The organism is Saccharospirillum sp. MSK14-1 (genome assembly GCF_003054965.1).
Classification (GTDB): domain Bacteria; phylum Pseudomonadota; class Gammaproteobacteria; order Pseudomonadales; family Natronospirillaceae; genus Saccharospirillum.
The window spans coordinates 1,037,074-1,151,368 of record NZ_MIES01000033.1 but is presented as its reverse complement, the minus strand read 5'-3'; the positions used below and the strand labels follow the sequence as shown (position 1 = coordinate 1,151,368).

At 54.7% G+C, this 114,295-nt stretch carries 109 protein-coding genes, 7 tRNA genes and 1 pseudogene (2 of these 117 running past the window's edge); 77 read left to right on the top strand and 40 right to left on the bottom strand.

What is annotated here, in order from left to right; genetic code table 11:
• Together trmH and BGP77_RS14360 are read right to left on the bottom strand one after the other, a co-directional pair.
• Positions 1-320: the start of a tRNA (guanosine(18)-2'-O)-methyltransferase TrmH gene (gene trmH, locus BGP77_RS14365; protein WP_108165400.1), read on the bottom strand. Its footprint begins 358 nt before the window's first position; the window shows 320 of its 678 coding nt (coding positions 1-320); the start codon lies at positions 318-320; its stop codon lies off the left edge, out of view.
• 91 nt (positions 321-411) lie between these two features.
• Positions 412-2,241, bottom strand: a complete 1,830-nt coding sequence (locus BGP77_RS14360; protein ID WP_108165399.1) for a beta-ketoacyl synthase — start codon at positions 2,239-2,241, stop codon at positions 412-414.
• Between the two features lie 101 nt (positions 2,242-2,342).
• Between BGP77_RS14360 and BGP77_RS14355 the strand changes: the two genes are divergently transcribed.
• Positions 2,343-3,320: a GlxA family transcriptional regulator gene (locus tag BGP77_RS14355; protein ID WP_158269389.1), complete on the top strand. Its 978-nt coding sequence runs from the start codon at positions 2,343-2,345 to the stop codon at positions 3,318-3,320.
• Here the strand turns inward: BGP77_RS14355 and BGP77_RS14350 are convergent.
• The 5 genes from BGP77_RS14350 to BGP77_RS14330 are packed head-to-tail and all read right to left on the bottom strand — an operon-like array spanning position 3,317 to position 6,265.
• A complete protein-coding gene (locus tag BGP77_RS14350; protein ID WP_108165397.1) occupies positions 3,317-3,772 on the bottom strand; it encodes a DUF2069 domain-containing protein in 456 nt (151 codons plus the stop codon). The two genes, BGP77_RS14355 and BGP77_RS14350, sit on opposite strands and share 4 nt — an antisense overlap.
• A complete protein-coding gene (wrbA, locus tag BGP77_RS14345; protein ID WP_108165396.1) occupies positions 3,759-4,358 on the bottom strand; it encodes an NAD(P)H:quinone oxidoreductase in 600 nt (199 codons plus the stop codon). The genes BGP77_RS14350 and wrbA overlap by 14 nt, the downstream gene beginning before the upstream one ends.
• A gap of 1 nt (position 4,359) precedes the next feature.
• Positions 4,360-4,707 (bottom strand): arsenate reductase (glutaredoxin), encoded by a 348-nt coding sequence (gene arsC / locus BGP77_RS14340; protein ID WP_108165395.1) that lies wholly within the window; start codon positions 4,705-4,707, stop codon positions 4,360-4,362.
• Positions 4,704-5,072: a hypothetical protein gene (locus BGP77_RS14335; protein ID WP_108165394.1), complete on the bottom strand. Its 369-nt coding sequence runs from the start codon at positions 5,070-5,072 to the stop codon at positions 4,704-4,706. The genes arsC and BGP77_RS14335 overlap by 4 nt, the downstream gene beginning before the upstream one ends.
• Positions 5,069-6,265, bottom strand: coding sequence for a transposase (locus BGP77_RS14330; protein ID WP_108165393.1), 1,197 nt, complete (start codon positions 6,263-6,265; stop codon positions 5,069-5,071). The genes BGP77_RS14335 and BGP77_RS14330 overlap by 4 nt, the downstream gene beginning before the upstream one ends.
• 228 nt (positions 6,266-6,493) lie before the next feature.
• On the opposite strand from BGP77_RS14330, the gene BGP77_RS14325 reads away from it, so the two are divergent.
• The 3 genes from BGP77_RS14325 (at position 6,494) to BGP77_RS14315 (ending at position 9,220) form a co-directional block, all read left to right on the top strand.
• On the top strand, positions 6,494-8,200 hold the full coding sequence (locus BGP77_RS14325; RefSeq protein WP_108165392.1) for a protein-disulfide reductase DsbD: 1,707 nt from the start codon (positions 6,494-6,496) through the stop codon (positions 8,198-8,200).
• Positions 8,201-8,328: 128 nt separating this feature from the next.
• Positions 8,329-8,844: a hypothetical protein gene (locus BGP77_RS14320; protein WP_108165391.1), complete on the top strand. Its 516-nt coding sequence runs from the start codon at positions 8,329-8,331 to the stop codon at positions 8,842-8,844.
• 73 nt (positions 8,845-8,917) lie between these two features.
• Complete coding sequence (locus BGP77_RS14315) at positions 8,918-9,220, top strand: BolA family transcriptional regulator (RefSeq protein ID WP_108165390.1); 303 nt, start codon at positions 8,918-8,920, stop codon at positions 9,218-9,220.
• Between the two features lies 1 nt (position 9,221).
• Here BGP77_RS14315 and BGP77_RS14310 read toward each other — a convergent pair whose 3' ends face one another.
• On the bottom strand, positions 9,222-9,767 hold the full coding sequence (locus BGP77_RS14310) for a YecA family protein (protein ID WP_158269388.1): 546 nt from the start codon (positions 9,765-9,767) through the stop codon (positions 9,222-9,224).
• 130 nt (positions 9,768-9,897) lie between these two features.
• Here BGP77_RS14310 and BGP77_RS14305 point away from each other — a divergent pair.
• Positions 9,898-9,973 (top strand) — tRNA-Arg (locus BGP77_RS14305).
• Between the two features lie 48 nt (positions 9,974-10,021).
• Positions 10,022-10,774 (top strand): S-methyl-5'-thioinosine phosphorylase, encoded by a 753-nt coding sequence (locus BGP77_RS14300; protein WP_108165388.1) that lies wholly within the window; start codon positions 10,022-10,024, stop codon positions 10,772-10,774.
• 69 nt (positions 10,775-10,843) lie between these two features.
• On the opposite strand, the gene BGP77_RS14295 is transcribed toward BGP77_RS14300, so the two are convergent.
• Positions 10,844-11,674: a CsiV family protein gene (locus tag BGP77_RS14295; RefSeq protein WP_158269387.1), complete on the bottom strand. Its 831-nt coding sequence runs from the start codon at positions 11,672-11,674 to the stop codon at positions 10,844-10,846.
• Positions 11,675-11,682: 8 nt separating this feature from the next.
• Positions 11,683-15,144 carry a transcription-repair coupling factor gene (mfd, locus tag BGP77_RS14290; RefSeq protein ID WP_108165386.1) on the bottom strand — a complete coding sequence of 1,154 codons (3,462 nt, stop codon included), beginning with the start codon at positions 15,142-15,144 and terminating at the stop codon, positions 11,683-11,685.
• A 304-nt stretch (positions 15,145-15,448) separates the two neighbouring features.
• Here mfd and BGP77_RS14285 point away from each other — a divergent pair, with 304 nt between their 5' ends.
• From BGP77_RS14285 to sthA, 9 genes are read left to right on the top strand one after another with little or no spacing between them, the layout of a single operon-like run.
• On the top strand, positions 15,449-16,786 hold the full coding sequence (locus tag BGP77_RS14285) for a Na(+)-translocating NADH-quinone reductase subunit A (RefSeq protein ID WP_108165385.1): 1,338 nt from the start codon (positions 15,449-15,451) through the stop codon (positions 16,784-16,786).
• 2 nt (positions 16,787-16,788) lie between these two features.
• Positions 16,789-17,991, top strand: a complete 1,203-nt coding sequence (locus BGP77_RS14280; RefSeq protein WP_108165384.1) for an NADH:ubiquinone reductase (Na(+)-transporting) subunit B — start codon at positions 16,789-16,791, stop codon at positions 17,989-17,991.
• Entirely contained in the window at positions 17,981-18,763 is a 783-nt protein-coding gene (locus BGP77_RS14275) for a Na(+)-translocating NADH-quinone reductase subunit C (RefSeq protein ID WP_108165383.1), read from the top strand. The genes BGP77_RS14280 and BGP77_RS14275 overlap by 11 nt, the downstream gene beginning before the upstream one ends.
• A gap of 2 nt (positions 18,764-18,765) precedes the next feature.
• Positions 18,766-19,425 carry an NADH:ubiquinone reductase (Na(+)-transporting) subunit D gene (locus BGP77_RS14270; protein ID WP_199224282.1) on the top strand — a complete coding sequence of 220 codons (660 nt, stop codon included), beginning with the start codon at positions 18,766-18,768 and terminating at the stop codon, positions 19,423-19,425.
• A complete protein-coding gene (nqrE, locus tag BGP77_RS14265) occupies positions 19,426-20,034 on the top strand; it encodes an NADH:ubiquinone reductase (Na(+)-transporting) subunit E (RefSeq protein ID WP_108165381.1) in 609 nt (202 codons plus the stop codon).
• Positions 20,035-20,052: 18 nt separating this feature from the next.
• Positions 20,053-21,279 carry an NADH:ubiquinone reductase (Na(+)-transporting) subunit F gene (gene nqrF, locus BGP77_RS14260; RefSeq protein WP_108165380.1) on the top strand — a complete coding sequence of 409 codons (1,227 nt, stop codon included), beginning with the start codon at positions 20,053-20,055 and terminating at the stop codon, positions 21,277-21,279.
• Positions 21,279-22,304, top strand: coding sequence for an FAD:protein FMN transferase (locus BGP77_RS14255; protein ID WP_108165379.1), 1,026 nt, complete (start codon positions 21,279-21,281; stop codon positions 22,302-22,304). The genes nqrF and BGP77_RS14255 overlap by 1 nt, the downstream gene beginning before the upstream one ends.
• 43 nt (positions 22,305-22,347) lie before the next feature.
• On the top strand, positions 22,348-22,584 hold the full coding sequence (gene nqrM, locus BGP77_RS14250) for a (Na+)-NQR maturation NqrM (RefSeq protein ID WP_108165378.1): 237 nt from the start codon (positions 22,348-22,350) through the stop codon (positions 22,582-22,584).
• Between the two features lie 23 nt (positions 22,585-22,607).
• Positions 22,608-24,002 (top strand): Si-specific NAD(P)(+) transhydrogenase, encoded by a 1,395-nt coding sequence (gene sthA, locus BGP77_RS14245; RefSeq protein ID WP_108165377.1) that lies wholly within the window; start codon positions 22,608-22,610, stop codon positions 24,000-24,002.
• A 56-nt stretch (positions 24,003-24,058) separates the two neighbouring features.
• Here sthA and BGP77_RS14240 read toward each other — a convergent pair whose 3' ends face one another.
• From BGP77_RS14240 to nhaB, 4 genes are all read right to left on the bottom strand, one after another.
• Positions 24,059-24,919: a DNA replication terminus site-binding protein gene (locus BGP77_RS14240; protein WP_108165376.1), complete on the bottom strand. Its 861-nt coding sequence runs from the start codon at positions 24,917-24,919 to the stop codon at positions 24,059-24,061.
• A 165-nt stretch (positions 24,920-25,084) separates the two neighbouring features.
• On the bottom strand, positions 25,085-26,011 hold the full coding sequence (gene tal / locus BGP77_RS14235) for a transaldolase (protein WP_108165375.1): 927 nt from the start codon (positions 26,009-26,011) through the stop codon (positions 25,085-25,087).
• 82 nt (positions 26,012-26,093) lie between these two features.
• Positions 26,094-27,089: a tRNA dihydrouridine(20/20a) synthase DusA gene (dusA, locus tag BGP77_RS14230; RefSeq protein ID WP_255414361.1), complete on the bottom strand. Its 996-nt coding sequence runs from the start codon at positions 27,087-27,089 to the stop codon at positions 26,094-26,096.
• A 59-nt stretch (positions 27,090-27,148) separates the two neighbouring features.
• A complete protein-coding gene (nhaB, locus tag BGP77_RS14225; RefSeq protein ID WP_108165373.1) occupies positions 27,149-28,663 on the bottom strand; it encodes a sodium/proton antiporter NhaB in 1,515 nt (504 codons plus the stop codon).
• A gap of 315 nt (positions 28,664-28,978) precedes the next feature.
• On the opposite strand from nhaB, the gene BGP77_RS14220 reads away from it, so the two are divergent.
• Positions 28,979-29,626 carry a hypothetical protein gene (locus BGP77_RS14220; protein WP_108165372.1) on the top strand — a complete coding sequence of 216 codons (648 nt, stop codon included), beginning with the start codon at positions 28,979-28,981 and terminating at the stop codon, positions 29,624-29,626.
• Here BGP77_RS14220 and BGP77_RS14215 read toward each other — a convergent pair.
• Positions 29,618-29,932 (bottom strand): SCP2 sterol-binding domain-containing protein, encoded by a 315-nt coding sequence (locus BGP77_RS14215; RefSeq protein WP_108165371.1) that lies wholly within the window; start codon positions 29,930-29,932, stop codon positions 29,618-29,620. The two genes, BGP77_RS14220 and BGP77_RS14215, sit on opposite strands and share 9 nt — an antisense overlap.
• A 126-nt stretch (positions 29,933-30,058) precedes the next feature.
• On the opposite strand from BGP77_RS14215, the gene sohB reads away from it, so the two are divergent.
• On the top strand, positions 30,059-31,060 hold the full coding sequence (gene sohB, locus BGP77_RS14210; RefSeq protein WP_108165370.1) for a protease SohB: 1,002 nt from the start codon (positions 30,059-30,061) through the stop codon (positions 31,058-31,060).
• Between the two features lie 54 nt (positions 31,061-31,114).
• On the opposite strand, the gene BGP77_RS14205 is transcribed toward sohB, so the two are convergent.
• Positions 31,115-32,860 (bottom strand): LysM peptidoglycan-binding domain-containing protein, encoded by a 1,746-nt coding sequence (locus tag BGP77_RS14205; RefSeq protein ID WP_108165369.1) that lies wholly within the window; start codon positions 32,858-32,860, stop codon positions 31,115-31,117.
• Positions 32,861-32,995: 135 nt separating this feature from the next.
• On the opposite strand from BGP77_RS14205, the gene BGP77_RS14200 reads away from it, so the two are divergent.
• The 3 genes from BGP77_RS14200 to dnaQ are packed head-to-tail and all read left to right on the top strand — an operon-like array spanning position 32,996 to position 34,956.
• Positions 32,996-33,787: a class I SAM-dependent methyltransferase gene (locus BGP77_RS14200; RefSeq protein ID WP_108165368.1), complete on the top strand. Its 792-nt coding sequence runs from the start codon at positions 32,996-32,998 to the stop codon at positions 33,785-33,787.
• Positions 33,780-34,226 (top strand): ribonuclease HI, encoded by a 447-nt coding sequence (rnhA, locus tag BGP77_RS14195; RefSeq protein ID WP_108165367.1) that lies wholly within the window; start codon positions 33,780-33,782, stop codon positions 34,224-34,226. Before BGP77_RS14200 ends, rnhA begins: the two co-directional genes overlap by 8 nt.
• 1 nt (position 34,227) lies before the next feature.
• The gene (dnaQ, locus tag BGP77_RS14190; protein ID WP_108165366.1) at positions 34,228-34,956 is read left to right on the top strand and encodes a DNA polymerase III subunit epsilon; all 729 of its coding nucleotides are present in this window, start codon (positions 34,228-34,230) and stop codon (positions 34,954-34,956) included.
• A 22-nt stretch (positions 34,957-34,978) separates the two neighbouring features.
• Here the strand turns inward: dnaQ and lexA are convergent, their stop codons facing one another.
• Complete coding sequence (gene lexA, locus BGP77_RS14185) at positions 34,979-35,587, bottom strand: transcriptional repressor LexA (protein ID WP_108165365.1); 609 nt, start codon at positions 35,585-35,587, stop codon at positions 34,979-34,981.
• A gap of 74 nt (positions 35,588-35,661) precedes the next feature.
• Here lexA and BGP77_RS14180 point away from each other — a divergent pair, with 74 nt between their 5' ends.
• A complete protein-coding gene (locus BGP77_RS14180) occupies positions 35,662-36,504 on the top strand; it encodes an alpha/beta hydrolase (RefSeq protein WP_108165364.1) in 843 nt (280 codons plus the stop codon).
• 59 nt (positions 36,505-36,563) lie between these two features.
• Here the strand turns inward: BGP77_RS14180 and BGP77_RS14175 are convergent, their stop codons facing one another.
• Positions 36,564-37,658 (bottom strand): 3-deoxy-7-phosphoheptulonate synthase, encoded by a 1,095-nt coding sequence (locus tag BGP77_RS14175; RefSeq protein WP_108165363.1) that lies wholly within the window; start codon positions 37,656-37,658, stop codon positions 36,564-36,566.
• A 107-nt stretch (positions 37,659-37,765) separates the two neighbouring features.
• Between BGP77_RS14175 and BGP77_RS14170 the strand changes: the two genes are divergently transcribed.
• Positions 37,766-38,212, top strand: a complete 447-nt coding sequence (locus BGP77_RS14170) for a hypothetical protein (RefSeq protein WP_108165362.1) — start codon at positions 37,766-37,768, stop codon at positions 38,210-38,212.
• Positions 38,213-38,214: 2 nt separating this feature from the next.
• Here BGP77_RS14170 and BGP77_RS14165 read toward each other — a convergent pair whose 3' ends face one another.
• Entirely contained in the window at positions 38,215-38,976 is a 762-nt protein-coding gene (locus tag BGP77_RS14165) for a sulfite exporter TauE/SafE family protein (RefSeq protein ID WP_108165361.1), read from the bottom strand.
• 238 nt (positions 38,977-39,214) lie between these two features.
• Here BGP77_RS14165 and cysB point away from each other — a divergent pair, with 238 nt between their 5' ends.
• On the top strand, positions 39,215-40,189 hold the full coding sequence (cysB, locus tag BGP77_RS14160; protein WP_108165360.1) for an HTH-type transcriptional regulator CysB: 975 nt from the start codon (positions 39,215-39,217) through the stop codon (positions 40,187-40,189).
• A gap of 8 nt (positions 40,190-40,197) precedes the next feature.
• Here the strand turns inward: cysB and BGP77_RS14155 are convergent.
• Positions 40,198-40,926: pseudogene (locus tag BGP77_RS14155) on the bottom strand (phosphoadenylyl-sulfate reductase); the annotation flags it as partial.
• A gap of 234 nt (positions 40,927-41,160) precedes the next feature.
• Here BGP77_RS14155 and thrH point away from each other — a divergent pair.
• Positions 41,161-41,778, top strand: a complete 618-nt coding sequence (gene thrH / locus BGP77_RS14150) for a bifunctional phosphoserine phosphatase/homoserine phosphotransferase ThrH (RefSeq protein WP_108165358.1) — start codon at positions 41,161-41,163, stop codon at positions 41,776-41,778.
• Positions 41,779-41,788: 10 nt separating this feature from the next.
• On the opposite strand, the gene pabB is transcribed toward thrH, so the two are convergent.
• Both pabB and BGP77_RS14140 read right to left on the bottom strand, forming a co-directional pair.
• Positions 41,789-43,156: an aminodeoxychorismate synthase component I gene (gene pabB, locus BGP77_RS14145; protein ID WP_158269386.1), complete on the bottom strand. Its 1,368-nt coding sequence runs from the start codon at positions 43,154-43,156 to the stop codon at positions 41,789-41,791.
• 76 nt (positions 43,157-43,232) lie between these two features.
• Positions 43,233-43,613, bottom strand: coding sequence for an FHA domain-containing protein (locus tag BGP77_RS14140; RefSeq protein ID WP_108165356.1), 381 nt, complete (start codon positions 43,611-43,613; stop codon positions 43,233-43,235).
• A gap of 204 nt (positions 43,614-43,817) precedes the next feature.
• Here BGP77_RS14140 and BGP77_RS14135 point away from each other — a divergent pair, with 204 nt between their 5' ends.
• The 8 genes from BGP77_RS14135 to BGP77_RS14100 all read left to right on the top strand — a co-directional run bounded on the left by BGP77_RS14135 (position 43,818) and on the right by BGP77_RS14100 (position 51,153).
• Positions 43,818-45,827: a serine/threonine-protein kinase gene (locus tag BGP77_RS14135; RefSeq protein WP_233252397.1), complete on the top strand. Its 2,010-nt coding sequence runs from the start codon at positions 43,818-43,820 to the stop codon at positions 45,825-45,827.
• 44 nt (positions 45,828-45,871) lie between these two features.
• Complete coding sequence (locus tag BGP77_RS14130; protein WP_108165354.1) at positions 45,872-47,272, top strand: PhoH family protein; 1,401 nt, start codon at positions 45,872-45,874, stop codon at positions 47,270-47,272.
• Positions 47,273-47,395: 123 nt separating this feature from the next.
• Complete coding sequence (gene uvrY / locus BGP77_RS14125) at positions 47,396-48,040, top strand: UvrY/SirA/GacA family response regulator transcription factor (RefSeq protein WP_108165353.1); 645 nt, start codon at positions 47,396-47,398, stop codon at positions 48,038-48,040.
• A 7-nt stretch (positions 48,041-48,047) separates the two neighbouring features.
• Positions 48,048-49,880 carry an excinuclease ABC subunit UvrC gene (gene uvrC, locus BGP77_RS14120; protein WP_108165352.1) on the top strand — a complete coding sequence of 611 codons (1,833 nt, stop codon included), beginning with the start codon at positions 48,048-48,050 and terminating at the stop codon, positions 49,878-49,880.
• 118 nt (positions 49,881-49,998) lie between these two features.
• A complete protein-coding gene (gene pgsA, locus BGP77_RS14115; RefSeq protein WP_108165351.1) occupies positions 49,999-50,556 on the top strand; it encodes a CDP-diacylglycerol--glycerol-3-phosphate 3-phosphatidyltransferase in 558 nt (185 codons plus the stop codon).
• 223 nt (positions 50,557-50,779) lie between these two features.
• Positions 50,780-50,854 (top strand) — tRNA-Gly (locus tag BGP77_RS14110).
• Between the two features lie 69 nt (positions 50,855-50,923).
• Positions 50,924-50,997 (top strand) — tRNA-Cys (locus tag BGP77_RS14105).
• Between the two features lie 68 nt (positions 50,998-51,065).
• Positions 51,066-51,153, top strand: a tRNA-Leu gene (locus BGP77_RS14100).
• Between the two features lie 27 nt (positions 51,154-51,180).
• Here BGP77_RS14100 and BGP77_RS14095 read toward each other — a convergent pair.
• The 5 genes from BGP77_RS14095 to BGP77_RS14075 all read right to left on the bottom strand — a co-directional run bounded on the left by BGP77_RS14095 (position 51,181) and on the right by BGP77_RS14075 (position 55,103).
• The gene (locus BGP77_RS14095; RefSeq protein ID WP_108165350.1) at positions 51,181-51,579 is read right to left on the bottom strand and encodes a VOC family protein; all 399 of its coding nucleotides are present in this window, start codon (positions 51,577-51,579) and stop codon (positions 51,181-51,183) included.
• 29 nt (positions 51,580-51,608) lie between these two features.
• Positions 51,609-52,145, bottom strand: coding sequence for a cell division inhibitor SulA (locus tag BGP77_RS14090; protein WP_108165349.1), 537 nt, complete (start codon positions 52,143-52,145; stop codon positions 51,609-51,611).
• A gap of 168 nt (positions 52,146-52,313) precedes the next feature.
• Positions 52,314-52,799 carry a DUF934 domain-containing protein gene (locus BGP77_RS14085; protein ID WP_108165348.1) on the bottom strand — a complete coding sequence of 162 codons (486 nt, stop codon included), beginning with the start codon at positions 52,797-52,799 and terminating at the stop codon, positions 52,314-52,316.
• Positions 52,783-54,444: a nitrite/sulfite reductase gene (locus BGP77_RS14080; RefSeq protein ID WP_108165347.1), complete on the bottom strand. Its 1,662-nt coding sequence runs from the start codon at positions 54,442-54,444 to the stop codon at positions 52,783-52,785. Before BGP77_RS14080 ends, BGP77_RS14085 begins: the two co-directional genes overlap by 17 nt.
• Positions 54,445-54,884: 440 nt before the next feature.
• On the bottom strand, positions 54,885-55,103 hold the full coding sequence (locus BGP77_RS14075) for a DUF2970 domain-containing protein (RefSeq protein ID WP_108165346.1): 219 nt from the start codon (positions 55,101-55,103) through the stop codon (positions 54,885-54,887).
• A 192-nt stretch (positions 55,104-55,295) separates the two neighbouring features.
• On the opposite strand from BGP77_RS14075, the gene BGP77_RS14070 reads away from it, so the two are divergent.
• From BGP77_RS14070 to BGP77_RS14060, 3 genes are all read left to right on the top strand, one after another.
• Positions 55,296-60,113: an NAD-glutamate dehydrogenase gene (locus BGP77_RS14070; RefSeq protein ID WP_108165345.1), complete on the top strand. Its 4,818-nt coding sequence runs from the start codon at positions 55,296-55,298 to the stop codon at positions 60,111-60,113.
• A gap of 94 nt (positions 60,114-60,207) precedes the next feature.
• On the top strand, positions 60,208-60,432 hold the full coding sequence (locus BGP77_RS14065) for a DUF2835 domain-containing protein (RefSeq protein ID WP_108165991.1): 225 nt from the start codon (positions 60,208-60,210) through the stop codon (positions 60,430-60,432).
• 44 nt (positions 60,433-60,476) lie between these two features.
• Positions 60,477-61,496 carry a quinone-dependent dihydroorotate dehydrogenase gene (locus tag BGP77_RS14060; protein ID WP_108165344.1) on the top strand — a complete coding sequence of 340 codons (1,020 nt, stop codon included), beginning with the start codon at positions 60,477-60,479 and terminating at the stop codon, positions 61,494-61,496.
• 63 nt (positions 61,497-61,559) lie between these two features.
• On the opposite strand, the gene rmf is transcribed toward BGP77_RS14060, so the two are convergent.
• Positions 61,560-61,775 carry a ribosome modulation factor gene (gene rmf / locus BGP77_RS14055; RefSeq protein ID WP_108165343.1) on the bottom strand — a complete coding sequence of 72 codons (216 nt, stop codon included), beginning with the start codon at positions 61,773-61,775 and terminating at the stop codon, positions 61,560-61,562.
• Positions 61,776-62,044: 269 nt separating this feature from the next.
• Here rmf and rlmKL point away from each other — a divergent pair, with 269 nt between their 5' ends.
• Complete coding sequence (gene rlmKL / locus BGP77_RS14050) at positions 62,045-64,189, top strand: bifunctional 23S rRNA (guanine(2069)-N(7))-methyltransferase RlmK/23S rRNA (guanine(2445)-N(2))-methyltransferase RlmL (RefSeq protein WP_108165342.1); 2,145 nt, start codon at positions 62,045-62,047, stop codon at positions 64,187-64,189.
• Here rlmKL and BGP77_RS14045 read toward each other — a convergent pair.
• The gene (locus tag BGP77_RS14045; protein WP_146171260.1) at positions 64,186-65,292 is read right to left on the bottom strand and encodes a methyltransferase; all 1,107 of its coding nucleotides are present in this window, start codon (positions 65,290-65,292) and stop codon (positions 64,186-64,188) included. The two genes, rlmKL and BGP77_RS14045, sit on opposite strands and share 4 nt — an antisense overlap.
• Positions 65,293-65,332: 40 nt before the next feature.
• Here BGP77_RS14045 and BGP77_RS14040 point away from each other — a divergent pair, with 40 nt between their 5' ends.
• The gene (locus BGP77_RS14040) at positions 65,333-65,758 is read left to right on the top strand and encodes a secondary thiamine-phosphate synthase enzyme YjbQ (protein WP_108165990.1); all 426 of its coding nucleotides are present in this window, start codon (positions 65,333-65,335) and stop codon (positions 65,756-65,758) included.
• Here BGP77_RS14040 and trmA read toward each other — a convergent pair.
• Positions 65,755-66,840 carry a tRNA (uridine(54)-C5)-methyltransferase TrmA gene (trmA, locus tag BGP77_RS14035; RefSeq protein ID WP_108165340.1) on the bottom strand — a complete coding sequence of 362 codons (1,086 nt, stop codon included), beginning with the start codon at positions 66,838-66,840 and terminating at the stop codon, positions 65,755-65,757. The two genes, BGP77_RS14040 and trmA, sit on opposite strands and share 4 nt — an antisense overlap.
• A gap of 147 nt (positions 66,841-66,987) precedes the next feature.
• Here trmA and BGP77_RS14030 point away from each other — a divergent pair, with 147 nt between their 5' ends.
• Positions 66,988-67,620, top strand: coding sequence for a tRNA-(ms[2]io[6]A)-hydroxylase (locus BGP77_RS14030; RefSeq protein ID WP_108165339.1), 633 nt, complete (start codon positions 66,988-66,990; stop codon positions 67,618-67,620).
• On the opposite strand, the gene BGP77_RS14025 is transcribed toward BGP77_RS14030, so the two are convergent.
• Genes BGP77_RS14025 through folD form a run of 3 tightly spaced genes read right to left on the bottom strand, consistent with a single transcriptional unit; the run spans position 67,617 to position 69,801 of the window.
• Positions 67,617-68,402 (bottom strand): UDP-2,3-diacylglucosamine diphosphatase, encoded by a 786-nt coding sequence (locus tag BGP77_RS14025; protein WP_108165338.1) that lies wholly within the window; start codon positions 68,400-68,402, stop codon positions 67,617-67,619. The genes BGP77_RS14030 and BGP77_RS14025 overlap by 4 nt on opposite strands.
• 2 nt (positions 68,403-68,404) lie before the next feature.
• On the bottom strand, positions 68,405-68,926 hold the full coding sequence (locus tag BGP77_RS14020) for a peptidylprolyl isomerase (protein ID WP_108165337.1): 522 nt from the start codon (positions 68,924-68,926) through the stop codon (positions 68,405-68,407).
• An 8-nt stretch (positions 68,927-68,934) separates the two neighbouring features.
• On the bottom strand, positions 68,935-69,801 hold the full coding sequence (gene folD / locus BGP77_RS14015; protein WP_108165336.1) for a bifunctional methylenetetrahydrofolate dehydrogenase/methenyltetrahydrofolate cyclohydrolase FolD: 867 nt from the start codon (positions 69,799-69,801) through the stop codon (positions 68,935-68,937).
• A 174-nt stretch (positions 69,802-69,975) separates the two neighbouring features.
• Between folD and BGP77_RS14010 the strand changes: the two genes are divergently transcribed.
• The 11 genes from BGP77_RS14010 (at position 69,976) to BGP77_RS13960 (ending at position 79,780) form a co-directional block, all read left to right on the top strand.
• Positions 69,976-70,052 (top strand) — tRNA-Pro (locus BGP77_RS14010).
• Between the two features lie 62 nt (positions 70,053-70,114).
• Positions 70,115-70,191: transfer RNA gene (locus BGP77_RS14005), tRNA-Arg, on the top strand.
• Positions 70,192-70,212: 21 nt separating this feature from the next.
• A tRNA-His gene (locus tag BGP77_RS14000) sits at positions 70,213-70,288 on the top strand.
• Positions 70,289-70,443: 155 nt separating this feature from the next.
• A complete protein-coding gene (tig, locus tag BGP77_RS13995; RefSeq protein ID WP_108165335.1) occupies positions 70,444-71,757 on the top strand; it encodes a trigger factor in 1,314 nt (437 codons plus the stop codon).
• 96 nt (positions 71,758-71,853) lie between these two features.
• Positions 71,854-72,492, top strand: a complete 639-nt coding sequence (gene clpP, locus BGP77_RS13990) for an ATP-dependent Clp endopeptidase proteolytic subunit ClpP (protein ID WP_108165334.1) — start codon at positions 71,854-71,856, stop codon at positions 72,490-72,492.
• 149 nt (positions 72,493-72,641) lie between these two features.
• On the top strand, positions 72,642-73,928 hold the full coding sequence (clpX, locus tag BGP77_RS13985; RefSeq protein WP_108165333.1) for an ATP-dependent Clp protease ATP-binding subunit ClpX: 1,287 nt from the start codon (positions 72,642-72,644) through the stop codon (positions 73,926-73,928).
• Between the two features lie 115 nt (positions 73,929-74,043).
• Entirely contained in the window at positions 74,044-76,467 is a 2,424-nt protein-coding gene (gene lon / locus BGP77_RS13980) for an endopeptidase La (RefSeq protein ID WP_108165332.1), read from the top strand.
• A gap of 185 nt (positions 76,468-76,652) precedes the next feature.
• Complete coding sequence (locus tag BGP77_RS13975) at positions 76,653-76,925, top strand: HU family DNA-binding protein (protein ID WP_108127673.1); 273 nt, start codon at positions 76,653-76,655, stop codon at positions 76,923-76,925.
• A gap of 115 nt (positions 76,926-77,040) precedes the next feature.
• Positions 77,041-78,903 carry a SurA N-terminal domain-containing protein gene (locus BGP77_RS13970; RefSeq protein WP_108165331.1) on the top strand — a complete coding sequence of 621 codons (1,863 nt, stop codon included), beginning with the start codon at positions 77,041-77,043 and terminating at the stop codon, positions 78,901-78,903.
• Between the two features lie 89 nt (positions 78,904-78,992).
• Positions 78,993-79,235, top strand: coding sequence for a hypothetical protein (locus BGP77_RS13965; protein WP_146171259.1), 243 nt, complete (start codon positions 78,993-78,995; stop codon positions 79,233-79,235).
• On the top strand, positions 79,232-79,780 hold the full coding sequence (locus BGP77_RS13960; RefSeq protein ID WP_108165329.1) for an HAD family hydrolase: 549 nt from the start codon (positions 79,232-79,234) through the stop codon (positions 79,778-79,780). Before BGP77_RS13965 ends, BGP77_RS13960 begins: the two co-directional genes overlap by 4 nt.
• Here the strand turns inward: BGP77_RS13960 and kdsA are convergent.
• Entirely contained in the window at positions 79,777-80,622 is an 846-nt protein-coding gene (kdsA, locus tag BGP77_RS13955) for a 3-deoxy-8-phosphooctulonate synthase (protein ID WP_108165328.1), read from the bottom strand. The two genes, BGP77_RS13960 and kdsA, sit on opposite strands and share 4 nt — an antisense overlap.
• Positions 80,623-80,687: 65 nt before the next feature.
• On the opposite strand from kdsA, the gene dinG reads away from it, so the two are divergent.
• Positions 80,688-82,802, top strand: coding sequence for an ATP-dependent DNA helicase DinG (gene dinG, locus BGP77_RS13950; protein ID WP_108165327.1), 2,115 nt, complete (start codon positions 80,688-80,690; stop codon positions 82,800-82,802).
• Here the strand turns inward: dinG and BGP77_RS13945 are convergent, their stop codons facing one another.
• Both BGP77_RS13945 and BGP77_RS13940 read right to left on the bottom strand, forming a co-directional pair.
• Positions 82,803-83,879 carry an agmatine/peptidylarginine deiminase gene (locus tag BGP77_RS13945; protein WP_108165326.1) on the bottom strand — a complete coding sequence of 359 codons (1,077 nt, stop codon included), beginning with the start codon at positions 83,877-83,879 and terminating at the stop codon, positions 82,803-82,805.
• 63 nt (positions 83,880-83,942) lie between these two features.
• Entirely contained in the window at positions 83,943-84,482 is a 540-nt protein-coding gene (locus BGP77_RS13940) for a PilZ domain-containing protein (protein ID WP_158269384.1), read from the bottom strand.
• A 100-nt stretch (positions 84,483-84,582) separates the two neighbouring features.
• Between BGP77_RS13940 and BGP77_RS13935 the strand changes: the two genes are divergently transcribed.
• The 9 genes from BGP77_RS13935 to murB all read left to right on the top strand — a co-directional run bounded on the left by BGP77_RS13935 (position 84,583) and on the right by murB (position 93,134).
• The gene (locus tag BGP77_RS13935; RefSeq protein WP_108165324.1) at positions 84,583-85,827 is read left to right on the top strand and encodes a lipoprotein-releasing ABC transporter permease subunit; all 1,245 of its coding nucleotides are present in this window, start codon (positions 84,583-84,585) and stop codon (positions 85,825-85,827) included.
• A complete protein-coding gene (gene lolD / locus BGP77_RS13930) occupies positions 85,817-86,494 on the top strand; it encodes a lipoprotein-releasing ABC transporter ATP-binding protein LolD (RefSeq protein ID WP_108165323.1) in 678 nt (225 codons plus the stop codon). Before BGP77_RS13935 ends, lolD begins: the two co-directional genes overlap by 11 nt.
• A gap of 77 nt (positions 86,495-86,571) precedes the next feature.
• Entirely contained in the window at positions 86,572-88,785 is a 2,214-nt protein-coding gene (locus tag BGP77_RS13925) for a DNA internalization-related competence protein ComEC/Rec2 (protein WP_108165322.1), read from the top strand.
• A gap of 75 nt (positions 88,786-88,860) precedes the next feature.
• The gene (locus BGP77_RS13920; RefSeq protein WP_199224281.1) at positions 88,861-89,478 is read left to right on the top strand and encodes a MotA/TolQ/ExbB proton channel family protein; all 618 of its coding nucleotides are present in this window, start codon (positions 88,861-88,863) and stop codon (positions 89,476-89,478) included.
• A 10-nt stretch (positions 89,479-89,488) separates the two neighbouring features.
• Positions 89,489-89,908: a biopolymer transporter ExbD gene (locus BGP77_RS13915; protein ID WP_108165321.1), complete on the top strand. Its 420-nt coding sequence runs from the start codon at positions 89,489-89,491 to the stop codon at positions 89,906-89,908.
• Between the two features lie 91 nt (positions 89,909-89,999).
• On the top strand, positions 90,000-90,884 hold the full coding sequence (gene lpxK / locus BGP77_RS13910) for a tetraacyldisaccharide 4'-kinase (RefSeq protein ID WP_233252362.1): 885 nt from the start codon (positions 90,000-90,002) through the stop codon (positions 90,882-90,884).
• A complete protein-coding gene (gene kdsB / locus BGP77_RS13905) occupies positions 90,881-91,633 on the top strand; it encodes a 3-deoxy-manno-octulosonate cytidylyltransferase (RefSeq protein WP_108165319.1) in 753 nt (250 codons plus the stop codon). The genes lpxK and kdsB overlap by 4 nt, the downstream gene beginning before the upstream one ends.
• Positions 91,630-92,106: a low molecular weight protein-tyrosine-phosphatase gene (locus tag BGP77_RS13900; protein WP_108165318.1), complete on the top strand. Its 477-nt coding sequence runs from the start codon at positions 91,630-91,632 to the stop codon at positions 92,104-92,106. Before kdsB ends, BGP77_RS13900 begins: the two co-directional genes overlap by 4 nt.
• Complete coding sequence (gene murB / locus BGP77_RS13895; protein ID WP_158269382.1) at positions 92,103-93,134, top strand: UDP-N-acetylmuramate dehydrogenase; 1,032 nt, start codon at positions 92,103-92,105, stop codon at positions 93,132-93,134. The genes BGP77_RS13900 and murB overlap by 4 nt, the downstream gene beginning before the upstream one ends.
• A gap of 61 nt (positions 93,135-93,195) precedes the next feature.
• Here murB and rne read toward each other — a convergent pair whose 3' ends face one another.
• Positions 93,196-95,952 carry a ribonuclease E gene (rne, locus tag BGP77_RS13890; protein ID WP_108165316.1) on the bottom strand — a complete coding sequence of 919 codons (2,757 nt, stop codon included), beginning with the start codon at positions 95,950-95,952 and terminating at the stop codon, positions 93,196-93,198.
• Between the two features lie 514 nt (positions 95,953-96,466).
• Between rne and rluC the strand changes: the two genes are divergently transcribed.
• Entirely contained in the window at positions 96,467-97,417 is a 951-nt protein-coding gene (gene rluC, locus BGP77_RS13885; RefSeq protein WP_108165315.1) for a 23S rRNA pseudouridine(955/2504/2580) synthase RluC, read from the top strand.
• Between the two features lie 15 nt (positions 97,418-97,432).
• Positions 97,433-98,425, top strand: a complete 993-nt coding sequence (locus BGP77_RS13880; RefSeq protein WP_108165314.1) for a S49 family peptidase — start codon at positions 97,433-97,435, stop codon at positions 98,423-98,425.
• Here BGP77_RS13880 and BGP77_RS13875 read toward each other — a convergent pair.
• On the bottom strand, positions 98,422-98,997 hold the full coding sequence (locus tag BGP77_RS13875; RefSeq protein ID WP_108165313.1) for a nucleoside triphosphate pyrophosphatase: 576 nt from the start codon (positions 98,995-98,997) through the stop codon (positions 98,422-98,424). The two genes, BGP77_RS13880 and BGP77_RS13875, sit on opposite strands and share 4 nt — an antisense overlap.
• A gap of 59 nt (positions 98,998-99,056) precedes the next feature.
• Between BGP77_RS13875 and BGP77_RS13870 the strand changes: the two genes are divergently transcribed.
• The 11 genes from BGP77_RS13870 (at position 99,057) to holB (ending at position 107,850) form a co-directional block, all read left to right on the top strand.
• A complete protein-coding gene (locus tag BGP77_RS13870) occupies positions 99,057-99,590 on the top strand; it encodes a YceD family protein (RefSeq protein WP_108165312.1) in 534 nt (177 codons plus the stop codon).
• A 92-nt stretch (positions 99,591-99,682) separates the two neighbouring features.
• Positions 99,683-99,865, top strand: a complete 183-nt coding sequence (gene rpmF / locus BGP77_RS13865) for a 50S ribosomal protein L32 (protein WP_108165311.1) — start codon at positions 99,683-99,685, stop codon at positions 99,863-99,865.
• A gap of 6 nt (positions 99,866-99,871) precedes the next feature.
• Positions 99,872-100,867 carry a phosphate acyltransferase gene (locus BGP77_RS13860; RefSeq protein WP_108165310.1) on the top strand — a complete coding sequence of 332 codons (996 nt, stop codon included), beginning with the start codon at positions 99,872-99,874 and terminating at the stop codon, positions 100,865-100,867.
• 162 nt (positions 100,868-101,029) lie between these two features.
• Entirely contained in the window at positions 101,030-101,968 is a 939-nt protein-coding gene (gene fabD / locus BGP77_RS13855; protein ID WP_108165309.1) for an ACP S-malonyltransferase, read from the top strand.
• Positions 101,962-102,705 carry a 3-oxoacyl-ACP reductase FabG gene (gene fabG / locus BGP77_RS13850; RefSeq protein ID WP_233252396.1) on the top strand — a complete coding sequence of 248 codons (744 nt, stop codon included), beginning with the start codon at positions 101,962-101,964 and terminating at the stop codon, positions 102,703-102,705. Before fabD ends, fabG begins: the two co-directional genes overlap by 7 nt.
• Before the next feature lie 88 nt (positions 102,706-102,793).
• A complete protein-coding gene (gene acpP / locus BGP77_RS13845; RefSeq protein WP_108127175.1) occupies positions 102,794-103,030 on the top strand; it encodes an acyl carrier protein in 237 nt (78 codons plus the stop codon).
• Positions 103,031-103,156: 126 nt separating this feature from the next.
• Positions 103,157-104,395: a beta-ketoacyl-ACP synthase II gene (gene fabF, locus BGP77_RS13840; protein ID WP_108165307.1), complete on the top strand. Its 1,239-nt coding sequence runs from the start codon at positions 103,157-103,159 to the stop codon at positions 104,393-104,395.
• A gap of 27 nt (positions 104,396-104,422) precedes the next feature.
• On the top strand, positions 104,423-105,238 hold the full coding sequence (gene pabC / locus BGP77_RS13835) for an aminodeoxychorismate lyase (RefSeq protein WP_108165306.1): 816 nt from the start codon (positions 104,423-104,425) through the stop codon (positions 105,236-105,238).
• Positions 105,231-106,277, top strand: a complete 1,047-nt coding sequence (gene mltG / locus BGP77_RS13830) for an endolytic transglycosylase MltG (RefSeq protein WP_108165305.1) — start codon at positions 105,231-105,233, stop codon at positions 106,275-106,277. Before pabC ends, mltG begins: the two co-directional genes overlap by 8 nt.
• Positions 106,274-106,894: a dTMP kinase gene (gene tmk, locus BGP77_RS13825; protein ID WP_108165304.1), complete on the top strand. Its 621-nt coding sequence runs from the start codon at positions 106,274-106,276 to the stop codon at positions 106,892-106,894. The genes mltG and tmk overlap by 4 nt, the downstream gene beginning before the upstream one ends.
• Positions 106,891-107,850, top strand: coding sequence for a DNA polymerase III subunit delta' (holB, locus tag BGP77_RS13820; protein ID WP_108165303.1), 960 nt, complete (start codon positions 106,891-106,893; stop codon positions 107,848-107,850). Before tmk ends, holB begins: the two co-directional genes overlap by 4 nt.
• 8 nt (positions 107,851-107,858) lie before the next feature.
• Here the strand turns inward: holB and BGP77_RS13815 are convergent, their stop codons facing one another.
• Positions 107,859-108,734 carry a hypothetical protein gene (locus BGP77_RS13815; RefSeq protein ID WP_108165988.1) on the bottom strand — a complete coding sequence of 292 codons (876 nt, stop codon included), beginning with the start codon at positions 108,732-108,734 and terminating at the stop codon, positions 107,859-107,861.
• Positions 108,735-108,822: 88 nt separating this feature from the next.
• On the opposite strand from BGP77_RS13815, the gene BGP77_RS13810 reads away from it, so the two are divergent.
• Positions 108,823-109,440 (top strand): TetR/AcrR family transcriptional regulator, encoded by a 618-nt coding sequence (locus BGP77_RS13810; protein ID WP_108165302.1) that lies wholly within the window; start codon positions 108,823-108,825, stop codon positions 109,438-109,440.
• Positions 109,430-109,951 carry a DUF1285 domain-containing protein gene (locus BGP77_RS13805; protein WP_108165301.1) on the top strand — a complete coding sequence of 174 codons (522 nt, stop codon included), beginning with the start codon at positions 109,430-109,432 and terminating at the stop codon, positions 109,949-109,951. Before BGP77_RS13810 ends, BGP77_RS13805 begins: the two co-directional genes overlap by 11 nt.
• Before the next feature lie 30 nt (positions 109,952-109,981).
• Here BGP77_RS13805 and BGP77_RS13800 read toward each other — a convergent pair whose 3' ends face one another.
• On the bottom strand, positions 109,982-111,637 hold the full coding sequence (locus BGP77_RS13800) for an electron transfer flavoprotein-ubiquinone oxidoreductase (protein ID WP_108165300.1): 1,656 nt from the start codon (positions 111,635-111,637) through the stop codon (positions 109,982-109,984).
• Positions 111,638-111,912: 275 nt separating this feature from the next.
• On the opposite strand from BGP77_RS13800, the gene BGP77_RS13795 reads away from it, so the two are divergent.
• From BGP77_RS13795 to BGP77_RS13785, 3 genes are all read left to right on the top strand, one after another.
• Entirely contained in the window at positions 111,913-112,662 is a 750-nt protein-coding gene (locus BGP77_RS13795; protein WP_108165299.1) for an electron transfer flavoprotein subunit beta/FixA family protein, read from the top strand.
• Entirely contained in the window at positions 112,662-113,588 is a 927-nt protein-coding gene (locus BGP77_RS13790; RefSeq protein ID WP_108165298.1) for an electron transfer flavoprotein subunit alpha/FixB family protein, read from the top strand. Before BGP77_RS13795 ends, BGP77_RS13790 begins: the two co-directional genes overlap by 1 nt.
• A gap of 246 nt (positions 113,589-113,834) precedes the next feature.
• A protein-coding gene (locus BGP77_RS13785) for a response regulator (RefSeq protein WP_108165297.1) crosses the window boundary here: on the top strand, positions 113,835-114,295 show its start. 1,702 nt of this gene lie beyond the right edge of the window; the window shows 461 of its 2,163 coding nt (coding positions 1-461); it begins with the start codon at positions 113,835-113,837; its stop codon lies off the right edge, out of view.

The window sequence follows — 114,295 nt, the reverse complement described above, 5'->3', positions numbered from 1 at the left end:
TCGCGATAGTTGCGCGCTCGCGGTGACCAATGTGCCGCATAGAGCTTGAAGCCGCGCCCGCGGGCCGCGGCCATGGCGTGTTCAATAGTCTCGTGCACTCTCGCGGCCACAAAGCGTCCACTGCCACCGGCGGTGTTGTGATACACCAGCCGACCGCGAATCGGTTGCACCATATGGATTTCCGGAATGCCAACGGCGTCGGCGGTACGCAAAATGGCGGAGATGTTTTGTGCCTTGTGGACCTGATCGGTCAGCACTGTCATATCGGGCTGACGATCGCGCAGCACCTGCTTGAATTTTTCGAAACGTGAACGACTCATGGTGTTCCAGGGTTTTCAGGACGGCGCTACTTTAACGGCCTTTTGGCAAAGCGCAAATCAGCGGGCGAGCGGCGATCCCGCCCGCTGTGGATCAATCGAGGTAGGGGTTGTGTTGTGGCAGCTCGATGGCCGAGGTAAAGCGGCTCAGTGACAGCTGTTCCCGGCTCAGGCTCAGATCGTTTTCATTCATCACCTGTTGGCCGAAGGAGTACATCACCTTCAAACCGTCTTCGCGAGTGCGCCGATCGTAATCCGCCTGAGCAGCGACAACCGTTTCATTGCGACCTTGCCAACCATCGACGCTGTTTTGACCGTGGCGCTGACGCAATAAATCGAGCGTTTTCGCTGGCGACATCACCAGTGCGCTGGCGTTATTGCCGCCAAAGCCTTTGGCATTGATCAGCGCCGCATCCATATCCGCGCCGCGCTCTCCCGCAGCTTTATGTTGCATCAGAATGTCCAGATTAGAACGATGTACATCGTCAGCAATGTGATCGATGGTACCGATGCCCGGTATATAACCTTCAGTCCAAACACCCAGTGCTGCAGCCAGACTGTCACCAGCGGCCGGCGCCTGAGTGTGGCCGAGGTAGGCTTTGATCGCGCTGATCGACCATTTCTGAATACCAAACGTCTTAGCGATTTCATTAAAGATGTGCGATTCGGTAACCCGGTTTTGCGGTGTGCCGGTGCCGTGGGCCATCACAAAGGTTCGCGCCAAGCCAGCGTCGCCCAGAATGGCGCGGGCCAGAGCGGTGGTTTTGGCCATGGTCACGTAGTTGCCAACGCCGGGACTGGAAATGGATTTTTTGTTGGCGTCCGCGTTAACGAAAACGTCGGCGACGGAACCGAAGATAGTGGCGCCACACTCCAGCGCCAGTGCATCGTCCATCAGCACCACAAACTGGCTGGATTCGGCGATGGTGAAACCGGCGTTAGCTGAAAACGGCCGGCAGGCACGGCGGTTATCCACCTGATCGCTGTTATCGAGTGCGCGTAATTGATCGTCCTCGGCCAACGCGCCCATGGTGCGGAAGCCTTCGATGATTTCCGGCACGATCGGCGCTTCGGAGTTGCCGACGATCGCTACCCGGCACTGGCCGGATTGAATGTCGGCCATACCCTGACGCAGGTTGTACAGGAAGGTCGCACAGGCACCGACGTTGGTGCCGGTATTGCCAACGCTGTTGATGATGTAGGAGTTGATAAAGTCTGCCGACATTTCCGGCAGCGACAACGGCAGCATTTTTGAGGTAATGCGCGAGCCGGTCATTGGCGACTGATACAGTCCGCGCAAGCCCGCCTGGTCCAACTGCGAATACGCCGAACCGGCATACACCGAAATCTGATCCGGACGCACACGCTCCAGAACGGACTGCCAATCCATGCCCATTGATTGAATGGCATCGGAGGCGCCATAAACCGCCATCTGCAGACCGCGCGGATGGTGGGTAGCGTTGTAGTAAGACGACGGATCAAAACCCGCGGGCAAGGAGCCAGCTGACGACACCTTGCTGCGGTAGCTGCCCGGCAGCAGCACGGCCATATCGCCATCGACATGAAGCTGCACGGTGTTGCCGTGTTCGCCGGTGACTGTCCAGCCGGCGGGCAGGGGGTCGGGCAACTGACGACGCGGCAATTCAAAGTTCATGCCGTCGGCATGACTCAGTTTGGCTTTGTTCTGAATCGGCACCTGGTCCGGATCGAAATGACTGGTGGCGTTGATGCGGCGGACCAGAGTGCCATCGAGCATCGCCTGTCGATCGTCGGTGCCCATCAGCGTCGCCAGATCTTGCCAGGTGGCGGCCATCCGACTGTCGTCGAGTGCGTCGTGTACCAGGCGACGATAGCTGTGGTGCATGGAGACGCGGCCAGCGGCGTTAATGCCGCCAAAGCCGACGATCAGAGGCAGTGCTTTCATGTTTTGTGGTCCGTCTGTCGATAGCTGGGCGAGGACTATAGAGACAGATGGTGATCGGTGTTATAACTATCTGGACGAAAAGCAATACAAAAAGGACAAGAGTGAAACTGGCCTTTGTCATCAGTCCGCAGTCGTTGCTCACCGGAATCGCCTTACCGGTGGAAATGTTTTACGCCGCCAGTCGTCATCGTGTGCGCCGCCGCTCAAACACACCCTTGTCCATTCAGTTGGTCGGTGAAACCTTGCAGCCGCAGCGCGCTGTTGGCGGTCTGAATGTCCAGGCCGACCACACCTTTGCTCAGGCCGATAAGGCCGACCTGGTGTTTGTCCCGCCCATGTGGGGCACGCCTTGGCCGGTGATCAGCCAGTCGCAGCCCATGCAGAGTTGGCTGGTGGAGCAATATCAGCAAGGCGCTCGTCTGGCGGCCACGGGAACCGGCGTCGGTCATCTGGCGCAGGCGGGGCTGCTCGATAGCCGAGTCGCCACGACGCACTGGTATTACCTGGATCGTTTCCGGCAGCGATATCCACAGGTTAATTTTGAAGGCCATCATTTTGTGACTCATGAGGACGGTTTGTATTGCGCCGGATCGATCAATGCTCAGACAGATTTGGTGCTGTTTTTAATCGAACAGACCTTTGGTGAAGAAGCGCTGGCGCTGGTGGAGCGTCAGTTTATGCACGAACTCAAGCGAACCTTCTCAACGCCGTATTATGAGCCGGGTGGCGCAGTGCATCACGATGAGGGGGTCAGTCTGGTGCAATCCTGGGTGCGTCAGCATCTGACCGATGACATTACACTGGCCAATCTGGCGGGATTGGTGGACCAATCCGCGCGTAATTTCAGTCGACGTTTTCAAGCGGCGACGGGCGAAAGTCCAATGGCTTATGTGCTGCGCTTGCGCCTGGACAGCGCGCGGGAATTGTTGCGTGACACCAATTTGACCGTGGCTGAAGTGGGCGAGGCTTGTGGTTTTAGAACCGCGGCTTACTTTGGTCGGGTATTTCGCGAGCGCCTGTCGATGACGCCCGGCGAGTACCGCAAGATGGTGCGTTCTAAGCTGTTTGCTGCGGGTTAAAGTTGCTGCTCTTTAGCCGCCTGGGCCTGGCGCTGGGCGATGGCTTCTTCTCGTGCTTTTTTCGCCTTGGCGGCTTTTTTGAACGGTCGCAACCAAACGATGATTTGCACGAAGGCGTTCAAGGTGGTGCCGGTGATGGCCAGGCCAGCAATCAGATCGCCGGGTTTGAACATCAGTACGATGCCGAACATCAAATACGCCAGAATGAGAAAGCTCAGCCAGCTGACCGAACCGGGCTGGGGTTTGTGCGCCACCGCAACGAAACAGAACAGCGGAATGGAACTGAACAGGCCAACCACAATACACGAAGCAATCCATTCACCCAGGGGCATGGATCCGTAGTCCGGACCGTATAAAAACGCGCCTGCGTAGAGGGCGATCATCAATAGCCAGTACGCCAGTTTGAGTTGGCGGTTCAAATTGATGGTGTTGTCTTTTTCAGCGGTTGCCATCGTCAAGCCTCAATGCCAGTTGTGCCAATCGTCGCCCTTGATGGCGCGCCAGGCGAAGAACTTCAGCGTCCGGTGTTTTGTGATCTGCTCCCGCCACCCAGGAACTGCCGTACGGCGTACCGCCTGCGCTGTGATTGTGCAGGGTGGCTTCGCTGAAGGGGACGCCGCTGATCAACATACCATGATGCAGCAGTGGCACCATCATCGACAGCAGCGTTGATTCCTGTCCGCCGTGTGGCGTACTGGTGCTGGTGAAGACACCCGCTGGCTTGCCGATTAATCGTCCGGAAACCCATTCGTTGGTGCTTTGTTCGAGAAAGTATTTCAAGCTTGCAGCCATGTTACCAAATCGGCCGGGTGAACCCAGGGCGAGACCAGCGCAATCGGCCAGATCGTCGAGTGTGCAATAGAGCGGGCCATCGTCGGGAATGTCGCTGGCCGGCGCTTCGTGATCGGCGCGTACCGCCGGGACAGTCCTTAGGCGCGATTCAATACCACTGACTTCATCCGCTCCGGCAGCAATGGCCTGTGCCAGCCGCGCCACACTGCCGTTGCGGCTGTAATAAAGCACCAGCAAATACGGCACGTCAGATCAGCTCCAGAATCTGTTCGGGCGGCCGACCAATGCGCGCGGATTTGCCATCGCTCAACAGCGGGCGCTCCAGCAGTTTCGGGTAGTCCGCCAATGCCTTGGCAATGGCGTCCGCATTGCTGTCGGGCGACAACCCTGAGGCGGCATAGTCGGCTTCTTTGGTGCGCACAAGGGCGCTGGCCGGGCCTTCTAGCTGAGCGATCAGGGTTTTAATTTCAGCCGCGCTCAGCGGTTCTTTCAGGTACAGGCGGGTCTGATACGCCACGCCTGCATCGTCCAGCAGCGCCATGGCCTGGCGCGATTTTGAACAGCGCGGGTTGTGATACAACGTGAGGGTGCTCATGGTGTTTCTCTCTTCTCGGAGTCGCCGCCGGGGCGCCATTCATAAAGACGCTCCAATTCGTTCTGGTGCCACATCTCCGCTTCCGGCCCTCGGTCGGTGCCTTGATAAACACCGAGGGTTTTCAGTTTGATAAAAAAGCCCGGGCGAGGAATGGGTTCATTGCCTTTTTGAATAACCAGTGCCGCTCGTTGAGGCCGGCCCAGCAACGCATCATCTTCCTGCACCGCTTCCAGCAGTTCCGCCAGTTTCTGGATCTGTTTAGGCGGCACTAATCCCAGAGCGTCAGCCAGGGGTTTGTACTGGATGGTCTCACGGCGCAGCCGCAGACCTTCCAGCAATTGCAACAAGGCGTTGGTATCACTCATGAAGGACGAACAGCGACCGGTTGCAGTGTGTATTGGCGCAACATCAGGGTGAAATCGGCCAGGGTTTCGCTGCCGTAGGCCTCGGCTTTTTCACACCAGTCCTTAAACGCGGCCGCCAATTCGTCGCGCGATCGGGTGCGCAGTGCCCAGATGGCGTTCAGCTCTTCTTTGAGGCTGTGCAGCTTGTGCAGCTCTGGATGCTTGTCGAAAAACTCGGTCATCCACTGACGGCGCGATTCGTCCCATTGCTCCTGGTTTTGTGACAACCACGCAGACAGACGACGATAATGCTGACCGGCGCTGAGGCGAATGCCCGCGTCTTCGCGAACGGCCTTGCGCAGAACCCGGCGATGGAATTGAGCCATGACGCGAAATCGATCGTTCGCGGCCGCGACGGCGGTATCTGCATCGATCATCGATTTGCCGTCGTGACGGAAGACCAGTGGGCCACGGCGGATTTTGCTGGCCAGACCCAACGCCTTGAACAAACGAATGTAGGCCCAGCCCAAATCAAATTCATACCAACGTGACGACAGCTTGGCCGAATTGGGATAGGTGTGGTGATTGTTGTGCAGCTCTTCGCCACCGATCACGATGCCCCAGGGCACCAGGTTACGCGCTGCATCGGGCGACTCGTAATTGCGGTAACCCCAAAAATGCGCCACGCCGTTAATCACACCAGCGGCCCAGAACGGAATCCACAACATCTGAATGGCCCAGATGGATAAACCAATGGGACCGAACAAGGAGATATTAATCACCGCCATCAAGGCGATGCCGGCCCAGTTACCGATCTTGTGGCTGTACAGATGACGCTCAATCCAATCGTCCGGCGTACCGTTGCCGTAGCGCTTCAGCGTTGGTTCGTTGGCCGCCTCTTTGTACAATTCGGCGCCTTGCCAGAGAACTTTGCGCAGACCGAGAATCTGCGGGCTGTGCGGATCATCCTCGGTCTCGCAGCTGGCGTGATGCCGACGATGAATGGCGGTCCATTCTTTGGTGATGATGGCGGTGGTCAGCCACAACCAAAAACGGAAAAAATGGGCCAGAACTGGATGAAGATCCAGCGCGCGATGGGCGCTGTGGCGGTGCAGATAAACGGTTACAGAAACGATAGTCAGGTGCGTCAGTACCAGGGTGTAGAGCACAGGATGCCACCACTGCCACTGCAGAAGACCGGTTGCCAGCGTCATTGATTGTAGGTCCACAGGAATTGAAGCAGGCAGTATAGGCAAGGGATGCCAACGGGTGAAGCTGTGTATTGCTCTGTGGTCTAAACTGGCGGTCATCGCAAGGTAAAGAAGCTGAAAGCTGGCTGGTCGGTGGCCCCTTGCCCTCTCTACTATTTGTTGACGCCAAATTGACAGACCCGGCGCCGGCACGCTTGCGTTGACGCTCTAACAGTAAGGACCTGAGGTTCGATGAAATCGCTAGTCGCAGTATTGCTGATGATGGTGGCCAGTCTGGCTCAGGCAACCGATTTTCTGCCGGTGGATGACGCCTTTCAGCTGACGGTCGAGCGTCAGGGCGAATCGCTGCGACTGCATTGGCAGATTGCCGATGATTATTATTTGTATCGCGATCAGCACCGCGTCCTGCCGAGCGACGGTGCTGAACTGGGCTCAGTGCAGTTGTCACCCGGTGCGGTGGAAAAATACGATCCCACTTTCGATCAGCAGATGGTGGTCTACTACAACAGCATGACCGCTGTTTATCCGGTGCAAAACGACGGCGGCGAGATTGAAGTGGTCTATCAGGGCTGTGCGGATGCCGGCTTGTGTTATCCACCGCAAAAGCGGCGTTTCGATTTAAACGGCGTCGCTCTGGTCAATGCTGAGTCAGGCATGGGTGGTTTTTCCTCGTTCAACGACTCCGCGATCCTTGAACTGTCTGCTAACAACGCCAGCGGCTCTGAGTTGGCAACGATTACGCTGGCCAGCGCACTGGTGTTCGCCTTGCTCGGTGGTTTGATTCTTAACCTAATGCCCTGTGTGTTTCCGGTGTTGTCGTTAAAAGCGCTGCAGCTGGTGCAGCACCGTGCTGAACCCGGTCCGGACGAAACCAGCCACAGTGCCATCGTTCATGGCTGGCTTTACACCGCCGGCGTGGTGATCAGTTTCGTGCTGGTCGCGATGGTTTTGTTGGTATTGCGTTCTCTCGGTGCCTGGGTCGGTTGGGGTTTCCAATTGCAATCGCCCGGTTTTGTGGCGTCGCTGGTGGTTCTGTTTTTTGTGCTGGCTCTGGCGATGAGTGGGTTTGTAGAAATCGCCGGTCGCTGGATGGGCGCGGGTCAAAGCTTGGCCACGCGTGCTGGCTGGAGTGGCAGTTTCTTTACCGGCGTGTTGGCAACTCTCGTGGCAACTCCCTGTACAGCGCCTTTTATGGGCGCCGCCATCGGTTACGCCGTTACCCAACCGGCGGCGATTGGTTTGACCCTCTTCGCGGTGATGGGGCTGGGGTTGGCATTGCCGATTCTGGTGCTGACCTACCTGCCAAATCTCGGTCGATTTTTACCCCGACCCGGTGCCTGGATGGTGACGTTTCGTCAGCTGATGGCGTTCCCATTATTCGCCACCGTCATATGGTTGTTGTGGATTTTGGTTGAGCTGACGGAACCAGTCGTCATCATGACCGCCGGATTGGGTTTGCTGTTGTTGGTTCTGGTGTTGTGGGCTCATCGCTGGGCAGTGCGCATTACCGGTGCACCCTTATGGTTGCTGCGTGGCGCTCAGATTGTGGTGACGCTCTGCGCGTTGTCGTTGGTGTTTACCGCGCCTCAACCGGATGAGCAATGGCAACCCTATGATGCGGCCACCTTGCAACGCTACCAGGCGAATGGCACAGCGGTTTTCCTCGATGTCACAGCCGCCTGGTGTATTACTTGCAAAGCCAACGAATCGGTCGCCTTGTCGGGCGATGCCTTTGATCGCTTGGTACAGCGCACGGGCGTTCAACTGATGCGAGCCGACTGGACACGGCCGTCGCCCGAAGTGGATGCATTGATTGAGCGTTTCGGCCGCAACGGTGTGCCCTTGTATGTTGTGTATCCTGCGAATGGCGATGCACCGCGATTGTTGCCGCAGATTCTGACACCCAGTGCGGTCGCAGCGGCGTTTGAGTCACTCTAGTCGGCAAGTTGCTTCGGCGGCTGCTAGCATCATTGTGATGCAGGTAAAGCTTGCTAAGTGATTGATCAGACTGTTAAACATGCCCTGGAACGGGCCAATCCCATTGCAGGAGTAGGTTGTTAGCGCGGATGTTGTTGCCAGGTATTTTGGACATAGAAGCGTCCGGTTTCGGCCGGGGCAGTTACCCCATCGAAGTCGGCGTCGCCACGGAGCAGGGCGAAGAATACGCCTGGCTGGTTGTGCCGGAGCCAGATTGGTTGCATTGGGATGACGGTGCTGAAGCGATTCACGGTATTAGCCGTGATCTGTTGTCGAGTGAGGGTGTTTCGGTAGCGCTGGTTGCTGATCAGTTGAACGAGCTGCTCGAAGGTCAGATTCTGTACAGCGATGGCTGGGGTTTTGATTCTGGTTGGTTGGCGCTGTTGTATTACAGCGCCCGCAAAACAATGACGTTTCGTTTGGAAACTTTGCCACGCATTCTCAGCGAATTTCAGTTATCGGTCTGGGATGACACCAAACACCGGATACGCACCGAGCAGGGCTTGAGTCATCATCGTGCCGGCGTCGATGCCAAGGTGTTGCAGATGACCTATGAAGCAACGAGCTTACTCGAGCATCAACAGCAATTGCGCGGCCCGGGTTGATATTCAGACGTTGCCGCCCATTTTGGCAACGGGCTCTGTTAGCCCACCTTTGTTACTCTTATTGAGGTTAATCATGTCTGTCGCCGAACGCATTGAATCCAAACTGGCGGAATTGTCGCCATCCCATCTGCTGATCGAAAACGAAAGCCATCGCCATTCGGTTCCGGAAAACAGCGAAACGCATTTTCGTCTGGAAATCGTCAGTGATCGGTTCGATGGTTTGCGCTCGGTTAAGCGGCATCAATTGGTCTATGGGCTTTTGCAAGACGAGCTGAGTGGGCCGGTGCATGCGTTGGCGATTCATGCTTATGCGCCACAAGAGTGGGCAGGTCAGGCACCGGCCTCTCCGGATTGCCGGGGTGGCAACAAACTCTGAGTTATTTCACCGGTGCTTGCAGCAGCAAGTAGAGATCGGTCAGTACTTCAGGCAGGTCGTCGACCATCTGGCGAATCAATTTGGGTTGACGGTAAATCGGTTGGTAGTCGGCTTCATCGGCAAACAAACCGGAAGCCACTTCGATGGGCAAAAGCAGAGTGGCCAAACTGTCTTCCTGGTCACTTGCAAAATGCTCTGGCTCGGTAAAGACCACTTCCATAAACGCCTCAGCCCAAAACTGCTGCGGAGAATCCTGCCAGTCGGCGGTGGGTTCGAACGTTAAGGCAATGCCGTCGTCAGCATAGAGTTCGGTGGCAATCTGTTGATGCAGTTGCACGCACTGATCAGCAAACCATTGGGCCTCTGCATCGGGCAGGTCGTGCAGCGATTGGTCAATCGCGCTGGCCAACCATTCGTCAGACAACGGCTGGGCACTGATGGCTAACGCAGTCAGATAACCGTGCAGGCCGTGAATGTCCAAGCAATCGTCGGCGCGTTGGTCGTCTTCCAGCCAGTCGGCCAGTTGGTCCAGATCAAGATCAGTCATGGTTTTATCCTTGGTATCCTGGCGGCGATTATAGCGGTCATGGCGGCGTGTGAACATTGCAGCGACGTCGCTAATGCCTTGATCACAAACGGTTTCCATGCTGCCGAGGGGTCGGTACAATGCCCGCCGACTCCCTGTAGTTCAACTGGATAGAACGAGGCCCTCCTAAGGCCTAAATCCTGGTTCGAGTCCAGGCGGGGAGGCCAAAAACACCCAAACCACACCAACAACAAGAGCAGCGGGAGGTGTCACGGATGTCAGAAACACTGGCCATTATTGGCGGTACCGGTTTGACGCAGTTACCGGGACTGACAATTTCCAAAGCACACGATGTGCAAACACCTTTCGGCAGTCCTTCGGCGCCGGTATTAGAGGGCGAAATGGACGGATATCGAGTGTTGTTTTTGGCGCGCCATGGACACCCTCATCGTATTCCGCCCCATCAGGTGAATTACCGTGCCAACCTATGGGCGCTGCAAACGTTGTATGCCACTGACGTGATTGCTGTTACCGCCGTCGGCGGCATTACCCGCAATATGTCGACCGGCTCGCTGGTGGTGCCGATGCAGGTGATCGATTATACCCACAGTCGTGAATCGACCATTTTTGAAGGCGAATTAGCCAGCGTCACACACGTCGATTTCAGCTACCCCTACACCGAATCGTTGCGTCAATTGTTATTGCAATCGGCCAAAGGTGCTAACGAAGCGGTGATTAATGGAGGGGTATATGGCGCTACTCAGGGACCCCGTTTGGAAACCGCTGCCGAAATTTTCCGTATGGAACAGGATGGCTGCGATATCGTCGGTATGACCGGAATGCCTGAAGCTGTCCTGGCGCGCGAACTCAAGTTGCGTTATGCCGGGTTATCCTTGGTGGTGAATCCAGCGGCGGGTAAAGGCGAAGGTGTGATTACCATTAAGCAGATCGATGAAAATCTGGCCGATGGTATGGAACGGGTTAAACGCATTTTGCATGTTGCGGTCGATCGGTTTTACGGATCTTGATCAGCCAGTTATTCGCATAAAAAAGGTCGGCATTGCCGACCTTTTTTATTGGGCTGAATCCAATGATGATTACCGGTCTATGGGGGTAATCAGGATCAGCATGCCGAATTCCGGATTGTCTAAATAATGCAAATCACCGCTGCGCATACGACGACGCTGTTGCAGGCTGATGCTGTCAGTAGCGACAAAAAAGCGGTCGCTATTGGTTTGCCGGGATAGCTCACTTTGAAACACCGGTGCGCCTTGGTTTAACGATAAACCGGGGAAGGGCGCACTTGCTTCATTTTCCAGGCTGTCATCAATCAGACGAAAAGGGTTGTCTGTCTGGGTGTAGTGAATGAGCTGCAGGTCAGTTGTGAGGTGGAAATACCGTTCAACATACAACTCCAAATAGCCTTGCAGCTCAGGTTGCTGACCGTAGCTGTTGCCACCGCTGATGCGCAGCAACTCGACATCGTCGCGACCTGGCACCGGCTGTACCCAGGCTTGATGAAATAACAGTCGATAGCCATCACGACGGTTCATGGCCTCAATTTCTTCCGCCAATTGATACTCGGATTCGCCGAGTAAACGAAAAGGCGTCAGTTCGTTGAGGTCACCATCGAGAACGGTCCGTTCTGGACCATAGGTAATCTCATGACTTTCTAACGGTTCGGCGTCCGGGTCTTCTTCCTCTTGCTCCTCACGATCAAAGCGCAGCGTGTTGGGCAGTTCAATGCGAAAGGGACGCTCAGCCAGGGTGGGATAGGTTGGCCATTGCTCCGGGCTGTCGGTCTCACGGTCGGGATTCTCGAACACCAGAATTTCAACCTGATACCAGCGTTCCTCATCGGATTCGGCCAGCGCCAGCGTCGTTATCAGTGTCAACGTCAATGCCAGGACGGCATGTTTGAATGTCATCAGGGGTCTCATCCGGGTTGGCTGGTGATCAGTGTGAGGATTTCTTCGACGGTGTCAAACCGCTGTTCGGGTGTCTCACAGTCCGCATTGAAACGCAGCTGAGTCCCATTTTTCAGCTTGAAACGGTGAGGCTGTGACTGAATCAATTGCACCAGACGGAACGGATCAATGACGGTGTCTTTGGCGAAGTCGATAAAACCGCCGCTGGGGCCAACATCGAAGCGCTCAATACCCAGTGGTTCCAGGCGCAGACGAACCGATGTTTGACGGAACAAATTGCGCACCGCATCTGGCAATAAGCCAAAGCGGTCGATCATTTCCACCTGCAGTTCATCCAGCTCGTCGGCATCGGCCGCAGAGGCGATGCGCTTGTAGAGCGACAGTCGCGTATTGATATCGGGAATGTAATCGTCCGGAATCAGTGCCGGAATGCGCAAGTTCAAGTCGACACCGCCACGTTCGGCCACTTCGGGCGAGAAGGTTTCACCCGCTTGAATGGCTTTGACGGCACGATTCAACATGTCCAGGTAGAGAGAGAAGCCAATGCCTTCAATATGGCCGCTTTGCTCATCACCGAGCAATTCACCGGCACCGCGAATTTCCAAATCGTGTGTGGCCAGCGTAAAGCCAGCGCCCAGATCCTGTGCTTCGCCAATGGCTTCGAGCCGCTTTTGAGCGTCTTTGGTCAGTGACTTCCATGGCGGTGTCATTAAGTAGGCGTAGGCCTGATGGTGCGAGCGACCAACGCGACCGCGCAACTGATGCAACTGCGCCAGACCAAAACGATCGGCGCGTTCGATGACGATGGTGTTGGCCGACGGCACATCAATGCCGGTTTCAATAATGGTGGTGCACAGCAGCACGTTGAACCGCTTGTGATAGAAGTCGGACATGATGCGTTCCAATTGCCGCTCCGGCATTTGGCCGTGCGCGACCACGATCCGCGCTTCTGGTACCAGTTCGCGCAAGGCGCTGGCCGTGCGCTCGATGGTGCTGACTTCATTGTGCAGGTAGTAGACCTGGCCGCCACGCAGAATTTCGCGCAGTAAGGCTTCCTTCACTTGGGCGTCGTCGCGCTCCCGGACAAAGGTTTTGACCGATAAACGGCGAGCGGGTGGGGTGGCAATGATGCTGAGATCACGAACCCCGGACATCGACATGTTCAGGGTGCGTGGAATCGGTGTGGCGGTCAGTGTCAGGATATCGACGTTGGCGCGCAGTGCTTTGATCTTCTCTTTCTGAGTCACCCCAAAACGATGTTCTTCGTCGATGATCAGTAAGCCCAGATCTTTAAAACGCACGTCCTTTTGCAGCAGTTTGTGTGTGCCGACGACGATGTCGACGCGGCCTTCGGCCAAACCTTCAATGATGGCATTGGTTTCTTTGTCGGAGCGGAAGCGGCTTAGCGCTTCGACGCGGACTGGCCAGTCGGCAAAGCGGTCTCGGAAGTTTTCGAAATGTTGTTGGGCGAGCAAGGTCGTCGGCACCAGTACCGCTACCTGGCGGCCTGCCTGTGCCGCAATAAACGCTGCGCGTAAGGCCACTTCGGTTTTGCCGAAACCGACATCGCCACACACCAGCCGATCCATCGGCTGCTGGCGTTTCATATCGGCGATAACCGCATCGATGGCGTTGGCTTGGTCGGCGGTTTCTTCAAAGCCAAAACCGGCACTGAAACGGTGATAATCGGCTTCGGCGAACTCGAAATTGTGGCCGCTGCGCGCTTCGCGCTCGGCATAGAGGCTGAGTAATTCAGCGGCGGTATCGCGGACTTTTTCCGCTGCTTTACGCTTGGTTTTGGCCCAGCGGTCGTTACCGAGTTTGTGCAGCGGTGCCTGGTCGATGTCAGCGCCGGAGTAACGGCTGATCAGGTGCAAGTTGCTGACGGGTACATACAGCTTGGATCCTTCGGCGTAGGTCAGCATGACAAATTCCTGCGCCTGGCCGTCCACTTCCAGCGTTTCCAGCCCGGTATAGCGACCAACACCATGATCGAGATGAACCACCGGCGCACCGGGACTCAGCTCAGTCAGGTTCTTGATGATCTGATCGTTATTATCGGTCTGGCTGCGACTGCGCCGGCGTTGCTGAACCACGTAATCGCCGAACAGCTGAGTTTCACTGATCAGTACGAACTCGCCTTCAAGGGCGACCAGACCGTCGCTTAACGGTGCCACGGTCAAGCCATAGCGAACGCGGCTATCGGCGATGAAATCGCTGACTCGGGCAACGCTTTGTGGCTGAACACCAATGCCGTCCAGCAGCTCTTTCAATGCTTCCCGCCGACCCAGGGATTCAGCACAGAACAGCACCCGATACGAGCTTTCCATCAGGAAACGCTCCAGATGCAGCAGTGGCTGTTGGGCGCGATGATCGACCGGCAGTTCTTCTGGCGCCTCAACCGGGAGGTTGAGATGGCCGCTTTGTTCGCGAACCGCTTGCGTGGAGAGCGTCAGACGCGGAAACCCATTGGCGCGGCCAAAGAGCTCATTGCTGGGTGTAAACAGTTCCGTGGGCGTGAGTATGGGTTGGGTCAGGTCGTGGCGTCGATTCTCATAACGGGCTTCGACTTCGCCCCAGAATTGTTCTAGGGCGGTTTCCAGATTGTCGCCCTGTACGACCAGAGTGTTGTCTGGCAGATAATCCCAGAGTGTGTCGGTGCGTTCATAAAACAGTGGCAGGAAGTACTCGATACCGCCGGGCGCGATGCCTTCGCTGACATCCTGATAAACGGTACAACGGCTGAAATCGACATCAAAGCGCTCACGGAATGCTTGGCGGAAGCGGCTGATTCCGGTCTCGGTCATCGGCACTTCACGGCCGGGCAGCAGGGTAATGCGTTCCAACGACTCTTCTGAACGCTGGGTCTCGGCATCGAACCATTTCAGCGATTCGATTTCGTCATCGAACAGATCGACTCGAATGGGGCGATCGGCACCCATCGGGAAAACATCGAGAATGGCGCCGCGCACAGCAAACTCGCCGTGTTGGTAAACCGTATCCGTAGCACGATAACCGGCGCTTTCTAACTGGCGCCTTTGCGCTGCTAGGTCTAGGGTTTGTCCTAGATGCCAATCGAAGGCAGTGCCGATCAGCGCTTCGCGTGGTGGCAGTCGGTGACTGAGGTTGGCTGCGGTGGTCAGGCAGATCCCATGGGGCGCCTCGGCCAATTGGTTCAGTAGGCTCAATCGGTCGGAGATGATGTCTTCGTGCGGCGAAAAATTGTCGTAGGGCAGGGTTTCCCAATCGGGGAAACTGAGAATTTCCCAGGCGTCATCGGTGGCGCGAAAGACGGCCAGCTCAGTGGCCAGTCGGTCCAGTTGAGCGGGGCTGTCGGCAATGACCAGCAGTGTGCCACCCTGGTCGCGAATCAGCTCTGCCAAGTAGGCACTGTCGGCACTGCCGCGGACGTTGCCAACGCGACGATGGTCGCCACTTGTTTCGGGTCGATTGAGCGTGTGACTGAGCATGGAGGATTGTGGCTTCCTGGCGGTACAGAAGGGCGCGAATGCTATCAAAAAAGCAACGGCCGGCACAGCCACAGGCGCCACTGTACAGGCTTTATACAAAAATAGCGCTGTTCGAATAAAGGCAGCGTGATGGTAGCAATGGCGGGTGACGATCTTTATACTTGGGCCCGCTTTTTCTAGGTGGGTTGGTCAGGTTTGCCGCCTTGGCACAAGTCTCTCCGGCCTGAAACGCATTTGACACCAGACTGCCGGAATGGGCCGTGTCCTACCGGTTCCGTCTGTCAGTCATCGGGTAAAGCACACTATGATAAAGATCAGTAAAGGGCTCGACCTTCCGATCTCCGGTGCACCGCGCCAGGAAATTTCGGACGGTCGGCCGGTTTCGACCGTCGCCCTGGTCGGTTACGACTACCAGGGTATGAAACCGACGATGTTGGTGCGCGAAGGCGATCGAGTGAAGCTCGGTCAACCGGTTTTCACCGACAAAAAATCAGAGGGTATCGTTTACACTGCGCCAGCTTCGGGCATCGTAAAAGCCATCAACCGAGGCGCTCGGCGTGTTTTCCAATCCATGGTGTTTGAGGTTGACGGCAACGACGCTGAAGACTTCGGAGCCACGCCAGCCGATCAGCTGGCCAGTCTGGATGCTGCCACCTTGCGCGAGCGTCTGGTTAAATCGGGTTTCTGGTCAGCGTTCCGCACACGTCCTTATTCCAAAGTCCCTGCTATCGACAGCACACCAGCGGCCATTTTCGTGCAAGCAATGGATACCAATCCGTTGGCGGCGAATCCCGAAGTGGTTATTGCTGAACAAGCGGAAGCCTTCACTCAGGGTTTGTCCTTGTTGACTAAGCTGACTGACGGCAAAGTCTGGTTGTGCAAAGCTCCGGGTGCCAAAATCCCGACCACTGATGGCATCAGTGTCGAGGAATTTGCCGGTGTTCATCCGGCAGGCAACAGCGGAACGCACATTCATTTTCTGGAACCGGTCAGCCTTGAAAAGACCGTCTGGAGTATCGGTTACCAGGACGTGATTGCCCTGGCGAAACTGGTGACGACCGGTCAGCTATCCATGGACCGTGTGGTCGCACTGGCGGGCCCGCAGGTGAAAGAACCTCGTTTGGTCCGTACCCGCGTTGGCGCTTCTCTGTTCGATCTGAGTCGCGATGAACTGAAAGACGGCGAGAGCCGACTGATTTCCGGTTCTGTCTTTGGCGGCCGCGGTGGCGTTGATGAGGTGACCTTCCTGGGTCGTCATCACACTCAGGTGAGCGTTCTGGCCGAAGGTCGCGAGCGTCCGATCCTGCATTATTTGCAGGCCGGTCGTAACCGTCACTCCGTACTGAATATCTATCTGTCCAAGTTATTCAAGGGCAAGAAATTCGACTTTACCACCACCACCAACGGTTCCGAACGAGCCATGTTGCCGGTGGGGCAGTTCGAAAAAGTCATGCCATTGGACATCCTGCCAACCCAGCTGTTGCGTGCTCTGGTCGTAGGTGACCTCGACGCGGCTGAGCAACTCGGTGCTCTGGAGCTGGATGAAGAGGACCTGGCGCTGTGCACCTATGTGTGTGCCGGTAAGTACGAATACGGTCCGATTCTTCGCGACAACTTGACGCGCATCGAGCAGGAGGCCTGAGCATGGGTTTGCGTAATACTCTCGACAAGATGGCGCCTTATTTCGAAAAAGGCGGCAAGTACGAAAAGTGGTACGCCCTCTATGAGGCGGTCGATACCATTCTCTACATGCCTAACAGCGTGACCCGTACCACGGCGCACGTGCGTGATGGCATGGACCTCAAGCGCATCATGATTACCGTTTGGGTGTGCGTTTTCCCAGCGATGTTCTGGGGTATGTGGAACCTGGGTTTCCAGGCTAATACCGCCATCGCGGGTGGCCTGTCGCCAAGCGACAACTGGCACGAAGCGCTGATCAGCCTGTTAGCGGGGCACGATCCGGCCAGTGTCTGGGACAATATGGTCTATGGCGCTGCCTACTTCCTGCCGATTTACGCCGTTGCTTTTGCGGTCGGTGGTTTCTGGGAAGTGTTGTTCGCCATGGTGCGTGGCCACGAAATTAACGAAGGTTTCTTCGTTACGTCCATTCTGTTCGCGCTGATCTGCCCGCCGGATCTGCCGCTGTGGGCCGTAGCTCTGGGTATCAGTTTTGGTGTGGTCATCGGTAAGGAAGTGTTCGGTGGAACCGGCAAAAACTTCCTCAACCCGGCGCTCACCGGCCGTGCCTTCCTTTACTTTGCGTATCCGGCGAGCATGTCCGGTGATGCGATCTGGACAGCCGTTGATGGTTTCTCCGGTGCCACCGCACTGAGCTTTGCGTTCAGCGACGGCCTGGTCGATTCCATGCTGGGTGGCCTGACCTGGATGAATGCTTTCCTGGGTATTCAACAAGGTTCGATTGGCGAAGTCTCTACGCTGATGATCCTGATCGGCGGTGCTGTTTTGTTGGTGATGGGCATTGCCAGCTGGCGCATTGTTGCCGGTGTGATGATCGGCATGATCGCGTTGTCGACCCTGCTGAACTTCGTTGGTAGTGAGACCAACCCGATGTTTGCTCTGCCTTGGTATTGGCATCTGGTTATCGGTGGTTTTGCCTTCGGTATGATGTTTATGGCAACCGATCCGGTTTCGGCATCGATGACCAATACCGGCAAAATTTGGTTTGGTATTTTGATTGGTGTCATGACCGTCATGATTCGAGTCATTAACCCCGCGTTCCCAGAAGGCATCATGTTGGCCATCATCTTTGCCAACATCTTTGCACCGACCATCGATTACTTTGTGGTGCAACGCAACATCAAACGGAGGCTTGCTCGTGGCCAGTAATAAAGACTCCATTCAAAACGTTATCAAAGTAGCACTGCTGGTCTGCTTGGCGTGCGCCATTGTGGTGTCGACGGCAGCGGTTGTGTTGCGTCCGATCCAACAGCAAAACCAGCAAGCGGACTTGCGCCGCAACGTGCTGCAGATTGCCGATATGTTTCAAGCGGGTGTGCCGGTCGATCAGCAATTCGAGCAGATCGAAACGCGTCTGGTTGATTTGCAAAGCGGCACCTTCTCGGATGAGTTCAACACCGAGGACTTTGATCCTCGCTCAGCGCCTAATAACCCGGAAATCAGCAGCAGCATTCCGGCCAGCGAAGACATTGCCGGTCTCAAACGTCGCGAGCGTTATACCGAGGTGTATATCGTCAACGGCGAAAACGGCCAGATGCAGACACTGATATTGCCGGTTCGTGGTTACGGTCTGTGGTCCACCATGTGGGGCTTTATCGCCTTGGAAGATGACCTCAATACTGTGGTTGGCTTTGGCTTCTATGACCAGGAAGAAACGCCGGGTCTGGGGGGAGAAGTTGATAACCCGCGCTGGAAAGCTCAGTTCCCGGGCAAGCTCGTCTACGGTGAAGACGGCAACGTCCAACTGGAGCTGAAGAAGGGCGGTATTAACCCGAACAATGAGATGGACGCCACTTACCGCGTCGACGCACTCAGTGGTGCAACGCTGACCAGTCGCGGTGTGACCAACCTCATCCAGTATTGGATGGGTGAGCGTGGCTTCAAACCTTTCCTGAACAATCTTAAAGCAGGAGAAGCTTGATCATGTCTGAAGCACGTAAGGTGTTAGTGACACCGATTTTCTCCGATAACCCCATTGCCCTGCAGATTCTGGGCATCTGTTCTGCGCTGGCGGTGACCACCGGTCTGAAAGTGACCGTGGTGATGTGTATCGCTCTGACGCTGGTAACGGCATTCTCCAACCTGTTTATCTCCATGATCCGTAACCAGATCCCGGGCAGTATTCGTATCATCGTGCAGATGACGATTATTGCCTCGCTGGTAATCGTGGTGGACCAGGTGCTGAAGGCTTACGCTTTTGATATTTCCAAGCAGCTGTCGGTCTTCGTTGGCCTGATCATCACTAACTGTATTGTGATGGGTCGCGCCGAAGCCTATGCCATGCAAAACCCGCCGGGTCTGAGTTTCCTCGATGGCATTGGTAATGGTCTGGGTTACAGTGCAGTGCTGCTGTTCGTGGGTTTCCTGCGTGAGTTCTTTGGTTCCGGCAGCCTGTTTGGCTTTCAGGTACTGCAGACCGTCAACCAGGGTGGCTGGTACGTTCCTAACGGCCTGATGCTGCTGGCGCCCAGTGCCTTTTTCATCATCGGTGCTTTCATCTGGATTCTGCGTACTTGGGACCGCTCTCAAGTAGAAGACAACGAATTCACCATGAAGGCGCACGTTAAGAAGGAGGCTGTGTAAATGGAAGCCTTGTTGAGTCTGTTTATTCGTGCCGTTTTCGTTGAAAACATGGCATTGGCCTTCTTCCTCGGGATGTGTACTTTCCTGGCGATTTCCAAGAAGGTCTCGGCGGCGATCGGTCTTGGTATTGCGGTGATCGTGGTGCAAACCGTCACCGTGCCGGTCAATAACCTCATCCTCAATTATGTACTCGCCGAAGGCGCGCTGGGCTGGGCCGGTTTTCCGGAAGCTAACCTGGAATTCCTGGGTTACCTAAGCTACATCGGTGTGATCGCGGCCATTGTCCAGATTCTGGAAATGGTGCTCGATAAGTACTTCCCGGCGCTGTACAACGCTTTGGGTGTGTTCCTGCCATTGATCACGGTGAACTGTGCCATTCTGGGTGCTTCGCTGTTCATGGTTGAGCGGGACTACAACTTCAGCGAATCCGTGGTTTACGGTATTGGTGCGGGTGCCGGTTGGGCCTTGGCGATCGTTGCTCTGGCGGGTATTCGCGAGAAACTCAAATACAGCGACGTTCCAGCTGGATTGCGCGGTCTGGGCATCACCTTCGTTACCGTTGGTTTGATGTCTCTGGGCTTTATGTCGTTCTCCGGCGTTTCTCTGTAAAGGCTGAGGATTGAATCGATGAGTACAGAAATTATTTTGGGTGTTGTTCTTTTCACCCTGATCGTTCTGGCACTGGTCGCCGTCATTCTGTCGGCCCGTGCCAAGCTGGTAAGTACCGGCGATGTTTCTATTGAAATCAACGAAGACCCTGATAAGGCCATTACCGTTCAGGCTGGCAGTAAGCTGCTCGGCACCTTGGCCAACCAGGGCATCTTCCTGTCGTCTGCCTGCGGTGGAGGCGGTACCTGCGCTCAGTGTAAATGTAAGGTACTCGATGGTGGTGGCGCTGCGCTGCCGACCGAAGAGACGCATTTCACCAAGGGTGAGTTGCGCGACGGCTGGCGTCTGTCGTGCCAGGTTGCTGTGAAGCAGGACATGAAGATTGAAGTCGATCCGGAATTCTTCGGCGTTAAGCGCTGGGATTGCACGGTCGAGTCCAACCCTAACGTGGCGACCTTCATCAAGGAGCTGACGCTGAAACTGCCCGAAGGCGAAGACGTTGATTTCCGCGCCGGTGGTTATGTTCAGTTGGAAATTCCGCCACATGAAGTGCACTACAAAGACTTCGATATCGAGCAGGAATTCCATGGCGACTGGGATAAGTTCAACATCTGGCAGTACACGTCCAAGGTAACTGAAACCGTTACCCGGGCTTACTCCATGGCGAACTATCCGGACGAGAAGGGCATCGTTAAGTTCAACATCCGTATCGCCACGCCGCCGCCGGGAACCAATCACCCGCCGGGTCAGATGTCGTCTTATGTATTCAGCCTGAAACCGGGCGACAAGATTTCGGTTTTCGGTCCCTTCGGTGAATTCTTCGCCAAGGACACCGATGCTGAGATGGTCTTTATCGGTGGTGGTGCCGGCATGGCGCCGATGCGTTCGCACATTTTCGATCAGCTCAAGCGTTTGCATTCCGATCGAAAGATCAGCTTCTGGTACGGCGCGCGCAGCTGGCGCGAAGCCTTCTATGTTGAAGATTTCGATGACCTGGCCAAAGAGAACGACAACTTCGAATGGCATCTGGCGCTGTCCGATCCGCTGCCCGAAGATAACTGGGACGGTTACACCGGCTTCATCCACAATGTTCTTTACGAGCAGTATCTGAAGGATCACGAAGCACCGGAAGACGTCGAGTACTACATGTGTGGGCCACCGATGATGAACGCGTCGGTCATCAAGATGCTTGAAGACCTGGGTGTGGAACCGGAAAACATCATGCTGGACGACTTCGGCGGTTGATGCGGTTTTATCATCTGTTATGCAGCCTGGCGCTGGTTGTTGCGACCGCGCTGCTGGCTGCTTGCGGCGACCGAGAGGTCGCCGTTCGCACTTTGGCTGGCTACAGCATGGGTACCAGTTATAGCGTTAAGCTGGTGACCACCGTTGCTGAAGCAGAGCGTCTGGATGGCACTGTGCGTTCGCGCCTGGACGCCGTGAATCAGTCGATGTCGACCTATCTGCCACGTTCGGATGTGTCGCGTTTTAACGACGCCGGAGTGGGCGACTGGGTTGACGTCTCGCCCCTGACCACGGAGGTGGTCGCGCTGGCGCTGATGATCGCGGAAGCCAGCGATGGCGCGTTCGATCCGACCATCGCGCCACTGGTTGACCTGTGGGGCTTTGGTCCGCAGCCGAGACCGAATCAAGCGCCGTCACAGCCACAGATTGAGCAATTGCTGGATCAGGTTGGCTGGTCTGCAATCGACTTGGACGAAACGGGCAATCGATTGCGTAAGCAAGCGCCGCGTGAGTTGGACTTGTCCGGTATTGCCAAAGGCTTTGCGGTTGATCAGGTGGCTGATGCACTGGCACAAGCCGGTATCGAAGCCTACCTTGTAGAAGTGGGCGGTGAATTAAGATTTGCTGGCACCAAGCCGGGTGGTGAACCCTGGCGTGTGGGTATTGAAACGCCCGAAAGTGGCGCCCGCAGCGCCTATCGCATTCTTGAAGTAACCGAGGGTGCGATGGCGACCAGCGGTGACTATCGCAACTATTATGAAGAAGCGGGTGTGCGCTATTCACACACTCTGGACCCGAGTAACGGCCGACCCATACGTCATTCATTGGTCTCCGTTACTGTATTGGCCGATGACTGCGCCTTGAGCGACGCCTATGCGACCGCCATGTTGGTCAAGGGCGCATCACTGGCGCGTCAATTAGCGCAGCAACAAGGCCTGGCAGTGATGCTGATTGAACGGTCTGGCGACGGGTTTCAATCCTGGCAGTCAGATCGATTTGCCGAACTCTATGGTTCGGTGTCCTGATAACTGAAACAGTAACGCCCACTGGGCGAAGGAGAGGTGCACCATGGCAACCTTTCTGGCCGTATTGGCCTTTATGTTGATTGTAGTGGCGGCCATGTCCGTCGGTGTGATGTTCGGCCGTCAGCCGATCAAAGGGTCCTGCGGTGGCATGGCTGCCATCGGTATGGAGTCGGAGTGCGATGTGTGCGGTGGCGATAAAAGTCGCTGCGATTCAGATACCCCGTTAACGCGTCGTGCCAAGAAAAAAGCGGCCGATCTGGCCGTGGATGCAACCCGCTGAATTGATTCTGGGAGTAATGGCAGTTGACCGAGACGCAGTATGATCTGGTAATCATCGGCAGTGGTCCTTCGGGTGAAGGCGCAGCGATGAACGCCGCCAAAGCCGGCCGAAAAGTGGCCGTTATTGATATGCGCCAGCGCGTGGGTGGCAACTGTACTCACCAGGGCACCATTCCTTCCAAGGCGTTGCGTCATGCAGTGCATCAAGTGATGCAGTTCAACCGCAACCCCATGTTCCGGCATATCTCGGAGCAGAAGTGGCTGTCGTACAGTCAGGTGCGTGAAACCGCTCAACGCGTGATCGACAAACAGGTCGCTATGCGAGCACGGTTTTACAGTCGCAATGGCATTGACCTGTATTACGGTGTCGCCAGTTTTGTCGACAACCATTCGATTCAGGTGGATCAAGGCGATGAACAAGCCGATGTACTGACGTCCAAGGAATTTATCATTGCCACCGGTTCACGTCCCTGGCGCCCACCGGCGGTGGATTTCAGTCATCCGCGTATCTTCGACAGCGACACCATTTTAAATTCCACCGAAACGCCGCGTCATATTGTGATTTACGGTGCGGGTGTGATCGGCAGTGAATACGCGTCCATCTTTAACGGCCTGGGTTGCAAGGTTGACCTGATCAACCCTGGCGGTCGCTTGCTGGCATTTATGGACGATGAAATTTCCGATGCGCTGAGTTATCACCTGCGTGGGCATGGCGTGCTGGTGCGTCACAACGAGACGTTCCAATCGGTTGAAGCCTTTGACGATCATGTTGTTCTGGCGCTTGAATCGGGTAAGAAGATCAAAGCCGATGCCTTTATGTGGGCCAACGGCCGCAGCGGTAATACCGATACGCTGAACCTGGAAGCCGTCGGTCTGGAAGCCAACCGTCGTGGCCAGTTGGAAGTCGATGAGCATTACCGGACGTCGGTCGAGAACATTTATGCTGCCGGCGATGTGGTTGGCTGGCCAAGCTTGGCCAGTGCGGCTTATGACCAAGGCCGCAGTGCTTCCGGCGTGATCGTGCAGAACAATACTTACCGACATATCAACGATGTGCCGACCGGTATCTACACCATTCCGGAAATTTCCTCAGTCGGTCAGACCGAGGGTGAACTGACCGACGCCAAGGTGCCTTACGAAGTGGGCAAGGCTTACTTCAAGGACATCGCCCGGGCTCAAATTACCGGCGAAGACGTGGGTGTATTAAAGCTGTTGTTTCATCGTGAAACTTTGGAGCTTTTGGGCATTCATTGTTTCGGTGACCAGGCCGCTGAGATTCTGCACATTGGTCAGGCGATCATGGCGCAAAAGAACGGTGGCAATACCATTCGTTATTTTATTGAGCACACCTTCAACTACCCGACCATGGCCGAAGCCTATCGGGTGGCGGCACTGAATGGTTTGAATCGCATTTTCTGATCGTCAGTCATTAAAAAAGCCGGCTTTGTGCCGGCTTTTTTGTGCGCCGTTGATCGTTAATAGGTTCGGTGCTTGGGTTGTCGATAACGATGCACTCGTATTGACGGCAGCCAGGGCTCGTCTTCCAACTTGTTATCGCTGCGCACCAGGCGATGGCGTTCGTTCGGTGGTGTCTCTGGTGGAATGGAAAAATCCGGCAGTTCGTTGATGCCCTGGCTGGGAAATAACAATGGCAGCGAGACATTCATCGATTTTCGACGGCCATCGGCAAACACCAAGTTAGCCCGCAATACCGGCGCCTGACGTTGTACTCGAGCCAATGGCTCGTTATCGGGCAGGGTGGCCAGTCGTTCCATCTGAATGCGAATGTGAGCCGCTTCAGTGTTCAGTTTGGTCAGCCGCTCCCAGGCTTCGGCTTTGGTGATGCGGGCGATGGAACGACCGCTGCTGTACCAACTGAAACCAACCCGGTCTGGCCGTTTAACCACCAGTGGCAGATGGCGGAAGACCTGTTTTAAATGCAGACGAGCCAGCCCTTCACGGCCGAGCGAATCGTTCAAACTTTGATAGCGCCGAGCCAAGCGCCCCTGAATTTCCCGCCAGGCGATGTTGTCGGCTTCTTTCAGCGCGTGTACGACTTTACGGAATTGATCCTTAGCCAGATTTACTTCCGCTGCCAAGGTGATCTGTTCGCGGTTGAGCGCGATCAGTCCCGGATAAATCCGCGTTTCACGACCGTCCTGTTCTTCCTGATACCAAAGATCCAGCAGTAGGTCTTCCAGGTCCGGCGCGCGCACTGAGCCAGCCCAGGGCGCTATCCAATGGGCACTGTCGTATTGATTGACCGACTTGGCAAAGGCAGCAATGGCGCGGCGCATGTGCTCGAATTGATCGAAGAGGCGTGTTTCGCTGTCCATTTATACCGTTATCTCCTGTGGCGTTACGCTAGTTTAGCGGTTTGTGTCGAAGTCGCCAAGGCGGGACTGATGGCTGCGAGGTGCTTGCAGTGGTATCGGGGACGTATTGGCAGGAGGGTCGAAATGAGCAGGGCGACACAGTGCGTCGCCCTGTTGATCAGGAAATCAGGAAGCGCGTGAACGGATCAGTTCTTCCATCTTGACCTGGTCTTCGATGAATTTGCGAATGCCTTCGGCCAGTTTCTCAGTGGCCATCGGATTGTTGTTCATGCCCAGACGGAAGTCCGGTTCGCTGATGGCTGGCGTTTGGTCATCACTACCACCACCGGCGTTCAGCGCGCGTTTCAGCTCGCCGTTGTCCTGGCTCAGTTCTTCCAGCAGGGCCGGGCTGATGGTCAGGCGGTCACAACCGGCCAGCGCCTCAATTTCGCCGGTGTTACGGAAGCTGGCTCCCATCACGATGGTTTTGTAACCGTTGGCTTTGTAGTGCTCGTAGATTTCACGCACTGAGACCACGCCCGGGTCTGTTTCAGCGGTGTAGTCTTCGCCGGTGGAGGCTTTATACCAGTCGAGAATACGGCCGACGAACGGCGAGATCAGGGTGGCATTGGCATCGGCACAGGCTTGAGCCTGTTCCATGCCGAACAGCAGCGTCATGTTGCAGTTGATGCCTTCCTGCTCTAAGACGCGAGCGGCCTGGATGCCTTCCCAGGTCGACGCGATCTTGATCAGAATGCGATCGCGACTCCAACCGTCCGCTTCATACAGTTCGATCAGTCGACGGGCCTTGGCGAGGGTGGCATCAGTATCGAATGACAGACGGGCGTCGACTTCGGTAGAAACGTAGCCAGGTACTTCTTTAAGAATCTCCTGACCGATGGAAGTCAGGATGCGGTCGATGCCGTCGTCGAAGTTATCGGCCTTGGCCATGCAGCGATCAATCAGATCGTCGTAATGGCCGCCCTGGATGGCTTTGAGTACCAGGGAAGGGTTGGTGGTAGCATCTTGCGGCTTGAACTTGCGGATCGATTCGAGCTCGCCGGTATCAGCGACGATGACGGTGAACTCTTTGAGTTGTTCGAGTTTGTTCATAGCGACTCTCTGTGCTTTACCTGTGGTGTGTAAGTTGCGTGCGCCCCGTCCAAGATCAACCGGGCTGACGGTGAGTTCGTTTTCAGGCACTTAATGCCTGGGCATCCACCAGTTGCACCTGGTGCAGCGCTTGGCGGATCAGCTCCGGGCTGGCGTCGGGTTTGTGCATACCTTCACTGAGTTGTCGCCGAAAACGACGTGCGCCGATCTGTCCCTGAAACAACCCTAGGGTATGGCGAGCGAGATACTTCAGTGGCGTGCCTTGCGCATATTGACGTTCAATCCAGTCCAAATAACGATCGGCGATGTCTTCTTGAGTCTGACAGGGCGCTGCTTCGCAGTAGTAGATAGGGTCGACATCCTGGAGTATCAACGGGTTCTGATAGGCTTCGCGGCCAAGCATGACGCCATCGAGACCGTCGGCGATCAATTGTTGCGCGGTCTGATGGTCTTTGATGCCACCATTGATGACGATATTCAGCTGCGGAAAATCGGCTTTCAGTTGCTTAACGCGATGGTAATCCAGCGGTGGGATTTCCCGGTTTTCCTTGGGGCTGAGTCCACTCAGAATCGCTTTGCGGGCGTGCACAACAAAAGTACCGCATCCGGATTCCGCCGTGGTGCCGACAAAATCTCGGAGGAAGGCGTAATCATCAAAGTCGTCGATGCCGATGCGGTGTTTTAGGGTGATCGGAATATCCACCGCATCCAGCATGGCGGCCAGGCCATCGCGTACCAACTCAGCGTGTCCCATCAGTACCGCACCAATCATGCCGTTCTGTACTCGATCGGAAGGGCAGCCGGCATTGAGGTTAACCTCGTCGTACCCCCAGTCCTGAGCCAACTTGGCACACTGTGCTAAGTCGGCTGGCTGACTGCCCCCGAGCTGCAAAGCCAGCGGATGTTCAGCGGAGTCAAAGCGTAGAAAGCGTTCGGCTTTACCGTGAATCAGCGCGCCAGTGGTGACCATTTCGGTATAGAGTAGGGCGCGGTGAGTCAGCAGGCGATGAAACTGACGGCACTCGGACGTGGTCCAGTCCATCATTGGGGCGACGCTGAAAGAATGTGGGTAGGCCAAAACGGTCTCCGCGAATTGGAATTGGAGGGACTCACGTCCCTCTTAATTCGGGTGCCGAATTATAACCAAAAAGACACCGCCAGATAACCCAGGATGGACATCACAATGGTATAGGGCAGTGCCATGATCACCATGCGTCCGTAAGACAGGCGTACCAAAGGCGCAATAGCCGAAGTCAGTAAGAACAGGAAGGCCGCCTGGCCGTTCGGTGTCGCCACTGACGGCAGGTTGGTGCCGGTGTTGATGGCGACTGTCAGCAGGTTGAAGTGCTCCTGGTCAATCGCGCCGCTTTCTAGGGCGGATTTCACTTCGTTGATATAAACCGTCGCTACAAAGACGTTGTCGCTGATCGCCGACAGCAGGCCGTTAGCAACGAAGAACATACCCGGCTGAATGGCCTCGGGCAGGCTCAGAACCAGAGCGATGATCGGAGTAAACAGATGTTGGCTGTGAATCACCCCCACGATGGTGAAGAACACGACCAGCAGAGCGGTAAACGGCAACGCTTCCTCGAACGCTTTGCCCAGCTGGTGTTCGTCAGTGATGCCATTCATGGCAGTCAGGATGACGATGACGCTCAGGCCAATCAAGCCGACTTCCGCAAGGTGCAAAGCCAGACCGGCAATCAGCCAGATCGCGGCCAGTGCCTGAACGATCAGCTTGGTAACGTCGCGACGCGTGCGTTTGCTTTGCTGGTGCGTTTCATAGTCGGTCAGGATGGTACGGACAGAAGCGGGCAGTCGCGCACCGTAGCCAAACCAGCGCAGCTTTTCGAGCAATACGCAGGTCATCAGCCCGGCAACCAGAACCGGCATGGTCACCGGTGCCATGCGCATAAAGAACTCACCAAAATCCCAACCAGCGATGTGCGCAATCAGCAGGTTTTGAGGTTCGCCCACCAAGGTGCACACGCCACCCAGAGCGGTGCCGACCGCGCCATGCATCAGCAGTGAACGCAGGAAGGCGCGGAATTCGTTTAAATCCTGGCGGTGCAGATCTTCAACCGAATCGTCTTCATTGTGATTGTGCTCGTGATGCTGAAACGGTTTGCCGGAAGCAACCTTGTGATAAACGCTGTAGAAGCCGACGGCGACGCTGATTAACACAGCCGTCACGGTGAGCGCATCCAGGAAAGCGGATAAGAAAGCGGCCGCCGAGCAGAACATCAGTGACAGCAGTGACTTCGAACGAATGCCCAGCAGCAATTTCGTGAAGGTGAACAACAGCAGATCTTTCATGAAATAGATGCCGGCGACCATAAACATCAACAGTAGAATCACTGGGAAGTTGGTTGCGGCTTCGTGATAGACAACTTCTGGACTGGTTAAGCCGATGATCACCGACTCCAGCGCCAGCAGGCCACCGGGTTGCAATGGGTAGCATTTCAGTGCCATTGCCAGCGTAAAAATAAACTCGCCGATCAACAGCCAGCCCACCACATGCGGACCCGCATCGCCGAGTGCCCACAGCAGAATGGGATTGATGATCAGAAAGCCGAGGATGGTTTGTTTATACCAGGTGGGACTGTTGCCCAAAAAGTTGGAGATCAGTGATTGAGTGTAGGTGGTACTCATTGTGTGCTCATTGGAAAGGGGAAAGCGGTTGAAAGCCCGTCGTGCTGGGACGTCGTTCTCTCGAAAAATGGGCGCTTAAACTACTCGTTTTTACTGATTTTTCAAGCGATAGGCAGGAATAACTGAGAATCTATGTCGCCATTAACGGCACCAGGGGGCGCACTTTTCTTGTCTCCAGGTCTGTGGAAGACTGAACAGCGTTATCTCAGGCGCAGTTGTGCCTCTCTAAACCGACTAGAGTGTATCTCAAAGCATGCGTTTGTCGGTTCGACCTGAACCTGTGGAAAGCTGTTGAAAGGTGAATGAGGGAAGCATATGACCTATTGGCCGTTACTCTTAATTCTTCTGCCAGTGTGCATTTTATTGCTGTTTCTGGCGGTTCGTTTGTTGTTTCGCGGTGGTTGGGTTGGCGGATTTTTCCGCGGCCTGATCGGCATCGGCAGTCTGCTGGTGATTGTTGTGCTCGGTTATCTGGTTGTCGATTTGGCGGCTTATCGGGCGCTTCGCGCAGAAACAACCATTGCCAGCCTGTCGTTTCAGCAACTGGGCGATCAGCGCTATCAGGTCGAACTGACTCCGGCCGATGCTGACAGCAGTCAACGTTTCGAACTGACGGGTGATGAATGGCAGATCGATGCGCGCATCCTTACATGGACTGGACCGTTGACGGTGCTCGGTATGGAGCCTGTTTTTCGATTGGAGCGACTGTCCGGTCGCTATCGAGACCTGGCGCAGGAGCGCAGTTCGGAGCGTCGAGTGCATGCATTGGACAGTGATGGCTGGTTAAGCATGCGTCAGTTTGAGCCGTTCTTGCCCTGGGTTGATGCTCGCTTTGGCAGCGCCGCTTATTTGCCGATGGTCGATGGCGGGGTGTTTGATGTGTCGCTGACGTCGCGGGGATTGATTGCCCGGCCGGTTAATGGACCGGCGCGGGCAGCGGTTGGCAGTTGGGGCTCAGAGTGAAAACAGGTCTGAAAGCCGGGTCGCCAGCATCATATCGCCTTCGGTGCGCAGACGGCCGGCCATAAACGCTTGCATGCCATTCAGCTCGCCCTCGGCGATTTCGTTGAGGGTGTCGGCATCCATCAACAATGTGACGCTCGGGTCATCGTGTTCACCTTCACCCAATTGGCACTGGCCGTTCTTGACGATCAGGTGGTAGGTTGCGTCGTCTTCGATGGCAAATTGGAAAACTTCATCCATATCGCCCGCTGCGTCTGCGTTAAACCGTGAATGGATGGTATTGAAGAGTTCAGCCGTCGTAGCCATCTAAGATCTCCTGTACATGGGCTTGAGGACGTTGGCATTGTAGAAGTCGCCCATGACGAAATCAAACATCTGTTTGAAACGAAGGTTTGAAGCCTAAAAACGGTCGATACAGCAAGGAGCCACAGAGTGTGGAGTGATTACTGGTTGTTCTTATTGAAAGCCCTGACGGTGACGGTGGTCATCATTGTTATTATTGGTGCCATAGCCCGCAATGCGCGTTCTGGCCAGTCTGATGGCCAAAAAGGGCGTTTAGTGGTGCGTAAATTGAACGAGCGCTTCCATCGTCAGGCCGATGCGATTCGCCATCAGGTGTTCGACAAAAAAGCGCTCAAGGCTCATCAAAAAGAAGAGAAAGCGCGCAAGAAAGCGGATAAAGATAAAACGTCGGATCGTGTCTGGGTATTGACGTTTAAAGGCGATATTCAAGCGTCTCAGGTAAGCGCTTTGCGTGAAGAAATTACTGCCTTGCTGGCCGTTGCGAAAGCGGGTGAAGAGGTGGTGCTGGTATTAGAAAGCCCGGGTGGTGCGGTCAGCGGTTATGGTTTGGCCGCCTCGCAGCTGATGCGTCTGCGTGATGCGGGATTAACATTAACGGTTTGCGTTGACAAAGTGGCCGCCAGTGGCGGTTATATGATGGCCTGCATTGCCGATCGTATTATGGCTGCGCCGTTTGCCATAGTGGGTTCGATTGGCGTTTTGGCTCAGGTTCCTAACGTCCATAACCTGTTGAAAAAACATGATGTGGATGTCGAGGTGTTAACGGCGGGTAAACACAAAGCACCGCTGACGCTGATGGGTGAGAAGACCGAAGCAGGCCGGCAGAAGTTTGTCGATGATCTGGAAGCCATTCATCGTCGCTTCAAAGGTCTGGTGGGGCGTTACCGACCACAGCTGGAGCTGGATAAGGTCACCGAAGGCGATTTTTGGTTGGCCGAAGATGCGCTGGAATTGCAGTTGATCGACGAAATCGGAACCAGTGATGATTATTTGCAAAAACAGGTCAACGACAAAGAGTTGGTTGGGGTGACCTGGAAGCCACAGCGGCATTTAAATATGAAAGTGCGGACGGCGGCATCGGCGGCGACCGATGGGTTTATCAACCGATTATCACAACGCATTCTGCCTTAAGGCAGACCATAAAAAAGCCGGCAAATGCCGGCTTTTTTATGGATCGTGGATGGATCAGTTGATCCGCGTGACGTCTACGTAGAGCGTCAGGCGTTGGCCTGGCTGGATATAGGGCTGATCGATGCTGTTCCAGCGTTCAATGTCATTCACACGGACATTAAATTTGTTGGCAATACGCGACAGCGAATCACCGGAGCGCACGACATAGCCGACGCGGCGCACGACTTCCCGGTTAGTGGGTACGTTGGTGCGAGCGTTATCCGAATCCAGCCAAATAGCGAGCGTCTGCCCCGGACGTAAAACGTCGCGCGGTGCCATGTTGTTCCAGCGCGCCAGGTTACCGACACTGACACCGTATTCCCGGGAGATATCCCAGAAGGTATCGCCACCGCGCACGACATAGTTCACGCGGGTACGGTTACTGCCGGCCAGTGCATTCTGAGTGCGTGCCAGGCGCTGGCTGGCGCTCATTGCATAGTCGCTGGAGCGGGCTGAAGCGATGGGGATCATCAGGGCGTCGCCCGCGCGGATCAGGCTGCCGGAGAGGTCATTGGCATCGCGCAGCATTTCGACCGTCACGTTAAAACGACCAGCAATAGTCAGCAGTGAATCGCCCGGTTTGATGGTATAGCGCTGCCAGGTCATGCGCGATTCCGGTGGCAGCTCGGCCAATTTCTGACGGAACGCCTCCGCTTTGTCGACATAGACCAGCAGGCGATGTGGACCATCCGGATTGGTGGCCCACTGGTTGTAACCCGGGTTCAGCAGATAAAGATCGCTTAGGTCCATATCGGCCAGTTGAGCGGCCTGCGCCAGATCGATTTGTCCGCCGACTTCCACGACCGCGAAATACGGTTGTGTGCTGACCAGCGGTAATTCGATGCCATAGGTTTCCGGTGCATGAATCAACTTGGCCAGTGCGAACATCTTCGGCACATAGGCTTCGGTTTCGCGCGGCAGGTTTAAGTGCCAGAAATCGGTCGGGCGGCCAGCAGCCTCGTTACGGCGCACCGCACGCAATACCGTCCCTGGGCCGGAGTTGTACGCGGCCAGTGCCAGTAACCAGTCGCCATCGAACATCTGGTTCAAGCGATCCAGATAATCGAGAGCGGCGCGGGTTGAATCAACAACGTCGCGACGACCGTCATACCACCAATCCTGCTTCAGGCCGTACATTCGGCCAGTCGATGGGATGAATTGCCACATACCGGCAGCGCTGCCATGGGAATAGGCGAACGGGTCAAAAGCACTTTCGACAATGGGCAGTAACGCCAGGTCGAGCGGCATGTCTCGAGCCTGCAGCTCTTCGACGATGAAATAGAGGTAACGACCGGCACGGTCACTGACGCGGTTGATGTAACTTTGGTGCCGAGCGTACCAGCGCAGTTGAGCCATGATACGCGGGTTGTCGAGGGTGACATCGAACTCGAATCCGCGTCGCAGTGTTTGATAGAGATCGTCGGGGTAGTGCGAGAAAGGATCATAAACCGCCCGTGCGCGTGCGTTTTCGGCGCTCATGTCAGGCTGGTTTGCAAAGATGTCATCGGTGGCGAGCAAGCTGGCAACCAGCGGATCGTAGACCGGATCCGAAAACGGCATATTCAGCGGTGGGCGCGGCATGATCGCCGGATAACCCGCATCCAAGTCGATGCCCGCTGTGCGGACAGTTTGTTCAATCGGGGTGCTGGTGCCGAACCAGGATTGAGGAATGCTGGAAAGGGAAGACCCGCCCAAGGTGCTACAGCCACTCACCAGAACGCTGGCCAGTGCCGTTGGAAACAGATAACGATTTAAAAGCATGCAAAGGTCGCTTGGGTTTTGAAGCCGGTTTCGGTTTGGGCGATAATTCTATGTTGGTGATGGGGGTGTCGCAAGTGGACGGTCTTATGCCTGCTACTCAATGGCCATTTGTTAATAGAATGAGGGCGAGGTGTCTTGAATAACCAGATCGGACAGCGATTCAAACACCTGTTGCGTGCCGGGCCTCCTCACGTTGCCTCTCAGGAAGTTGCGCTGTCGAACTGGTATCGGTCAGCTCTGGGTCAGCGCTTAGTTGAAACAGAGCGTGAATTGGTGGCGCGTGGCTTAGCCGGGCGCTTCGGTTCTCATCTGTTACAACTCGACAGCGGACTGCATGAGCCACTCTTCGAGCAGCGATTGTTTGGTTGTGGCACCATCGTCAGCCAATTGGACAACCGTGCACCCTGTCCGGTGGTTCGTGCTGATGCGGAAGCTTTACCCTTTGAGCCGGAAAGTATTGATGCGCTGGTGATGCACCATACGCTTGATCAATGCGATAACCCTTATCAAGCGGTCAGAGAGGCTGCTCAGGTATTGCGACCCGGTGGTCTGTTGGTCATTGTCGGCTTCAACCCCTTCAGCGCCTGGGGCGCTCGGGCCGTGCTCAGTCGAGCGCAGGCTGGGGTTTGGCGATCGCGTTTTATCCGCAGTGGGCGTGTGGCGGATTGGATGCAGTTGCTCGATTTTGAAATGGAACGGCAGGAAAAACACCTGTTTATCCCACCTTACCGCCGACCGGAGTGGTTGGGTCGGTCGGGTTTTTTAAGCCGATTACAGCGACGGCTTTTGCCGGTCTCTGGTGCGGTCTATTTGTTGGTTGGTTGCAAACAGGTAGCGGGAAGAATTAATGGTCGGCCGCGGTGGCGCGCCCGACCGGTACTGAAATCCGGCTTAACCAGTCGGACGATAAGGAATCAATATGAGTGACGCTGTCACCCTTTATACTGACGGTGCGTGTCGAGGCAACCCCGGTCCAGGCGGCTGGGGTGTGTTGATGCGTTCGGGCAAGCACGAAAAATCACTGCATGGTGGTGAGCGAGAGACCACAAACAATCGCATGGAATTGATGGCTGCCATTGCTGGGTTAGAGTCACTTAAGCGGCGATGCCAAGTGGATTTGTTTACCGATTCGCAATATGTGCGCAAAGGCATCACCGAATGGATTCACGGCTGGAAACGAAATGGCTGGAAGACCGCGAGCAAGCAGCCGGTGAAGAACAAAGATCTGTGGCAACGTTTGGACGAACAGATCGGTAAGCACGACGTTCAGTGGCATTGGGTAAAGGGTCACGCGGGTAACGAAGGTAACGAACGTGCCGATGCGCTGGCGAATCAGGGCGTCGACGACATTATTAAGCGAGGCTGACATGCGCCAGATAGTACTGGATACAGAAACCACCGGTTTAAGCCCGAATAAAGGCGACCGTATCGTTGAAGTGGGCTGTGTTGAATTGGTGGGTCGCAAGCACACCGGCCGGCATTTTCATTATTACATCAACCCCGAGCGTGACATCCCTGACGAAGTGATCGCGGTCCACGGGATTGATAATGAAAAGGTTAAGGATGCCCCTAAATTTCGCGATATCGCCGACGACTTCTGGCAGTTTGTCGCGGGCGCTGAGTTGGTGATTCACAACGCCTCGTTCGATATGGGCTTTCTGCAAATGGAGTTTGATCGACTGGCCTCCGAAGGTGACAGTCGATTCGGCAAACTGGATGGCCACTGCAGCGTCCTCGATACCTTGATGTTGGCACGAGAAAAACATCCGGGCGCAAAAGCGTCCCTGGATGCCTTGTGCAAACGCTATGATATCGACAACAGCCACCGTACACTGCACGGCGCTTTGCTTGACTCAGAGATTCTGGCTGACGTCTATCTGATGATGACCGGTGGCCAGACGGCGCTGATTCTGGATGAAGAGCCTCAGTCTGATAGCGAAGAAGTCAGTTTCGACGCCAGTGCGGTGATGGCTGAAGGGGAGCGATTAACAGTCATTGAGCCGACGCCGGCAGAGCGAGATGCGCATCAGCAGATGTTGGCGATGATAGAGAAGAAATCCGGTGCGGCCCCGTTGTGGTATGGCTCAAGCGAATAGGGCGCGCGACCGGACTGATAGCTCAGTGTAGCGTTCGTCGAATAACGCCGACGTAGAGACCTTCAATGGCAAAGTCGTCCTGTTCCAGGTCGACCGTGATGGGATCAAAGTCGGTATTTTCCGGGTAGAGCGTTACAATGCCGCCTTCGCGTTCATAACGTTTAACGGTGACATCTTCACCCACCCGGGCTACAACAATATCGCCATTGCGTGCCTGGTCGGTTTTATGGACCGCGATGAGATCGTCTTCCAGGATGCCGATGTCTTTCATACTGAGGCCTTGCACTTGCAGCAGGTAATCGGCTTTCGGAGTAAACAGGCCGGTGGGAATTTCGACGAATTCTTCGATCTGTTCCTGGGCCAGTATGGGGGAACCGGCGGCAACGCGGCCGACCACAGGAATACCGGGTTCGGCTTCGGTTTCCGGCAGTCGGATACCGCGTGATGCTCCGGAGACCATCTCAATGGCGCCTTTTCGTGCCAAGGCTTTGAGGTGTTCTTCCGCCGCATTGGGGGATTTAAAACCGAGCCGTTGGGCGATTTCTGCCCGGGTCGGTGGGTAGCCGGTGGCGCCAAGGTGCTCTTTAATGATATCCAGCACCTCTTGTTGACGAGCGGTCAGTTTCAGCATAGTGTCGCCCTGTTTTTTTATACAGTAGCTGTGATTATATACAGGCTACGCTCACTGTAAAGGACTCAAAAGGCTTGAAAAGTAGCAGTGAACTCTTCCCGGTGGCTTTGGCCAGTGCGGAATTCAAAGAAGGCGTTTATGAAGACGTCTATTCCCTGAAACCCAATAACAGTACCGACAAAACCGTCGAGATTGCTCTGGTACGCTTGCATCAGGAAAAGGTAACCAAGGCGTTGCCACTCTTGTTGGTGCACGATGCGTTCTATAACCACTGGCAGTGGCTTGATTACGGTGTCGGTGGTACGGCAGGCGAGTTGGTTCGTCAGGGTTATGACGTCTGGTTGCTGGACTGGCGTGGGCATGGGTTGTCATCGCGCAATCAAAGACCACAGACCAATACCCTGGACGTGATGGCTGAGTACGATCTGCCCGCCGTCTTTGCGTTTATTGAAGAGCGGTGTGGTCAAAAGCCGGCCGTCGTTGCCCGTGGTATGGGCTGCGAGTTGATCAGCAGAGCTCTGGCCTATGGTGAAACCTTGCCAGAGTTGCTGTTCGTCAATTCACATCAGTTGCCGCCACGGCGTTTGTATTGGTTGCCGGGTGCGAAGTTGCTTCAACGCATTCGTTTGCTGAAAAGCGGCTGGGTTAAAGGCCCGGGTGAAGAAATGGAAGCGCGTCAATTGTTTCGCCAGTTGCTGAAAAAAGGTGGCTGGTTCGGGGGGTGGAAAACAACGGGAGGCCAGGCCATTCGTCCACCACTGGAAGCGCATCAGGAAGTGACGCGCTGGGTCTTTGAACCCGGACGGACTCCGTCTTGGTTGAAGCGCCTGAGAATAGACGAGAAGCATCACAGCGAAGCTCGGGTCCCCGACTTCGATTGGGCGGTGTTATTGCCCAAGGCATCGGAAACGGTCTAAATCCGATCACATACAAAAAAGGGTAGCCAATTGGCTACCCTTTTTTGTATCAGCGAGTGTTACCCCGCCTTGATATTGGTTACGTTTTTGCTGATACGACGCGGTAAAACGTCTTTCAGCTTATCGCGCATCGATAGCAGCAGCTGTTCGGTGGTTGACCAGCTGATACAGGCATCGGTTACCGAGACGCCTGGCTTTAGGTCAGCCAAGTTATCAGGGATTTTCTGGTTGCCCGCTTCGAGATTGCTTTCAATCATCAAGCCGATAATGGACTGGTTGCCTTCCAGAATCTGATTGGTGATGTTGTCCGCGACCAAGGGTTGCAGGTTGTGGTCCTTATTAGAGTTGGCGTGCGAGCAATCAACCATGATGTTGGTCGGGACACTTGCCTGGCGCAGACTCTCTTCGCATAGTGAAATGCTGACGGAATCGTAATTGGGTTTGCCATTGCCACCGCGCAGCACCACATGACCATAGCGATTGCCGCGGGTATGAATAATGGCCACCTGACCTTCGTGGTTGATGCCCAAAAAGCGGTGTGGCGATGACACTGAGTTCAGCGCGTTGATAGCAACGTCCAGGCTGCCATCGGTGCCGTTTTTAAAGCCGACGGCAGACGATAAGCCACTGGCCATTTCACGGTGAGTTTGGCTTTCTGTGGTACGGGCGCCAACGGCAGACCAACTGATCAGATCTTGAAGATACTGTGGCGAGATGGGGTCCAGCGCTTCGGTTGCTGTCGGCAGGCCAATTTCGGCGATATCCAGCAAAAGTTTGCGACCGATGTGCAGACCGTCTTCAATCTTAAAAGAATCGTTTAGATAAGGGTCGTTGATCAGACCTTTCCAGCCGGTGGTGGTGCGTGGTTTTTCAAAATAAACACGCATGACCAACAACAAGCTATCCTGAACTTTCTCATTAAGCGCTTTCAGGCGCCGCGCGTATTCCAACGCTTGTTCAGGGTCATGAATGGAGCAGGGACCGATAACGACGATAATGCGGTGATCGTCGCGATCCAGGACGCGTCGAACTGCCTCACGGCCGGCATCAATGACGGCGTGGGCAGCGTCGGAAACCGGTAAGTCGGCTTTTAACGCCTCGGGCGTTATAAGAATTTCCTGGCTTTCGACGTTGAGATTGGTTAACTGTTGCATGGTTTGCGAGCGGCTCTTCTAAGTGAGGCTTTTGGGGTCGTCTTCACAGACAAAGATGATAGGGAAGTAAATAAACGAATACAAGCCGTAAACAAAGGGTTACACATATGAGTAGCAAGGGCGCAGTCAAAGAAAGTAGCGCAGCGGGCCAAATTGCTAAATGGGCATTACTGCTGGCCTTTATTTTGGCCCTGGGCATCGCATTGGATGAATTCACGGCCAATTCCGGCGACGGAGAATACCGTCGTTCTATTTGGGATCGCTTAACCGGCCAGGAGCCTCCACCCCAAGGTCGCGCGGAAGTCAGTGTGCAGCTGGCGCAGGAATTATGCCGTCAGCAAGTGCGGCAAGCCGTGGGGGAGATGTTCGTACGGGCACATTTCGACAATCGGTCGTCTCGATACAACGAAGACTTAAAGGTGCACACCATCTTTTTAGATCTTGAGGTCACCAGTGGCGAGAGCGGCGTTTATGGACGCTGTGACGTATCAGCGGTTGATCGCCGAATTCTGGAGTATCGTGTCAAAGGATGGGCCAATCCGTTCTGGCGATAGACTCAGAACACCGCGTATTTAACGCCCAATAACAACAGTGCGGTTGCCAGCAACGGATGCATAATCCGGGCGGGCAGCCGCGCTGATAGCGATGTGCCCACATAGATCGCCGGCAAAGATCCCAAAATCAACGCCAGCAATAACGCAATATCCACATTCCCTAAAAACAGATGGACCAAGCCTGCTGTAAACGTCAGTGGTACGGCATGGGCAATGTCTGTTCCTACGATCTCCTTGGGTGCAAGCATCGGAAACAGCATCATTAATACGGCTGTGCCGATCGCGCCAGCACCAACGGAACTGAGCGTCACCAACACCCCTAAAATGACACCGACGAAGCAGATGAGCACAGGATGCTGGACCTGTTGTTTCGATTGCAGGCTGCGGGACAGTCGATTTCGGAAAATCAGCACCAAAGCGGTAGTGACCAGCATGATGCCTAAGGTGGTTTGCAGAATGGACGCATAGTGTTCAGGGTGACGGAAAAAGAAGAACAGTATCGCCCCTGTTAATGCCGCGGCCGGTAAGCTGCCAGCCGCCATCAAAGCGACAATGGGCCAGCGGACATGACTGCGGCGATGATGCGCAATCATGCCGCCACTTTTAGTAATGGCGGCGTACCAAAGGTCTGTCCCGATAGCGATGTGCGCAGGAAACCCAAACATCAGCAGCAAGGGTGTCATTAAGGCGCCGCCGCCGACACCGGTTAGGCCGATGATCAAGCCTACGGCGGCTCCGGACAGGCTATAGAAAAGGATTTCCATACTGACTTAATCGTCATAGAGTAGTGGTGTTGCTAAACCTATCGGTTATTAAGTATTCTGAAAAAGAATAATTGATCATACTTATATAACTTTAATGTTCTATCGCCAGCACTGAAGTGAGCATCCTATAAGCGTGCGGTCACGCACCGAATTCGATGTCGCTGTATTCAGTATCCGACAAGGACAAACAGGCAACGTCGCGCAAAGCGACTGTTACTGCGATCGAGACGGGGAAGCCATGAAGCTGCAACAGCTCAAATATATCTGGGAAGTCGCACATCATGATCTGAATGTGTCCGCGACAGCCCAAGTGCTTTACACCTCCCAGCCGGGCATCAGTAAGCAAATCAGATTGCTGGAAGACGAACTGGGTATCGAGATATTTGCTCGCTCCGGAAAGCATCTGACGCGCATTACACCGGCCGGTGAAGCCGTGTTAAAAGTCGCGGGTGAAGTGCTGCGCAAAGTCGATTCCATCAAACAGATTGCCCAGGAGTTCAGCAACGATCAGCAAGGGAATCTCAGTCTGGCGACCACCCATACTCAAGCGCGTTATGCGCTGCCATCGGTGATTGACGATTTTATTCATGAGTTCCCGAATGTGGCGTTGCATATGCACCAGGGAACGCCTGTGCAGATTGCCGAGATGGCTGCCGATGGCACGGTCGATCTGGCCATCGCCACCGAAGGTATGGAGCATTTTGCCGACCTGGTGATGATGCCGTGCTATCGCTGGAATCGTTCCATCGTGGTGCCGAAAAACCACCCGTTAGCACAGAAAAGTCAGCTGACATTGGAAGACGTCGCAGCCCATCCTATCGTGACTTATGTGTTCGGTTTTACCGGTCGTTCCAAGCTGGACGACGCCTTTGTCAACAAAGGTTTAACGCCCAAAGTGGTCTTTACCGCGGCCGATGCGGACGTCATTAAAACCTACGTGCGTTTAGGGTTGGGCGTAGGGATTTTGGCGCATATGGCGATTGACCCGGAGCAGGATCGGGATTTGGTGAGCCTGGATGCCAGTCATCTGTTTGAACCCAGCGTGACGAAGATTGGCATCCGCAAAGGAACTTTTATTCGCGGCTTTATGTATCGTTTTATTGAACGCTTTGCACCGCATTTGAATCGTGATCTGGTCGACCGGGCGATGGCGACACACAGCCGCCATGAGCTCGACGATTTATTCCAGAATATTACCTTTCCGACCTATTAAACGACGGGCTAAACGCTGGGAGCACTCAGGTTTCCAGCGTGCAGTCCGCATTCTTTTTGCGTCGATTCTTCCCACCACCAGCGGCCTTCGCGTTCGTGCTGGCCGGGCAATACCGGCCGGGTGCATGGTTCGCAACCGATGCTGACAAAGCCTTGTTGATGTAAGTCGTTATAAGGGATTTCCATCAGCCGGATGTAGTCCCAGACTTCCTTGGAACTCCAGTTTGCCAACGGATTGTACTTGTACAATGCCTCGTCGCGGCCTTTGAAGCTGCTGTCCAACTGCACCTGAGGCACTTCAGAACGGGTGCTTGGGCTCTGGTCTCGGCGTTGGCCGGTGATCCAGGCATCGAGGCTGCTCAATGCGCGACGCAGCGGTTCGATCTTGCGAATGCCGCAGCATTCTTCATGACCGTCCTGATAGAAACTGAACAGGCCTTTGTCCCGAACCAGCGTTTGGACCGCTTCGGCTTGGGGGTAGAAGACGTCGATATCGATGTTGTAGTGGTTGCGCACCCGTTCGATAAAGGCATAGGTCTGTGGGTGCAGTCGGCCAGTATCGAGGGTGAATACCTTAGGCGAGTCCGTCAGTTTGCTCAGCATATCCACCAAGACAACGTCTTCGGCACCGCTGAAGGAAACAGCCAGATATTCATGTTCGTTCAGCGCGCGCTTGACGATTTCTCGCGGCGACAGGCCGGATAATTCCAGGTTCAACTCGGTCAGGTTCATTGGGTCACGGTCTTTTTGAAGGTGGCGCTAGATTAGCAGTCTCGAACAGAGACGAAAAATAGCTGCAACTCATAAAGTTATTACATAACGGGTGAGTATCCGCAGTGACCGGAAATTCCGCTGTTGGTTTTCTGATCCGTGGCTTGCTCAATACAGTGCTGCACAAACTGCCGTTGCCAAGCTTGAGGCTGCGCACTAGTGTATCGGCGTCAACCGATTAAGCGACTCAAGGAAACTGCCGTGGAACTGGCCTGCCTCGACCTCGAAGGGGTTTTGATACCGGAAATCTGGATCGCCTTTGCTGAACAAACTGGTATTGAAGAGCTGAAAGCAACAACGCGCGATATCCCCGACTACGACGTTCTGATGCGCCAACGCCTGGCCATTTTGGAACAGCACAAGTTAGGGCTGAATGAAATTCAGGCCGTGATTGCACAATTAAAACCGCTGGACGGTGCAGCTGATTTTGTCGGCTGGTTACGCGAGCGGTTTCAGGTGGTTATTTTGTCGGATACCTTCTATGAGTTCGCTCAGCCGTTGATGCGCCAACTCGGTTTCCCGACGCTGTTTTGTCACCGGTTGGAAGTGGCCGAGGATGGCCGAGTCGTGAATTATCACTTGCGGCAGAAAGATCCTAAGCGCGCATCTATTCAGGCGTTTCATAGTCTCAACTATCGCTGTATCGCCGCCGGTGATTCCTACAATGACACCACCATGCTGGCAGAAGCTGACGCCGGCATTCTTTATAATGCACCGGAAAATGTCATTGCCGAGTTCCCGCAATTTCCGTCCGTGCGTGGCTATGATGAATTGCGCCAGGCTTTCATAAACGCTAGCAATCGCGAATTAACGCTCTGACTTTCCACCGCTAATCAGCCTGAACGCGTCCCAGACTTTCGAGCAACTGTCGAACCTTGGTGGCGCTTTCGGCGTATTCGCTGTCGGCATCACTGTCGGCGACAATGCCACCCCCGCCAGCGCAGGTTACGCTTTGACCGCGACGCACCAGTGAGCGGATCAGGATGTTGCTGTCGAGATAGCCATCGTCACTGAACCAAAACGCTGAACCGCAATAACTGGCCCGGGAAGCCAGCTCAAGCTCATCGATAATTTGCATAGCGCGGCGCTTGGGTGCGCCGGTGATCGAACCGCCAGGGAAGGCGTCAAAGAGTGCTTTTAACGGACTGGCTTGCGGTTGCAGTTGTGCCGTCACGGTACTGACCAGATGGTGCACATTGGAGTACGACATCAGCTCAAACAACTTTGGCACCTGTACCGAGCCCGGCAGGGCATTGCGTGCCAGGTCATTGCGCAGCAGATCAACAATCATCAGGTTTTCGGCGCGATCTTTGGTGCTGTTTTGCAGTGCCAGCGCCTGCTCATAATCGCTTTGAGTATCGGTTCCGCGCGGGCGTGTTCCCTTAATTGGTTGTGTGACGATGGCGCCATGATCGATGGTTAAAAACCGTTCTGGTGACACACTCAACAGACTGTGATCGGTGGCGCGATGATAGGCCGAAAAGGGGGCCGGGACGTGTTCGATGAGCTGTTGATAGAGCGCCCAATCGTCAACTTTGTTGGGGCAGTCAGCCTGCCATTGTCGGGTTAAATTGGCCTGGTAAATATCGCCATCGAGAATGTGTTGCTGCAATTGTTCGAAGCGGTGCTGGTATTGATTGCGCGTCATCATTGAACGCCATTGCAACGGTGCTGCTGGACTCGTGGCGATAGGTTCGCGCTCGGGTTTGATGGCTTTAAGCCTTTCTAGCTGTACCACAACCGCAGCCGGGCAATCCGGATGGATCATTAACCAGGCTTTGGATTGCTGATGGTCGAGTACCAAACTCCAGTCATAACGATCGACACTGGCCAGACATTGCTCGGCGGTGTGACGGCTGTCGATCTGTTGGGATTCAAAACCGGCATCGTAGTCAAAATGGCCCGCCAGTCCCGATGCGAAGGGCAGGTCGGGTGCACCGCCGTCGCGACGATAGCGGCTCAGAAAATCGCTGAAGTCGTCGACGGTAATGTGATCAATATGGTGACCATGACGGTGTTCAACCTGACCATGACCCAGAAATCGAAAACGTTCAGACGGCCAGGCTGAACACCATTCCCAGCGATGGTGTTGCGGATCCGCTTGCCCGGAATGAAACCAAATAGCGCCGGGCTCATTGGCCAGGTGCTGAAACCAGGGGCGGGCGCTGGCAGCGTAGGGGAGTTCAATGCGTTGCAAGGTAAGAATCCGCGTTGGCCAATCGGTTGGACTGAGTGGTTAGGCAGGTTGGCGCCGGAGTGTCCGGCGCTGGCTATTAATCTTTGGTGTAATAAACGCCAGGGATCCAGCTTTTGTGGATTTTGGCGGTCTGTTCGAAATCCTGGGTGGTTTCATCCAGGTAGCGGAAGTTGACGAAGCCGATGCGAATGTCGTCGTCGTGACGCAAAGCGGCGGGCTCAGGCAGCCGTTTCTCATTCAAAAAGGTGCCGTTGGTGCTGTCCAGATCGGTCAGCTGATAGAAACCACCTTGTTCGTTATCGGCTTTGACCCACTCAATGCGGGCGTGGCGGCCAGACACAGCGCGGTCTTCAATTTGGATGTCATTGTCGGCGGCGCGGCCAATGGACACGTCCTGACCGTTCAATGCGACCTTGTGTTGAACCACCTCGTTGTTGACCTGCATCAGGATGGGCATGTGCGTACTCCAATTTGCGTTAGGACCTGCAGTCCTCTTTTTGGCTTGTCCGGAAAGCGGCAATCCGTTATAGGTTACCACTAGTACTGGCCAACGTTGATATATAGCGAACAAATGACTCAGCAATCCGCAGCGGAACAGATCAGTAGGCGTTCAATGGTTTTGCGGTCTCTATTGAGTTGGCCTCTGGCTTTGCTATTGGCCGTGCTCCTGTTAATGATCGGCTTTCCCGGCGGGGCGTTATTGGACCAAAGCTGGCTGCGTTTGACCACCGCCTGGTCCTGGCAAACGTCGGCACCGCCTCCCCGTTATGTCGTTGATCCTGCCAATGTGCCCGATGGCAGCTTGGTCGTCTGGCCATCTGGCTGGCAGTTGGGTCCAGTCTCGGGACCGATGATGACCCCGCAACAGGGGCTGACAACTGGCTGGCCCGCCTGGGCAACGAGCTTGACGGAACCTACCTTGCCCAGCGTTGCCGCTGGACCGGCATTAACGCCACTTGACCTGTATTGGCAACCAGCACGCCATGGCTATAAATCGCTGATATATCGCAGCGATCATCATCTGTTGTTTGATGCCCAGCTGACACTGATGGACGAGGCGGATTGGCAGTATCAACCCGGTCAAACGTTGGTCAGTCCAAATCGGCACATTGAGGTGAACTGGCAAGGTGCTGTTTTGCTGGCTGAGTTCGCGCTGCCTGAACCCGAGTTCGAACCCTTAACCGCGGCACCCTTTCCCAAGCTGGCACAGCGTCGAGGCCCTGGGTTGGCTGCGGTGCGTGAACACTGGGCACTGCAGCAGGGGTTTTATCTGATCACGCCATTTTGGTTGAGCCTGCTGGCGGCCTTGGCGATGGCCTTACCCTGGTTGTTGCCGCGTTATCTGGCTCGCCCTGTTTGGGCCGGCCCTTTGGTAGCCATCGTCTGGATGGGTGTGAACGTAGCGTTAGCCGCAACACTGCGCTGGTGGTTGCCGCTGTGGTACCCCTTATTGTCGCTGTTGCTGGCCGTGTTATGGCATCGCCGCTTGCAGCGAAGCGAAGCCCAACGCGAACACTTGCTGGCCGAATATCAGGCGTTGGCGCTGAATTGGTTACGGCATCTGTTGGACGATGGCAAAACTGAAGCCGGTCAACGTTTTCTGGATGGTTCTTCCAGCCTGGCGATCGACCCTGAGCTGACGTATGAGTTGGGTATGGGGTTTGAGAAGAAACGGCAATATGAACAGGCGCTGGCTTGCTATGAGCGTTTGAATCAGCTGGCGCCGGGCTTCCGCGATATCGATCAGCGCCTGACTCAACTGAAACCGTTGAATGATCCGAACCAAACCCTGGTCATTGGTGGGGGTAACAGCACGACCCGTCCTATTGCTACGGCCGCGGGTGTTCAGGCGCCTGAAATCGGTCGCTACCGCATTCTGGGTGAGCTGGGTCGCGGCGCGATGGGTGTGGTGTATGAAGCTGAAGACCCACGCATCAGCCGACGGGTGGCGCTGAAGGTTGTGCAGTTGGATGCGCTGGCGATGGAAGAGGCCGCTGCCGTCAAGCAGCGCTTTTTCCAGGAAGCTCAGGCGGCGGGGAGACTGAACCACCCCAATATCGTGACCGTCTATGACGTCGGTGAAGAACGTGAACTGGCCTATATCGCTATGGATCGTCTGACCGGACAGCCATTGTCGGATCGGCTGGAGCATAAACCGGCGCCGGCGCTGGCGTCGCTGTGTAACTGGATAGCCCAGGCTGCGGATGCCTTGGATTTCGCGCACCGCAACGACATCATCCACCGCGATATCAAACCCGCGAATCTCTACATCGACGAGCAAGGCGACAAACTAACCGTGACCGATTTTGGCATCGCTCGCATCACCGGGATGCATCAGACCCAAACCGGTGTGGTGCTGGGCAGTCCGTCCTTTATGTCGCCCGAACAGATACGCGGTGAGTCATTGACGGGCGCTTCGGATATCTTCAGTCTGGGTGTAACGCTCTACCAGGCTCTATGCGGTCAACTTCCTTTCAGCGGCGATACCCTTCCGGGTCTGGCGTACGCCATCACTCAAACTCAACAGGAGAGCCCCCGCAAGCATAACCCTGAAGTACCGGTTGCCTTGGTGCGTATCGTCAACAAGGCACTGAAGAAGAATCCCGACGAGCGATACGCTTCGGCGGGTGAGATGGCGCAGGCCTTGCGTAAGTGGGCCAGCGCCGAGTAGGACGCGGTAAACAGACCGCGACCCACTGTTCATCAGGAGTCGCTATGCAGCCAACCCTTTCAGACCCAGCGGATCGAAAGATCTACGTCCTCGACACCAACGTTCTGATTCACGACCCCAATTCTGTCTTCAATTTCGAAGAGCACCAGGTGCTCATTCCTATGGTCGTGCTGGAAGAGCTCGACAAACTCAAGGTCGGAAACACCGCTATCGCCGCAGATGCCCGCCAGGCAGTCCGTACCATCGACGCCATTTTGGGCCCAGCCAGTCCGACCGAAATCATGGCGGGGGTCGATATTCATCGCGTGGTTCCCGGTGGTCCGCTCGGCACCCTGACCATCCTGATACCCATTGAAAAAGCGCCGGCCACGTTGTCGACGCAAATCAACGACAACCGCATCATCAACGATTTGTTGGCGTTGCAGGCTAAACGACCCGATTACAAAGTCATATTGGTCACCAAAGACATCAACATGCGCCTGAAAGCGCGCGGCAGCGGTTTGGAGTCGGAGGATTACCACAACGATCAACTGATCACCGACATCGATAGCCTGACCAGCGGCTACCACCACATTGAAGGCAGTTTCTGGGAAAAGCTGGATGCGATGGCGCCGCAAACCGTTAATGGTGAGCGTGAGCACAGTGTCGATAGAGGGATAATGGAAGAGCTGCTTGGCGCATCGTTCTTCGTTAATCAGTTTTTCTTCGATGACCGCGAATTCGCCGGTCGCATCCTGTCGGACGATGGGTCACAGGTGCGCCTGGAGCTTCTTAATACGGGCTCGCTCATGCGCCAAAAAGCCTGGGGGCTGGCGCCACGTGATTTGTATCAGGCCATGGCCATGCACCTGCTGTTCGACCCGGATATCGACCTGGTGGCGCTGAACGGTGCCGCCGGCAGTGGCAAGACGATTCTGGCGTTGGCTTGCGCTCTGGAGCAGACCATGGAGACCAAGCTCTACAAGCGCATCATTGCCACGCGTTCGACTCGTGGCCTCGACGAAGACATCGGTTTTCTGCCCGGTACCGAAGCCGAGAAAATGCAGCCTTGGCTGGGTGCCTTTACCGACAACCTGGAAGCACTGCACGCTGAGGATTTCGATCCGTCCAGCAGCCAGCATTTTGTGGGTGCCAAGGTGCCGTTACAGTTCAAGAGCCTGAACTTTGTGCGCGGTCGCAGCTTCCAGCAGAGCATCATGATTGTCGATGAGGCTCAGAACCTGACGCCGCACCAGATCAAAACCATCGTGACGCGGGCAGGTCAGGGTACCAAGGTAATTTGCCTGGGCAACCTGGCTCAGATCGACACGCCTTATCTGGGGCCAACCAGTTCGGGGCTGACCTTTATGAGCGAACGCTTCAAAGGTTTTGCTCATGCTGGCACGGTGACTTTGAAAGGCGTAGCACGCAGTCGGCTGGCGGCTTATGCCGAGTCACATCTGTAAGTACTGGACGTTAAGGGCGCGCTTTGACTATGCTGCAAACCAAGGATGGTTCCTGAGTCGAAGAGACTTTGCGCCCTGGAAGGCCGGACGTATGATGTCAGTAAGTAGCCAAGGGGAAGTGCTGTGATTCAGGTGGTCGTTGTCGATGATCATGATCTGGTCCGAATGGGACTGGTGCGGTTGCTCGAGGATATCGAGGGACTGTCAGTGATCGCCGAAGCGGCCAGTGGCGAAGAAGCCGTCCGTTTGGCAAAAGAATTGGAGCCGGATGTCATCCTGATGGACGTGCGCATGCCCGGTCTGGGTGGCCTCGAAGCGACTCGCAAAATTCACCGTTTGTATCCTGAAATCAGTGTTATCGCCGTCACCGCCTGTGGTGAAGACCCGTTTCCGTCACGCCTGCTGCAAGCCGGTGCCGCCGGTTACCTCACCAAAGACGCCTCCACCGACGAAATGGTACGTGCCATTCGCACCGTCAACGCCGGTCAGAAGTACCTCTCGCCCAAGGTCGCCCAGGAGCTGGCGTTACAAAATCTCAGTGGTAAGGCGTCTCCTTTTGCGGAGTTGTCGGATCGGGAAATGCAGATCGCTACACTGATCTGCTCGTGCAAGAAGGTTCAGGAAATATCCGACCAGTTGTGCCTAAGCCCCAAGACCGTCAATACCTACCGCTACCGAATCTTCGAAAAACTCGATATCTCCAGCGACGTGGAACTGACTCATTTGGCCATCCGTCATGGTCTGTTGGAACCGCAAGAAATGATATAGTAGCGGCATGGAAGACACCGCAACCCCCTTCGACCACAAAGCCTATCTCAAGCACCTCACCATCCGACCCGGCGTTTATCGCATGTTCGATGCCGAGGGCACCTTGTTGTATGTGGGCAAAGCCAAGAACCTTAAAAACCGGGTATCCAGCTACTTCCGTGGTCGTGGGCTGAACAATAAAACGCTCGCCCTGGTGGCGCGTATTGCGCGCATTGAAACCACGGTCACGCACAGCGAAACCGAAGCACTGCTGCTGGAGCAGACACTGATTAAGCAGCATCGGCCGCAATACAATATTTTGCTGGTTGACGATAAATCCTATCCCTATATCAAGCTGACTACCGGTGGTGACTGGCCCGGTTTGTATGTGCATCGCGGTACTCGCAAGGGCAGTTCGGAGTACTTTGGCCCTTATCCCAGTGCCAGTGCTGTGCGTGAGAGCCTGGCAATTTTGCAGAAGGCGTTCAAAGTGCGCCAATGCGAAGACAGCGTCTTTCAAAACCGGCAGCGACCGTGTTTGCAGTATCAGATCAACCGCTGTAAAGCGCCTTGCGTCGGCTTCGTTTCCGAAGAGGAATATCAGGCGGATCTGGAAAAAACCCGGACCTTTTTACAAGGCCGTAACCAGAGCTTGATCGAAACGCTGGAGCTGGAAATGGATACCGCCAGCAGCGAACTGAATTTTGAAGCGGCGGCTGAAGTGCGCGATCAACTGCTGTATTTACGCAAAGTACAAGAGCAGCAATTTGTATCGTCCGATCGGGGTGATGTTGATGTGTTCGCACTGGAAGCCAGCGAAGCCGGGCTGTGCGTTCACTACCTGATGATTCGCCAGGGGCGCTTGCTCGGCAGCCAGAGCTTCTTCCCCAAGCCGGGTATCGATGAAGAGCCCACTCAGATCATGATGAGTTTTCTGGCGCAGTATTATCTGGGCCGCACACGCGATGATTGTCCGCAAACCATTCTGCTGAATACACCGGTCACCGAAAAAGACTGGTTGGAAAAAGCCTTGGCAGAACAGTTTGGGCGCAAAGTCAGTCTGTCGTCATCGGTGCGTGGCCGTAATGCGCGCTGGGTCGAACTGGCGCAAACCAATGCGCGTGAACAGTTGCAACATCGAATCAGTCAGAAACAACAAATCGTGCAGCGTTTTGCCGCCTTGCAGGAAGTCTTGAAACTCGAAGCGGCTCCGGAGCGTATGGAGTGCTTTGATATATCGCACAGTTCCGGTGAGGCCACTACGGCTTCCTGCGTGGTGTTCGATCAAAACGGACCGAACAAATCGATGTACCGCAAGTTCAATATTGAGGGCGTGGCCGCTGGCGATGATTACGCCGCCATGTCGCAAGCCATTCAGCGTCGCTACAGCAGGCTGCAAAAAGAAGCCGCACGGCTGCCCGACTTATTGATCGTCGATGGCGGTAAAGGCCAAATGAAGATGGCGCGTGAGGTGATGAATGAGCTTGGGTTAAGCATCCCGCTGCTGGGAGTCGCTAAAGGTGAAACGCGTAAACCGGGCATGGAAACCCTGTTTTATGAAACACCCGACCGGGTGGTCCAATTACCCAACCACAGTCCGGCTTTGCACCTGATTCAGCACATTCGCGACGAAGCGCATCGCTTTGCGATTACCAGTCATCGTGGTCGCCGCGGTAAAGCGAGAATAGGCTCGATTCTGGATGACATTCCCAGCGTGGGCGCCACGCGTCGTAAGGCCTTAATTCGACACTTTGGCAGCGCTCAGGGTGTTAAGGCAGCCAGCGCTGCAGAAATTGCCCGGGTAAAAGGCATCTCTAAGGCGCTGGCGGACACCATCTACGATCACCTGCATTCGAGCTAAGAGTGGGGAATAGTGACGATGGTGACTTTACAGCCCGCCATGAAGCTGAAATCCTTGCAGCCTTTCTGAACAAGCTATGAGCCGTCGGCTAATGTCGGCAGTCTGACTAAGGGTCGCTATGAACATTCCCAATCTCCTGACGCTGTTTCGCATCATCATGATTCCAGTCTGCGTCGGTATCTATTATTTGCCATATAGCTGGGCATATATCGCAGCGGCCGCAATTTTTACGGCCGCAGCAGTAACCGACTGGTTCGACGGTTACCTGGCGCGTCGTTTAGGCCAGATGACACCTTTCGGTGCTTTCCTCGATCCGGTCGCTGATAAACTCATCGTTGCCGCAGCCCTGGTAGCCTTGGTGGAAACTCACGGCAACATTTGGATGACACTGCCGGCTATTGTGATCATTGGCCGTGAAATTGTTATTTCAGCGTTGCGGGAATGGATGGCCGAATTGGGTAAGCGTGCCAGTGTGGCGGTTAACATGCTGGGTAAGGTGAAGACCACGCTGCAGATGATCGCCATCGTCGTTCTGCTGAGTCAGAACCCCGATGCCCACACCAGCCTGTCAACACTAGGTTTGATCGCCTTGCAGGTCTCAGCGGTACTGACGCTCTGGTCAATGGTTGTCTACCTGCGCGCCGCCTGGAGCGAACTGAAGCCAAGCGTCGGCTAAATCCGGCTTGATGGCTAAGTGCTTAAATTAAAAGGAAAATTATTGACCGGGCCAATCCCAGCCCTTAGAATTCGCCGGCGTTGTCTGGGTTGGTTGTTACAGGCAACAAGCAGTTTTGCGGGAATAGCTCAGTGGTAGAGCACAACCTTGACCGAGGTTGGGGCGGGGCGCGTAGCCTCGCGAGTTCTCGCGACCCAATAGCGGGTCAGATACAACCAGTTTTGCGGGAATAGCTCAGTGGTAGAGCACAACCTTGCCAAGGTTGGGGTCGCGAGTTCGAATCTCGTTTCCCGCTCCAAAAAAAATCCCATTTCGGTGGGTCAGTCAGCAAAGCAACGCGCTGATTGTTTGAACCTTCGGGTTCTAAGGCTGGATGGCAGAGTGGTCATGCAGCGGACTGCAACTCCGCGTACGCCGGTTCGATTCCGACTCCAGCCTCCATTTCTTCCTGACCACAGGCAGGAAACCAACGATCCTCCCCTGGGATCGTTCCCTGGCAAGTTTTCGACGCCCGGATGGTGAAACTGGTAGACACAAGGGACTTAAAATCCCTCGGCCATTGCGGCCGTGCCGGTTCGATTCCGGCTCCGGGCACCATTTATTCAACTCGAAACGATTAATCTATCAACCATCTGCTCGATGGCAGACCGCTTCCATATTGTTCCCATCCGGGTCGATTACAAAGGCGCCATAGTAGTGTTCGTGGTATGTCGAACGCAGTCCGGGTTCGCCGTTATCAGTACCGCCGGCAGTCATGGCTGCTTGATAGAACGCATCAACCGATTTTCGGTCGTTAGCGGTGAAGGCTAAATGTCTGGGCGTGTAATGGCTTTTAACTTCAATGATCCAGAAGTTGGGCTGACCGTCTGGGCCATAAGCGCACATGCGTTGAGTCGGGAAGTCGGTGTTCCAGCCGGCGACGAATTCCATTTGTACGCTATAGCCAAGTGCCGCCAGGGCGCCGTCGTAGAATTTTTTGGTGGCGTCGAAATCCGTTGCGTAGGTGCTGAGATGATCAAACATCCGCTGTTCCTTTTGCTATTAGTTCGTTGTTACAACGCTAAGGCCAATTGGAGGGTTTCTTCTTTTGCCTGCGGGATTTCATTTTGAGCCATCCCCAATTGCCGGAATACGAACGTCTGTGTTTGACCGTCAATGGACGCCCGCTTGAGCACTTCGCGGTGGGCGTCGTTGAATTCGCCGTGCGGGGGCCAGGCCAGGACAGTGCTGCTCATTCCATTGCCTAATGCTTCTTCCAGTGTGTGCCAGTAGTCGGTAACGGAGCGGGTATGTACCACACGAACCTTGGTGGTATCGACACCGGCGCGTTTGAGTGCGGCGTTGTTGGGCAGGCAGGGCGGTGCAATAAAGGTAATCCACCGCTGTTGTTGCTGGCTGAGTTTCGCCAACGTTGGTACCAGCAAGTGCAGCTGGTTCAGTCCGCCGTGATGGCAAAAAATCTCAGTAAAGGTTCCTTCCGGCTGGGACGGTTTTGCTTCCCGACGCAGTTGTGCAATGGGCTTCCGCGCTGGGGTGCGCCAAAACTGCGGGGTTTGCATTGCCTGGTCGGTGTTGTTCAGGGCGTGCATGGTCGGCTCCTTTACTGTTCAAACATACAGTAGCTGTATTTATATACAGTAAAAATACTGGGGTCAAACGATTTATGTGAAATCGTTTGAAAGCGTTTGATTCAGAAGCGAGCTTTGAAGGGAGACGGGCGGCGTCCAGAACGGGCGCCGCCGTGATAAAGCGGCTATTCAACGCTGTTGAAAGAGGGCGCTTTGGCTGACATCACCCTGGTAATGGATGCTGAAAGTATCGAGCATCGACAGTGCCGTTCTGGCTTCCTGTTCGTTGCGACAGGCGAAAGCGTCGATGCCACAGCGCGCCATGTAGTCGACCTGGTCGGGCAGGAAGTCGCCTATGGCGCGAATTTCACCCTGGTAACCCAGACGGTCGCGCAGCAGCCGTGCTTTGGAGAAGCTGCGGCCATCGGCGAATTTGGGAAAGTGCAGGGCGACCAGTTCCACCTTGTCGAGCAGGTCGGCAACGTCATCGGCCATTTGTTCATCGTTCAGCCAAACACCGACACGTGTCGGCAAATTGTTGGCTTCATTCAGCGCCAGATAACGCGGCAGCGGCAAAATGGCAGCCGTATTTTCGGCGATGTTGGTGCTGTCGTCTTCGATCAGCACCCAGGCGTCGTCGGTCAGCAGCGCGCCGTTCTTAATGAGATTTTGCATAGACGCGCTCCTTGAACGGATCCAGACCCAGGCGTTCGACAGTGTCGACAAAGGCTTCTTCAGGCTGGCGGTTTTCGGTGTACACCTGAATAACCTTGTCGACGACCGCGGGAATGTCTTCGGCGTTGAATGACGGGCCGAGAATTTTACCGACGCGAGCGTTTTGGCCGGAGTCGCCGCCGAGCGATACCTGATAGAACTCTTCGCCTTTTTTATCGACGCCGAGAATGCCGATGTTGCCGATGTGGTGATGACCACAGGCGTTCATGCAGCCAGAAATGTTCAAATCCAAATCGCCCAGATCGTAGAGGTAATCCAGGTCGTCAAACTGCGCCTGGATGGATTCAGCGATGGGGATGGACTTGGCGTTGGCCAGAGCACAGTAATCGCCGCCTGGGCAGCAGATAACATCGGTCAGCGTGCCGATGTTCGCGGTGGCAAACCCGACCAACTTGGCGGCTTCCCACAATTCCAGTAATTGATCCTGCCGCACATCGGCGAGAATCAGGTTTTGTTCGTGGCTGACGCGCAATTCGCCGAAGGAAAACTGGTCGGCCAGATGAGCCACGCTGCGCATTTGGTCAGCGGTGCAGTCGCCCGGAGCGTAACCGAGTTTTTTGATCGACAACGTAACCGCCGCGTAACCCGGCTTTTTATGCAAGTAGACGTTGCGATCGAGCCACTGTGCAAAGCCCGGATGGTCGGCTTTTTGTTGCGCCAGGATGGCATCGGCATCGGCCAGGTTTTCATATGCCGGGTCAACAAAGTGCTCGGCAACGCGTGCGATCTCGGCTTCGGTCAGAGTGGCCGGTCCGTCTTTCAGGTGCGCCCACTCGGCTTCGACTTTGTCACGGAAGGCTTCAACACCCAGCGCTTTCACCAGAATTTTAATGCGTGCTTTGTATTTGTTGTCGCGTCGACCCAGCAGGTTATAGACGCGCAAAATGGCTTCGAGATAGCTCAACAAATGTATGCCCGGTAAGAAATCGCGGACTTCCTGGCCGACCAGAGGCGTACGGCCCAAGCCACCGCCGACAAAGACTTTAAAGCCCAGTTCGCCGGCATCGTTACGCACCAGCTCCAGACCGATGTCGTGAAAGCGAACGGCGGCACGATCGCTGTTCGTGCTGCCATTAACGGCAATTTTGAACTTACGCGGCAGGAAGGCGAATTCCGGATGCAGGGTTGACCATTGGCGAATCAATTCGCACCAGGGACGTGGGTCGGCAATTTCGTCACGCAGCACGCCAGCGAACTGGTCGGTGGTGGTGTTACGAATGCAGTTGCCAGACGTCTGGATGGCGTGCATCTGGACGTCAGCCAGCCCCGCCAATATGTCGGGTACGTCTTCCAATGCCGGCCAATTGAACTGAACGTTCTGGCGGGTCGTGAAGTGACCGTAGCCTTTATCGTAGGTTTCGGTGAGTTCAGCCAGCTTGCGCAGTTGCTTGGAACTCAATAAGCCATACGGTACAGCGATGCGCAGCATGGGTGCGTGGCGTTGAATGTAGAGGCCATTTTGCAGGCGCAGTGGCAGAAATTCGTCGTCGGCCAGTTGGCCGTCGAGGTAACGCTCAGTTTGTTCACGGAACTGAGCGACGCGTTCATCAACCACTTTTTGGTCGAACGAGTCGTAAACGTACATCAAGGCAACCTGTATCGGTCTGGTGAAGGTTGGGCGCTACTCTAACGAAGTTTGCTTATTCCAGGAATGATTTAATTTTCATAATTTGAGTTCATACCGTTATATGGTGGCGCTTGAACCCGAGCCACTTACAGAGTTAAATGACCGCGGTAGACGGCGGATCTTGCACGCCGTATCGGCCCTCAGCGGCGAACAGAACAACAATAACAGGAGGACGAACCATGGCCAGCAAGAAAGTTGGAATGAGTGATGCCCGTGCGGATGCTATTGCCGCCGTGGTCATCGTAGCGACGGTCGTCGTTGCAGCCATTTACTGGGTGGCGACCGCTGCCTGAGACAACCGTGGGATCAACAAGGATCCACTGAACCGGATTTAGAGGGGTCGCCTTGAAACCGACCCGAAAGAGGGGCCTCCAAGGCCCTTTTTCTTTACCGCTTGGCTAGGGAGCCAGTGTGCGCACCAGTAGGATCAGCGCCAAAACAAACACAGCGGTCATCAAAATGCCGCCGATGATAAACGGCCAAATGCTGGTCGAGTGGAAGTCGCTGACTCTATTTTTATCGCTTTGCACGCCTACCAGCCCCGCCAACAGACTCAATATCAGACGCCATAACCGGCTCAGTCGACTCTCTGCCCGAGACGCTCGATTCTCCACCATGTGTTTTTCTCCCACTTTGTTTCGGTGTCGCTTTCACGATTGCGACCCCAGTGATCAAAAGGCGACACCAATGTGCCAGCGTACTGGCGAGTGTTTGTCTATGCTAGAGAATAAGGCCGTCCACCCTGGCGGCACAACGATTGCCAGCAACCCATTCGGACTGCGCATAACAACAACCTACAGAGGCCAACAATGACCACCACCCTGTCACCTCGACGGATTGAGTTACTAGACACTCTTTATGCACGTTTAACGCCTCATTTTCCCAAGGACAAGCATGCCGATCTTCGGATTCTGATTGAGCATTTGTTCCAGCATGCCTCCATGCAGGATCTGGCCAGCTATGACACCACCGACCTGGCTGGCATGGTCGTTTCGTTATGGCGTACGTTGCAGCAACACGAGGGTGGTCAGCAAAGCGTAGATGTCTTTAATCCCAACGTTGAAGAAAACGAGTGGCAGTCACCGCATACCATTGTCACCGTCTTATACGAAGATGTTCCCTTTATCATCGATTCTGTTCGTCTGACGCTGAATCGACTGGACGCCAACATTCATACTCTGTTTCATGCCAGCCTGGGTGTGGCTCGGTCTAAAGACGGTCGCTTTGAAGGCTTTGATAAAGAAAAGCCGCGCGAATTGCTGCTGTGTATTGAAGTGGATCGAACCACGGTATCCGCTGAACGCGAAGACATTGCCAACGCGATCAACTCGGTGGTGGAAGAGGTCAAGCGGGTGATCGCTGATTACCCGAATATCCTGAAGAAAACCGAAGACGCTATCGCTGATTTCCATACTCAGAAGTACCCGGTAGATCAGAGCGAGCTGGATGAAGCCGAAGTCTTTATGAAATGGTTAGCGGAAAATCATTTCACGTTTCTGGCTTATGACGAATATGAAATCGACGACGGCAAGGTCACGCAGGTAGACGGCAGTGCCTTGGGTTTGTTCCGGCAAAGCAACAAGCGACGCGAAGAATTCATCGATGAGATGACCGAGCAGCGTCGCCATCATGTTTTTGAAAAAGAGTTGCTGATCTTCTCCAAGTCCGGCCGACGCTCCAATGTGCATCGTCCGGCTTATTCCGATTATGTCTTGGTCAAACGCTTCAACGATAAGGGTGAAGTGATTGGCGGCCGTCGTTTTCTGGGGCTTTATACTTCCACCGTATACAACGGTTCGCCTGACACCATTCCCGTGGTGCGGCGAAAAATCGAGCAGGTTCTGGAGCAAAGTGGGTTTGCCCAAGGCAGTCATAACTACAAAGAACTGGCGGCCATTCTGTTTACCTTCCCGCGTGATGAACTCATTCAGGCATCCATTGATACCTTGTTGAACATGACGTTGGACGTGCTGGCCATTCAGGAACGTAAGCGCATTCGTTTGTTATTGCGTCGTGATATCTACGGTAAGTTCTTAACCGCCATTGTCTACGTGCCGCGTGATATTTTTAACTCGCAGTTGCGCCAGCAAATTCACGATATGTTGGCAGAGCAATTCGATGTTGAAGGCTCGGATTTCACCACTTTTTTCAGTGAGTCGGTGTTGGCTCGAACCCGTCTGGTGTTCAAGCTCAAGCAGCCTATTGAAGGTGAGTTACCAACTGAGGCACTGGAAAAACGCATCTTCCAGATTGCTCGTCGCTGGACTGACGAGCTGCAACAAGTCTTGGTAGAGAACTTTGGTGAAGAGCAGGGTATTCAGCTGCATCAGCGCTATCACGAAGCCTTCCCGGCAAGTTATCGAGAACAGTACAGTCCGCGCGTGGCTGTCGCAGATATTCAGCGCATGGAATCGCTGAACAAGAAAAATGCAGAGCCTATTGCACTGAGTTTCTATCGCGCCATGGAGCCGACGGGCAGTGAATTGAAATTAAAGATTTTCAAAAAGGGTGAGGCACTGTTGTTATCCGAGCTGATGCCCGTTCTGGAAAATCTGGGTTTGAAAGTCATCGACGAGTATCCCTATGAAATCAATTACGGTGATGACGAGTGCATCTGGATTTACGATTTCTCATTGCTCTATGAGCCCAACCCACTGATCGATCCGGTGCAATACCGCGAAGAATTTGCACGGGCCTTTTTGAATATTTGGAACGGTCGCGCCGAAAGTGATGCCTATAACCAGCTCATTTTGCGGGCCAAACTGACGTGGCGTGAAGTTGCTATGTTGCGTGCCTATGCGCGCTATATGAAGCAGATTCGTTTTGGTTTATCGCAAGAGTACATTGCCGACACCTTGATCAAATATACGGACATTACCGAAAACTTGGTTGAGCTGTTTTCTGCCCGTTTTAATCCGGATAAGCAGGGTAACGTGCACAAGGATTTGGATAAGTGGCTCGAAGCTATTAACGGTCAGCTGGATGCGGTAAACAACATCAATGAAGACCGTATTTTCCGTCGCTATGTTGAGTTGATTAAGGCGACTTTGCGCACCAATTTTTATCAGGCAGGTGCCGATGGTCGGCGCAAGGACTATTTCAGTTTCAAACTGAATCCCGCCAAGATCAGCAATATTCCGTTGCCCAAGCCGATGTTCGAAATATTTGTGTACTCGCCACGTATCGAAGGTGTGCATCTGCGTGGCGGTAAGGTGGCGCGGGGCGGCCTGCGCTGGTCCGACCGCATTGAAGATTTCCGTACCGAAGTATTGGGTCTGGTAAAAGCTCAGCAGGTTAAGAACGCGGTCATTGTGCCGGTGGGTGCCAAAGGTGGCTTCGTGGCCAAACAGCTACCCGTGGATGGCGATCGTGAAGCCATTCAGGCTGAAGGTATTGCCAGTTATAAAACCTTTATTCGTGCGTTGCTCGACATTACCGACAACCTCAGCGAAGGCGAACTCGTTCCTCCACCGCAGGTGGTACGGTACGACGAAGACGACCCCTATCTGGTGGTTGCTGCCGATAAAGGCACCGCAACGTTCTCTGACATCGCCAATGCCGAAGCCATTGATTATGGCTTCTGGCTCGGTGATGCCTTTGCGTCCGGCGGCTCTAACGGCTACGACCACAAAAAAATGGGCATCACGGCACGCGGTGCCTGGGTTAGCGTACAACGGCATTTCCGTGAGTTGGGTATCGACGTCCAAAAAGATCCGATTAGTGTGGTCGGCATTGGTGACATGGCCGGTGACGTTTTTGGTAATGGGTTATTGCGCTCTGAGTCGGTTAAGCTGGTGGGGGCTTTTAATCATCTGCACATCTTTGTCGACCCGGATCCAGATCCGGCCAAGAGCTTTGCCGAACGTCAGCGGTTGTTTGATTTACCGCGCTCCAGCTGGGAAGACTACAATGCCGATCTGATCTCCAAAGGTGGCGGTATTTTCAGCCGCAGCGCCAAATCCATTTCCGTCACTAAAGAAATGAAAGCGGTATTTGGCATCAGCAAATCCAAAGTGGCACCTAACGATCTGATCAGTGCCATGCTGACGGCGCCAGTGGATTTGTTGTGGAATGGCGGCATCGGTACCTATGTGAAAGCCAGCCATGAAAACCACTCCGATATCGGCGATAAGGCGAACGATGCGCTGCGTGTGGATGGCTGCGATTTGCAATGCAAGGTCATCGGCGAGGGCGGTAACCTGGGCTTCAGTCAGTTGGGCCGGGTGGAATTCAACCTCAACGGCGGTCGTTGCTTTACCGACTTCATTGATAACGCCGGTGGTGTGGATTGTTCGGACCATGAAGTGAATATGAAAATTCTGCTCGACGACCTGGTGGCCAGTGGTGACCTCACCGTCAAGCAACGCAACGACAACTTGTTTAAGCTCACCGAAGATGTCTCCAAACTGGTGTTGCGCAATAACTACCGCCAGACACAAGCGCTGGGTATTGCCTACACCGAATCCTTCAAGCGGGTAGAAGAATACCGCCGTCTCATCAATGCGTTGGTCAGTGCCGGTAAGCTCAATCGCGAACTGGAGTTCTTGCCATCGGATGAAGCGATCAGCGACCGTAAAGTACAGGGTCAGGGTTTAACTCGGCCAGAACTGTCGGTGTTGATTTCTTACGTCAAAGGCGATTTGAAAGAACAACTGATCAAAGCCGATGTGGCTCAGGATGCGTATCTGGAAACGGCGGTAACGACCGTCTTCCCGGAAGCGATGCGTAAGAAATTTGGTAAGTCCATGTACCAGCATCGTTTGCGTGGCGAGATTGTGGCGACACAGGTGGCCAATGACATCTTTAACTACATGGGCATTTCTTACTTTAATCGTCTGCAGGAAAGCACCGGCGCGTCGCCGCTGGAAGCAGCCAAAGCCTATGTTGCCGCTCGCGATATCTTTGGTATGCACCAGTTATGGGATGAGCTGGAAGCGCTCGATCATCAGATTGATACCGAGCTGCAGAGCCGTTTGATGTTGAAAACGGCCCGCATGGTTCGTCGTGGCAGCCGTTGGCTGGTGAAAAACTATCGGACTGGCATCGACATTCAAGCCGTGCTCGACCTCTATCAGAAACCGATTCAGACCATGAATGATCAACTGGAAACACTGTTGCCAGAGGATCAAAAAGAAATCTGGTTAAGCGAATCGGCTCAGTTGGTGGAGCAGGGTGTGCCGGAAGCGTTAGCGCGCCGGGTATGTGCGTCCGATATTCTTTATACCGCCCTCGGTGTGGTCGCAGTGGCACAAAGCCAGGAGCGCGATCCCATGCAGGTAGCTCAAGGGTATTTCCGCGTCGGCGATGCGTTGGAGCTGGACAGCTTTGCTGAGCAGGTGAACAGCCTCAGTGTGAATACCCATTGGCAGGCGATGGCGCGTGAGTCGTTCCGTGACGATCTGGAATGGCAGCAGCGGCGCATCACTCAGGGTTTGTTCAGTCAGATCGGCAATGAGTCACTCGATGAACTGGTGGATGAGTGGTTGGAGCGCAACCAGATTCTGGTTGAGCGCTGGCTGAAGATGATGAGTGAAATCCGCGCGGTCGGTGAGCCCGAATTCAGCATGTACAGTGTGGCGATCCGGGAATTGCTCGACCTGTCGCAGGCAACCATGCCGGAGTTATAAAGAACACCACTGCGCCGTTATCTTATAACGGTGCTTGCACAGACAGTGGCTACGGAGATAATTATTCATAGCCACTGTCTGGGTGTTCGAATTCATGTCGCAAACGCTGATCGTTGATCTGTATATTTCAGCTGATGACTACCTGCGCCATTATCAGGGTTCGGTGAAGTCCGTGTCCTGTGAGTCACGTGACGGCCGTCGAGTCCAGTTTCCCTCCGGTATTTTGCAACGCTTTGTGACGCGTAATGGTGTGCGTGGCAGCTTCAGTCTTGAAGTGGATGATAATTTCAAACTGATTGGCATCCGCCGTATCGCCTAAGGCTGGTATACTGCCGGCCGTTTTCATCACGCCGGTAAGCTGCTATGTACGACATCCTGCGTCCAGCCCTGTTCGCACTGAGCCCAGAAACCAGTCATGACCTAAGTTTGGAGTCGTTAGGCGCGGCACATCGCCTGGGTTTAAGCCGGTTGTTTAGCAAGATGCCAGCATCTGACCCGGTGTCACTCTGGGGTTTGGAATTTGCCAATCCCGTCGGCCTGGCTGCGGGCCTTGATAAGAATGGCGATTATCTGGACGCGCTCGGTGCGCTCGGTTTTGGGTTTGTAGAAGTCGGAACGGTGACGCCGCGGCCGCAACGAGGCAATGACAAGCCGCGATTGTTCCGCTTGTCCGATAGCCAGGCGATCATCAATCGCATGGGGTTCAACAACAAAGGGGTTGACCATCTGGTCGAGCGCGTTAAGCGCAGCCGCTACGACGGCATTGTTGGCATTAACATCGGCAAGAACAAAACCACACCGGAAGATCAAGCGCTGAATGACTACCTCTATTGTCTGGACCGCGTTTATCCGTGGGCGGGTTATGTGGTGGTCAATTTGTCATCACCCAACACACCTGGACTGCGCAATTTGCAGTTTGGTGACGCGCTGAAAAACCTCCTGGCTGGATTGCAGCAGCGTCAACAGCAATTGGCCGCGCAGCACGGCTATAAGCCTATCCTGATTAAGATTGCGCCAGACCTGAGCGAAACGGAAATCGAGGCCATCTCCGCAGTGTTTAACGATTACGATGTGGATGGGGTGGTTGCGACCAATACCACGCTCAGCCGGGAGGCTGTCTCTGGAGAGCGCTTCGCTGAAGAAGCCGGCGGTCTATCGGGCCAACCCTTGTTTCAATCTTCAACAGAGGCATTGCGCCGCTTTCGTCGCTATCTGAAACCGTCGATTCCACTGATCGGGGTAGGCGGTGTGTGTTATGGCGATGACGCTAGAGCCAAGAAGGAGGCCGGTGCGAGTCTGGTGCAGATTTACAGCGGCTTTATTTACCGCGGACCCAAACTGATTTGTGAATGCATCGATGCCTGGCAGGACGAATCAGATTGAAATAACAGACACTAAAAAGCCGGCAACATTGCCGGCTGTGGATTGTAACGCCTGGGTGCGGCGTTAGTGGTGGATCAAAACTTCATTGAGGCGATGTATACCGCGTACGCCGGTTAACCCATCCCATTGATCGCTGCGCCCTTCGCGCCAGCCATTCATCCATTCCTGATGTAACTCGGGTTTGCCACTGGGACATAAGTTCTTCGATCGACCTTCCAGTCCGGCCAGATAGCCTTTTTGGTAGGCTCGCTCACGGCGGTCGCGCTTTTGTCGCTTCATAGATAGACCTCTCTTGCTGTCCATGGTGAAGTGGGGTCACTCGGAACAAGCAACCCCGGTGAGGCTGTCTTCACTGATGTTGTATCGAAAACGATCCGGTCATGTCGACAAACGATTCAGTCTAAAAACCGCCACACTTAGTGGCTACTGTAATAAAATAGTCATACCCAGCCCGGTGGGGGCTGTAGCCAGGTCTCAAAGCCTGTTCGAGCTTTCTTAAAGCATTGTTGTCTTAGCGTTAGTCTTTTTAATAGAGAATCCGTCTAAAAATGAGCATTACCGATCCCGCGACATTTTGGGTGACTTGCCCTCAGGGCTTTCATCGACTACTCAAGCCAGAGATTACTCAAATCACTGGCCAGCCCGCGCTGGATTGGTCTCGTGGCCTGGCGTTTGAGGGTTCCTTAGCCGACGCCTACAAGCTCTGTTTGTGGAGCCGACTGGCCAACCGGGTTCATTTGGCGCTGGGTCAAAGCAGTGATGTCAGCCTCGATGGTTTGATGGCGCTGGTCGATAGCGTGAATTGGGATCAGCATGTACGCCCTGGTGGTACTTTACGGGTGGATTTTCAGGGCCGCATGAGTGGCATTGATGATCCGCGTTACGGTGCTCAGAAGGTCAAAGACGTCATTGTTGACCAGATGCGTGATCGCCATGGCATCCGCCCCAGTGTTGAGCGTGATGCGCCCGATATTGTGGTCTTTGTTCAGGTTGGCCGGCAGCGCATCGATCTGGGTCTGGACCTGTCGGGAGATTCTTTGCACCGCCGTGGTTACCGCCAGGCAACCGGCCCCGCGCCGTTGAAAGAAAACCTGGCTGCAGCGGTACTGATGGCCGCCGACTGGCCGAAACGAGCCGCTGCCGGCGACGCTTTTATCGATCCGTTATGTGGATCCGGCACTTTGGTGGTGGAAGCGGCCATGATTGCCGCGGATATGGCGCCGGGGTTAATGCGGCGTCGTTTCGGTTTTGATGGCTGGCTGGGTCATGATCGCGGTTTGTGGAATGAATTAGTCACCGAAGCCCGTCAGCGCCGCCTCGATGGCGAAAGCCGGATGAGTCCGGTACTTGGATACGATGCCGATGGTGGTGTAGTCGCACGAGCCAATGAAACGCTGGAGCGTTTGGGTTTGTCGCGCCAGGCTCGTTGCTATCACAAGCCGTTAATCGATTGGACCAAGCCGACTCACTGGGCACTGCAACCTGGCTTGGTGGCATGCAACCCACCCTATGGTGAGCGACTGGGTAATAAGCCACAGCTGTTGGCGTTGTATCGACGTCTGGGTGAAATAGCCGAAACCGAACTGGCCGACTGGACCGTCGGTATTCTCACGTCCGATACGGTTTTGGCGCGTGAAACAGGTTTGAAAGCGAGCGCCAAGGAGCGATTTTTTAACGGTCGTCTGGAAACGCATCTGTATCTGTTTACGCCGAATGAACGCCAAATCACCCATCAATCGCCGGCTATGGTTGAGCAAGACAGTGCGTTGCGTAATCGGCTGATTAAAAACCTGAAACAACGTCGTAAGGCGCTGAAGGGAAAGGACATCGAAGCCTACCGTCTGTATGACGCCGACTTACCGGAATTTGCGTTGGCCATCGATGTCTATGGTGATCAGTACCACGTTCAAGAATACGCGCCACCACGGGAAATTCCTGAAGACAAAGCCCGCGCGCGCTTGCTGCATGCATTAGCGGTTTTGGGCGAGGTGATGGAAGCCCCGCCGGAAAATATTGTCCTGAAACAGCGCCAACGCCAGAAAGGCCGAGCGCAATACGAACGCCAGGATGAAAGTGGTGACTTTTTTACCGTCCGTGAAGAAGGCGTATTGCTCGAAGTGAACCTGCGCGATTATTTGGATACTGGCTTGTTTCTGGATCACCGACCGACGCGCCACTGGATTCAGCAGCAGGCTAAAGATAAGCGCTTTCTGAATTTGTTTTGCTATACCGGCGCCGTGACTGCTCACGCTTATGTGGGGGGTGCAGCGAGCACGACCAGTGTTGATCTATCGCGGACCTATTTAAATTGGGCTCGGGATAACCTGCGTTTGAATGGCGGTGAACCGAACGCACATCATCGGTTTATTCAAGCCGATTGTTTGCAGTGGCTGGATGAGTGTCGTGACCAGTTTGATCTGATATTTCTCGACCCACCGACATTCAGCAACTCCGCTAGGATGAGCGATACCTTGGATGTTCAACGCGATCAGATAGCATTAATTGACCGAGTGATGCGGGTGTTATCCCCGCAAGGGCTGCTGATTTTTTCCAACAATTTCCGAAAATTCAAACTCGACCCGGAATTGTCAGAGCGTTATGCGGTCAGTGAGAAAACGGCGGTTTCGGTGCCATTTGATTTCCAACAAAAACGGCCGCATCAGTGTTGGCATCTGCGCCATAAAGACCGCTAATTTTTCACGTCACGAGCCGCCAGTACGACAAACTTCGGGTGGCTCGATTTTACTTCTACAATACGAAAATATCGCTTCAGTCGCTGGTGATAACCCAGGTGTCGATTGCCGACTAACCAGAGCTCGCCGTCTTTGCCGAGCACTTGGGCGGCGCTTTTAATCAGCTCTTCAGCAATGGTATCGGTCAGGCTGGTGTCTTGGTGGAAGGGTGGGTTGCACAACACCAGTGGTACGTCGGTTAGGTTCAGATCCGTCAGACCGTTATTGTGAATCAACTCCAGCCGATCGCTCAGTCCATTTGCTTGAGCACTGGCTCGGGCAGAGGCGATCGCTTGAGCACTTTCATCAATGCCAACGGCATTCGCGTGCAGATGCCGTCTTAAATAACTCAACGCCAAAATGCCATTGCCACAGCCAAGGTCCAGTACCCGGTTTACCTTTGGCAGGCGATTGAAACAGTGCAGAAAAGCCAGGGCACCGGGGTCTGGTTTTTGTGCGCTGAAACAACCCGGCTCACTGATCAATTGAAGGCCGTCGTCGGTGCTACTGTGTTGGGCTTGAACCGCCTCGACCATTAATGGTTCGGTGAGTTCGACGCAGCGTGCTTTTTTAACGGCGCGGCCGGGGTTGTTTTGGTCAAACCAGCGACGCATGGCTTTTTGATGGCCGTCACTCAGATGTTTTACCATGCCCAGTGCATAGACTTTTCCGGTTGGCGTAAGTCGTGTCGCCAGCTCGCCCAGTTGCCAGTCGAACAGCGCAACTGACTTTGGGACTTGGATGATGGCGCAGGTCAGTTCATTCGGTAAGTCGTCTGTCGAATGAATCAGCTTAGGCAGATTGCTCTGGTTACGCGCGCAGTTTTCCTGCAAAGCTTGTTGCGCCATAGCGCTGTCATTCCACCAGGCAGTGACGCGTTGATTCAATGCCACGGCCAGGCTGCCGAAACTGTCGTTGACCAGCAGAAGGTTGTCGTCGTTAGTCGTCAAACGAGACAGCAGCAATTCGTCGGCGGCATTCCAAGCTTGAAGCTGAGCATCGGCCGGCACGCGCTGCAAGCTGAACGCTGAAAAGTCTTGAGGTAAAAGGTTTGGCGTAGTCACAGTTTAATCAGGAGCGTCAGTCATGGCGGAATCACAATCGATATGGTCGCAGCAGGAAATTCGTCTGCAGCCGCGTGCGCGTGGCTTTCATTTAATCACCGATGACGTGCTGGCGGCGATGCCGGAAATAAAACGGTTACGGGTGGGTTTGCTGCACCTGTTATTGCAGCACACTTCGGCATCACTGACCATCAATGAAAACGCCGATCCCAGTGTGCGGACTGACTTTGAAACCGTCTTTAACAGCCTGGTTGCCGAAGACCGTCGCGACCTGATTCATACCTACGAAGGTGCTGACGATATGCCCGCTCATATTAAATCGTCCTTGTTGGGTGTTTCGTTGACCTTACCGGTTCGCGATGGTCGTTTGGTGCTGGGCACTTGGCAGGGTATTTATTTGGGTGAGCATCGTAACGAAGGTGGCAGTCGCCGCATCGTTGCCACCTTGCAAGGTCAAACGGACTAAGCTCTGCTCAGCACCAGGCCGGCTTCCATATGGTCGGTGTAAGGGAACTGGTCAAACAGGGCGGCCGCTTCGATGCGATAGTCCTTGCCCAGATCAGCCACATTTTGCGCCAGCGTTTCCGGATTGCACGAAATATAGATGATGCGTTCGAAGCGTTTGGCCAAGGCGATGGTGTCGGCGTCCAGTCCGGCGCGCGGCGGATCGACCAGCAGGGTGCGGAAGTCATAGTCGTCAACCTGCCATTCGCGCAGTCGACGTGACTGCGTCTGGCCGAGCCAGGCTGCGGAAAAATCTTCACTCGACATCCGCGCAATACGCAGGTTGTCGATCTCATTGGCGGCAATGTTGTGCTGAGCGCTGTTGACCGATACTCGGGAAATCTCTGTAGCCAGGGCTCGATCAAAGTTTTCTGCCAGAGGAATGCTGAAATTACCGTTACCGCAATAGAGTTCCAGTAAGTCTCCCTCGCTGCCCTGACTGTGTGTTTTGGCCCAGCTCACCATCTGTTCGCAGACGCCGGCATTGGGCTGGGTGAAGCTGTTTTCGTATTGCCGGAAATGATAGGCGCGTTCACCGATGGTCAGTGTTTCGTTAACATAATCTCGATCCAGCACGAGTCGCTGTTTGCGCGCTCGGCCGATAACAGCCGCCTGCCACTGATCTTGCCAATAACGGGCGCGCGCTTCCCAGTCGGTATCCAGCTTGCGGTGATAGAGCAGGGTGATCAGGGCATCGCCAGTCTGAGTGGTGAGAAATTCCACCTGAAATAATTTGTGGCGTAATTGCGGATCGCTCAGCACCGCTTCACGCACCTGTGGCATCAGTTCATTAATGCGCTGGCTGGCTACGGGAAAGTCGTCGACGCGTAATGGCGTTTTGGGGTCGGCCGGATTGAACATGGCGTACCAAGCATCGTCACCATCGTGCCAAAAGCGGAACTCGGCACGCATGCGGTAATGACTGGGCTCGGAGGCAAAAATGTCCAGCGGCGGAAGCGGTCGGTCAGCGAACAGGGCTTGCAGTCGATCCGCCTTGGTGTCGAGCTGTTCTTGATAGTGATCGGGATCGAATGGAAAGGGCATGCAAAGTCCTCAAGCGAGCGCGGCAGGCCATTCTATTCAGACCGACTCAGAGCACTAATTTATACCGTTATCTAATCCTGAGTGTCTTCTGGTCATAACGCTGATCGTCATTATAATGCGGCCCTCAACGATTCAGGCGCCTTAGTTATGACGACAACGCTCAGTGCGGCCGACTGCCAGGCCATGCTTGAAGACATCCCCGATTTTCTGGGTAACACCACTCCGCAAGCCTGGATCAATCATGCTCTGACACAGATGCCCGTTCTGTTGATCGACCACGCCCAGTGTGAAAAGAAGGCGGCTTCGACGGCCATGTCGATGATGTATAAGTACGTCGACCGTCGTGATTTGTTGGCCAAGATGAGCAAGCTGGCCCGAGAGGAATTGGTTCATTTTGATCAAGTACTCAAGCTGATGGACAAGCGCGGTGTTGAGTACACGCATTTGTCCGCAGGTCGCTATGCAGGCGCGTTGCACGATATGGTGCGGAAGCCGGAACCGCAGCGTTTGGTTGATCGGCTCATTCTCGGCGCTTTTGTTGAAGCCCGCTCTTGTGAGCGCTTTGCGGCATTGGTGCCGTACCTGGATGAAGAGTTGGGGCGGTTTTACGCGTCATTGCTGAAAAGCGAGGCCCGTCACTACCGACACTATTTAGGGTTGGCGCGTCAGTATGCGCTGGAAGATATCGAGCCGAGAGTGGAGGCATTTCGTGAACGGGAAGCCGAGTTGATTGCAACGCCGGATACTGTCTTCCGGTTCCACAGCGGTGTGCCTGCTTAATCGCTTGTCTCGGCTGTTGTTTCCTTTATAGACAGTTCGGGACCCTCTTCGATGCTAAAGCGGTGCAGTTGTTGCTGGTTGACATCAAACGACAAGTACCAGCCATGATGATGCCAGTCACCCAGCACCAAGCGAGGTTTGGTCACTTCAGTGCTCAGCCGGTGCAGATGCCAGTCGGCTTTATGAGTATGGCCATGGACCAGTCCATCAACCTGCGAATCTGCCAGCCACTGTTGCACGGCAGACTCAGTAACATCGACATAGCGAACGATGTTCATGCGATTACGCTGCTGGCTGTTACCACGCAGGTAATCCGCCAGTTTTATACGCCAGGGCAATGGCATTCGGCGTAAGGTGCCCAACACCCAGGGATGACGAATAACCTTGCGATAGCGCTGATAACTTTTGTCGTCGGTGCACAACTCATCGCCATGACTGAGTAACCAGCGAACGCCGCCAAGTTCTACCAGAGTCGGGTCTGGGAGTAGGGTTGCGCCACACAGCTCGGTGTATGCCTCACCCATAGCAAAGTCTCGGTTGCCCACCATCAAGTGGATATTCACCGAGTTTGACAGAGCCCTCAGTCGTTCGGCGATGTCCAGATGAAAGGGCGTTGCCGCATCGTCGCCGACCCAGTACTCAAAGAAGTCACCGAGAATAAACAGGGCCTGAGTCTGTCCAGGTAACTGTTCCAGCAGTTGAAAAAACGCCCGGGTAATGGCCGGGCGACTTTCTAACAGATGCAGATCGGAAATGATGATGGCCCGATCGTAATGCAGCATGATCAGTCCAGCAGTTTGGCTGTTTCGATCACGATATCGTCAGCCGGTACATCACTGTGTCCTGCGGCCACCGTGGTCGGAACACCTTTAATGCGATTGACCACGTCCATGCCGTCGACGACTTTGCCAAACACCGCGTAACCCCAGCCTTCAGGCGTTTCAGCGCTGTGGTTCAAGAAGCTGTTGTCAGCAACGTTAATAAAGAACTGGGCGCTGGCGGAATGCGGATCCATGGTGCGAGCCATAGCGACGGTGCCGATTTCGTTTTTCAGGCCGTTGTTGGCTTCATTCTTGATCGGTGCGCCGGTCGGGCGCTGTTTCATGCCTGGTTCAAAACCGCCACCCTGGACCATGAAGTTGTTGATGACGCGATGGAAGATCACGCCATCGTAATGGCCTTCTTTCACATAACTAATAAAGTTCTCGCTCGTTTTCGGAGCTTTCTCTGTGTCCAGCTCCAGGGTGATGTCGCCCAGAGTGGTGGTCAGCAATACTTTCACGGGATTACCTTTTTTCAGTGTCATAAGATCGATCAGTGCGTCAGGTTCAAATGCAACCGTTTCGCGGCGATCAGGGTGTTTTCCATCAACGTGGCTACGGTCATCGGGCCGACGCCACCGGGTACGGGCGTGATCCAGGCGGCGCGCTCGGATGCGGCGGCGAATTGCAGATCGCCAGACAGCTTGCCGTTTTCCAGCCGGCTGATGCCAACATCAATAGCAATGGCGCCTTCACGAACCCATTCACCCGGAATAAAGCCGGGCTTGCCAACGGCTGCAACCAGGATATCGGCGCGGCGTACGTGGCTTTCCAGGTTTTCAGTGAAGCGGTGAGCGGAGGTGACCGTACAGCCAGCCAGTAACAGCTCCAGCATCATCGGTCGCCCGACATGGTTAGACGCACCGATCACCACGGCTTCTTTGCCGCGCAAGGGTACACCGGTTTCACGAAGCAACGTCATAATGCCTTTGGGTGTGCAGCTTTCCAGCATGGGGCGACGCTGCATCAGTCGGCCGGCATTAAATGGATGGAAGCCATCGACATCTTTATCCGGGCGAATGCGCTCAACAATGGTATCGGCATTGATATGTTCCGGTAGCGGCAGCTGCACCAGAATGCCATCGATAGAGGCATCTTCATTCAGATCATCGATCAGAGCGATCAGTTCACTTTCGCGCGTGGAGCTGGGCAGGTCATGACTGACGGACTTAAAGCCGACTTCGTCACAGGCGCGGCGCTTACTGCCGACATAAACCTGAGAAGCAGGATCGGCCCCCACTAAAATAACCGCCAGACCGGGGGGTCTGATACCTTGTTCCGTGAGTTCCGACACTTCTGCGGCAATGCGAGCGCGAAGATTGGCGGCAATGGCCTTGCCGTCCAGTAGCTGAGCTGGCATTCAGGGCTCCAAAGAGGGTTTGGCGAATTTTCTCATGGTGCTGATGGCCCGGCAAGCGAACTTAAGGGTAGGGAAGCGCTATCGTCTTGTTTTTGCTGAATTTTTCATAGAAAAGATTTGACGACCCCGGTGGGCATGGGTACTATGCGCCGCACGTTGACGGGACGTCTTGTTCGGAGCATAGCGCAGTTTGGTAGCGCATCTGGTTTGGGACCAGAGGGTCGGGGGTTCGAATCCCTCTGCTCCGACCAATTTTAACGGTATCGTCCTGGTGAGCGAGGCAAACGGATCCGGGCTCGGGTCAGTTTATTAGGCGCCCGTAGCTCAACCGGATAGAGCACTCGCCTTCTAAGCGAGTGGTTGCGGGTTCAAGTCCTGCCGGGCGTGCCAGTCTCGTAACAGCGTATTGTGGTGGGCGTAGCTCAGTTGGTAGAGCCCTGGATTGTGATTCCAGTCGTCGTGGGTTCGAGTCCCATCGTCCACCCCACCTTCTTCTTAAAAGAGCCGCTTGTCGGCTCTTTTTGTATGTGTTCGGGGTGCGTCAACCGGGGTGCTCCACGCTACCGGGCTTGATTCGAGTCCGGTCTGTCCCTACATTAACGGCCCCCTAAATTATTAGCATTAAAAGCAAGAGGAAACCTCATGCAAGTCTCTGTCGAAGCGACTGGCGGCCTGGAACGCCGTCTGACCGTTGGCGTACCGGCCAGCGAAGTCGATGGTGCCGTGGATCAGAAGCTCAAGGAAACCGCGCGTCGCGTTCGCATCGACGGTTTCCGCCCAGGCAAGGTGCCGGTCTCTGTGGTTAAGCAGCGTTTTGGCGACGGCATTCGTGCCGAAGTTTTGCAAGACGTCGTGCAGCAGAACTACGCCAAGGCCATTACTGAAGAAAAACTGACGCCGGCGGGTATGCCGAGCATCGAATTCACCCGCGATCAGGCCGGTGAAGATGTTGAGTTCGTGGCAACCTTCGAAGTGTTTCCCGAAGTGAAGCTGGCTGAAATCAGTGGCTATAGCTTCGATAAGCCGACGGCAGAAGTGACCGACGCGGATATCGATAAGATGATCGATAACTTGCGTCAGCAAAAAGCGGAATATAAGCCGGTTGAGCGTGCTGCTCAGAAAGGCGATCAGGTCAAAATCGATTTCGTCGGTAAAGTGGATGGCGAAGTTTTCGATGGTGGCAGCGCCACAGATCAGATGCTGGTGCTGGGCTCAGGTCAGATGATTCCTGGCTTTGAAGACGGCATCGAGGGTATCAAGATCGGTGATACCAAGGCTGTTGAAGTGACTTTCCCGGAAGAGTACGGCAACTCGGAACTAGCCGGTAAGCCGGCGGTGTTCGATATTACCGTGAAAGAGGTCGCAGAGCCTGAGCTGCCTGAGATGGATGAAGCGTTCTTCCAGGGTTTTGGTAGCCAGCATACCGATGTTGAAGGTTTCAAAACCGAAGTTCGTGCCAATATGGAACGCGAAGCGCGCAATGCCTTGCAGTCCAAGCTGAAAACAACCGTTATCGACAAGCTGCTCGAAGACAACGACATTGACGTTCCAGCGGCCCTGGTTGACGACGAAATTGGTCGTTTGCAGCAGCAAGCCGTGCAGCAGTTCGGTGGTGGCGCGCAAATGGATCCGTCCAGCCTGCCGAAAGAACTGTTCCAGGACCAAGCGGAGCGTCGCGTCAAAATCGGCCTATTGATGAATGAGTTGATTGAAAGCGCTGAGCTGAAGCCTGAAGAAGCAGAAGTACGTGCTTATGTTGAAGATCAGGCGGCTGTTTATCAGGATCCTCAGCAGGTTATCGACTACTATTACAGCAATGCTGAGTTGATGAACCAAGTCCGCGCTATGGTTGTTGAAAACGCTGCAATCGACTATATCCTCAGTAAATCCAAGGTGAATGAATCCACCATCGGATACGAGGATGCCGTCAAGTCAAATGGCGCGGAGCAAGGCTGACCGAAGAGGTCGGGGTTGAACCGCTCGAATTAGACCGCAATGAAAGTTGGCGCTTCCCAGAGGTGCCAACTTTTTTGTTATTTAGGAGTCGCTTGAATGTCACATTTTGCTGCGGATGGGTCTGCGCCCGATATCATGAATGCCAGCGGTCTCGTCCCTATGGTCGTGGAACAGTCCTCGCGCGGAGAGCGGGCGTATGACATCTATTCCCGTCTGCTGAAAGAAAATGTCATCTTTTTGGTTGGTCCGGTCGAAGACCATATGGCGAACCTGATCATTGCTCAGTTGCTGTTCCTGGAGAGTGAGAATCCGGATAAGGACATCAATCTGTACATTAACTCGCCCGGTGGCTCAGTAACCGCTGGTATGGCGATCTATGACACCATGCAGTTTATCAAGCCGGATGTCTCGACCATGTGTATCGGCCAGGCTGCGAGTATGGGTGCGTTGTTGTTGGCCGGTGGTGCTAAAGGTAAGCGTTTGGCGTTGCCTAATTCACGGGTCATGATTCACCAGCCTTTGGGGGGTTACCAGGGGCAGGCATCAGATATTGAAATTCACGCTCGCGAAATCATCGAGATGAAGCAGAAGCTGAATGAAATTCTGGCGCATCACACCGGCCAACCTCTGGATGTGATTGAGCGTGATACCGACCGAGACAACTTTATGAAGGCCGATGATGCCGTTGAGTATGGCCTGATCGATCAGGTATTGAGCTCACGCAGCACCGACTGAGAACGGTGTTCGGGTTGGAAATAACCTGAAAATCAATGAGTTACGTCAGGTTGCCTTAGGCGTAAATCTGCCGACAAAAAACTTGCAATTGACCCAATGTGGTTTCATCTTTAAACGAGCCACATGGGTATCAGGTATGGAGTAGTTGAATGGCCGACGATAGAACCGGAAAAGGCGAAGACGGAAAGCTGCTGTATTGTTCCTTTTGCGGGAAGAGCCAGCATGAAGTCCGCAAGCTGATTGCCGGGCCATCGGTATTCATTTGCGATGAATGCGTCGATTTGTGTAATGACATCATCCGTGAGGAGCTGCAAGACAGCGGACCTAAGGATGAAAGCAGTCGTTTGCCAACACCGGCGGAAATTCGCGAGACGCTGGATGAATACGTGATCGGGCAGTCGCGCGCCAAGATGGTCCTGTCAGTGGCCGTCTATAACCACTACAAACGACTGCAGTATGGCGACGTCAACGATGATGTTGAACTGAGCAAATCCAACATTTTGCTGATCGGGCCGACCGGTAGCGGTAAAACCCTGTTGGCGGAAACGCTGGCTCGTATGCTGAATGTGCCGTTTACCATCGCCGATGCGACCACGTTGACCGAAGCGGGTTACGTGGGTGAAGACGTTGAAAACATCATTCAAAAGCTGCTGCAGAAATGCGATTACGATGTCGACAAGGCTCAGCGCGGCATTGTTTACATCGATGAAATTGACAAAATTTCTCGCAAGTCGGACAACCCATCCATCACACGTGACGTGTCAGGTGAAGGTGTTCAGCAGGCGCTGTTGAAACTGATCGAAGGTACGGTTGCATCCGTGCCGCCGCAGGGGGGGCGTAAGCATCCTCAGCAAGAGTTTCTACAGGTAGATACCGGTAATATCCTGTTTATATGTGGTGGCGCATTTGCGGGTCTGGACAAGATCATCCGTGACCGATCGGAGAAAGGCGGTATTGGTTTTAATGCCGCCGTTAAAAGCAAAGACAAAGATCGCAAACTTGGCGATACCATTGCCGAAGTCGAACCGGAAGACCTGGTTAAGTATGGCCTGATTCCAGAGTTCATTGGCCGACTGCCTGTCGTGGCCACGCTGACCGAACTGGATGAAGATGCGCTGATCCAGATTCTGACTGAACCGAAGAACTCGTTGGTGCGTCAGTATCAAAAATTGTTCGACATGGAGTCCGTCGAGCTCGATTTCCGCATGAGCGCTCTTAAGGCGGTGGCCAATAAGGCGATGGAACGGAAAACAGGTGCTCGCGGTTTGCGCTCGATTTTGGAAAACGTTCTGCTGGATACCATGTACCGGATTCCGTCAGAAACCGGCGTCACCAAAGTGGTTATCGAAGAGAGTGTGATTCGAGGCGAGTCTGAGCCTTTGTTGATCTACGAAAATCAGGACAATCAAAAGACAGCCAGCGGTCAGTCTGATTGATCCTTCGGCAATAGCGGGCCCGGCGGCCCGTTTTTCTTTTCCGGTGCTTGATTTAGTCAGCCCGCGCCGCCATTAACACAGCCAATAATTCAACGGTTTCCGAGGTTTGATGAGTATGGAGCGTTCCGACTCCCCAAACGGCGACCCCATCGTACTGCCGCTGCTGCCGCTGCGGGATGTGGTTGTCTATCCCCATATGGTGATCCCGCTTTTTGTTGGACGGGAAAAATCCATAGCTGCGTTGCAAGCGGCCATGGATGACGGCAAGAAAATCCTGCTGGTTGCCCAACGAAATGCTTCCGATGACGATCCAAACAAAAGTGATCTCTATGAAGTAGGGACGCTGGCGACAGTGCTGCAATTGTTACGCTTGCCCGATGGCACTGTGAAGGTTTTGGTGGAAGGTGTTGATCGGGTTTCTATCGACGAATTGATCGATGGTGAGGATTACTTACGCGGCCACGCCTCCATGATGGATGGCGCTGTGCTGAGCGACCGTGAAAGCGAATCGCTCATTCGCATCTTAATGTCACAGTTCGACAAGTATGTTCAGCTCAGTAAAAAGGTGCCGTCGGAAGTCATTACCTCGTTGAACAGTATTGAAGAGCCTGGCCGTTTAGCGGACACCATTGCCGCTCATCTCTCGCTTAAAATCGACGAGAAACAGCAAGTGCTGGAGTTGGCTGGAGATCGCGAACGAATTGAACATTTGCTCTCTGTTCTGGAGACGGAAATTGATTTGCTCCAGGTCGAGAAGCGCATTCGCGGCCGTGTTAAGAAGCAAATGGAGAAATCCCAGCGCGAGTACTATCTGAATGAACAAATGAAAGCCATTCAGAAAGAACTGGGTGATCTCGACGAAGCCAATCCGAACGAAGTCGAAGAGCTGGAAAACCGCATCGAGAATGCGGGTATGCCTAAAGACGCCAAAGAGAAAGCTAAGGCCGAGCTCGGTAAGCTGAAAATGATGTCGCCGATGTCTGCTGAAGCGTCAGTGGTCCGCAACTATTTGGACTGGATGGTTAATGTTCCTTGGTCCAAACGTTCGCGGGTTCGCCACGATTTGAATCGCGCGAAAGAAGTATTGGAAGAAGATCATTACGGTCTGGAAGAAGTGAAAGAGCGCATTCTTGAGTATTTGGCCGTTCAACAACGGGTTAAGAAAGTGAAAGGTCCGGTGTTGTGCTTGGTCGGACCTCCGGGTGTTGGTAAAACATCACTGGGACAATCCATTGCTCGCGCAACCAATCGTAAGTTTGTACGCATGGCTTTGGGTGGTGTGCGTGATGAGTCTGAAATGCGAGGGCATCGCCGTACTTACATTGGCTCGATGCCGGGTAAAATCATTCAGAAGTTGAGTAAGGTTGCTGTACGCAATCCGCTGTTCTTGTTGGATGAGATTGACAAGATGGGCATGGATCACCGGGGTGATCCGGCATCTGCATTGTTGGAAATTCTCGACCCAGAGCAAAACCACACCTTTAACGATCATTACCTGGAAGTCGATTATGACCTCTCGGATACAATGTTCGTTTGTACCGCCAACTCGATGAATATTCCCGGTCCATTGCTCGACCGTATGGAAGTGATTCGGTTGCCCGGTTACACCGAAGACGAAAAGATCAATATTGCCGAACGTTATTTGCTGCCTAAGCAATTAAAAGCCAATGGTCTTAAAGACAACGAGTTGGTATTGCCAACCGAAACGATTCGCGATTTGATCCGTTATTACTCCCGTGAAGCCGGGGTGCGCAGCCTCGAGCGAGAGATTGCTAAAATCTGTCGCAAGGTGGTTAAGAATAACGTACTGGATAAAGCCGTCGAATCGACCACCATTAGCCCGGAAGAGTTAGAAGATTACTCGGGCGTTCGGAAGTTCAAATTTGGTCTGGCGGATAAAGACAATCAGATCGGTATGGTTACCGGTTTGGCGTGGACCTCCGTCGGTGGTGAGCTGCTAAACTTGGAAGCAACCGCTGTACCAGGCAAGGGACGTACCGTTCAAACCGGCTCGTTGGGCGATGTGATGAAAGAATCCATCCAAGCCGCGTTAACTGTGGTAAGGTCTCGCGCCCAGAGTTTGGGTATCATGCCTACCTTCAGTGAGAACCGGGATCTACATATCCACGTTCCTGAAGGTGCGACGCCTAAAGACGGTCCGTCGGCGGGTATCGGTATGGCGACGGCTTTGGTGTCGGTATTAACCCGAATTCCTGTGCGCGCCGATGTGGCTATGACCGGTGAAATCACGCTCAGAGGCCAGGTGTTGCCGATTGGTGGCTTGAAAGAGAAACTGTTAGCTGCGCGTCGTGGTGGGATTAAGACCGTTGTCATCCCCCAGGAAAATGTGCGTGATTTAAAGGAAATTCCCGACAATATTAAGAACGATCTCGACATTCGGCCGGTTGAATGGATCGATGAAGTATTGGATGTGGCTCTGGAGCGCAGTCCGACAGCCTTGACCGATGAAGAAGTCGAAGCTGAAATGGCTAAAGCTCGCTCTGAGAGCCAGGCCACATCTAGTCTCAGCACCCATTAGAACTGCTTGACAGTCGAAAAATGAGGCTGGTATAAAGTGTTTTCGACTCGTCTCGAAGCACAGGCTGAATAAAAAACAAAACAGGTGCGGAAACCTCGTAACCGAGGCCGGTCGTCTGTTCTACTCTGGCCATTTACCAAGGACGTGAGATCCGCATCTCACAACGAAGTTAAAAGGGGAAAAGTGTGAATAAGTCTGAATTGATTGATGCTGTAGCAGCAGCAGCTGACATTCCTAAAGCGGCAGCTGGTCGGGCACTGGATGCCATGATTGACTCCGTTACCGACACTCTGAAAAAGGGTGACCAGGTTGTTCTGGTAGGTTTTGGTACTTTTGGTGTTAAAGAGCGTGCGGCACGCACCGGCCGTAACCCGCAAACGGGTCAGCCGATTGAAATCAAAGCGGCCAAAGTTCCGAATTTCAAAGCCGGTAAGGCACTGAAAGACGCCGTCAACTGATTTACGTGTTCCGGGACCAATTATCGGTCCCGGTTCAGCATCACCAACAGCGTATCAGGCCTGATGCGCTTTTTTTTTATCTGCACAATCTCCTGAATAAGGGGTAGGACGCTCAATGCTCCAGTCTTTTAGAAACGCAGCCCGGGGACCCGTTGGCAAAGCCATCGTCGCTGTCATCGTGGTTGCTTTTGTGTTTTTTGGCGCCGAATCCATCATTGGTATTACCAATAATTCCGACCCGGTTGAAGTTAATGGACAAGGTATCAGTACTGAACAGGTGCAGCGCCAACTTCAACAGCGTCAACTGCAGTTGAGGCAACAGTTGGGTGAAAATGCGACGCCTGAAATAATAAATTCTGGCTTTGTTCGTCAGTCGGTGATTAACGATATTATCAATCAGGAACTGCAGCGGCAGGCCGCTAACGACCTCGGTTTCCAAATCTCCAACGAGCAAGTCAGCAAGGACATTGTGTCCATGCCTACGTTTCAGGTGAATGGTCAGTTTGATGAGACGACCTATATCAATCTGATCCGTCAAAATGGCTTCACCCCGAATACCTTCCGTGAACAGCAAAGCACTCAACTGCGTCTGGCTCAGATGCAGTTCGGTCTGATGGCGTCCGCGTTCTCGCTCGACAGCGAAGCTAGCCGCTTGGCGCAGTTGCAAAACCAACGGCGCAGGGTTGCTGTAAAGAGTTTCCGCGCCGAAGATTTCATCGATGAAGTCAATGTCAGCGACGGTGATGTTCAGTCCTATTACGACGCCAACAGCGAAGATTTTCTCAGCCCAGAACGCGTGAAAGTCCGATACGTTCGGTTGAGTCAAACTTCGTTTGAAGATGACGTCGTGGTGACCGATGATGATGTACAAGACGCTTACGACAGTTATGTCGCCGCACAACAGAATGACACCCAACGCGAAATCGGCCACATTCTGTTTGCGTCATCGGATGACAACCAGGCAGAGGCTGAAGCGGCTTTGGCACGCTTAGAACAGGGTGAATCGTTTGAAGCACTGGCTGCTGAACTGTCCGACGATCCGATCAGTGCACAAGACGGCGGGTATTTGGGCGAACTGGCAGAAGGTGTGTATGAAGATGCCTTTTATCAGGCAGCACAAAACCTGACCGAAGTGGGGCAAGTATCGGCGCCGGTAGAAACCGATTTCGGGGTCCATTTGATCCAATTGGCGGATTACAGTGCGGCTGAGGTTGAGCCGTTGGCGCAAGTTCGTGATGAACTGACTCAACAGGTCCGTGCACGCAAAGCAGCCGATGAATTTGTGCTGGTTGAGAATCAATTGGCGGACCAAGCCTTCCAAGCCGATGATATTGCCGCAGTCGCCAATATATTCGATGTGGATGTTCAAACCAGTGATTGGATTAACCGTGACTCTCGTGAGGGGATAGCGGCGGAATCTAATTTCCGGTCTACCGCTTTTTCCGCATTGGTCATTGATGACGGTCGAATCAGCGATGTCGTACGACTGGGGAATGGCGACTTGGCTGTGATGCAGCGTGACGATTACGAAGCGGAGCAGGTTCAGCCATTAGCCGCTGTTGCTGATCAAATTGAGTCCATTCTGATCAACGAGAAGGCTCAAGAAAGAGCACAAGAGGCTGCTGAAGCCGAGTTGGCCAATGTTCGTGCGGAACGAGCTTTGGGTGACGACTGGAGCGATCCGCAATTGATCAGCCGTGACAATGCCGACCTGCCCAGTGGTGTTGCTGCGTTCAGTTTTACGCTGCCCAAACCCGCTGAAGGCGAACTGAGTGCGGATCTTCGTGAAAGCCGCGATCGCATCGATGTTGTAGCGGTACTGGACGTTGAAAACCTTCAAGTTGACGAAGAAGAACAGGTTCAACTGGAAAGCGAGCTGGCCAACCAAAACGGTCAGCTTGATTACCAAAGCTTTTTCAACGGCCTGCGTGTCAACGCGGATGTCGAGTTGCGTGGTATCGCTAGCACTCAGCCTTGACCTGAGTGATGCCACCCAAAAAAGCCGCGTCAGCGGCTTTTTTTATGGGTTCTGATAAACTCCGGGCAGTGAAACAGGAAGGCACAGATATGGCCCAATTAACCGATCGGCTACACCAATTGCTGACTGAGAATGCTCTGGATGAGGAGGCCTTTGCCTATTGTCTGGGTATTGAGCCTGCTCAGGCTGTAGCCCTCTGCAATGGTCGAAAGAAATTGACGGCAACATTGGCACGGCAGATTGAACAAACCTTCAGCAAGCCAGTGTATTGGCTGGAAACGGACGCCGTAGAGCAAGGCCCCAGTTACGACTTGTTCGGTGCCGATTCATGACACCAGACATTAAACAAACGTTGGCCAGTATTCGTCTGGTTGCCTTCGATGTTGATGGCGTGCTTACCGACGGAAAGCTCTATTATGGTGCTGACGGCGAGGCGTTGAAGGTGTTTCACGTTCGTGATGGCGTGGGTATGAAGTTGTTAGCGGATCACGGTATTGCTGTGGCTGTGGTATCGGCCAAAGACAGTCCAATGCTCGCCCGTCGAATGCGTGATTTAGGGATACAGCACTACTTTCCTGGGTGCCGCGATAAACTGCAATGTGTGCGTGAACTGTCTCAGGAGTTAGCCATTGCGATGAATCAGACCGTGTTCATCGGTGATGACATGGTGGATTTAAAGGTGATGGCCGAATGCGGTCTTGGGATCGCGCCGTTGGATGCGTATCCGGTGGTGCGTGATCAGGCCGATTGGGTACTCAGCAGTCGGGGTGGGGAAGGCGTTGCCAGAGAAGTCGCCGACCTGATCCTGAATGCTCAGAATCAGTACGACGACGCATATTCTCTGGCTGCCACACCTGGCTTTGAACGCAAGCGTTAATCAGTGACCAGTTCCGGGAAGCTTTTAACCACCTCGTCTACGGCCTTCATCTGTTCCAGGAACGGCTTCAGTTTGTTCAGCGGCAGAGCGCTGGGACCATCACACTTAGCGTTGTCAGGGTCCGGATGCGTTTCCAGAAATAACCCAGCCATGCGCTGAGCCATGCCTGCCCGGGCTAAATCAGTCACTTGAGCACGGCGACCATCGGCTGAATCCAAACGACCACCGGGTTTCTGCAGCGCGTGGGTCACATCGAAAATAACCGGGAAGCCGGTTTGTTTCATGATGCCGAAGCCGAGCATATCGACAACCAAGTTGTTATAGCCAAAGCTGGTGCCGCGTTCACACAGAATCAGTTGGTCGTTACCGGCTTCCTGAAATTTGTTCAGAATGTGGGCCATTTCATGAGGCGCCAGAAACTGGGCTTTTTTGATGTTGATAACCGCCCCTGTTTTGGCCATGGCCGCTACCAAATCCGTTTGCCGGGACAAGAACGCGGGCAGTTGAATCACATCCGCAACCTCAGCGGCCGGAGCCGCTTGGAAGGGTTCGTGAACATCCGTGATCACCGGCACCTTGAACGTCTGCTTGATCTCCTCCAGAATCTTCAGCCCTTCATCCAGACCCGGGCCGCGATAGCTGCTAATGGAGCTGCGGTTGGCCTTATCAAAGCTGGCCTTGAAGACATAAGGAATGCCCAATTGGCCGGTGGCTTCAACAAAGCGCTCTGCCACGGTCATGGCGAGATCCCGACTTTCCAGGACGTTCATGCCACCGAAAAGAGTAAAGGGCAGGTCGTTGCCGACCTGGATGTTCTGTATTGAAACCTGACGTTGTTGCATGATGGCCTTCCCTTCAAATTAGGGGAGCGATTGTAGCCGTCTCCCCCGAGAAGCTAAACCAGCCGATGCTATCTGACGAACTCAAAACATCCATTCAAACGGCTTACAGCCAATATTTGACGGCGCGTGAACTGAAGCCTCGCGGTGGCCAGAAGCAGATGCTGGCCCAGATTGCTCGCACCTTGGCGTCGGTTGAAACCTCCGCCGATGGGCTTCGTCAGGGTCGTGCGCCTATCGCTGTAATCGAGGCGGGTACGGGTACCGGTAAGACCATTGGTTACGCGCTCAGTGCCATTCCCATGGCGCAGTACCACAATAAGAAGCTGATCATCGCTACAGCCACCGTCGCGCTGCAGGAACAGGTGGTGCAAAAAGACATTCCCGACCTGCTCGAACACAGTGGCTTGAGCTTCAATGCTGTTTTAGCCAAAGGACGTGGCCGGTACCTCTGCCTGCAGCGACTGGAACAATCAATCCAGTTACAGGAAGGTGCCGTCACCGCACTGGCGCTGTTTGAAGAAGCCATGACCGCGGATGAAGCCGTGCTCAGCCTTTACAACGAGATGCTGGATAAGTTTGGTCGTGGTGACTGGAGCGGTGATCGCGATCAATGGCCGGACCGCCTGGATGATGAGCAGTGGCGTGGCGTAACCTCAACGCATCGTGAGTGTTTGAACCGGCGTTGCCCGCACTTTCAGAACTGTCCGTTTTTCGAAGCCCGTAAAGAACTGGATGAAGCGGATGTCATCATCGCCAATCACGATCTGGTGATGGCGGACCTGGCTCTGGGGGGCGGCGCCATTTTGCCGGCCCCGGCGGAGAGCATCTATGTATTCGATGAAGGTCACCATCTGCCCGATAAAGGTTTGTCGCATTTCGCCAGTCAGCTGCCGGTTAAGAATACCCTGAATCAGTTTGAAAGCTGGCGTAAGCAGCTACCCAAGTTGCGCCTGGAGCTTGCTTACGGCGATACCGAAGAGCGTTTGCTCGATGCACTGAATACGGCCTTGGGTGACGCTCATTCGGCGCTGACCGACGCTTGGGGCGCGATGAGCCCGATCCGTGGTCGTCTGGATGGTCATCAGGCAACCCTGGCCGTTCAGGATGCTGATTGGCTGGCACAGACTCAGTCAATACTGGCACCGCTTGAGCAGCCTTTTACGCTGTTGCAGTCGAGCTTGCTGCAACTGGATGAGCAGGTTCGAAAACGTCTGTCGGCAACCAATGATCTGGATGAGAAAAGCCGACTTGAGCAGAGCCTGCCAGTGGTCGGTCGCTGGCTAAGCCGGGCCGAGCCGGCGCGTGATCTGGTCCTGGCTTGGCGCCAACAGGATGCCGCAGAAGCCCCACCGATGGCGCGCTGGTTCGAGAATATTGACCGCCCTGAGTATGACGACCTGGTGTTGAATGCCAGCCCAGTGTCGGCGCAATCGATCCTGCGTCAGCATATCTGGAATCGCTGTTTTGCCAGCGTCGTCACCTCCGCCACTCTGACCATTGCCGGCGATTTTCAGCGCTATGCCATCCAGGCGGGTTTGCCCGACAGCACCGATTATTTGCGGTTGGGGAGTCCTTTTGATTATGGCGCTCGGGTGCTTGCACGGGTGCCGGCATTGGCCTGTGACGGTGGATTACGCGAACCACATACTCAGGCAATGATCGATGCCATTCCTGCTTATCTGCCGACAGAGACGGGTAATCTGGTGCTGTTTGCGTCGCGCAAGCAGATGCAAGAGGTCTATCGCGGCTTGCCGGAAGCGTGGCAGGAGCGGGTGACGTTGCAGGATGATTTACCCAAAAATGCCTTGATTCAGCATCACCGCCAGCGCTTGGAAGACGGCCTGGGTTCGACGTTGTTTGGTCTGGCGAGTTTGGCTGAAGGGGTCGATTTGCCCGGTAACTATCTGACCCATCTGATGATTGCCAAGTTGCCCTTTGCCACGCCAGACGATCCCATTTTGTCAACGCTGTCACTGTGGCTGGAACAGCGTGGTTCCAACCCGTTTCAACAGGTTAGTTTACCGACTGCCATCATTCGCTTAGTCCAAGCCTGTGGTCGTTTGATTCGCAATGAGAACGACAGCGGTACGATTTGGTTTATGGACCGCCGCCTGATCGATAAACGATACGGTGCGTTGGTGCGTCAGTCACTGCCGGATTATAACTGGCAGGTCGACTGATCAGTCGACCTCGATGCTGGTGCGATTGAGAGTATTGATGGGAATCTGCATGGTGATGCAGTGCAAGCTGCCACCTTGCTCGATCAACGCACGGCAATCGATACCGACCACACGCCGCTCGGGAAAGGCGTCACTTAATCGCTCCATCGCCAGACCGTCCTGCGCCACGCCGTACGTTGGCATGAGCACCAGCTGGTTGGTGATCAGAAAGTTGGCGTAGCTGGCGGCCAGACGTTCACCGTCGGCATTGTATTGCGCATCAGGCCAGGGCAGGGCGATTAGTCGGTAAGGCTCACCAGCCGGTGTGCGTAACTGGCGCAGTTCTTCGGCCATGGCTTGCAGGTCAGTGTAGTGCTCATCTTCGGCCCTTTCGCAACCTTGATAGACGAGCGTGCCGTTCGGTGCGAAACGCGCCAATGTATCGATGTGAGCATCGGTGTCGTCGCCAGCAAGCTCACCGTGTTCGAGCCAGAATATCCGCTCCGGGTCCAAACCCAGCCAATCTGCCAAGCGGGCCTCATATTCGGACTGATCGCCGTTATCCGCCTGACGATTGGCATTCAATAAGCAGCGTTTGGTGGTCAATAAGCTGCCTTCACCGTCGACCTCAATACTGCCGCCTTCCAACTCCGACTGGATGTCTTCCATGCCGATATCGCTGCGAAAAACACCCTGGTCGTACATGGCGCGGTTCAGGGCGTTGTCTTTGTCGGCTGGAAATTTGCCACCCCAGCCGTTAAAGAGAAAGTTACGGATATAGCGTCCCGACTCTCCATGGACCAACGTCATCGGGCCGTGATCGCGCGCCCAGCTGTCATTGCTATCAACAAACACAAACTGGCATTGCGCTTGGTTGATGCCTTCTTTTTCAAACAGGGCTTTGAGTCGTTCCGGATCAACGCGGGTGTCGAGTTGAATCAGCACATCCTGGGTATGACTGATGGCGCCGACCAAATCGAGATAGACGCTTTCCACCTCAGCGAGATTATCAGCCCAGTCGGATGACGAGTGGGGCCAGGTGATCAGAATGGCATCCTGAGCAAACCATTCCGCGGGCAGGTGCAGCAGATCACGCATTAACACGGCTTCGCTGTAAAAAGGGCCGCACAGTATAGCGAAAAGCCAGTAACGGGCGAGTGTTTAACTGGAATCGCGATTTTGCGCCTGCACTTTAAACATATGACGGGTCAATGCTTGTCGCTGGCTTTCGGGTAACTCAACGAAGCTCAGTTCAACGTCTGTACCACCGTCAGTGGTTGTCTGCGCTTGGCTGACCCGAGCACGGCAAAACAGGGAGAGATAGCTCGGTGGAAAAATAATGGCCAGCGCCAACTCCTGACCGGTCTGGACGTGATCAGGCAGAACACCTCGAACGCCGGCTTCGCCGATGTTAATCGATTGTGCATCCAACTGGTGTTCATGAATATCGTGAATATGAAGGTACCGCGACATCAGGTTGAGTTTGTCGTTAAACAAGCCAAGCAGCTTGCGCGTCGCGGCGTCTTTAACCCGATCGAGAAACTCTAATAATTGCATGTCGACGTTTTCAAATTCTTTGAGCACGGCAATTTGGTGCAGTTGTGGAAAGTAATCGGCAATGGCGGGTTTGTCGGGATCATAGGGCGTCGCCACCAGATAGGCAGTGTCGTCGATACGGAAGTACTGTTGGTCATCGGCCATTGAGGTCACCCTGTCATGAAAACGCAAAGCCATTATTGGTTCGAACAGTGTAGCCAAATTCACCTTGGCAGGCCCACAGGCCAATGGTTTAATGCCGGCCATGCTGAATAATATCCCCTTCCTGGTCGGGCTGCGTTATTTGCGCGCACGCCGACGCAATCACTTTATTTCTTTCATATCCGGTGTCTCCATGGTGGGTCTGACACTGGGTGTGATGGTGTTGATCATTGTGCTCTCGGTGATGAACGGATTCGACCGAGAGTTGCGCACCCGTATTTTGGGCATGGTCCCTCACGCGACGGTGTCGCAACCGAATGGATTATCGGACTGGCCGGCGGTCGCCAGTCGATTATCGCAGCACCCGGACGTTGAAGGGGTCAGCCCTTATACCGAAACGCAGGCCATGTTGGTTGGCCCGAACCAGGCTAAGGGAGTGGCTGTCAGCGGGGTTGAGCCGGCGACGTTAAGGCAGGTGTCCATCCTGCCCAATCATTTAACCTCTGGCTCACTCGAAGCGCTGCAGGAAGGGCGTTTCGGGATTTTTCTCGGCGATATTCTGGCGCGCCAGTTGGGCGTGAATCTCGGTGATCGTGTCACCATGATGGTGCCCGAAGTGACCGTCAATCTGGCGGGCGTTACACCCCGCTTTAAACGCTTTGAAGTGGTCGGTACCTTCGCTGTCGGTGCCGAGCTGGATGCCAACCTGGCGGTGGTGCAGATGAACGATCTGGGCCGCTTGTTGCGTTACGACGATCGTGTCGACGGAGTGCATCTGAAAGTCGATGATCTGTTTCAGGCAAGGCAGATTGCCATCGATGCCGGCCGCACGTTGGAAGGGCGCTATCTGGTCAGCGACTGGACCCGTACCCAGGGCAATTTATTCCAGGCCATTCAGTTAGAAAAACGCATGGTTGGTTTGCTGCTCTTTATGATTGTCGCTGTGGCGGTGTTTAACATCGTCTCGTCGCTGGTGATGATGGTTACCGATAAACAAGGTGAAATTGCCATTCTGCGAACCTTGGGTGCCCGCTCTGGACAGATCATGGGGATATTTATGGTGCAGGGCACGGCGATTGGTCTCATCGGCATTGCGCTCGGTGTGATATTGGGCGTGCTGGGTGCCTGGTCAGTGGCTGACATCATTGCCTGGATTGAGAACACCTTCCATATCCAGTTTCTTAATGCGGAGGTCTATTTCATCAGCTACATCCCGTCTGAGCTGAAGTGGAGTGATGTTCGTTTGATCGCCTCGGCGTCCTTTATCATCAGCGTTTTGGCAACGATTTACCCAGCTTGGCGGGCATCACGAATTTCACCGGCGGAGGCGTTGCGCTATGAATCCTGAAGTATTGAGTTGTCGTCAGGTTTCGCGGCGTTTTCAACTGGGTCCGCAAACGGTGGAAGTGCTCCACGAAATCGACTTCCAGGTGCAACCCGCCGAACTGGTGAGCATCGTCGGCAGCAGTGGTTCAGGTAAGACCACCTTGCTGAATTTATTGGCGGGCCTCGATTCACCCTCCGACGGTGAAGTTTCCATGGCCGGTCATGCGCTGAGTGGCTTGAACGATCGTGCTCGTGCCAAACTGCGCAATGAACACATGGGCTTTGTGTTTCAGTTCCATCATCTGCTGCCTGAATTTACCGCGCTGGAAAACGTTGTATTGCCGCAGATTATTGGCGGGCAGTACAAGCGTGAATCCGAACAGCGCGCGGCAGAGTTATTAGACCGGGTGGGGCTGGCCGATCGCGCCAATCACAGACCCGCAGAGCTCTCGGGTGGTGAGCGCCAGCGTGTGGCCATTGCCCGGGCACTGATCAACAACCCACGGGTGGTGTTGATGGACGAGCCGACGGGCAACCTGGATGACTCGACGTCCGAACAGGTTCACGAATTGATTCTTGAACTGAACCGTCAGTCGGAAGCCAGTTTTGTGGTCGTGACACACAATCAAGAATGGGCGCGCCAGATGCCGCGTTGCCTGACCCTGAAGCGCGGTCACATTCTCACCTAACGCACTTTGCGCCACACCCAGACTCCGTGCTACCTGTGATGCTTTTACGCAGCTAACGCTGTTCAAGGAAGCATCACATGATAAACGGATTGATCGGCCTGGCTGTGCTGTGCCTGACCCTTCCTTATCTCTGGTTTCAGTGGGGCTTGGCGATTGCCGCTTTGCCCATGCTGCTTCTACCTTTAGTTGCCAATCGGCGCTGGTGGTTGGCCGCTCTGTGGCTATTGATGGCCGCATCGTTGCTGCTTCGTTTGGAAACAGAAGCCAGCCATGTTCTGCCGCGGCACTGGCAGCACGATACCGCTGAACTGCAGTTTTGCCTGTCACAGCCAGCTCAGGTTTTTGACCGTTACCAGCGCTTTACCGCTCGCGTGATTGCCCAGCCAGAAGCGTTGTCGTTACGTCGGATTCGTTTGAGTGCGCCATCGTCGGTGGTGATTGAGGCGGGCGATTGCGTGAACGCCGAAGTACGGCTGCGTCAGCCTGTGGGGCAACGTATTCCCGGTAACTTCAATGCCACTCGCTATTACTTCAGCGAACGGATCGATGCATTGGGCACCGTTGTTGAAGTGCTTGGGCATGAGTCTCGTCCCAATCTGGTGGTACGGCGTTACCAGCGCGCCGAATCGCAGTTGGATGATGAGTGGGTCAGGGCGGTTTGGGCCGCGTTGGCACTGGGCTGGTCGACGTCAATGGACACTGAGCTGGCCGATCTGTTTGAGCAGAATCAGATCAAACACCTGATGGTTGTCAGCGGTATGCACATTGCCATGGTGGCCGCCTGGGCGCTGCTACTGGCGCGCCTGATTCATCGCTTGCCCGGCCCTTGGCGCGGTCGCTGGCCGCAGCTTCGATTACTGATGGTCGTTACCGTTTGTGGCTTATTTGTGGCGTTAACGGGGTTTGGATTTCCCGCGCTGCGCGCCTGGCTGATGTTATTAGTGCCTTTGTTGGCAATGTTGCTGGGGGTTCGGCTCAGTGGCCATCAAACCTTGGCACTGGCGGCTATCGCTATTACTGTCGTTCGCCCGCAAGCCTGGTTGAGTACCGGTTCCTGGCTCAGCTTTGGTTTGGTCTGGATCATGATTCGACTCTACCAGCGCTGGCGCTGCGAGCCGATCGCGCGATGGCAACTGGCGCTGCGTTTTCAGGCCGTGTTGTCCATGCTCAGCCTGCCCATGGCGGCATTGCTGGGTTTTCAGTGGCATCCACTGTCATTACTGATCAATATGCTGGTCATTCCAGTCGTTACTTTGCTCATCCTGCCTTGGAGCCTGTTGATATTGCTCTGGCCTGAAATGGCCCGTTTGGGTTATCAGCCGGTAGTGAGCGCCATGATTAACGGGCTTGACTGGGTTGCAGCTTGGCACCAGCAAGCACCCGCTTGGCCGTTGCCTGATATCCTTCTCTTGGGCAGTCTCTTGTGGCTGGCATTAAGCCATTGGCTAAATCGCGATCAGCGCTGGCTGGTCTTGCCTCTGCTGGCGTTACCCTTGATTTGGCCGGGGCGTTTGACGTCTTCCAACGAATTTCGTCTGACGGCTCTGGATGTCGGCCATGGCTCAGCGCTGGTGTTGCAATGGCCTGATCAAACCTGGCTGTATGATGCCGCCGGCCAATGGAGTGATGGCACCGCCATTGCTGAAGCACGGCTTGCTGCATGGTTCAAACGCCATCGAATCCAGCTTAATGGCATGGTGATCAGTCATTCAGACATCGATCACGCGGGTGGGGCTCAGTGGGCGGCTGACTATTGGCCGGGCGCTGAGCGTTTCAGTGGTGAACCCCAGGCGGTTGCAAGGCTCAGCGAGCGCAGTGGTTGGCTGAATTGTCATCAGGCCGATTCCACTCAACTGCCATTTCAGCTGATCGCCATACCCATCGCGCTGCGCAACAACGATAACGATCGTTCCTGTGTGGCCGTTGTGGAAACATCGGCCGGTCGAGTGCTGATCACCGGTGACGCCAGCCGACGCTTGGAATACTGGTTGTTGCAAGCCCACCCCGAGCTGTTTCCGTTCTCGGTTCTGGTGTTGGGACATCATGGCAGCCGCACGTCCAGCGCACCGGCCTTCCTTGATGCCAGTCCGGAAGCTCTGCTGTTGGTCAGCGCAGGGGATCGCTCTCGACCGCGTTGGCCTAATGCCGATCTCTTGAGCTATATCACTCGCAATGACCGCGCACTGTTTAACACAGCCTGGAGCGGAACCTTGGCGTTACAGGTGCAGCAGGGACGTTGGCAGATTCGTGACTGGCGCTCTGCGTTTCGTCGTCGATTTATCCGCAACTAAGGTGCATTGCCAGTGCTGGATTCCGTTTGCCTTTGGCTGTGTTAAATTACGCGCCTGAAGAAAGGAGACCTCTCAGTGTTTGAAATCGTCAAAGCGGGCGGCTGGTTGATGGCGCCCATCCTGCTGTGTTCCATCATCGCCATCGCCATCATCATCGAACGCTATTGGGCGCTGCGTTATAGCAAGGTGATTCCCAAGGATCAGCTGCCTCAAGTCTGGCATTGGATCAAAAGTCATGAGCTGGACTCGACTAAACTGAAAGAGTTGAAAAATAGTTCGCTGTTCGGATATGTCCTCTCCGCTGGTTTAACTGCGTCTAAACATGGCCGTGATGCAATGAAAGACAGTTTGCAGGAAGCGGGCAGCCATGTGGCGCATGAGATGGAGAAATTTCTGAGCACGCTGGGCACCATTGCAGCGATTGCACCGTTGCTGGGCTTGCTGGGAACGGTGGTCGGTATGATTGATGTCTTTACCGCCATCATGGTTCAAGGCAGTGGCGATACCGGTGTGTTGGCGGGCGGTATATCGCAAGCGCTGATCACCACGGCCACTGGTCTGAGCGTTGCCATCCCCGCGCTCATTTTTCACCGTGCACTGACGCGCCGGGTGGACGACCTGCTGGTGTCGATGGAGCAGGACAGCACCAAGTTGGTTGAAGCGTTGCACGCCGAAACCAACTCAAACAGCTAAGGAGCTGCTGATGCGTTTTCGACGCCATCGACGTGAAGATGTTCAGGTCAACTTGACGCCTCTGATTGATGTTGTGTTTCTGTTGCTGATCTTTTTTATGGTCTCCACCACCTTTACTCGAGAAACCCAGCTTGAAATTGACCTGCCTGAAAGCACCAGTGATCAGGCGGCAACTGAGAGTCCTTCACTGGAGATCATGGTTGACGGTCAAGGACGCTATGCGGTTAACGATCAGCCATTGTTGCGTCATGACAGCGATACGCTGAAACAGGCGTTGACAGAACTTGCAGGCAATCGTCGTGACCAGACCGTGGTGATCACCGGCGATGCCCAAGCGCCGCATCAGGCGATGATTTATGCCTTGGATGCCGTCGGTCAGTTGGGTTTTACCAAAGTCAGCTACACCACGCGCCTGCCGGATTCACCTTGAACCCTTCTATGGCAGTACTCTGACGATGCGTTTCTGGTACCAAAATACGATCACTTGGCCTGCGCGTTTGCTCACACCGATGACCTGGTTGATGACCAGTATCGTCGGCTACCGGTTAAAGCAGCGGTTTCGGGGTGACTATGGGGCGCCGGTGTTGGTGGTGGGGAATCTCGCTGTTGGTGGTACCGGGAAATCTCCAGCCATTCAGGCGTTGGTTCGATATCTTCAGGCGCAAGGTTTAGGGTGCGGCGTGGTTTCACGCGGCTATGGCGGTAAGGCGCCTCACTATCCGTGGGCCGTAACGCCCAATGACTCAGCCGCAGTCTGTGGCGATGAGCCGCTGATGCTGGCACGCAGTCTGGATTGCCCAGTGGTGGTTGACCCCGATCGAGATCAGGCGGTCCGCTTTTTAATGGAACACCATCGACCCGACGTCGTTATCAGTGACGATGGCTTGCAGCATTATCGTCTGGGTCGTCATTTTGAACTGGTGATGATTGATGGCCGGCGCGGCTTTGGTAACGGCCGCTTATTGCCCGCTGGACCCTTGCGCGAACCCATCAGCCGGCTGGCATTGGTGGATTGGGTCGTGGCGCGAGAGCAGCAACCAACAGACATCACAGTCGATGCCGTCTTATCGCTAAACCCCGAACCTGCCACCAACGACAAAGGTCAGGTGCTGGTATCGGGCGGCGAGATTGACGCCTGTGCAGGGATCGGTAACCCGGAAGCATTCTTTCAGCAATTGGCTGATCAAGGCTATTCGATCAAGCGGCGTTGGACGCCCGGCGATCATCAACCCTTGCCTGAGGACGCTTTGGCTCATGCCGAGCGCCCGCTGGTGATGACGGAAAAAGACGCCATCAAATTGCCGCAACCGTTACCAGAACATTGTTACGTCGTGCGCCTGCAACCCTCACTACCCAACGAATTACTCAGCACCATCGAACAAGCGTTAAGGAAGGCTTTGCAATGACTCATCTGATCATGATTCCTGCCCGATTCGGTTCCAGCCGGTTACCCGGGAAGCCGCTAATGGACATCGCGGGTAAGCCGATGGTGGTGCGCGTGGTAGAAGCAGCGCGAAGCGCGGGGTTTGAACGATGTGTGGTGGCAACGGATGATCAACGCATCTGTGAGGCGGTTGTTGATGCCGGCTATGATGCCGTGATGACTCGGGCTGATCATCCATCAGGCACCGACCGATTGCAGGAAGCGGCCGATCAATTGGGCTTAGAGCCTGACGATATTGTGGTCAATCTTCAGGGGGACGAGCCGTTGATGCCGGGTGAAAACCTGCGCCAGGTGGTCGCTTTATTGGAGGCAGCGCCGGAAGCGGCTGTCGCCACCCTCTATGAACCCTTACCCCTAGCTGAAGCCAACAATCCGAATGCCGTAAAACTGGTGCAGGACAGGGCCGGGCGAGTGCTGTATTTCAGTCGAGCACCGATTCCTTGGGACCGGGATCAACAGGTCACCGGGCAGGCAACGCCTTATAAACGTCACATCGGACTCTATGCCTATCGGAAACGGGCGCTGGACGCCTTCGTCACCTGGTCGGAAAGTCCGCTTGAGCAGCTGGAAAAACTTGAGCAGCTGCGCTTTATGACGGAAGGCCATGGCATTGTCGCAGCTCAAGCTGTCACCCATGTACCCGCCGGTGTGGACACCCAGGCCGACCTGGATGCCGTTCGCGCCGTTTTTACACAGAAAGGTGATTCATGAGCGATACCAGCGTGCTGTTTGTTTGCTTGGGGAATATTTGTCGTTCACCAACCGCTCAGGGGGTGTTCGAGCAAGCCTTGGCAGATTCTGTTTTAGCCGGCCAGGTCACCGTCGATTCTGCCGGCACCGCCGCCTATCACCTTGGTAAATCACCGGATACCCGAGCGACCGCGGCTGCGCGTCAGCACGGATACCGTTTGGAGGCATTCCGGGCCCGGCAGGTTAACGTCGACGACTTCTATCGATTTGATTGGATCTTGGCAATGGATGCTCAAAACTTGGCAGACCTCCAAGCGATGCGTCCTGAAGACAGCCAAGCCAAGCTGGGATTGTTTCTGGATCAGATTGATCAGTGCGCTGTCCGAGAGGTGCCGGATCCTTATTACGGCGGCAGTGAAGGCTTCGAGCAGGTACTGGATTTGTGTGAACAAGCCAGCCAGGCATTGTTGCGTCGCCTGGAGGCAGCGCTGTGACGCCACAGTTCGATGCCGATTTGCTGCCGCTGAATACACTGGGCATCCCGTCTCAGGCCGATGCGCTGGCTGAGATTGAGACGGCGGAGCAGATTCCAGCGTGGGTCGATTGGGCCATTCAACGTGAGTTGCCAATACGTGTACTTGGTGGTGGCAGTAATCTGTTGCTGGATGCTCGCGTTGATGGCCTGGTGATCGCCATGCGTACCCAGGGCAGGGAAGTGGTGGGTCAGGATGACCAAGGTCGAACCTTGTGGCGTTTGTCCGCTGGTGAAAATTGGCACCAGTGCGTGGTGGCCAGCATTGATGCCGGTTTGAACGGTCTTGAGAACCTGGCTTTGATTCCCGGCTCAGTGGGTGCTGCTCCGATTCAAAACATTGGCGCTTACGGCGTGGAAGTCGGTGATTTACTGCATGAGTTGGAAGCTTATGACTGTCAGGCCAGGCAGTGGGTGCGCTTCAATGCCGAACAGTGTGAACTGGGTTATCGTGACAGCCGCTTTAAGCGCGAAGAAAACCGCTACATTGTCACCGCTGTGACTCTGGCATTGTCGTCGGACTTCCGGCCGCAGTTGAGTTATGGCCCATTGCAGGCGCTTGCCGATCAAGATCAGCTGAATGCCCGGCAGGTGATGGAAGCGGTCATTGCCCAGCGCCAGTCAAAGTTGCCCGACCCTCAGTTCATTCCCAATGCCGGCAGTTTCTTTAAAAACCCAGAAGTCGATCAGTCAGTCGTTAATACACTGAAATCACAATGGCCTGAACTGGTGGCTTTTCCAAGCGGTGATCGTTGGAAGCTGGCGGCCGGGTGGATGATTGATCAGTGTGGTTTGAAAGGGCAGGCCAACGCTGCCGGTGTCGGGTGTTACGCCAAGCAGGCCCTGGTGCTGGTAAACCCAGATCACGCTGAATATCAGCAGGTTGCTGATTGGCAACAAAGAGTGCAACAGGCTGTGGTCGACCGCTTTGGTGTCCTATTGGAGCGTGAGCCCCGTTATTGGGGCCCGCAGGGTAGCGGACATTACTGATTCGGGAGTAATAAAAAAGCCGGCGGTATGCCGGCTTTTTTTGGTTAAGCGATCAGCTGAATCACTGCTCGCCCTGTTCACGCTGCTGACGGCGACGCACTTCGCGCGGATCGTTAGGTGCCCGACCTGACGCTGTCGGTTCAGCCGATGTTGCCTCAGACTCTGTATCAGTCGCTGGCGTGCTGGTTTGCACAGGTTCAGTCACCGGAGTCTCTGATGCTGCGACGGGTTCAACCTCTTCCGCTGGAGCAGGCTCATCGACCTCAATGGGCTCATGCGCGACACTGGGCTCCGGAGAATCTTCCAGTTTTGACGGCTCTGCTTCTGCAGCAGGTTCTTCGGTCACCGGTGCTGTGTTCTCTACCGGTTCAGCAGTGACGTCATTAGTGACCTCTTGTACCTCTGCGTCGGATTCGACCGCAGGGGCAGGGGTTATGGCTGCTTCATTTGACTCAGCTTTTGAGGCAGCTTTTGGTGCAGATATGTCTGCTTGCTCAGTGGTTGCCGGTTTCGCTTCGCTGGATTCGACCGGAGTCTCCACCACCGAGCCGGTCGCCGCTTGTTCTGCGGCTGTCGAGCTGGCTGGACTCTCGGTTTTGGCCGGAGCGTTGTCAGTTGTCGGCTGTTCAGCATTGATCAGCGCAATCACGGTATCGATATCGCTGACCACCTCGTCCGGACGTTCCGGGTTGGGACGCTTGCTCGCGTTCTTGCTGACACCACGGACTTTGCGGTTTTTACCAACTTCCGACTGCGGTACACGACCGGTGCTGTTTTCGCGTTCGTCACGGCGCTTTAACTGAGGCTGTTGCTGACGACCTTTGTTCCGGTCGTTGCGGCTGTTGTCATCATCGCTTGATGGGGACTGAGCTTTAACCTCGTCGTTTTTACGCTCGCGCTGTCTGTTGTCGTTTTTCTTTTTATTGTCGTTGTCGTCATTCCGGTTATTGCTCTGACGACGATTATCCCGTGCCTGGCCATTTTGGGCGTTGCGGCCGCCGCGACCTGACGAACGGTTGTTCGAACGACCATTACGCGATGGGTTGCCATCACGACCAGAGCGGCGCTGCTGACCGCCTTTGTTGGCGTTGCTGTGTTTTTTCTTGGCCGACTTATCGCTGCCGCCGAAGAGCGCTTTGAACAAACGAGCCAGTAGACCCGGGCCTGCCGGTTTCGCTGCTTTGACCGGTTTTGCAACCGCCGGCTTTTCAGTGCTAGGCGCTGGTTGACGCGGTGCCTGAATATTGGAGATGGCCGCTTCCTGAGGCTTTGACTGAGTTTCCAGTACAGCCTCTGTCTCAGACGGTGTTTCTTCAAACTTCAGTGCATAGCTCGGCGCTGCATTAATCAGGTTTTCGTCGTCATCACGCAAACGCACCACTTCGTAATGAGGGGTTTCCATTTGCGGATTAGGAACCACCAGAACATGCACTTTAAGGCGCTGTTCAATTTCGTGGATGGCTTCGCGCTTTTCGTTCAACAAGAAGGTGGCGACCGACAGCGGCACAATAGCGCGAATCTGGGCGGTACGTTCTTTCAGTGACTCTTCTTCAACCAAACGCAGAATCGCCAGTGACAGTGATTTCACATCACGGATGATGCCGTGGCCGTTACAGCGCGGGCAGACGATGCCGCTGGTTTCGCCCAGAGACGGACGCAGACGCTGCCGCGACATTTCCAACAGGCCAAAGCGTGACAACCGGCCAACCTGTACGCGAGCGCGATCTGAATTGGTGGCTTCTTTGATGCGGGATTCAACTTCGCGTTGGTGCTTGGTCTGGTTCATATCGATAAAGTCGATAACGATCAGACCGCCCATGTCGCGCAGACGCAATTGACGAGCAATTTCCTCGGCCGCTTCCAGGTTGGTGTGGAACGCCGTCTCCTCAATATCGCCGCCTTTGGTGGAGCGAGAGGAGTTAATATCGATGGATACCAACGCTTCGGTTGGATCGATCACAATGGAGCCACCGCTGGGCAACTTCACTTCACGTTGGAAGGCACTCTCGATCTGAGATTCGATCTGGTAACGGTTGAACAGCGGAACCGGATCTTCGTAGCGCTTCAGTTTGCTCTGGTAGTTCGGCATCACTTTCTGCACAAAATCCAGCGCGTAATCGTAAGCGTCTTTGCTGTCGATCAGTACTTCGCCAATGTCCTGGCGCAGGTAGTCACGAATGGCCCGCAGAATGACATTACTTTCTTGCAAAATCAGGAAAGGTGCCGGGCGTGATGTGGATGCCTCGCGGATTGACTGCCACAGTTGGATCAAGTAATCGAGGTCCCACTGCAGTTCTTCAGCGCTGCGACCAATACCGGCGGTACGGACGATGACGCCCATGCCATCGGGAACGGTGATGCCTTGCAGGGCTTCACGAATCTGGGCGCGCTCATCGCCTTCGATACGACGGGAAATACCACCGGCACGAGCGTTGTTGGGCATCAAAACCAGATAACGGCCAGCCAGACTGACCATGGTGGTCAGGGCGGCACCCTTATTACCGCGCTCTTCTTTATCAACCTGCACAATGACTTCCGTGCCTTCTTTCACCAGCTCTTTAATGCTGGAGCGTGACGACATGGATGGATCAATGAAGTATTCGCGGGCGATTTCTTTCAGCGGGAGGAAGCCGTGGCGCTCAGCCCCAAAGTCGACGAAAGCGGCTTCTAGGCTGGGTTCGATGCGGGTGATTTTGCCTTTATAGATGTTGGCTTTCTTTTGTTCACGAAAGCCAGTTTCGATATCAAGGTCGTAGAGTTTTTGGCCGTCTACCAGTGCAACCCTAAGCTCTTCGGCCTGGGTTGCGTTGATCAGCATTCTTTTCATTGAAGTATACGTACTCTGCTTTTAATGAGTGACAGAGCAGCAAGGGCAGGATCGACAGGCGGGCGAACACCGAAATACAAAGGATCACGCAATTTACACGGCTGTGGCGAAATGGCACCACAGCGGGTCGGTGTTTTTCCATGAACAACCGGGTCACGGAAAGAGTCTTACGGGGATGCCGGCTCTTTTTAGAAGCACTTTCGTTCTTTGGTGAAGTGCTTTCTTCCGTATGAACCCAACGTCATACGCTGTTTTAAACTGTACTTGCTGCCCAACCAATTCGTTCAGCGCGATGCCTGTCATCGTGCTGGTGGTTGGGTTCCGCTTCCCGGCCGCCTGTGTGGTCTCTGGGCGGGGGGAGCTGCGGACTCCCAGCTCGCTGGAGTTTAGCACCAAGATTACAACCCATCAATAAATGCTCTGGTGTCTCTTAGGCTCTGACTATCATCGCTGAAGCGCAGCCAGGAGACTGGTATCATGCGCCTTTTATTGCAGGCGCCTTACCGTGTCAAAAGTCAGTTTTTATCGCGTCGAGATGGATAGAGCCGGTCAGAGGATCGATAATTTCCTGATTGGCTATTGGAAAAAGCTCCCTAAGAGCCGTGTTTATCGGGTGCTGCGTAAAGGAGAGGTTCGGGTTAACGGCAAGCGTGTTAAGCCGGAGTATCGGTTAGTGGCCGACGATGAAATTCGTTTACCACCAGTGACTCTGCCGGAGTCGAACACGGAAACGGTGATGCCGGGGCAATCGCTGCAACAACATCTGGATAGTGCCATTTTGTACGAGGATGACTTTGTTGTTGCTATTAACAAGCCCTCTGGTCTGGCGGTTCACGGAGGGTCCGGTATTCGTCTGGGACTGATTGAGTCCTACCGGGCGATGCGGCCGGAGCTGAAGTTTGTTGAATTGGTCCATCGTCTCGATAAAGACACGTCGGGCGTGGTGTTGATTGCTAAAAAGCGCAGCGCCTTGACGCAATTGCAGGCCGAGTTTCGAGCCAAAACGACGGTGAAAAAGACCTATTGGTGTCTGGTGCATGGCCGCTGGTCGGATAAGGTAACCGAAGTCGACGCCCCATTGCGTAAACAGCAGGCGGTTGGTGGCGAGCGCTTTGTACGGGTCGCCCCGGATGGCAAAGCCTCGTTAACGCGTTATCGAGTGCTTAAGTCATACCCGCAGGCAACCTGGGTGGAGGCTCAGCCAGTGACGGGCCGAACGCATCAGATTCGGGTGCATTGTCAGCACGCGGGGCATCCGATTCTGGGAGATAGCAAATACCAGACCGGCCGGGCAGAGCAGCTGTGTCGGGAGATGGGGCTGGAGCGCTTGTTTTTGCACGCCGCTCAGCTTAGGGTGCCGCACCCGGATACGGGGCTGGAATTAGTCGTAGAGGCGCCGCTGGAGCAGTCGTTAGCCAGCTTACTGCAGCGATTGTCGGCGGACTCTCATTCTTAATACAGGCGATAAGCGATGTTCGGAAAAGATCGATCCTCAACAGATGGTACTGAAAACTGGGCCGGTTCGCGCAAAGAATGGCAGTTGATCGAAAAGGTCGTCCTGGCGAATACGGCGGAACTGAAAAAACAGCGTCGCTGGGGGATTTTCTTCAAACTTCTTACCTTTGTGTATCTGTTTGCACTGCTTTGGCTGTTCGTGCTGGGTAAGTCGTTTAAGTCGGACAATGTTCCAGAGGCAACCGGCGGCCATACCGCGGTGGTTGAAGTTCGTGGTGTGATCGCTGATGGCGAAATGGCCAGTGCTGATCGCATTTATGCCAGTCTTCAATCTGCGTTAAATCACCCCGATACCCGTGCTGTTATCCTCCGCATCAACAGCCCGGGCGGCAGTCCGGTGCAGTCTTCCTACATTTTTAACGAAGTTCGCCGACAGCGCGAACTGCATCCAGACATTCCAATCAACGCGGTCATTGCCGATACCGGTGCCAGTGGTGCTTATTACATCGCGGCCAGTGCTGAGAACATTTACGCCAATGGTGCGAGCCTTGTCGGTTCCATTGGCGTAACGGCCGCCAGTTTTGGCTTTGAAGAGCTGATCGAGCGCCTGGGCATCGAACGCCGCGAATTTACGGCCGGTGAGCACAAAGCATTTCTTGATCCGTTTCAGCCTGTGGATCCGGAAGAGCGTGAATTGTTTGAAGCCTTGTTAAACGACGTCCATCAGCAGTTTATTGAGGATGTGCGCGCAGGGCGGGGGGATCGCTTGGACGAGAGCAACGATAAGCTGTTCTCTGGCCTGGTCTGGACCGGCGATCAAGCGGTCGAACTGGGCTTGATCGATGGCATAAAGTCGACCTCCGAGCTGGCACGCGAGCTGGGTTATCCGCAATTGGTCGATTTTTCAGCTCACCTCACGCCTTGGCAGAAGTTTGCGCGTGACCTGGGCGTAGGCATTGCTCAGACACTGGTTAAACTGGGTGTCACGGAGCAATGGCAGCTTCGCTAAGGCAATTGATAATTGGACTGGCGCAGTCGCTGCGCCAGTGAAATTAACGGCAGGCCGATCAGCGCGTTAGGGTCGTCGCTGCGTATCCAGTCAAAGAGTGTGATGCCCAGCGCTTCGGCTTTGAAGCTGCCCGCACAATCTAATGGTTGCTCGGCGGCAACATACCGCTCGACCTCCCGCCGCGTTAATCTCCGAAATCGAACTTCAGTGGTAACCAGCCACGCATCCTGTACTGGCCCAGCCAATGCCACGCCGCTGTAGAAGGTAACGGCCTGGCCTGAACAGGCGAGTAGTTGATGGCAGGCTCGCTCCCGTGTACCAGGTTTAGACAGCAAAGAGCCGTCTGGCGCGGCAGCGGTTTGGTCGCTGCCAATAATCACATGGTCTGGAAATTCGCCACTCAGGCTTTGGGCTTTGTTGTGCGCCAGACGCAAGGCGAGGGCGTCTGGTAACTCACCTGGCAATGGGCTTTCATCGCAATGAGGCGCCGCCTGAGTGAAGCTCAAACCCAGGGAAGCCAATCGCTCAGCCCGATATTTTGAGGTGGAAGCCAGTAGTAGCGGGGCTTGCATGGGCATTAACTCCTAAAAACTTTTGACTTGAAACCGCTCATCCGTATCATACCGCGCCTATGTCGAAATCCGAGCTTCCCGATCACCTCGATGCATACAAGCTGGCGGAGCAAACTACGTCCCTCAGCGGCCGGGTATCGCCCGCTCGACTGACTCGTTTAGGCGAAGCAGTCTTGCGAATCGATGACAGCGTCGAAGCACAGTTGGATTTCTTCCAGGATGAGGAATATCGCCGCATCGTGGCAGGACATGTCAGTGGGTGTGTCGAATTGGAATGTCAGCGTTGTCTGCAACCCATGCAACAACAGCTGGATAGCCAGTTCCGTTTGGCCATCGTCTATAACGATGAGATGGCCAAGGCTTTACCGGCTGACAATGAGCCTTTGATGTTGCTGCCGGATGAGTCTTTGGACCCGGCCATGATTCTGGAAGAAGAGTTGTTGCTGTGTCTGCCTTTGCAGGCAATGCACGATGAGACGGAATGTCGGATTCAGACCGAGTTTGCACCGGCCGAGGATGAGCAAAGCCCAGCCGAAGCGGAGCCAGCTCGGGATAACCCTTTTCAGGTGTTGGCTTCACTGAAAAAGGACTGAAAGGTCCGGTGAAGCTGACCGGAAAATAACAGCCAAAGTTGGCGCTGCCAGCTTTGATACAGTTAATTGTTATACATCAGGAGGCTACGGCCATGGCAGTTCAACAGAATAAAAAGACTCGTTCCCGTCGCGGAATGCGTCGCGCTCACGATTCTCTGAAGGGCACCGCTCTGGCAGTCGATCCGACTACCGGCGAAACCCATCGTCGTCACCACGTTTCTCCGGACGGTTTCTACAAAGGCCGTAAGGTCATCGCGGACGCCGACGGCGAGTAAGTTACGATGGCTGTTCTAGCCATCGACTTGCAGGGAGGGGATCAAGGCCCCTCCCAATTAATGCCTGCCACTATCGATTTTTTCGATCACCATCCTCACCACCGTGCCATCCTCTTCGGTCAAACCCACAGCTGCCAACCTTATCTGGGCTCTTTGCCGACTAATATGTCGTTCCGCCCCTGTGATGGACAATTGCCCGCGGGTCTGAATCCGGCGCGACTGCTGCGTCATGACTATCAAAGTGCCATTGAAGCGGCGACTCAATGCTTGGCGAAAGATGAAGCTGACGCCTTGGTTTCCTCTGAACATACCGGCGTTCTGATGACCTTATTGCATCGGCACAGCTTGGTTCATCCCGCTTTGGAGCGTCCTGCGCTGGTCAGTTGGATACCAACGTCGAAACAGCCTGTGTTGATGTTGGATTTAGGGGCTTCGTTTGCGGCGTCTGCTGAACAATTGCTGGGGTTTGCCGCAGCCGGTCTAGCCATTGCCAGCGATCGCAGCAGTCGTAAACCGCGTTTGGCGTTGCTGAATCTCGGTGTCGAAGCCAATAAAGGCCCGCCGGCGCTGCACCTGGCTGCAGAGCGGTTGGGCAGCTGGCCCGATGTGGATTTTCGCGGATTCGCCGAGGCCAGCACCATTTTTCGTGGTGACTACGACTTGATCATTACCGACGGTTTTACCGGGAACGCCGTGATTAAATCAGCGGAGGGCACGGTCGATTTGTTGTTGTCTGCGTTAAAACAACAATTGGGCGGTGATCTGCTCGGCAAGCTGATGGGGTGGGTTTTGGGCAAGCGATTGCAGCCACTGCTGAACCAGCTTGATCCACGTGCCAGTAACGGCGCCTTATTGGCCGGTACCGGGCTGACCGTCATTAAAAGCCACGGTCACGCCGATGAGTTGGCATTTAAAGCGGCCATTGCTCGTGCGGTCGAAGCCACTGAGGGTGGCTGGAGCCAGCGTGTATTACGTCGACTCGATCCACTGCTGGCTGACTGAGCCATTCTGGTTCATCGGTCAATAATTCGACTTGAGCTTTTCCCTGGGCTCATAAATGTTTTAACAGCGTCTCTCTTTACTGAATCGCCTCGCAGACCATAATGCACGCCAGACAAGCTACCCCGCCCGGGTAGCCCATCCGAGATTGAAAGGAAAAGCACCATGGCTCAATCGTTCGCGTTTGTGTTCCCCGGCCAGGGTTCTCAGCAAGTCGGTATGCTGAGTGACTTGGCGGAGCATTATCCGCTGATCGGTGACACTTTCACCGAAGCCTCCGATGCCCTGGGATACGATCTGTGGGCATTAGTGAATCAAGGCCCGGCAGAAGACCTCAATCGAACTGAAAAGACTCAGCCTGCCTTACTGACCGCCAGTACGGCGCTATGGCGGTTGTGGTGCGCTGAAGGCGGTGCTCAGCCGGCAATGCTGGCAGGCCATAGTCTGGGCGAATATTCCGCTCTGGTTGCGGCTGAAGTATTGCCATTGGCCGAGGCAGTGCGTCTGGTTGAAAAGCGTGGCCAGTTGATGCAGGCAGCGGTCCCGGCGGGCGAAGGCGCTATGGCGGCTATCCTGGGCCTGGATGACGATGCGGTCGTGGAAGGTTGCCGTCAGGCGAGTGAGGCTGGTGTTGTTGAAGCGGTTAACTTCAATACTCCGGGACAGGTTGTGATCGCTGGCGCCAAAGAAGCCGTTGATCGTGCCATCGAAGTATTAAAAGAAGCTGGCGCAAAGCGTGCCATGCCGCTGCCGGTCAGCGTGCCATCGCATTGCCGTCTGATGCGTGATGCGGCCGATGAACTGGCCAAGTATATGAACAGCCTGACACTGGCCGATGCCCGTATTCCGGTGGTTCAGAACGTGACCGCCCGTGCTGAGCGCAGCATCGACACCATTAAGCCGAATCTGATTGAACAGTTGTATCGCCCGGTTCTTTGGTCTCAATCGGTAGCGGAGTTGGTACGCCAAGGCGTGACAGAGACCATCGAGTGTGGCCCAGGCAAGGTACTGACAGGACTGAACAAACGTATAGACAGCAGCCTCGAATTGACCGCCTTAGGCAGTCTGGCTGCGTTTCAGGATCGCATAGGGAGTGCATCATGAGTGACGCCAAACTGGTATTGGTAACCGGCGCTAGCCGTGGGATTGGCGCTGCCATTGCCGATGAGCTGGGCAAAACAGGTTACCGTGTCGCCGGAACCGCGACGTCTGACAGCGGTGCTGAGAAAATCACCGAGCGCTTTAAAGCGGCCGGAATCGATGGCAAAGGCTACCGTCTGAATGTGACCGAAGCGGAATCCATCGATGCGTTGATGAGTACCTTGAAAGAAGAATTCGGTGATCCGGCTATTTTGGTTAACAATGCGGGTATCACTCAGGACAATCTTTTCCTGCGCATGAAGGAAGCCGAGTGGGACGGTGTTATCGACACCAACCTGAGTTCTGCTTTCCGCATGAGTAAAGCCGTCATTAAAGCGATGACTCGTGCCCGTTGGGGCCGAATCGTGAATATCTCTTCCGTAGTGGCTTCGTCCGGCAATGCGGGTCAGGTAAACTACGCGGCGGCTAAAGCGGGTTTGGAAGGTTTGACTCGCTCTTTGGCGCGCGAGATTGGCTCGCGTTCCATCACTGTGAATTCTGTCGCTCCGGGCTTTATCGCCACGGACATGACCGATGAACTGCCTGAAGCGAACCGTGAGGCCTTGCTCAAGCAAGTCCCTCTGGGTCGTCTGGGCGATCCGAAAGAAATTGCCGCGGCCGTTGCTTTTTTGGTCAGCGACTCGGCGTCTTACATCACGGGTGAGACGCTGCACGTCAACGGCGGCATGTACATGGGCTGATCGGGTGGTTTTGACTTGCCCGTCAGCGATGGCTTTTAATACACTAACGCGCACTGAACGGTGCTGATTCCAATTAGGGAGTGTTCCAATGAGCAACATTGAAGATCGCGTCAAGAAAATCGTCTGCGAACAGCTGGGCGCAAAAGAAGAAGACGTAACGGCCCAAGCGTCATTCGTTGACGACCTGGGTGCCGACTCGCTCGACACCGTTAACCTGGTGATGGCGCTGGAAGAAGAATTCGAAACCGAGATTCCGGACGAAGAGTCTGAGAAGCTGGCGACTGTCCAGGACGCGATCGACTATATCAACGCCCACCTGGGCTGAAGAATCGGCCGCAAGGCAGCCGTTCTATTCTGATATTGAAGCCGTATTGTCGCCAGGCAGTACGGCTTTTTAGTTTCCGGATGATGGGTTCGCCCCTACGGAAAAACATTGGGATTGGAGGATTCTATGTCACGCCGCAGAGTCGTAGTGACGGGTCTGGGATGCATCAGCCCGCTGGGGAACGACACGCGTTCCACCTGGGATGGCATTCTGGCCGGCCGGAGCGGAGCCGCTCCTATCGAGCTGTTTGATACTGAAAAATACGGCACTAAGTTTGCCGCGACGGTTAAAGGGTTTGATCCGACATTGACGATCAACCCCAAAGACACCAAAAAAATGGATGGCTTTATCCAATATGGCTATGCCGCTGCTGTTGAAGCCATCCGTGATGCGGGTCTAGAGGCCACGGATGCCAATGCGCATCGTATCGGCCTGGCCATTGGTGCGGGTATTGGTGGCTTGGACAGCATTGAACGCAACCACGCAGCGCTGGAGAAATCCGGTCCTCGTCGGGTATCGCCGTTCTTCGTCCCCTCAGCGATCATCAATATGATCTCGGGCTACCTGTCGATTGATTACGGCTTCAAAGGCCCGAACATCGCCATCACCACCGCCTGTACCACCGGTACCCATAACATCGGTTACGCGGGCCGTACCATCGCCTATGGCGATGCTGATGTGATGGTCGCTGGCGGTGCTGAAATGGCATCCACGCCACTGGGCATCGCTGGCTTTGGCGCAGCTCGTGCGTTATCGACGCGCAACGACGATCCGCAGCATGCCAGTCGCCCTTGGGACAAAGACCGTGATGGTTTTATGCTCGGTGACGGTGCTGGCATTCTGGTGTTGGAAGAGTATGAACACGCCAAGGCACGTGGTGCGACCATCTACGCCGAGTTGACGGGCTTTGGAATGAGTGGCGATGCTTACCACATGACGTCGCCGCCCGAAGATGGCTCTGGCGCCTGTGCCTCCATGCGCAATGCCATTGCGGATGCGGGCCTGAACGCGACCGACATTAGCTACATCAACGCACATGGCACCTCAACACCAGTCGGTGATGTCGCCGAAAGCCGTGCCGTTGAAATGCTCTATGGCGCTGATGCCAGTCAAGCGGTGATGAGCTCGACTAAATCGATGATTGGTCACCTTTTAGGCGCAGCTGGCGCGGTGGAAGCCATTTTCAGTGTGCTGGCGATTCGTGATCAGGTGGCACCACCGACCATCAATCTCGAACAGCCTGGCGAAGGTTGTAATCTGGATTACGTGCCCAATACCGCACGTAATATGAGCATTACACACAGCCTGTCGAACTCCTTTGGGTTCGGTGGAACCAATGGCACGCTGGTTTTCAGCAAAGTCTAAAGGACGGGGCTTCGGCCCCGTTTTTTTATGAATCTGAACGTACTCAACGGACGCTCGTCCGATTATCTCGATAGCCGTCACCGCGCTTTGGCTTATGGTGATGGGCTCTTTGAAACCTGCTGGGTGCAACACGGCCAAATACGCTTTTGGGACGACCATCGGCAGCGCCTGAGTGAAGGTGCGCAGCGGCTTGCCTTAAACTGGGACGCAGACGATCAACATCGGCTTGAATCGGAACTGACCAAAGTATTGCCGGTAAGCAGTAAACCCTTAATCTGCAAGATCATGTTGTTGCGCCAGGCACCCGGCCGAGGTTACGACTTCGATCCAGAGCAGCAGCGGTGCGATCGGCTGATTCAATTGACGGATTACCAGCAGCCCGCTTGGCAAGCTGAAGCGGCGAGGGTCGTGAGCTCAGCCGTTCCCGCCTCTATCAACCCGGTGTTGGCTGGACTGAAACACCTCAATCGTCTGGATTCGGTTCTGGCGCGGCAAAGCGCTCGCGTGGCCGGAGCGCACGAGGCTCTGCTGGCATTACCCTCGGGTTTTCTGGTGGAGGGCAGTATGAGCAATATCTTTATTAAATCCGGCTCACAATGGCAGACGCCGCGCTTGGATCAGGCAGGCGTGAATGGCATTATTCGCCGTCGCTGGCTGCGCCTGGGCAGCCTGATTGAAGCAGACTGGCTGCTCGAGGATTTACCGAAGGCGGATGGCCTTGTATTGGGTAACGCCTTGATGGGGATCGTGCCAGTCGCCTCTGTCGATAACCAGGCCTTCGTTTTGCCAAGCCCCATGGAACTGGCAGATCTGCGCAATCTGATTGGATTACCGAGTGATTAAACGACTACTGATCGCCGTGGTTCTGGTAGGCACCATTGCCGGAGCCGGCCTTGCGCTCTATGCGCATGACGAACTGACATCCCCTTTAACGCTGTCTGAAACCACGCTCTATCAGGTTGAGGACGGCGCTTCGTTAAAGCGTGTGCTGAACGATTTTTCCAATCGCGGTTGGATCGGCGATCCGCGCTTGCATGAAATTTGGTTACGTGTGACAGACCAGACCGCCATTCAGCGTGGCGAATATCGATTGCTGCCCGACGAATCACCCAGCGACGCCATCGCCCGTATGATCGCCGGCGACAAAGTATTACGCTCGGTACAGTTCATTGAGGGCTGGAATTTTCGACAGATTCGCGCTGCGTTGATGCTCCAGGAGCATCTGGAACAGACTCTGCCGACGTTATCCGATCAGGCCGTTGCCGAGTTGCTTGGTATTGAACAAGCGAATCCCGAAGGGTGGTTCTTCCCCGATACCTATTTGTTTGAGCGGGGGCTGAAAGATGTCGAAGTACTGCGCCACGCTTACCAGAAAATGCAGCTTGAGTTAGAGCGGGCCTGGGCGATGCGGGCCGATGACCGGGCGATTGAGACGCCTTATGAGGCGCTGATACTGGCATCCATTATTGAAAAGGAAACCGGTGCGGCCTTTGAGCGGCCACAGATTTCCGGTGTGTTCAGCCGACGCCTGCAGCAAGGCATGCGCTTGCAGACGGATCCCACCGTGATCTATGGCCTGGGCGATGATTACAACGGCAATTTAACGCGGGCTGATTTGCGTCGTGACACCCCGTATAACACCTATCGACGTGGCGGCCTGCCACCGACTCCCATCGCCAGCCCCGGTCGCGGCGCGTTAGAGGCGGCGGTGAACCCCGATGATGGCAGCACCTTGTATTTTGTTGCCAAAGGCGATGGCACTCATTTGTTTTCCGATACCTATGATGAGCATCGTGCCGCTGTTCGTGAGTATCAACGGTTTGGTCGCCGCCGCGATGACTACCGCTCGGCGCCACCGCCGGAAGAGGAATCAACACCGTGAAAGCCGGCTTCATCACCATTGAAGGCCTTGAAGGTGCCGGCAAAACGACGCAGCGCTCGGTGCTGGAGGGCTGGATCACCCAGCGTTTTGGCGTGCCGTTAGTCACGCGTGAACCGGGGGGCACATCCATCGCCGAGCGTATTCGCTCTTTGGTGTTGTCCCATGATGACGAACCTTTGGATGCTCTGAGCGAGTTATTGTTGGTGTTTGCTGCTCGTCGACAGCACCTGACTCATGTTATTCAGCCGGCCTTGGCCTCCGGTCAATGGGTCATCAGTGATCGCTTTGCGGATGCTTCCTTCGCTTATCAGGGCGGCGGCCGTGGCTTGCCTTGGTCGCATTTGCAAACGTTAGAGGATTGGGTGTTGGATGGATTCTCTCCCGATCTGACACTCTGGCTGGATTGTCCCATCGAGGTTGGGCTGGCCCGGGCTCGCCAGCGTGGTGAACTCGACCGTATCGAAGAAGAAGATCTGGCCTTTTTTGAACGCGCCCGCACCGCTTATGAACGTCGCTACCAGGAACACCCAGAGCGCATTGTGCGTCTCGATGCCTCTGTTGATGTTGATGCGTTAAGTCGGCAGGTGGTGTCGGTACTGGAGGAACGCTTCGGATGAGTTCAGCTTTGCCTGTCTGGTTGCAACCAGCGAACGATCGGTTGATGCTGGCCTATCGCGCTGAGCGTCTACCGCATGCCGTTCTTATCATCGGCCGTGTGGGGGATGGTTTGCACCACTTTGGGCAACGACTGAGTCATCAATTGCTGTGTACGGCCGCGACGGATCGTCCCTGTGGCCAGTGCCGTGCTTGCCAGTTGGTCGCGGCGGGATCCCATCCGGATCAACGCGTTATCGAACCTGAAGGTAAAAGCGAAACCATCAAGGTCGATGCCATCCGCGATATTGCCAATTTTATGCATGAAACGGCGCAGCAAGGTGGCAACAAGGTTATCCGCCTGACCCGTGCGGACCGCATGAACAACAACGCCGCCAACGCGCTGCTGAAAATGCTCGAAGAACCGACCGCCAATACCTTTTTGTTGTTGGAGACCGAATCGCTGTCACGGCTGTTGCCAACGGTGCGCTCACGTTGTCGCCTGTTGCGACTGGATCGGCCCACCCTTGAGCAAGCCCAGCAATATCTTGATCAACACAATGTTACTGAGCGCGTGGAAGACCGCTTGGCGTTGACGGCCGGTGCGCCGCTGGCGGCGGTTGAATTGACTGACGACACCTTGAGTGCCTGGCAGGAGAGAGTCGAGCGCTTTCGTCAGGAGCGGGGCTTCAGCGACCTGGCTGCCTTCATTGCCCAGCAGGACAGCGACGCGTTGCTGACTCAATTAATGATCTGGATTGACAGCGCAGTCCACCAGCAATTTCACACCAATACCCCCATCAGTAACCTGGATGCCCCGGTGGTTACGCCTTTGTCCGGCTTGCCGAGCACCCAGCTTTTTGCCTTTCGAGACTTGATCATCCGTCTTAAAGAAAGTCTGGCAGGACAGGCGAACCTCAATGCTCAGTTGTGGAGTGAGCAGCTGGCCTCGCGCTGGTTGGAGCTGACGTCCCGCTAGATCGTCTGCTAATCGGCTTCCTGGCGTCGTTTTTTGTCTGCCTCAGGTGCGGGCAGCGGCTCGCCTGAGCCGACGAGTCCATCCTCAATATAATGCCTCGATTCTTCGCTTGTCAGCGACACAGTACCTTCCCACGGCATCAAGCGATAGGCTGGACTGGCATTGCCTTCAAAGTCCATATAAGGGTATTTGATGATGTCGAAGTACGGGCTGTAATCGAAATCGCTGGGTGTACATAACTTGGGGTTACGCTGGAACAGCCTGACATTGCCATTGACTTCGCGTTTCACCAGCGGCAGTAACGGGAAGGAGACGGCGGCAAAGGCTTCTGCCAGCATCGTGGAACAGACGGTCCGGGTACCACCACCAGGCTTCCAGCGGAATAACGACGAGCGCAACCGACGCGGAAACAAGCTCCAGGGCAGATAGAAACGCCATAAATCGAGAATCTGACGAACGTCGTAGCGTGTGCCCAAACGGCCGATGGCGTAGCCAAGGACCAGTTGGACGTCCTCGTAGGCGAGGTCACGCGGTCGGCAAATACGCAGATGTCGGTGTTGGTAGACGTTCAGTGGGCGGATCACCGTGCCCAAACCAAGTTGGCTTTCGGCGATCAACTGAACATCCGGCTGACCATCGTAGAACTCCCGAATTCGCTGGCGCAACATTGGATCAGCCACATCGTGCAGCCGGCCAATATAGAGTGCGGCATGAGACCAGCGACTGCGTGTGACAATGCCAATCACCTCGGCAACACGCGAGCGCCCTTCGACCAAGATGACATCACCACTGCGAATTTCGTGTCGCAACTTGCGAAAATCGCTGCGCGGATAATCCGGGTCATCTTTCTCTTCGGTTAACCAACGCTTTAAGAAAGTAAGCATAAGGCCGAGGTTACCTCCGCTGCCTTGCATTGCCGGGGTCTGTCCCACAGTTATAGACTAGTCGTTAAATACCGCTCTATCGAGATTCATGCTCAATACGCTCTTGCCAGTCAAAGACCGACATCCCACTGAGAGTGCCATTCTCAATTCCGCCATGAGTCTGTTTTTGTTGGCCGGAGAGGACAGTGTCACTGTCAGTCGGTTAATTCAGACGGCCGGTATCAGTCGCTCGGTTTTCTACCACCATTTTTCCGGCAAGGATGACCTCTACGCCGCCATGTTACTGTCCGATGAATTGGGCATTGGCGAAATGCTGCACCGGGTTCGGCGCAGTCAGGACTTGGCTACTTTGATGCGCGAGTGTTTGAAATACCGCATTCAACACATCGATAAACATCGCCTGATGATGCGCTTAGAAACCAAGCTCGCAGGCGAGGGCAGCAATCTGGAGCGTTATCGACAGTGGCAGCGACTGAAGCGCAATCACATGGCGCTGTTCGCGGAAATCACCAGCGAGCTGCTCGACGTCGATGCCGACAGCGATGACCTGCGTTTTCTGTATGGCCTGGTTTGGACACTGGCTGACGGCCTGGCCTCGTTGCGCGATAACGAGCTGTACCACGAATTGATTCAGGACCGGCGCGGATTCAGCCGCTTTTTGCTGGATACCATTGCCCAGATAGGACACAAGCCGAATGCAACTTGAAGCCCTACTGCAACACATCGGTGACCAGAAACAACCGCCCGTAGAGCGCTGGGACCCGCCATTTTGTGGCGATTTGGATATGCAGATTCGTCGTAATGGCGATTGGTTTTACCAAGGTACGCCGATCGGCCGGCCGGCGATGGTGAAATTATTTGCCAGTGTGCTCAAGCGGGAAGGCGACGATTACTTTTTGGTTACGCCGGTGGAGAAGGTTGGTCTGCAAGTAGAGGCAACCCCCTTTATTGCGGTCAGTGCTGATCGAGTGGAAGACACCTGGATTGTCACCAACAACCTGGGCGAACAGCAACCCTTGGATGTGGCGCATCCTCTCGATGCAACCGGTGACCCTGACAACCCGACACTGAGCTGGCGACGTAACCTTCCTGCGCGGGTCCATCAAAACCTGATGTACCAATGGCAGAGCTGGGCACTGGAGCAGGGCGGGCTTGATGCAAGCGGTCGTCTTTGGCTTGACAGTGGCGGTCAGCGCTTTTTATTGGCACAGACATAAAAAAAGGCCCCGGTTGGGGCCTTTTGGTTGTTACATATTGGGGTAGTTGGGACCACCACCGCCTTCCGGCGTGACCCAGGTAATGTTTTGCGCCGGGTCTTTAATGTCGCAGGTTTTGCAGTGCACGCAGTTCTGAGCGTTGATCTGGAACTTCGTCTGCCCATCATCGCCTTCAACCACCTCATAAACACCGGCCGGGCAATAGCGCTGTGCTGGTTCGGCGAATTTGGGCAGGTTGTCACGGATGGGTAGATCGGGATCCGTCAGCTTCAGGTGTACCGGCTGATCTTCTTCGTGGTTGGTGTTCGAAAGAAACACCGAACTCAGCTTATCGAAACTCAACTCACCATCTGGCTTGGGATAGTCGATGGGCTGGAACTGATCGGCCGCTTTCAACTGGGCGTGGTCGGGCGTGGCGTCCGACAGCGTCCAGGGCAGTTTGCCGCGGAAAATATTGATGTCGATAAAGGCATAGGCCGAGCCGAGGATGTTGCCCCACTTGTGCTGAGCCGGACCAAAGTTGCGTTGCTGGTGCAGTTCTTTCCAGGCCCAGCTGTCGCGGAATGCCGTATCGTAATCAGACAGATCCTGACCCGCTTCCCAGCCTTGAGCGGCTTGCTTGAGGATCACCTCGGCAGCCACCATGCCGGATTTCATCGCGGTATGGCTGCCTTTGATTTTGGCAAAGTTCAGCGTGCCAGCGTCACAACCGATCAGCAGACCGCCCGGGAAATGCATCTTCGGCAGGCTTTGAATACCGCCCTTGGCAATCGCCCGGGCGCCATATGAAACCCGCTTGCCACCTTTCAAAACTTTGGCAAAGGTGGGGTGGTGTTTCAGACGCTGAAATTCATCGAACGGGCTGATATAGGGATTGGCGTAACTCAGGTCAGTGATCAGGCCGACCACTACCTGATTGTTCTCCAGATGGTACATAAAGCTGCCACCGGCAGCGCCGTTTTCATCCAACGGCCAGCCGGCGGTATGGACCACCTTGCCGGGTTCGTGAACCTCTGGGCTGACATCCCAGAGTTCCTTGATGCCCAGGCCGTAATGCTGTGCTTCGGCGTTGGCGTTGAGATCAAACTTGGCCATCAGCGATTTGCCCAGATGGCCGCGTGCACCTTCGGCGAAGAGGGTGGTTTTGGCGTGCAGTTCCATGCCCGGCATATAGCCGTCTTTTTCGGTGCCATCGGCACCGATGCCCATATCGCCAGTGACAATGCCTTTCACTGAGCCGTCGTCGGCGTAGAGCACCTCAGCAGCGGTAAAGCCAGGGAAGATTTCCACACCCAGCGCTTCGGCCTGTTCGGCCAGCCAGCGGCAGAGGTTGCCCAGGCTGATGATGTAGTTGCCCTTGTTGTGCATGGTGGTCGGGGCAAACAGGCCCGGCACCCTAATGCCGCTGCTGGCACTGCGCAGCACCTGGATGTCATCGGCCGTAACCGGCGTATTCAGGGGCGCACCCTTTTCCTGCCAGTCCGGGATCAGTTCGTTCAACGCCCGCGGTTCAAAGACAGCACCGGAGAGAATATGGGCGCCGACTTCCGATCCCTTTTCCACCACACAGACGCTCAGTTCCTGGCTGCTGTCGGCAGCGCCTTGCATCAGGCGTATGGCTGCCGACAATCCGGCTGGGCCGGCTCCAACGACAACAACGTCAAATTCCATGGATTCGCGTTCCATAGGGACCTCCTGGTTCACGCCCGGTGGGCCGGGGCAGATTCGTCGCGACGCTTGCGGTTGCACGGAGCGAGCGCCGCTCGTTGTAATTTGTGGTTTTGGCGCCATCTAGGCTCACGGTCTGTGGAGCTAGTTCGCCGACGAGCGGCAGTTTAACTGGTCGTTTGGAAAAATTAAAACAACTGTTTGAATTTTTCGTTTAAAACGGCTTAAATGAGGCCCAATCTCAATACCGGCCCGGCTTTCCGGGCAACCGCATCCAGACGATTGAGGACACTATGAAAGTACTGGTACCCGTCAAGCGTGTTGTGGACTACAACGTCAAAGTCCGCGTCAAGCCGGATCACAGCGATGTCGACCTGGCCAATGTCAAAATGGATATGAACCCTTTCTGCGAAATTGCCGTGGAAGAGGCTGTCCGTTTAAAAGAGCAGGGCAAGGTTGATGAAATCGTTGTGCTGTCCATCGGCGAAGCCAAGGCCGAAGAACAACTGCGTAAGTCGATGGCACTGGGTGCCGACCGCGGCATTCTCATCACTACCGATGAAGCACCGGGATCGCTCTCGGTTGCCAAGCTGATCAAAGCGGTGATCGATGAAGAGCAGCCCGGCCTGGTCATTCTCGGTAAGCAATCGATCGACAGCGACAACAACCAGACTGGCCAGATGCTCGGTGCACTGACGGGCTGGGCGCAGGGTACCTTCGCTTCCAAATTGGAAATCGAAGGCGACACCGCCAAGGTAACTCGCGAAATCGATGGCGGCCTGCAAACAGTTGCCTTAAAGATGCCGGCGATCGTAACCACCGATTTGCGTCTGAATGAGCCGCGCTACGCCAAGTTGCCGGACATCATGAAGGCCAAGAAAAAGCCGCTCGATAAGAAAACCGCCGATGACTATGGCGTTGCCATCACTAAGACCGTTAAAACGCTGAAAGTCGAACCACCTGCCGAGCGCGAAGGTGGCATCAAAGTCGGTTCGGTTGCCGAGCTGGTCGACAAACTGAAGAACGAAGCGAAGGTGCTGTGATGAGTATTCTGATTATTGCGGAACACACTAACGAAGCCTTGTCGTCAGCCACGGCCCATACGGTGACAGCGGCGCAGGCCATCGGTGGCGATATCGACGTTCTGGTCGCCGGTGAAGGCGCTCAGGCGGCGGCTGACCAGGCTGCCAAGCTGAATGGTGTTAAGCGTGTCTTGCTGGCCGATAGCCCATTGTACAAGCACGCCCTGGCTGAAGAACTGGCGGCTCTGGTTGCTGACCAGGGTAAGAATTACAGCCATATTCTGGCCAGTGCTACAACGTCCGGTAAGAACTTTATGCCTCGTGTGGCGGCCTTGCTGGATGTGGAACAGATCTCTGACATCATTGCTGTAGAGTCGGCCGATACCTTTAAGCGCCCGATCTACGCGGGTAATGCGATTGCCACGGTTCAGTCAGAAGACGCCATCAAGGTGATTACCGTACGCGGTACCGCTTTCGATGCCTGCGCTGAAGACGGCAGTGCCGCTGTTGAAACGATCGACGCCTCGGCCGCAGTTGCGGTCTCTGAATTCGTCGGCGAAGAGCTGGCTAAATCGGACCGTCCGGAGCTGACTTCCGCCAAGATCGTTGTTTCCGGTGGTCGTGGTCTGGGCAACGGCGAGAACTTCGAGCTGCTGTACAAGGTGGCGGAAAAACTGGATGCCGCTGTCGGTGCGTCACGCGCCGCGGTCGACGCGGGTTTTGTGCCCAACGATATGCAGGTTGGGCAGACCGGTAAAATTGTCGCACCAGAGTTGTACATTGCAGTGGGCATTTCCGGCCAGATTCAGCATTTGGCGGGCATGAAAGATTCCAAAGTCATCGTCGCCATCAACAAAGACGAAGACGCGCCCATCTTCCAAGTCGCTGATTATGGTCTGGTTGCTGACCTGTTTGAGGCGGTACCAGAGCTGGAAAAAGCGCTGTAACGATGATAAGCAAGACGCTGGACGGGAGACGGAAGACGCTGAAGGTCAGGTATACCTAACCTGCGTTAAGCGTCTTCCGTTCAACGTCTCCCAATAAAAAACCCGGCCTTCGCCGGGTTTTTTATTGGCTTCAATCCGTCAAGGAAGGGCAAAGCGCCTCGTGACGGTTGGGTCCGTTCTCATCTGCAGGTATAGTGGCCGGATTTTCGGCGGCCAGGGCCGGTCGTCGCTGTAACGGAAGCTGTCATGAGCTGGTTTTTCAAACCACAGCATAAAGCCCAGAAAGATCGGGCAATTCTCAAACGCATCGACGAAACGCTGAGCCGCCAAGGGTTGCCCAGCGCCATCCTGCATTTCCTCGTTTTTCTGTTGCTCGAATGGCAGTGGCGTTCGCTGGGTCCGGTACCCAATGCCAGCTATGTCTTTGGTTTGCTGTTGGTCATCATGGCCTCCTGGCGCTTCATTATGATCGCCCAGTTCAATGACTGGTATGGTCGCGGCCCTGCGCGCTGGCGTGACTGGTTTATTGGGTCTGGTTTCCTACACGCGGGCCTGTGGTCGGCTTATTTGTTGTATCGCCTGGCCGGTCCGGACCATCCCATCCAATTACTCGGACTGCTATACACCTTGGCCGTCGCTGCTGGCGGTACCTTTGTCTATTCGTTATACGGGCGGACGGTCCGTATTTATCTGGCCGTTTTGCTGTG

Coding starts and splice junctions, on each gene's coding strand:
- cysB (WP_108165360.1), top strand. CDS start 39,215: ATGAAGCTGCAACAGCTCAAATATATCTGGGAAGTCGCACATCATGAT.
- BGP77_RS14205 (WP_108165369.1), bottom strand. CDS start 32,860: ATGCTTTTAAATCGTTATCTGTTTCCAACGGCACTGGCCAGCGTTCTG.
- BGP77_RS13940 (WP_158269384.1), bottom strand. CDS start 84,482: ATGGCCGATGACCAACAGTACTTCCGTATCGACGACACTGCCTATCTG.
- BGP77_RS13960 (WP_108165329.1), top strand. CDS start 79,232: ATGACACCAGACATTAAACAAACGTTGGCCAGTATTCGTCTGGTTGCC.
- tal (WP_108165375.1), bottom strand. CDS start 26,011: ATGAACAAACTCGAACAACTCAAAGAGTTCACCGTCATCGTCGCTGAT.
- mfd (WP_108165386.1), bottom strand. CDS start 15,144: ATGCTCAGTCACACGCTCAATCGACCCGAAACAAGTGGCGACCATCGT.
- BGP77_RS14360 (WP_108165399.1), bottom strand. CDS start 2,241: ATGAAAGCACTGCCTCTGATCGTCGGCTTTGGCGGCATTAACGCCGCT.
- nqrE (WP_108165381.1), top strand. CDS start 19,426: ATGGAAGCCTTGTTGAGTCTGTTTATTCGTGCCGTTTTCGTTGAAAAC.
- fabF (WP_108165307.1), top strand. CDS start 103,157: ATGTCACGCCGCAGAGTCGTAGTGACGGGTCTGGGATGCATCAGCCCG.
- BGP77_RS14075 (WP_108165346.1), bottom strand. CDS start 55,103: ATGGTGGAGAATCGAGCGTCTCGGGCAGAGAGTCGACTGAGCCGGTTA.
- BGP77_RS13965 (WP_146171259.1), top strand. CDS start 78,993: ATGGCCCAATTAACCGATCGGCTACACCAATTGCTGACTGAGAATGCT.
- BGP77_RS14030 (WP_108165339.1), top strand. CDS start 66,988: ATGACGACAACGCTCAGTGCGGCCGACTGCCAGGCCATGCTTGAAGAC.
- BGP77_RS14315 (WP_108165390.1), top strand. CDS start 8,918: ATGTCTGTCGCCGAACGCATTGAATCCAAACTGGCGGAATTGTCGCCA.
- kdsB (WP_108165319.1), top strand. CDS start 90,881: ATGACTCATCTGATCATGATTCCTGCCCGATTCGGTTCCAGCCGGTTA.
- BGP77_RS14165 (WP_108165361.1), bottom strand. CDS start 38,976: ATGGAAATCCTTTTCTATAGCCTGTCCGGAGCCGCCGTAGGCTTGATC.
- rne (WP_108165316.1), bottom strand. CDS start 95,952: ATGCTGATCAACGCAACCCAGGCCGAAGAGCTTAGGGTTGCACTGGTA.
- fabD (WP_108165309.1), top strand. CDS start 101,030: ATGGCTCAATCGTTCGCGTTTGTGTTCCCCGGCCAGGGTTCTCAGCAA.
- BGP77_RS14170 (WP_108165362.1), top strand. CDS start 37,766: ATGAGTAGCAAGGGCGCAGTCAAAGAAAGTAGCGCAGCGGGCCAAATT.
- BGP77_RS13800 (WP_108165300.1), bottom strand. CDS start 111,637: ATGGAACGCGAATCCATGGAATTTGACGTTGTTGTCGTTGGAGCCGGC.
- BGP77_RS13935 (WP_108165324.1), top strand. CDS start 84,583: ATGCTGAATAATATCCCCTTCCTGGTCGGGCTGCGTTATTTGCGCGCA.
- BGP77_RS14350 (WP_108165397.1), bottom strand. CDS start 3,772: ATGGCAACCGCTGAAAAAGACAACACCATCAATTTGAACCGCCAACTC.
- BGP77_RS14280 (WP_108165384.1), top strand. CDS start 16,789: ATGGGTTTGCGTAATACTCTCGACAAGATGGCGCCTTATTTCGAAAAA.
- BGP77_RS14295 (WP_158269387.1), bottom strand. CDS start 11,674: ATGACATTCAAACATGCCGTCCTGGCATTGACGTTGACACTGATAACG.
- lexA (WP_108165365.1), bottom strand. CDS start 35,587: ATGCTGAAACTGACCGCTCGTCAACAAGAGGTGCTGGATATCATTAAA.
- BGP77_RS14095 (WP_108165350.1), bottom strand. CDS start 51,579: ATGTTTGATCATCTCAGCACCTACGCAACGGATTTCGACGCCACCAAA.
- lolD (WP_108165323.1), top strand. CDS start 85,817: ATGAATCCTGAAGTATTGAGTTGTCGTCAGGTTTCGCGGCGTTTTCAA.
- BGP77_RS14020 (WP_108165337.1), bottom strand. CDS start 68,926: ATGACACTGAAAAAAGGTAATCCCGTGAAAGTATTGCTGACCACCACT.
- BGP77_RS14085 (WP_108165348.1), bottom strand. CDS start 52,799: ATGCAAAATCTCATTAAGAACGGCGCGCTGCTGACCGACGACGCCTGG.
- BGP77_RS14330 (WP_108165393.1), bottom strand. CDS start 6,265: ATGACGCTGGCAACCGGTCTTCTGCAGTGGCAGTGGTGGCATCCTGTG.
- BGP77_RS14065 (WP_108165991.1), top strand. CDS start 60,208: ATGTCGCAAACGCTGATCGTTGATCTGTATATTTCAGCTGATGACTAC.
- pgsA (WP_108165351.1), top strand. CDS start 49,999: ATGAACATTCCCAATCTCCTGACGCTGTTTCGCATCATCATGATTCCA.
- lpxK (WP_233252362.1), top strand. CDS start 90,000: ATGACCAGTATCGTCGGCTACCGGTTAAAGCAGCGGTTTCGGGGTGAC.
- BGP77_RS13790 (WP_108165298.1), top strand. CDS start 112,662: ATGAGTATTCTGATTATTGCGGAACACACTAACGAAGCCTTGTCGTCA.
- arsC (WP_108165395.1), bottom strand. CDS start 4,707: ATGAGCACCCTCACGTTGTATCACAACCCGCGCTGTTCAAAATCGCGC.
- BGP77_RS14270 (WP_199224282.1), top strand. CDS start 18,766: ATGTCTGAAGCACGTAAGGTGTTAGTGACACCGATTTTCTCCGATAAC.
- BGP77_RS14025 (WP_108165338.1), bottom strand. CDS start 68,402: ATGCTGCATTACGATCGGGCCATCATCATTTCCGATCTGCATCTGTTA.
- rmf (WP_108165343.1), bottom strand. CDS start 61,775: ATGAAGCGACAAAAGCGCGACCGCCGTGAGCGAGCCTACCAAAAAGGC.
- BGP77_RS13815 (WP_108165988.1), bottom strand. CDS start 108,734: ATGCTTACTTTCTTAAAGCGTTGGTTAACCGAAGAGAAAGATGACCCG.
- rpmF (WP_108165311.1), top strand. CDS start 99,683: ATGGCAGTTCAACAGAATAAAAAGACTCGTTCCCGTCGCGGAATGCGT.
- BGP77_RS13870 (WP_108165312.1), top strand. CDS start 99,057: ATGTCGAAATCCGAGCTTCCCGATCACCTCGATGCATACAAGCTGGCG.
- nhaB (WP_108165373.1), bottom strand. CDS start 28,663: ATGAGTACCACCTACACTCAATCACTGATCTCCAACTTTTTGGGCAAC.
- BGP77_RS13875 (WP_108165313.1), bottom strand. CDS start 98,997: ATGCAAGCCCCGCTACTACTGGCTTCCACCTCAAAATATCGGGCTGAG.
- BGP77_RS14175 (WP_108165363.1), bottom strand. CDS start 37,658: ATGCAACAGTTAACCAATCTCAACGTCGAAAGCCAGGAAATTCTTATA.
- clpX (WP_108165333.1), top strand. CDS start 72,642: ATGGCCGACGATAGAACCGGAAAAGGCGAAGACGGAAAGCTGCTGTAT.
- uvrC (WP_108165352.1), top strand. CDS start 48,048: ATGGAAGACACCGCAACCCCCTTCGACCACAAAGCCTATCTCAAGCAC.
- BGP77_RS14140 (WP_108165356.1), bottom strand. CDS start 43,613: ATGCCCATCCTGATGCAGGTCAACAACGAGGTGGTTCAACACAAGGTC.
- dnaQ (WP_108165366.1), top strand. CDS start 34,228: ATGCGCCAGATAGTACTGGATACAGAAACCACCGGTTTAAGCCCGAAT.
- acpP (WP_108127175.1), top strand. CDS start 102,794: ATGAGCAACATTGAAGATCGCGTCAAGAAAATCGTCTGCGAACAGCTG.
- BGP77_RS13925 (WP_108165322.1), top strand. CDS start 86,572: ATGATAAACGGATTGATCGGCCTGGCTGTGCTGTGCCTGACCCTTCCT.
- BGP77_RS13915 (WP_108165321.1), top strand. CDS start 89,489: ATGCGTTTTCGACGCCATCGACGTGAAGATGTTCAGGTCAACTTGACG.
- rlmKL (WP_108165342.1), top strand. CDS start 62,045: ATGAGCATTACCGATCCCGCGACATTTTGGGTGACTTGCCCTCAGGGC.
- BGP77_RS14320 (WP_108165391.1), top strand. CDS start 8,329: ATGTTGTTGCCAGGTATTTTGGACATAGAAGCGTCCGGTTTCGGCCGG.
- BGP77_RS13970 (WP_108165331.1), top strand. CDS start 77,041: ATGCTCCAGTCTTTTAGAAACGCAGCCCGGGGACCCGTTGGCAAAGCC.
- BGP77_RS14090 (WP_108165349.1), bottom strand. CDS start 52,145: ATGCACGCCCTGAACAACACCGACCAGGCAATGCAAACCCCGCAGTTT.
- BGP77_RS14080 (WP_108165347.1), bottom strand. CDS start 54,444: ATGTACGTTTACGACTCGTTCGACCAAAAAGTGGTTGATGAACGCGTC.
- nqrF (WP_108165380.1), top strand. CDS start 20,053: ATGAGTACAGAAATTATTTTGGGTGTTGTTCTTTTCACCCTGATCGTT.
- BGP77_RS14325 (WP_108165392.1), top strand. CDS start 6,494: ATGAAATCGCTAGTCGCAGTATTGCTGATGATGGTGGCCAGTCTGGCT.
- trmA (WP_108165340.1), bottom strand. CDS start 66,840: ATGCCCTTTCCATTCGATCCCGATCACTATCAAGAACAGCTCGACACC.
- BGP77_RS14300 (WP_108165388.1), top strand. CDS start 10,022: ATGTCAGAAACACTGGCCATTATTGGCGGTACCGGTTTGACGCAGTTA.
- BGP77_RS14335 (WP_108165394.1), bottom strand. CDS start 5,072: ATGAGTGATACCAACGCCTTGTTGCAATTGCTGGAAGGTCTGCGGCTG.
- BGP77_RS13945 (WP_108165326.1), bottom strand. CDS start 83,879: ATGCGTGATCTGCTGCACCTGCCCGCGGAATGGTTTGCTCAGGATGCC.
- BGP77_RS14310 (WP_158269388.1), bottom strand. CDS start 9,767: ATGACTGATCTTGATCTGGACCAACTGGCCGACTGGCTGGAAGACGAC.
- tig (WP_108165335.1), top strand. CDS start 70,444: ATGCAAGTCTCTGTCGAAGCGACTGGCGGCCTGGAACGCCGTCTGACC.
- BGP77_RS13795 (WP_108165299.1), top strand. CDS start 111,913: ATGAAAGTACTGGTACCCGTCAAGCGTGTTGTGGACTACAACGTCAAA.
- nqrM (WP_108165378.1), top strand. CDS start 22,348: ATGGCAACCTTTCTGGCCGTATTGGCCTTTATGTTGATTGTAGTGGCG.
- BGP77_RS14130 (WP_108165354.1), top strand. CDS start 45,872: ATGCAGCCAACCCTTTCAGACCCAGCGGATCGAAAGATCTACGTCCTC.
- pabC (WP_108165306.1), top strand. CDS start 104,423: ATGAATCTGAACGTACTCAACGGACGCTCGTCCGATTATCTCGATAGC.
- holB (WP_108165303.1), top strand. CDS start 106,891: ATGAGTTCAGCTTTGCCTGTCTGGTTGCAACCAGCGAACGATCGGTTG.
- BGP77_RS14070 (WP_108165345.1), top strand. CDS start 55,296: ATGACCACCACCCTGTCACCTCGACGGATTGAGTTACTAGACACTCTT.
- BGP77_RS14285 (WP_108165385.1), top strand. CDS start 15,449: ATGATAAAGATCAGTAAAGGGCTCGACCTTCCGATCTCCGGTGCACCG.
- folD (WP_108165336.1), bottom strand. CDS start 69,801: ATGCCAGCTCAGCTACTGGACGGCAAGGCCATTGCCGCCAATCTTCGC.
- BGP77_RS14060 (WP_108165344.1), top strand. CDS start 60,477: ATGTACGACATCCTGCGTCCAGCCCTGTTCGCACTGAGCCCAGAAACC.
- clpP (WP_108165334.1), top strand. CDS start 71,854: ATGTCACATTTTGCTGCGGATGGGTCTGCGCCCGATATCATGAATGCC.
- lon (WP_108165332.1), top strand. CDS start 74,044: ATGGAGCGTTCCGACTCCCCAAACGGCGACCCCATCGTACTGCCGCTG.
- BGP77_RS14240 (WP_108165376.1), bottom strand. CDS start 24,919: ATGGACAGCGAAACACGCCTCTTCGATCAATTCGAGCACATGCGCCGC.
- BGP77_RS13810 (WP_108165302.1), top strand. CDS start 108,823: ATGCTCAATACGCTCTTGCCAGTCAAAGACCGACATCCCACTGAGAGT.
- rnhA (WP_108165367.1), top strand. CDS start 33,780: ATGAGTGACGCTGTCACCCTTTATACTGACGGTGCGTGTCGAGGCAAC.
- BGP77_RS13900 (WP_108165318.1), top strand. CDS start 91,630: ATGAGCGATACCAGCGTGCTGTTTGTTTGCTTGGGGAATATTTGTCGT.
- dinG (WP_108165327.1), top strand. CDS start 80,688: ATGCTATCTGACGAACTCAAAACATCCATTCAAACGGCTTACAGCCAA.
- BGP77_RS13805 (WP_108165301.1), top strand. CDS start 109,430: ATGCAACTTGAAGCCCTACTGCAACACATCGGTGACCAGAAACAACCG.
- BGP77_RS14220 (WP_108165372.1), top strand. CDS start 28,979: ATGACCTATTGGCCGTTACTCTTAATTCTTCTGCCAGTGTGCATTTTA.
- BGP77_RS14255 (WP_108165379.1), top strand. CDS start 21,279: ATGCGGTTTTATCATCTGTTATGCAGCCTGGCGCTGGTTGTTGCGACC.
- BGP77_RS14215 (WP_108165371.1), bottom strand. CDS start 29,932: ATGGCTACGACGGCTGAACTCTTCAATACCATCCATTCACGGTTTAAC.
- kdsA (WP_108165328.1), bottom strand. CDS start 80,622: ATGCAACAACGTCAGGTTTCAATACAGAACATCCAGGTCGGCAACGAC.
- BGP77_RS13860 (WP_108165310.1), top strand. CDS start 99,872: ATGGCTGTTCTAGCCATCGACTTGCAGGGAGGGGATCAAGGCCCCTCC.
- BGP77_RS13880 (WP_108165314.1), top strand. CDS start 97,433: ATGTTCGGAAAAGATCGATCCTCAACAGATGGTACTGAAAACTGGGCC.